Source organism: Delftia sp. SD018 (assembly GCF_017355445.1).
In the GTDB taxonomy this organism is placed as follows: Bacteria; Pseudomonadota; Gammaproteobacteria; order Burkholderiales; family Burkholderiaceae_C; genus Comamonas; species Comamonas acidovorans.
Window position 1 is genome coordinate 165181 of sequence record NZ_JADDRN010000001.1, and the last position, 113761, is coordinate 278941.

A 113761-nucleotide genomic window follows, 5' to 3' on the forward strand; every position below is an offset into this window, starting at 1 on the left:
CCTGGTGCTGGCCAACTATCCGGGCAGCGAAGGCCGCATCGGCAGCGGCGTGGGGCTGGATACGCCGGCCTCGGTGATCGCCATCCTGCAGCACCTGGCGGCCGAAGGGCACGAGCTGGGCGACCCCGCGCAACTGCCCGCCGATGGTGAGGCGCTGATGCACACCCTGCAGCAGGGCATTGCCAACGACCCGGCCCAGTGGCCGCTGCGCCCGGCCTGGCAAAGCTATGCGCTGGATGAGTACCTGGCGCGCCTGGCCGCGCTGCCGGACGGCATGGCCGACGCCATTACTGCGCGCTGGGGCGCGCCCGAGGCCGACCCTCTGCTGCGCCAGGGCCGCTTCATGATCGCGGGCCTGCGCCTGGGCCATGTCTTTGTCGGCATACAGCCGGCGCGTGCATTGGTCGGTAAAGGCATGGGCGCGCAGGACTATGCGAGCTACCACGATGCCGAACTGGTGCCGCCCCACGGCTACCTGGCCTTCTACTTCTGGCTGCGCGACCGCTTTGCCGTGGACGCCATGGTCCACGTGGGCAAGCATGGCAACCTCGAATGGCTGCCGGGCAAGAGCCTGGCGCTGTCGGGCGCGTGCTGGCCCGATGCCATCCTGGGCCCACTACCCCATCTCTACCCCTTTATCGTCAACGATCCCGGCGAAGGCGCCCAGGCCAAGCGCCGCAGCCAGGCCGTGATCATCGACCACCTGATGCCGCCGCTGACGCGCGCCGAAAACCACGGCCCGCTGCAGGACCTGGAGCGCCTGGTGGACGAGTACTACGACGCCCTGCTGGTCGATGCGCGGCGCGGCGCGCTGCTGCGCCGCCAGATCCTGGACATCGTGCGCCGCCAGCACCTGGACCAGGAGCTGGACCTGGCGCCCGGTGCCGCGCAGGACGACGATGCCGTGCTCGAACGCATAGACGCCTACCTGTGCGAGCTCAAGGAAACCCAGATCCGCGACGGCCTGCATGTCTTCGGCGCCTCGCCGCAAGGGCGCCAGCGCCGCGACACGCTGCTGGCGCTGGCGCGCTTCCCGTCGGACGAAGGCCAGGGCCTGATACAGGCGCTGGCCGCCGACCTGCTGGACAGCCCCGGGTTCGACCCGCTGCGCATGGAGCCTGCACGCCCCTGGATCGGCGCGCGCCCCGCCGCCCTGCAGGCCGTGAGCGACGAGCCCTGGCGCCATGAGGGCGACACGCGCGAGCGCCTGGAACTGCTGGCCCAGCAACTGCTGGAAGGTGAGGCCCCGGCCGGTGACTGGCCGCAGACACGCGCCGCGCTGGAACAGGTGCATGCCGTGCTGGCGCCCGCGCTGGATGCCTGCGGCGGCGAGGAACTGCGCCAGCTGCTGCGCGGGCTGCAGGGCCGCTTCGTGCCGCCCGGGCCCAGCGGCTCACCCTCGCGCGGGCGGCCCGACGTGCTGCCCACGGGGCGCAATTTCTACACGCTGGACACGCGCGCCATTCCCACCCAGGCCGCCTGGGAGCTGGGCCAGCAGGCCACGCTCAGGCTGCTGGAGCGCTATCTGCAGGAGCATGGCGAGTACCCGCGCACCCTGGGCCTGTCGGTCTGGGGCACGGCCACCATGCGCACGGGCGGCGACGACATCGCCCAGGCCTTTGCGCTGATCGGGGTGCGCCCCAAATGGGCGCCCGGCAGCCAGCGCGTGGTGGACTTCGAGGTGGTGCCGCGCGTGGGCATGGGCCGGCCGCGCGTGGATGTGACGCTGCGCATCTCGGGCTTCTTCCGCGATGCCTTCCCCGGCGCCGTGCAGATGTTCGACGCGGCCGTGCAGGCCGTGGCCGCGCTGGACGAAGACGCCGAGGACAACCCCATACGCGCGCGCATCCTGGCCGAGGCCGAGCAGCTGCAGGCGCAGGGCATGGACGCTGCGCAGGCCCGCCTGCAGGCCGGCTGGCGCGTGTTCGGCGCGCCGCCCGGCCACTATGGATCGGGCCTGGGCGGACTGTTCCAGAGCGGCGACTGGCAGGGCGATGCCGACCTGGCCCAGGCCTACCTGGGCTGGAGCCAGCACGCCTACGGCCAGGACGCCGAGGGCGTGCCCGCAGGCGACGCGCTGCGCCGCCGCCTGGGTGAGCTCGACGTGGTGGCCCACAACCAGGACAGCCGCGAGCACGACATCCTCGACTCGGGCGACTACTTCCAGTTCCAGGGCGGCATGGCCTCGGCCGTGCGCCACCTCTCGGGCCGCCAGCCCGCGCTCTACCACGGCGACCACGCCAACCCGGCCCAGCCGCGCGTGCGCTCGCTCAAGGAGGAGATTGCGCGCGTGGTGCGCTCGCGCGTCACCAATCCCAAGTGGATGGACGGCGCCAAGCGCCACGGCTACAAGGGCGCCTTCGAGATGGCGGCCACGGTGGACTATCTCTTCGGCTTTGACGCCACCACGCAGCAGGTGGGCGACCACCAGTACGCTCTGGTGGCCGACGCCTATGTGCTGGATGTGGCCACGCGCGACTTTCTCGTGCAGCACAATCCGCAGGCCCTGCGCGACATGCTGGAGCGCCTGCTCGAAGCCATGCAGCGCGGCCTGTGGGAGCAGCCCGGCGACTATCGCCAGCAGCTGGAAGACCTGCTGCTGGAACATGAAAACCATCTCGAAGGATTGCGCGGATGACCGCCTCCCCTGACCTGGGCAGCGGCGCCCAGCCCGCGCTGCCGCCGCTGTTTCCCTTTGCCGCCATTGCCGGCCAGCCCCTGCTGTGCCAGGCGCTGCTGCTGGCCGCCATCGACCCGCAACTGGGCGGCGTGCTGATCGAGGGGCCGCGCGGCACGGCCAAGTCCACGGCCGCGCGGGCGCTGGCCGAGCTCATCGATGCCGCGCCCTTCGTCACGCTGCCGCTGGGCGCCTCGCTGGAGCATCTGGCCGGCTCGCTGGACCTGGGCCAGGCCATGGCCGGCCATGCGCTCAAGTTCGCGCCCGGCCTGCTGGCGCGCGCCCATGGCGGCGTGCTCTATGTGGACGAGATCAACCTGCTGCCCGATGCCCTGGTCGATGTGCTGCTGGATGCGGCCGCCAGCGGCGTCAACGTGGTCGAGCGCGACGGCATCTCGCACCGCCACGCGGCGCGCTTCGTGCTGGTGGGCACCATGAACCCTGAGGAAGGTCAGCTGCGCCCGCAGCTGCTGGACCGCCTGGGCCTGTGCGTGCGCCTGGCCAATGTGGAGGATGCGGCCCAGCGCCAGGCCATCGTGCGCGCGCGGCTGCTGTTCGATGCCGACCCGGTCGCCTTCCGCGCCCGCCATGCAGACGCCCAGGCCGCGCTGGCTGCCCAGCTGCGCACGGCGCGCGAGCGCCTGCAGCCGGCCGGCGCGCTGCCCTGGTCCGACGCGGTGCTGCAGGCCGCCGGAGCGCTGTGCATTGCCGCCCAGGTGGACGGCCTGCGCGCCGACCTGGTGCTGCTGCGCGCCGCCCGCGCCTGGGCCGCCTGGCTGGGCGATGCCGAGGTCACGCCCGACCATGTGCAGGCCGTGGCCGAGCTGGTGCTGGTGCACCGCCGCAAGCCGGGGGCGCCGCAGCCGCAGCAGCCATCCCCACAGCAAGCGCCATCGAATCCGCCTTCGCAGTCACCGGCACAAAGCCGGCCGCCTGCAGAATCCACGGCCAACGGCGCAGGCGACAGCCCGCCCTCCGAGGCTGACTGGGGCGCCATGCCGCCCGAGCCCGTGGGCCTGCTGCGTGTCGCCGTGCCCTCATTGCTGGCCCGCGAGGCCGCAAAGGCGGGAGTGCCCGCCACAAAAAAAGCCTGAGCCCCCGCGGCCCCGCGCCACAGGCAAGGGCTGCGGGGGCGGGCCAGCAGGCGGCCAGCCAGCCCCGGCTGGCCCAGGCGCAAGGCGGGCCGCCCACCGGCAGCTGGGACTGGCCGCGCACGCTGGCCGCGCGCGGCGCCCAGGCGCTGGCGCCTGAACATCTGCAGCGCCGCCGCGAGCCGCCGCAGGCCACGCGGCTGCATTGCTTTGTGCTCGATTGCTCGGCCTCCATGGCCGGCAGCGGTGCACTGGCGCGGGCCAAGGGTGTGCTGCTGTCGCTGATGGAAGAGGCCTACCGCCGCCGCGAGCAGGTGGCGCTGATCTGCTTTGCGGGCACGCGCGTGGAATTGCGCCTGCCGCCGCGCAAGGCTGCGGCCTGGAATGACGACTGGATCGCTCCCATTGGCGGGGGCGGCGGCACGCCGCTGCAGGCGGCCGTGGAGCAGGCGGGCCAGTTGCTGCAGCGCCATTGCGGCGCAGAGGCCTCCTGCCAGGGCTGGCTGTGGCTGCTCACCGACGGCCGCACGCGCGAGCGGCCAGCGCGGCCTGCGGCGGCGCAGGAGGCGGGCATCGTGGACTTTGAATCGGGCCGTGTGCGCCTGGGCCGGGCCGCTGCGCTGGCCGCCGCCTGGGACGCACGCCATGTGCGGGCTGATGATTTCGCAGGCTGATCTGCGGCTCTGACGAGGTCAGGCCGGCCAGCTCAGCTCGAACAGCGCGCCGCCACGCTCGCCCTGCAGGCACTGCGCCCGCCCGCCATGGGCCTGGGCAATGGCCTGCACCACGGCCAGGCCCAGTCCGCTGCCGTTGCCTGCACCCACGCTGGCATTCCTTCGGCTGCGGGCGCCTTCACCGCGCTGGAAAGCGTCGAAGATGCGCGGCGCAAGGTCCGCCGCCACGCCGGGGCCGCTGTCTTCCACGCGCACGGTGCACAGGCCGTGGCGCACGCGCGCGGCCACCAGCAGGGGGCCGGGCTGGGCATATTGCATGGCGTTTTCCAGCAGGGCCAGCAGAGCCTGGCGTATGCGCACGGGGTCGCAGACCACGGGCTGGTCATCGAGCTCCATCGCCAGCTGCAGGCCCGCCTGCTCCAGCGCCGGTCCCACGGCCAGGGCGACCGAGCGCACCTCGCCCGCCAGGCAGGTCTGGCGCAGCTGCAGTTGCAGATGGCCGTTTTCCTGCAGGCCCAGCAGGCGCAGGTCGTCGATCAGGCGGGTCAGCCCCTCGACCTGGGTCATCAGGCTGGCCAGCATGTCCTTGCTGGGCAGGAAGACGCCGTCGGACAGGCCCTGCAGCCGCCCGCTGAGGATGGTCACGGGCGTGCGCAGCTCATGGGCGATGGCCGCGCTCCAGAAGGCGCGCTCCTGCGCCATGCCTTCCAGCCGCCGGGCCAGGCTGTTGAAGTCGTGCACCAGCTGCGCGGCCTCGTGCAGCGCGCTGTCGTCCGTGCTGGCGCGCGCCGACAGGTCGCCCTCGGCCAGCTGGCGCAGGCTGATGGCCACCGAGTCCAGCGAGGGCAGGATGCGCCGCGACAGCCGCGTGGCCACGAAGATGGCGATCAGCATGGCCACCACCAGGGTCAGCAGCACCCAGGCCAGCTCCACGCTGGAGGGCATCCAGCCGTCGGAGACGCTGGCCGGGTGAAAGGTCAGCAGCAGCGCATAGAAGGCGTACGAGCCCAGCACGCACAGCACCACCACGGCCAGCGTGACGGCCGACATGGTCAGCACCACCTGCCGGCGCAGCCCGGCCGCTGCGCTCATGGGTCCATCCCCAGCCGGTAGCCCACGCTGCGCACGCTGTCGGGCATGCCCTGCAGGCCCAGGCCTTCGAGTTTCTTGCGCAGCTTGCTGATGTGGCTGTCCACGGTGCGCTCCAGCGTGTGGCCTTCGGGCAGGCAGCTCAGCAGCAGCTCGGCGCGGCTGAACACGCGCCGGGGCGAACGCACCAGGCTGGCCAGCAGGTTGAATTCGGTCACCGTGAGTTCGGGCACATGCGTGGCGCCCTGCACCTGCACGCTGACCTCGCGGCTGTCCAGGTCCACGCGAAAGGGGCCGGCCTGCAGCAGCTTGGTATCGCGGAGCCGGCCCTGGCCGCAGCGGCGCAGCACGGCCTGCACGCGCGCCACGACCTCGGCCGCGTTGAAGGGCTTGCCCACGTAGTCGTCCGCGCCAATGCGCAGGCCGATGAGCTTGTCCACGTCCTGGTTGAGTGCGGTGAGCATGATGACGGGCGTGTCGCCGCGCCGGCGGATTTCGGACAGCACCTGCCAGCCGTCGAGGCGTGGCATCTGCACGTCGAGAAGAACGAGATCGGGTTTCAAGTGGTGGTGCAGTTCAAGGGCCTGCTGGCCATCGGCGGCATGCACGGTGCGCAGGTCGCTGCGGGCCAGGTAGGCGCACAGGATGTCTGCGATCTCGGGCTCGTCCTCGGCAACGAGGATGAGCGATGTCGATGGCTGGAAAGGCAAGGGCTGAGCAATGATAGAAGCCATTTTGGGGTCGCGGCGGGGGCTGTGTTCATCTCCATCGTTCTTCCACATTTCCCGGGCCGAAATGCCATCGAAAGAACGCAAGCTGTTTCCCTGTGCCGCCGCAATTGGCCGGCATGCGAAACAAATCCCTGAATATGAAGTCACAGCGGCAATGCCGTATGAGCGGGTGGGAGAGCTGTTAGCTTTGCAGCGGCTCCATGGATGAATGGCCCTGGCGGCAACACGCCGCAGGCCGAAGCCGCACCGGCAGGAGTTTCCTCCATCCCCATGCCTCCTGGCAATCTGGATTTGCATCCGGATGGCCCCTCAGATGTGTCGGCGCCAGGCGCCGTATTTTTTCCGCAGCGCGCCCTGGCGTGCATTGAAAACCAGACCTCGCGTCCATGCCACAGTTCTTCATTCACCGGCCCGTCTTTGCCTGGGTCATCGCGTTGTTCATCGTGCTGCTGGGCGTGCTTGCCATTCCGCAATTGCCGATCTCGCGCTATCCCACGGTGGCGCCGCCCACGGTGAGCCTGTATGCCACCTACCCGGGCGCCACGCCCAAGACGCTCAATGACTCCGTGGTCTCGCTGATCGAGCGCGAGCTGTCCAGCGTCCGCCACCTGCTGTACTTCGAGTCCTCGGTGGACACCTCGGGCTCGGCCGAGATCAAGGCCACCTTCAAGCCCGGCACCAACCCCGAGCTGGCCCAGGTGGATGTGCAAAACCGCATCAAGGCCGTGGAGCCGCGCCTGCCGCAGGCCGTGCGCCAGAACGGCCTGCAGGTGGAGTCGGCCACGTCGAGCTTTCTGCTGCTGGTGGGCCTGATCTCGCCGGGCGGCGAGTTCGACGAGCTGGCACTCAATGACTACATGGCGCGCAATATCGTCGAGGAACTGCGGCGCATCGAGGGCGTGGGCCGCGTGCAGCTGTTCGGCACCGAGCGCGCCATGCGCGTCTGGGTCGATCCGGCCAAGCTGATCTCCTACGGGCTGTCCATGGGGGACCTGACCCAGGCCATCCAGCAGCAGAACATGCAGATCGCCCCGGGCCGCGTGGGCGATGCGCCCATCGCCCCGGGCCAGCGCGTGACCACGCCGCTCACCGTGCAGGGCCAGCTGACCTCGCCCGAGCAGTTCGCGGCCATCGTGCTGCGCGCCCATGCCGACGGCTCCCGCCTGGTGCTGGGCGACGTGGCGCGCGTGGAGCTGGGTGCGCAGTCCTATGCCTTCTCCAACCGCGAGGATGGCAAGCCCGCCACCAGCGCCGCCGTGCAGCTGTCGCCGGGCGCCAATGCCGTGCGCACGGCCGCCGCGGTGCAAAAGCGCATGGCCGAGCTGGCCTCCATCCTGCCGAGGGGCATGGAGCACACCATCTCGTTCAATACCGCGCCCTTCGTCAAGATCTCCATCGAGAAGGTGGTGCAGACCCTGGTCGAGGCCATGGTGCTGGTGTTCCTGGTGATGTACCTGTTCCTGCAGAACCTGCGCTACACGCTGATCCCGGCCATCGTGGCGCCCGTGGCGCTGCTGGGCACCTTCGCCGTGATGCTGGTGGCGGGCTTTTCCATCAACGTGCTGACCATGTTCGGCATGGTGCTGGCCATCGGCATCATCGTGGACGACGCCATCGTCGTGGTCGAGAACGTGGAGCGCCTCATGGCCGAGGAAGGCCTGTCGCCGCGCGATGCCACGCTCAAGGCCATGAAGGAGATCACGGGCGCCATCATCGGCATCACCCTGGTGCTGACGGCGGTGTTCATTCCCATGGCGTTCGCCAGCGGCTCGGTGGGCGTGATCTACCAGCAGTTCACGCTGTCCATGGCCGTGTCCATCCTGTTCTCGGCCTTCCTGGCCCTGAGCCTGACGCCGGCGCTGTGCGCCACCTTGCTCAAGCCGGTGGCGGCAGGCCACCACGAGAAGAAGGGCTTCTTCGGCTGGTTCAACCGCGGCTTCGAGCGGCTGACGAACCGCTACGAGGCCCATGTCTCGGGCCTGGTCCGGCGCACGGGCCGCATGATGGTGCTGTTCGCGGCCATCGTGGCCATCCTGGTGTTTGCACTGCGCCAGCTGCCCTCGGCCTTTCTGCCCGAGGAGGACCAGGGCTACTTCATGGCGTCCATCCAGCTGCCGGCCGATGCCACGGCCGAGCGCACGCTGGACGTGGTCAAGCGCTATGAGGAGCATGTGGCGCAGCGCCCCGGCATCGCCTCCAGCATCTCGGTGCTGGGCTTCAGCTTCGCGGGCTCGGGCCCGAACGCGGCCATGGCCTTCACCACGCTCAAGGACTGGGACCAGCGCGACGGCGCCACGGCAGGCGAGGAAGTCTCGCTCGCGCAAAAGGCCATGGAACACGCCCCCGAGGGCGCCATCATGGTGCTGCAGCCCCCGGCCATCGACGAGCTGGGCACCTCCTCGGGCTTCACCATGTACCTGCAGGACCGCACGGGCCAGGGCCATGCCGCGCTCAAGTCGGCCACCGACCAGTTGCTGGCGCTGGCCGGCAGCAGCAGCGTGCTGGGCTCGGCCTACCAGGACAGCCTGCCCTCGGGCACCAGCGTGCGGCTGGAGATCGACCGCCAGAAGGCCCAGGCCCTGGGCGTGGGCTTTGCCGCCATCAGCGAGACGCTGTCCACGGCCATGGGCTCGCTGTATGTCAACGACTTCCCCAACGCCGGGCGCATGCAGCAGGTCATCGTGCAGGCCGACGCGCCCGCGCGCATGCAGATCGATGACGTGCTCCGGCTGAACGTGCGCAATGCCTCGGGCGGCATGGTGCCGCTGGCCGAGTTCGCCACGCCCGTGTGGTCGGAGACGCCGCTGCAGCTGGTGCGCTACCAGGGCTTTTTGGCGTCGCGCATCTCGGGCACGCCTGCGCCCGGCACCTCCAGCGGCGCGGCCATGGCCGAGATGGAGCGGCTGGCGGCCCAGCTGCCGCCCGGCTTTGCCGTGGCCTGGACCGGCCAGTCGCTGCAGGAGCGCCAGTCGGCCGCGCAGGCGCCCCTGCTCATGGCCCTGTCCATGCTGGTGGTCTTCCTGGTGCTGGCCGCGCTGTACGAGAGCTGGTCCATCCCGCTGTCGGTGATGCTGGTCGTACCCCTGGGCCTGTTGGGCGCGGTGGCGGCCGTGCTGCTGCGCGGCATGCCCAACGATGTGTTCTTCAAGGTGGGGCTGATTACCATCATCGGCCTGTCGGCCAAGAACGCCATCCTGATCGTGGAGTTCGCCAAGCAACTGCGCGAGGAAGGCCAGGACCTGCGCGAGGCCGCCATCAAGGCCGCACGCCTGCGGCTGCGGCCCATCCTCATGACCTCGCTGGCCTTTGCGCTGGGCGTGGTGCCGCTGATGCTGGCATCGGGCGCCAGCGCCGAGACCCAGCACGCCATCGGCACGGGCGTGTTCGGCGGCATGGTCAGCGGCACGGTGCTGGCCGTGTTCTTCGTGCCCGTCTTCTTCGTCTTCGTCCTTGAATGGCAGCGGCGCATCGCCGGGCCGCGCGGCAGCGCGCGCCGGCCGCCGCCTGCTGCCGACCCCGGAACCTGAACCATGCCTCTCTGGATCGCGCTCAACGCCCTGTGCTTTCAGGGCCGCCCGCCGGCACAGTCTTCAAACCCTTGCGCGCCATCGGCGCCTGCAGCCCCTAAGCGGCAGGCCGGGCCCACCGGACCCGAGCCGCCGCGTGCAAACGCAGGTGCGCATGTTGGCCGCCGTGGCGCCGGTGGCGCCCCCTCCGGCACGGCCAGCACGTCCGTCCCATGATTTCTATAATGGCGGCTTCGTTCGCCATTGCAGGAGGTATTCGTCCCATGCGCCATTGATGCTGCCGCTGTCCCAGCGGCCCGCTTTTCCCGACCCTGCCCACCGCACGCGCAATGCATGCAAAGCGGCAAGGAACTGCGTTGGCATCCATGAACCGCGATATGACGAATACCACGATCACGCTCGACGGCGTTTCCTGCGTGCTGCCCGATGGCAGCCCCCTTTTCTCCGATCTTTCCGAAACCCTTGATCACCGCCGCACCGGCCTGGTGGGGCGCAACGGCGTGGGCAAGTCGCGGCTGGCGCGCATCCTGGCCGGGCTGGATGCGCCCTCGCAGGGCCGCTGCCTGCGCTCGGGGCAGGTGCTGTACCTGGCCCAGCGCACGGACTGGCATGACCAGCCTTCGGTGGCGGCGCTGGCCGGGCTGCAGCCCGCGCTGGAGGCGCTGGCGCGCATCGAGGCCGGCAGCTGCGATGCCCGGGACTTCGAGCGGCTGGCCGACCGCTGGGATCTGCGCCAGCGCCTGCAGGCCCAGCTGGAGCTGGCGGGCCTGGGCCATCTGCGTGCCGATACGCCGGGCCACGCCCTCAGCGGCGGCGAGGCCATGCGCGTGGCCCTGGCGGGCGCGCTGCTGTCGGGCGCCGACCATCTGGTGCTGGACGAGCCCAGCAACCACCTGGACCGCGAAAGCCGCCAGGCCCTGGCCGCGCAACTGCAGCGCTGGCCCGGTGGCCTGGTCGTGGTCAGCCATGACCGCAGTCTGCTGCAGGGCATGGAACGCATCGTGGAGCTGTCGCCGCAGGGGCTTCGCAGCTACGGCGGCGGCTACGCCTTCTATGCCGATGCCAAGGCGCGCGAGATGGCCTCGGCGGTGCAACTGCTGGAGCAGCGCAAGCTGGAGCGCCGCCGCGAAACGCAGCAGCTGCGCGAGCAGCAGGAGCGCCAGCAGCGCCGCGAGGCACGCGGCCGCCGCCAGGGCCAGGAGGCCAACCAGGCGCGCATTCTGCTGGACCGGCAAAAGGAGCGCAGCGAGGCGTCGGCCGGCCGCCTGCGCCGCCAGCATGCAGACACGCGCGAGGCGCTGGACCAGCGCGTGCGCGAGGCGGCGCGCCAGATCGACCATCAGGCGGCCATCCGCATGCAGACGCAGCCACCGGCCGGTGCTCCCTGCGACGTGGTGGCGCTGCTGGACGATGTGCTGCTGCCGTTTTCGCTTTCCACGGGGCCGCGCCTGAACCTGTCTCTGTACGGCGGCCAGCGTCTGGCCGTGACCGGTCCCAACGGCTGCGGCAAGACGCGCCTGCTGGATGTGCTGTCGGGCCGCCTTGCGCCCCAGGCGGGCGACGTGCGCCGCATGCAGGCCTGTGCCTACCTGGACCAGCGCCTGTCCCTGTTGCAGCCCGGGCGCACGGTGATGGAGCAGTTGCAGGACGCCTGCCCCGGCACCCCCGTGGATGTGTTGCGCACGCGGCTGGCCTGGCTCGGGCTGGCGGCCCGGCAGGTGGAGCAGCCTGCGGGCCGGCTCAGCGGCGGCGAGCAGCTCAAGGCCGCCCTGGCCTGCGCGCTGCATGCCGAGCCGCCCGCGCCACTGCTTGTGCTGGACGAGCCCTGCAACCACCTGGACCTGCCTTCCCTGCAGGCGCTGGAGGCCATGCTGCGCGGCTACGCCGGCACGCTGGTCGTGGTCTCGCATGACGAGGATTTTCTGCAGGCCATCGGGCTGACCGACCGCCTGGTGTGGTCGCCGCAGGGCTGGCGAATGGAGTCCGCCTAGCTTTCCTGCGCTATCAGCGCCTGCAGTGCGCGCACATCGGTCACCAGCAGCGCCTGTCGCCCCTCCTTGCGCAGCAGGCCGCGCCGGGTGAGGGCGCCCAGCTCGCGCGTGACCTGCTCGCGGTTGGTGCTGATCTTGCTGGCCAGCACCGAGTGCGAAGGCACGGGGCTGATGAGGGCCGTGTGCTCGGACGAGACGCCCGCCTCCCGCGCCAGGCGCAGCAGCTCCATGTGCAGGCGCGTGAGCACGCCCAGGGTGCTCAGCTCCATGACGCGGTCGGTCAGCCGCCGCACCAGGCCGGCCAGGCCCTCCATCATGCGCAGGGCGATGGCAGGCTCGCGCGCCAGCAGGGCCAGGAAGTCCTGGCGCGAGAGGCTGGCCAGCAGCGAGGATTCCAGGGTGACCACATCGGTGGAGCGGGCCTGGCCGTCAATGGCCGCCAGGTCGCCGAAGTGTTCGCCGGGCCCGTAGTCGCGGAAGCTGACCTCGCGCCCGCCCGGCGAATAGGTGGTGATGCGCACGCGCCCGCTGACCAGGAAGAACACGTCGCTGCCCGTGGAGCAACGGCTGAACACGGGCTGGCGGGCCTGCAGAGGGCGCCATTCGCAGTCGGCGGCGATGCGGTCCAGGCTGGCGCTGCCCAGGCCCTCGAACAGGGCGATGCCGCGCAGGGCGAAACTGGAGGGCTGGGTGGGGTGGGCCATGGAACCAATAGCGGGCGTAAGGTACAAAGATTCTGGATCGGCCAGGCCCGGCCTAAGTTCCTTCAAGCTGCCGTTCTTGCGGTCTTCTCCTGTCTTCTTCCGCCGTCGGGCGCATCATCGCTTTCCATGGCCCGTGTCCCTCATCCGGCTTTGCCGGCTCTGCCGTCCCTGCGCAGCCTCCACTGGTCCACCGGCCTGGTGCTGTGGACCTATGCGGCGCTGCACCTGTCCAATCACGCCCTGGGCCTGGTCTCGCTGGGCACGGCCGAGGCCGTGCGCGAGGGGGTCCACGGCGTGTGGCGATCCCTGCCCGGCAGCCTGCTGCTCTACGGCGCGCTGGCCGTGCACATGGGGCTGGCGCTGCAGGCGCTGGCGCGGCGGCGCAGCCTGCGCATGCCGGCGCTGGAGGCCGTGCGGCTGCTGCTGGGACTGGGTCTGCCGCTGCTGCTGGCCCTGCACGTGCCGGCCACGCGGCTGGCGCAGGAGGCCTGGGGCGTGGACCCCTCGTATGCGCGCATCGTGCGTTCTTCCTGGAATCCGTCCAGCATGGCCATCCAGCTGCTGCTGATGACGGCTGCCTGGACCCATGGCTGCATGGGCCTGCACATGGCCCTGCGTGCGCGCGGCTGGTGGCGGCGCTGGCAGCCGCTGCTGCTCACGGCCGCCGTGCTGCTGCCCGTGCTGGCGGCGCTGGGCATCGTCTCCATGGCGCGCGAGATCGCGGCTGCCGGCCTGCCAGCGCCGGCCGGCCCCTCGCCCGAGGCATCGCAGTGGCTGCGCGCGCTGACGACCGGGCTGCGCCAGGGCTGGCTGGCCTGCCTGGCCGCGCTGCTGGCCGGCCCCTGGCTGTGGCGGCGCATGCGCCTGCGCGGCGCCCGCCAGGTGCTGCTGCACTATCCGGGCCGCACCGTGCAGGTGGCCCAGGGCATGAGCGTGCTCGAAGCCAGCCGCGAGCATGGCATTGCCCATTTGTCGCTGTGCGGCGGCAGGGCGCGTTGCTCCACCTGCCGGGTGCGCGTGTCCGGCCCGGCGGCCCACCTGCCTGCGCCGGGGCGGGACGAGCGCCTCACGCTGGAGCGCGTGGGCGCGCCGCAGGACGTGCGGCTGGCCTGCCAGCTGCGGCCCACGGGCGATGTGCAGGTGGCGCCGCTGTTCCGCTCGCCGGCAGCCGCCCAGGCCGGGCGGGGCGACGGGCAGCGTGAGGTCCGCGAAGTGCGCGCGGTGGCCATCCTGTTCGTGGACCTGCGCCGCTGGTCGGGCCTGGCCGAGCGGCAATGGCCCGTGGACCTGTCCTGGGTGCTGGACCAGTATTTCGAGCGCGTGGGCCAGGCCGTGCACGACAGCGGCGGCATGGCCAACCAGTTCATCGGCGACAGCGTGATGGCCATCTTCGGCCTGGATACTGACCTGGACACGGCCTGCCGCCAGGCCGTGCAGGCCAGCGCCCTCATCGACCGGCGCATGCAGGAATGGAGCCACACCTTCGAGGCGCAGTTCGGCCAGCCGGTGGATTTCGGCATGGGCCTGCATGCGGGGCGCGCCGCCGTGGGGCGCGTGGGCTTCGAGCACACCACCACCTTCACGGCCGTGGGCGAGGTGGTCAACACGGCCAGCCGCCTGCAGGAATACACCAAGAGCGCCCAGGCGCGGCTGGTGCTGTCGCTGGAGGTGGCGCGCCGCGCGGGCGTGGCCGATGGCCTGGGCGAAGTCCGGCAGGTGCAGGTGCGCGGGCGCTCCGAGCCCTTGCAGGCCCTGCATGTGGCGCGGCCCGGCCTGCAGTGGCCCTGAGCGTGGGAGCCGGAGAGTTTGCGCAAAGCTGTGCGTTTAGGCACTGACGCGCAGGCGGGCGAAGACGAGACTGCAGCCATGCAGAACGCAATCACGCGCTGCAGGATTTGACAAAGGATTCGCCATGAAGCACGCAAAGACCCTCTTCGCCATCACCGCCCTTTCTGCCGCCCTTTCCTCCGCCTTGTGGTCGGGCATGGCCTCGGCCGCCACGGTATCTGCAGAAACCTGGTTCGGCGCCGAGCCCGTCGCCTCCGGCCCCGCGCTGTCGCGCGCCGAAGTGCAGGCCGACCTGGCCCTGTGGAACCGCGCCGGCCTCAACGTCTACCGCGAGTCCGACGTGAACCACTGGGATGCCGACTACCAGCAGCGCCTGGCCCAGTACCAGCGCATGCGCAGCGGCCCCGAGTACCTGGCCGAAGTGCAGCGCCTGGGCGGCTCGGTGAAGGCGGCCGAAGGCCAGGGTTCCGGCCGTGTCCCGGGCTGATGCGATGACGCGCGCCGCCACGCATCGCGCTGCCCACGCCGCAGCATCGCCCTGGGCCGACTTCGCACCGCTGCTGGCCCGGGTGCTGCTGAGCCTGCTGTTCATCTACAGCGGCATCGGCAAGCTGATGGGGCCGGAGGGCACCATGGCCTATATCGCCAAGGCGGGCCTGCCGCTGCCCATGCTGTCGTATGCCATGGCGCTGGTGGTGGAGCTGGGCGTGGCCACGGCCCTGCTGCTGGGCTGGCGCACCCGCGAGGCCGCGGCCGTGATGGCCGTGTTCAGCGTCATGTCGGCGCTGATGTTCCACAACCAGTTCGGCGACAAGGGCCAACTGGTGCAGTTCCTGAAGAACCTGGCCATCGCCGGCGGATTCGTGCAACTGATGCTGGCGCCCGTGGCGCGCTGGAGCCTGGACGCGCGGCGTTGAATGCGAGCCAGTGTTGTGCACTGAACACTGCCAATGAAACCGGCGCTGCCCAAAGCCGGGGACACCGAGGTAGGGCCGCCCCGCCCCGAGGGTGTCGTCCCCCTCCCTCGCGAAGCGAGTAGAGAGGGGGAAGGCGCGTAAGCGCCTCAGGGGGTGTCTATTGTTTTCACACTTTGATGCCCTTTTCAGCCAGGCGTCGGGCGTAGGCGGCCAGGATCAGCCGCTCCGAATGCACCAGGTAGTCATTGAGCGCGGCAGCGGCCTCGGCCGGCTTGCCGTCCTCGAACTGCTGCAGGATGCGCGCATTCATGTCCACATAGGGGGCATGCAGGAAGTGCGGGTCGCGCAGCAGGCCGAAGGCCAGCCGCAGCTCGGCCAGCAGGTGCTCGAACATGGTGTCCAGGCGCTCGCTGTCGGCCAGCTGCACCACGGCCTTGTGGAAACTCATGTTGGCCGTGCCCACGCCCGACCAGTCCTGGGCCTCGCGGTGGCGCTGCGCTGCCTCCACGGCTTCGCGCATCAGGCTGCGAGCCGGGTGCATGGGATAGGCCTGGGCCAGCGCCTGGCACTCCACCATGCGGCGCACGCGGTAGATGTCGATGATGGAGGCGATGCTGGGCGCCGCCACCGACACGCCCTTGTTGGGCTCGTGCACCAGCAGCCCCTCCTTGGTCAGCAGCCGAAAGGCCTCGCGCAGCGTGTTGCGCGAGATCTGCAGGCTTTCGCTGAGTGAGGCCTCCGACAGCTTCTGCCCGGGCTCCCAGGCACCATCGATGAGCTTGCTGCGCAGCTGCTCGGTCACGCGGTCGGTCAGGTTGAGGATATCGGTGCTGCGGGTCATGGTGATGGGGGATGCAAGGGTCGATGGGCAGTGTAGCCAGGGCCGGCACTCCTGCCGGCCTCGCGCGGTGCTCAGTTGTCGTGATGCAGCCGGGTGAAGGTCTGCAGGGTGCTGTCCACGGCCTTGTCGTCAATGTGGCGGTGCGTGACCAGGCGCAGCAGGCCCGCGCTGCCCGTGCGCACCAGTACGCCGGCTTCGGCCAGGCGTGCCTCCCAAAGGCGCGCATCGGCCGCGCTGGTGCCTACGCGCACCTGCACGATGTTGGTCTGCGGCAGTTCGGCCGCGCACCATGCCGGGTGGATGGCGCGCAGGCCCTGGTGCAGGCGGCGGGCGCGTGCGTGGTCCTCGGCCAGGCGATCGACCATGTGCTCCAGCGCCACCAGGCCCGCCGCCGCGATCACGCCGGCCTGGCGCATGGTGCCGCCCAGCATGCGCCGTATGCCGCGCGCCCGCGTGATGAAGTCGGCCGGGCCCATGAGCACCGAGCCCACCGGAGCCGACAAGCCCTTGGACAGGCAGACGGTGACCGAGTCCGTGTGCGCGGCGATCTCGCGGCAGGACAGGCCCAGTGCCACGGCGGCATTGAACAGGCGCGCGCCATCGGTATGCACGGGCACGCCATGGCGGGCGGCCAGGGCATGCAGGGCCGCCAGCGACTCGGGCGCCGCCACGCTGCCGCCCCGTGCGTTGTGGGTGTTCTCCACGGCCACGAGGGCGCTGGGGCAGCGCGCGGATGCCGAGGTGTCCAGCGCCGCCTCCAGCGCGGGCAGGGCGATCAGGCCGCCGTCGCCGGGCAGGCTGCGGTAGTGCATGCCGGTCAGGCCTGCGGCTGCGCGCTCGGCGTTCAGCAGATGGCTGCCGGCCTCGGCCAGCACCTCGCCGGGCATGCGGCCATGGGCGAGCACGGCCACGAGGTTGCCCATGGTGCCGCTGGCCACGAACAGGCCTGCGGCCTTGCCAAAGCGCTGGGCGGCTGTCTCTTCCAGCGCACGCACCGTCGGGTCGCCGTCCAGGCCGTCGTCGCCCAGCGGGGCGCAGGCCATGGCTTCGAGCATCTGCGGCGTGGGGCGCGTGACGGTGTCGCTGCGCAGGTCAACGGCGTCGTGGTGATGGTGCAGGGAGGGCATTCAGTCCGCCTTGATGTTGCGTTCCTTGATGACGCGGGCCCAGCGTGCGGCGTCGGTCTCCATCTGGGCCCCGAACTCCGCCGCAGTGCGGGGCGTCAGTTCCAGCCCCAGGGACTGCAGCTTGGCCTGGAGCGCGGGCGTGGCCATGGCGCGGGCCACGGCATCGTGCAGCGCGGTCTGTATGCCGGGGGGCAACCGGGCAGGCGCCAGCAGGCCGAACCAGTGCAGCACGGTGAGTCCGCGCACGCGGCTTTCGGCCATCGTGGGCACCTGGGGCAGGGCCGGCGAGCGCTGGGCACCGGTGGTGGCCAGGGCGCGCAGCGCGCCGCTTTTGATATGGGGGATCACGGTGGGGGCCGAGGAGAACATGCTCTCGGTATGGCCGGCCACCACGTCGGCGACGGCCTGGCCCGAGCCCTTGTAGGGAATGTGGGTGATGAAGGTGTCCGTCTGCTGCTTGAACAGCTCGCCTGCCAGATGCGTGGCCGTGCCCGTGCCGCCCGAGGCGAAGTTGATCTGGCCGGGCCGTGCCCGGGCCATCGCAATGTATTCCTTCACGCTCTGCGCCTTGAGCGTGGGGTTGACGGCCAGCACCAGCGGCGAGGAGCCGATCAGGGCCACGGGCGTGAAGTCCTTGAGCGCGTCGTACGGTGTCTTGTAGAGACTGGGCGTGATGGTGTGCGGCATGTCGGCCAGGAGCAGCGTGTAGCCGTCGGGCGCGGCGCGTGCCACCAGCTCGGCGCCCAGCATGGCCGAGGCGCCTGGCTTGTTGTCCACGACCACGGGCTGGCCCAGTTCGCGCGACAGCTCCGTGCCCAGCGCGCGGGCGATGTTGTCCGAGCCGCCTCCGGCCGTGTAGGGCACGACGATGCGCACGGGCTGCGCAGGCCATTTCTGCGCCAGCGCAAGACCGGGCAGGGCAGCCGCTGCCAGGATGAGCAGGCGGCGCTGCAGGCCCCGGTGCGAAGCGGGATGAAAAGAGGGGTGCAAGGCAGGGCGCGGAAGTGGGTGACGTTCGGCAGGCATGGCGAAGGCTCCTTGGTGCAGCGACAGGAAGAAACGATGGGCCGATCCGCCAGCGGCCTGGCCCGCAAGCCACCCGCCTTCATCAACCGATGAAGCGCCCCGCATTGCCCAGCACGCCCAGGTCGATGAAGCTGGAGCCGACATGGGGCGTCTGGCCGCTGTAGTCGATGACGAAGCCGCCCATGTCCCAGTTGCGGATGCCGGCCAGCGCCGAGCGCAGCTTGGCCTGGCTGGGGTCGCGGCCTGCGCGTTCCAGGCCCTCGGCCAGCACGCGTGTGTTCACATAGGCTTCCAGCGTGCCCAGCGAGAACTCCTGCTGCCCGTGGGCGCGCATGGCGGCCTGGTAGTCGCGCACCACCTGCAGCTTGGCCTGGTGGGGCGCGGGAACGACCATGGTCAGGGCAATGCCCCGGGCGTCCTCGCCCAGCGGCTTGAGGCTGTCGTTGGGCAGGGTCACGCTCAGGCCGGTGAGCAGCACGCCGGGCGCGCTCTTGCGCAGGCCGCGCACCAGATCGACCGACACCGTGCCAGCCGTGGCCAGCAGCACGGCCGAGGGGTGGGCCGCGTCCACTTTGTTCAACACATCGGCCAGATTCTTGCCATCGGTGGCGATGGCCGCCTGCACGGCGGGGGCCATCTTCTCGGCCTCCAGGGCGCGCGTGGCGTCCTCCAGCATTTCGCGGCCGTAGGCGTTGTCCAGGTAGACGATGCCAATGCCCTTGAGCCCCATGCCCGCAAGGCGCTGGACCAGGCGGCGGACCTCGGTGGTGTAGCTGGCGCGCACATGGAAGACGTTGCGCGATCCCTTGCGCAGCGACGAGGCGCCCGTGAACGGCGCCACATAGGGAACGCCGGCTTCCTCGATCAGCGGGATGACGGCGGCGTTGTTGGGCGTGCCCACGCAGGACAGCAGGGCAAAGGCCGTGCCCTTGGAGAGCATCTGCCGCACGTTGTCGGCCGAGCGCTGGGGCACGTAGCCGTCGTCAACCATCTGCAGCTGCAGCGTGCGGCCCTGGATGCCGCCACGTGCGTTGATCTGCGCCATGGCCGCTTCCGTGCCCAGCTTGATGTCGGAGCCGAACCCGGCCAGCGGGCCGCTCATGGCGGCCGAGCAGCCGATGGTGATGGTCTTGGCGGACAGGCCTGCCTCGTCGGCGAAGGCATTGCGCACGAAGGCCGGCGCCAGCGCGGGAACCGCTGCGATGGCTGCAGCACGGGGAAGCAGGGAAACAAGTTGACGGCGTTGCATGGATTCAGAGCTCGGACAAAAGGGATGGGAGCAGGAAGGTGCCATTCACGCCGACTGCCACGCGTGCGCCGCAGGCCGGGAGGGCGGCCCATTGTAGGAGGCGGCCTCGTCACAGGCGATACCGGGGCAGGGGCATTGTTGTGTTCATGCCTTCTATGGATGTTCAATATCCGATAGTTTTTGTCATTTGAAAACCCCGTGCGTGCTCAATCCTTGGGCAACGATATGCGGGTTTGTACTATCAGCATGCGCTGATTGTCTTATTCACAATTCGTTTCTGTAAGACAAATTCTTTGTTTTGTTGAACAAAACCAGGTTGGCAGCGCACTCCACGCCACCGGGTTGGGCCTGCGGGGCGGCTTGACGGCCGCACCGCACCGCGGGGTGTGAAGGGGGAATCAACATGCTGACTGACGTCAATCTCTGGCCGCTTATCGGAGTGGCCATCATCGTTGCGGGCTTCGTGCTGCGCTTCAATCCCATGCTGGTCGTGATCGTCACGGCCATCGGCACGGCACTGGCGGCGGGCTTCCCCGTCGACAAGGTGCTGGCCACCATTGGCACGGGCTTCATCAAGACGCGCAACCTGCCGCTGATCATCCTGCTGCCGCTGGCCGTGATCGGCCTGCTGGAGCGCCATGGCCTGCGCCAGCACGCGCAAAACTGGATCAGCTCCATCAAGTCGGCCACTGCAGGCCGCCTGCTCATCGTCTACCTGGCCGCACGCCAGCTGACGGCCGCCGTGGGCCTGACCAGCCTGGGCGGGCATCCGCAGATGGTGCGCCCGCTGCTGGCGCCCATGGCCGAAGGTGCGACCCAGTCGCGCTTCGGCATCCTGCCCGCCAAGGTGCGCGACAAGCTGCGCGCCTACTCGGCCGCCACGGACAACGTGGGCCTGTTCTTCGGCGAGGACATCTTCGTGGCCTTCGGCGCCATCGTGCTGATGACCACCTTCCTGAAGGAAGCCGGCATCGAGGTCGAGCCCATCCACGTCGCGCTGTGGGGCATTCCCACGGCCATCTGCGCCTTCGTGATCCATGCCTGGCGCCTGCGCCGCCTGGACCGCATGCTGGAGCGCGAACTGGCCCAGTACAAGGCCGGTGTCGAAGCCGACGCAGCCAACGCCAACGCCACCCAAGCCAAGGGAGCCTGAAATGACGCTGACCATCCAACACCTGTACTACCTGGTCGGCTTCGTCCTGGCCGTCACGGCCGTGATGACGCTGCGCGATGCCAGCAACCCCAAGCGCTGGTCCAGCGGCCTGTTCTGGGCGCTGTATGCAGCCGTCTTCCTGGTGGGCAATGAACTGCCGCCCGTGATCGTGGGCGTGATCGCCGTGGCCATGGCCCTGATCGCCGGCTTCGGCGGCGTGGGCAGCGGCCGCCATGCGCCGCGCAGCGATGCCGAGTACCTGGCCAGCGCCAAGCGCCTGGGCAACAAGCTGTTCGCACCGGCCCTGGCGATTCCGCTGATCACCATGGTGGGCACGCTGAGCGCCTCGCACCTGGTCTTCGGCGGCACGCCCCTGCTGGACCCCAAGGCCACCACGCTGGTGAGCCTGGGCGTGGGCTGCGTGCTGGCGCTGGGCCTGGCCTGCTGGCTGACCCGCGAGACGCCGGCCCAGGGCATGCGCGAATCGCGCCGCCTGACCGATGCGCTGGGCTGGGCTCTGGTCCTGCCCCAGATGCTGGGCATGCTGGGCCTGGTGTTCTCGGACGCCGGCGTGGGCAAGGCCGTGGCCTATGTGACCACCACCTATATCAACATGGACATCCGCTTCGTGGCCGTGGCCGTCTACGTGCTGGGCATGGCGCTGTTCACCGTGGTCATGGGCAACGGCTTCGCGGCCTTCCCCGTGATGACGGGCGGCGTGGGCGTGCCCATCCTGGTCGGCGTCTACCATGGCGACCCGGCCGTGATGGCGGCCATCGGCATGCTCTCGGGCTACTGCGGCACCCTGCTGACGCCCATGGCGGCCAACTTCAACCTGGTGCCCGCCGCGCTGCTGGAGATCGACAAGAATGCCGTGATCCGAGCCCAGGTGCCCACGGCCCTGGCCCTGCTGACCGCCAATGTCTTCCTGCTGTACTTCCTGATGTTCCGTTAAAGGACGGACTGTTGCCATGACCGATTCCACTTCCCCGCGCATCCTGGTGACCGGCTTCGAGCCGTTCGAGCAGGACCCTGTCAATCCCTCGTGGGAAGTGGCGCGTGCCCTGCATGGCGAGATCGTGGCCGGCGCCACCGTCCACGGCCTGCAACTGCGCTGCGTGTTCGGCGAATCGCTGCGCCAGCTGCAGGAGGCGCTGGCGCAGCTGCAGCCGGTGCTGGTCATCAGCCTGGGCCTGGCCGGCGGCCGCAGCGAGTTCACGCCCGAGCGCGTGGCCATCAATATCGACGACGCCCGCATTCCCGACCATGCGGCGCGCCAGCCCGTGGACCAGGTGGTGATCCCGGGCGCGCCCGCCGCGTACTTTTCCACGCTGCCCATCAAGGCCGTGGTGCACAACCTGCGCGCGCGCGGCATTCCGTCTTCCGTGTCCAACACGGCGGGCACCTTTGTCTGCAACCACGTGTTTTTCGCGCTCATGCACTGGCTGGCTCAGGGCAAGGCGGCGCCGGGCGCGCGTGGCGGCTTCATCCACGTGCCGGCCCTGCCCGAGCAGGCAGCGCGCAAGCCGGGCATGCCCAGCATGTGCCTGGCCGACCAGGTGGCTGCCGTGCGCGAGACCATTCGCACGGCCCTGACCGTGACCCAGGATCTGAAGGAAAACGCCGGCCAGCTGCACTGAGAGCCTGTGCACCGAGTCCGGCGAGGAGAGAACGATGAAAATTGACCTGAACAGTGATCTTGGCGAGAGCCTGGGCGGATGGCGCATGGGCGACGACGCCGCCATGCTCGACATCGTCAGCAGCGCCAACGTGGCCTGCGGATTCCATGCCGGCGACCCGGCAGGCATCCTGGAGACGCTCAAGGCCGCCCGCGAGCGCGGCGCCATGGTGGGCGCCCATGTGTCCTATCCCGACCTCGTCGGCTTCGGCCGGCGCAACATGGATGTGGCCAGCGCCGACCTGGTGGCCGGCGTCATCTACCAGATCGGTGCGCTGCAGGGCCTGGCCCGCGTGGCCGGCACCGAGGTGCGCTACGTCAAGCCGCACGGCGCGCTCTACAACACCATCGCCCACGACAGGCGCCAGGCCACCGACGTGATCACCGCCATGCGCGCCATCGACCCCAGCCTGGTGCTGGTGGCGCTGGCCGGCTCGCCCCTGATCGACTGGGCGCGCGATGCGGGCCTGACCGTGGTGGCCGAGGCCTTTGCCGACCGCGGCTACACGCCCGAGGGCACCCTGGTCTCGCGCCGCGATCCGGGCGCCGTGCTGCACGATGTGGACCAGATCGCCGCGCGCATGCTGTCCCTGGTGCGCGACGGCGTGGTCGAGGCCGTCGATGGCAGCCTGGTGCGCATTGCCGCCGACTCCATCTGCGTGCACGGCGACAGCCCCGGTGCCGTGGCCATTGCACGCCACCTGCGCGAACGTTTCGAGCAGGAGGGCGTGCGCATTTCCTCCTTCGTGGGCTGAGGGCACACCATGCGTTTTCTACCCGTCAACCGGCAGGCCCTGATGGTGGAGCTGGCCGATCTCGATGAAACCCTGGCCCTGCTGGGCTCGCTGCAGCGCGAGCCCATCGATGGCGTGCAGGAGCTGGTGCCGGCCGCGCGCACCGTGCTCGTGCAGTTCGCTCCCGCCAGGCTGGGCGTGGCCGAGCTGGTGCGCCGCATTGCCGCGCGCGACCTGGGCCAGCGTGCCGAGCGCAGCAATGTGCTGGTCGAGATTCCCGTGCACTACGACGGCGAGGACCTGGCTGACGTGGCGCAGCTGCTGGGCATCACGCCCGAGGAAGTCGTGCGCCGCCACACGGGCAGCGAGTACGCCGTGGCCTTCACGGGCTTTGCGCCCGGCTTTGCCTACCTCAGCGGGGGCGATCCGATCTTCAACGTGCCGCGCCGCACCACGCCGCGCACGCGCGTGCCGGCCGGCTCCGTGGCGCTGGGCGGCACGTTCAGCGCCGTCTATCCCCAGGCCAGCCCGGGCGGCTGGCAACTGATAGGCCGCACCTCGGCCCGCATGTGGGACCTGGCGCGCGAGCTGCCTGCGCTGCTGCAGCCCGGCTACCGCGTGCGCTTTGTCGATGCGGCCGGCATGGCCCAGGTGGATGAGGCGCCCGCGCCCGCCGTGGCGCAGGCCGCGCCGCATGAAGGCAACGCGCTGCGCGTCAAGGCCACGGGCCTGATGACGCTGTTCCAGGACCGGGGCCGCCTGGGCCAGGCCGGGCAGGGCGTCTCGGCCTCGGGCGCCATGGACCAGGCAGCCTTCAAGGCTGCCAACCGCCTGGTCGGCAATGCCAGCGACCTGGCCGTGCTGGAGACCGTGGGCGGTGGCCTGTCGCTGCAAAGCCAGGGCGAGACCGTGGTCGCCATCACGGGCGCCGATGCGCCCCTGACCGTGACCACCGGGTCCGGCCAGCGCTGGAGCGTGCCGCGCTACCAGGCCGTGGCCCTGGCCGATGGCGACCAGCTGACCGTGGGCCAGCCCGTGGCCGGCGCGCGCTGCTATGTGGCGGTGCGCGGCGGCTTCGCCGTCACGCCCGTGCTGGGCAGCGCCTGCACCGACACCCTGGCGAATGTCGGCCCAGCCGCCCTGGCCGTGGGCCAGGTCCTGCCCGTGCGGCCTGCGGACCGCAAGGCCGTGGCCGCACCCGAGCTGCCGCCCGAGTCCCTTCCCACCACCGGGCAGGACGTGGTGCTGGACGTGGAGCTGGGCCCGCGCACCGACTGGTTCACGCCCGAGGCCGTGGCCCTGCTGGCCGCGCAGCGCTGGCAGGTCACGCCGCAATCGAACCGCGTGGGCCTGCGCGTGGCGGGCGAGCAGCCCCTGGCGCGCGCCGTGGCCGGCGAACTGCCCAGCGAAGGCACGCCGCTGGGCGCCATCCAGGTGCCCCCCAGCGGCCAGCCCGTGCTGTTCCTGGCCGACCATCCGCTGACGGGCGGCTATCCCGTCATCGGCTGCGTGGCGCCGCACCACCTGGATCTGGCCGGCCAGATTCCCGTGGGCGCCTGGATCCGCTTCAACCCCATCCGCGCCTTCGAGGAATACACCCCCGGCGCGCAAGGCTCCAAGAACTGAACGCGGGGAGCGCCCGGTGGCGCCTGCCCGCAACTGAAAGAAGCTGATCATGAAAAAAGTCCTGATTGCCAACCGTGGCGAGATTGCTGTCCGCATCGCCCGCGCCTGCGCCGACTACGGCGTGAAATCCGTGGCCGTCTACGCCGATGCCGACATCGACGCCCTGCACGTGCGCATGGCCGACGAGGCCTATGGCCTGGACGGCGAGCGCCCGGCCGACACCTACCTGAACATCGCCAAGCTCATCGCCATCGCGCACAAGAGCGGCGCCGACGCCGTGCACCCCGGCTACGGCTTCCTGTCCGAAAGCGAAGCCTTTGCGCGCGCCGTGCTGGATGCGGGCCTGCGCTGGATCGGCCCCACGCCCGAGACCATCGCCAAGCTGGGCGACAAGGTCGAGGCGCGCAAGATCGCCCTGCAGGTGGGCGCTCCCCTGGTGGCCGGCACGCCCGACCCCGTCAAGGATGCCGGCGAAGTGCTGGCCTTTGCCCAGCAGCACGGCCTGCCCATCATCATCAAGGCCGCCTTCGGCGGCGGCGGGCGCGGCATGAAGATCGCGTGGCGCATGGACGAGGTGGAGGAGCTCTTTCACTCCGCCGTGCGCGAGGCCGTCACCGCCTTCGGCCGCGGCGAATGCTTTGTCGAGCAATTCCTGGACCGCCCCCGCCACATCGAGGCCCAGGTGCTGGCCGACACCCATGGCAACGTGGTCGTGCTGGGCACGCGCGACTGCTCGCTGCAGCGGCGCAACCAGAAGCTGGTGGAAGAAGCCCCGGCGCCCTTCCTCAGCGACGAGCAGCGCGCCCGCATCCACAGCTCCGCGCGCGACATCTGCGCGGCGGCCGGCTACGTCAGCGCGGGCACGGTGGAATTCCTGCTGAGCCAGACGGGCGCCATCTCCTTCCTCGAAGTCAACACGCGCCTGCAGGTCGAGCACCCCGTGACCGAGCAGACCACGGGCGTGGACCTGGTGATCGAGCAGCTGCGCGTGGCCGACGGCCTGCCCCTGTCCATCACCGAAACCCCGGCGCCGCTGGGCCACTCCATCGAATTCCGCATCAACGCCGAAGACGTGGGCCGCGGCTTCCTGCCCACGCCCGGCCCCGTGGTGCGGTTCGACCCACCCTCGGGCCCCGGCGTGCGCCTGGACACGGGCGTGCAGACCGGCTCGGTCGTGCCCGGCAGCTTCGACTCGCTGATGGCCAAGCTCATCGTCAGCGGCGCCACGCGCGAACAGGCCCTGGCCCGCGCACGCCGCGCGCTGGCCGAGTTCCGCATCGAAGGCCTGTCCTCCGTCCTGCCCTTCCACCGCGCCGTCATCGGCCATGCCGACTTCGTGGGCAACGACGGCTTCAAGGTCCACACGCGCTGGATCGAATCGGACTTCGCCGAGCCCCTGGCCGCCGCCGTGCGTGCCGAGCCGCTGCCCGACGCCAGCCTGGTGCGCTGCGCGGTCGAGATCGACGGGCGCCGGGTGTCGCTGGGCCTGCCTGCGGTGCTGCTGCAGGGGCTGGCATCGGCTGGCGGCGGTGTGGCTGCTTCGCCCGCTGCCGAATCTGCAGTGGACCCCGCTGCCGTCACCTCACCCATTGCAGGGAATCTGCATGCGTGGAAGGTGGCGGATGGCGACACCGTCCAGGAAGGCGATGTGATTGCCGTCATGGAGGCCATGAAGATGGAGATGCAGGTGACTGCGCATCGCAGCGGGGTGGTTGCGTTGGTGGCTGAGGCGGGGAAGGCGCAGGTGCTGGGGGCTGTGATTGCTCGGATTGGGTGATTTCTGGTTGACCTGTTTTTGATTTTGTTGTGCCTCTGGCGGCAGGAGCCGGGTTTCGGCCCGGCGGCCGACCTACTTTCTTATCGCGCGATAAGAAAGTAGGCAAAGAAGCGCGCCCCGAACTGCCCACGACCCTTCGCTTCGCTGCGGGCGACCTGCGTTGGGCTTGATGCGGGGTGCGCCGTGAAACTCGTTGCGCGCTGCGCGCTTCACTCAAACATCACGGCGAGCTAGACAACGAAGCAAGCCTGTCCTTCGACAGGCTTGCCACCCCGCCTCCCGCCCAACGCAGGCGTGGGCAGAAGGGGGGAGGCTGGGGTAGCCAACAGCCAACAGCCAACAGCCAACAGCCGGCGCCATCGCTCCGCTCGGCTTCAAACCGGGGCCGAGCGAAGCGAAGGCCCGTACCAACTCCCCGTATGTCAGCGCCTGCGGCGTGGTGGTTGCGGGGTTGCAGTCCTGCCGAAGGACAGGACTGCTTCGTGATCTGACTCGCTGCGGTTGTCTGAGCGGCGCGCGAAGCGCAAAGCGAGTTCCGCAGCGAACCCCGCAACCGCCACGACGCAGGTTGCCCCGCAGCGAAGCGAAGGGGTCGCGGACATCCGGGTCGCCTTTTCTTGGCCTACCTTCTTTTGGCGAAGCAAAAGAAGGTAGGTCGGCCGCCGGGCCGAGACCCGGCCTCGAAAAACAACCCCCCGGCAGGGATCAGAACAGATCCCTGAACCCATCAGGAAGACTCAGCGCCCACCCTGAAAACTACGCGTGCTGTACAGATCCATCGGCAGCCGCGACAGCAGCGGCAGACCAGACACCGCATCCACCGGCTGCCTCTCGATGTAGTTGAAGAACACATCGGAATCGAGCACGCCAATGTCCAGACGGCGCGCATCAGGCACGGCTGCCAGCGTCTTGTAGCCGTCGCCACCCGTGGCATTGAAGCTCAGCACGAACAGCTTGTACGTGCGCGCCGTATCCAGCGGCTTCCACGTCTTGCTCGCGTTGTCATACACCTCGATGCCCGACACACGCTGGCCGGCCGCCGCTGCCGCATTCACGTCAAAGCGCAGGCCGCCCGTGTAGGGGTAGGGGCCGGTCGTGCCGCTGGGGCCGTAGACGGCCTGCAGGCCGTCCTCGAGCATGCCCTTGACTTCCGTGCCGGTGATGTCCAGGCGGAACAGCTTGTTGCCGAAGGGCAGGACCTGGATGACCTGGGCGGCCGTGGTCTGGCCCAGCAGCGGGATGCGCACGCCGCCGCCGCTTTGCAGGGTGATGTCGGCGCCGCCGTAGTGGCGGTTGGCTTCTTCCAGGTAGGCCTGGGCCACGAGCTGCTGGATGTCGCCGCCGCGCACGCTGACGCTGCCTTCGGCATTGCAGGCGGCGCTGGACTGGCTGTAGTTCATGGTGCCGACGCCGCCGGGCACGCGGCGCGAGCACAGTTCCTGGGGCACGGTGGCGACCTGCTTGAGGTTGAACTGGGCGACCTTGTCCTTGAACGGCTGCAGCGCGGCGGTGGCCTTGGCCGAGGGCGTGGTCACGCGCAGCACGCCGGTGGCGGCGGCGCTGGCCTTGAGAGCGGTCTTTTGCGCATCGGTGGCGGCCTTGCCGGCGATGGTGAAGCTGTCGCCGATCAGCACATGGGGCGTGCCAGTGCACTGGGTGACGCGGCCGTCGGCGTCGAACTGGACCTTGAGGTCACCGACGACCTGGGCGTACTCCCAGGCCTGGACCACGCAGACGGGGCTGCCGTCCTTGTCGGCCAGGCGCGTGGGGTAGGCGCCGCCGGGCGTGCCCACGCCGGTGGTGTTGAGCACGTCGGGGCCGAGCAGGGTGTGCGAGTCGCCGCCCACGACCACGTCCACGCCGCTGAGCTTGGGCACGATCTGGCGGTCGTACTCATAGCCCACATGGCTCATGACGATGATCTTGTTGATGCCCTTGGCGCGCAGCGCGTCGATTTCGCGCTGGGCCGCCGTGACCTCGTCCTCGAAGGTGGTGTCGGCATCGGGGCTGGACGATGCCTTGGTCTTGCCCGCAATGGTCAGGCCGACGATGCCGATCTTCTGGCCGCCGCGCTCCACCACGGTGGAGGGGTTCACATAGCCGGGCGCCTTGGCCGCGTTCAGGGCCGAGTTGGCGCCAAAGCGCACGTTGGCGCTGAGCACGGGCGTCTTGCAGCTGCCTGTGCGCAGGCGGTCCAGGAAGGACTTGAGGCCGCTGTCGCCCTTGTCGAACTCGTGGTTGCCCAGCGTGAAGGCGTCAAAGCAGACGGTGTTCATGAGGGCGGCATCGGCCTCGCCGTCGGCGCCTGCACGGTTGAAGTACAGCGTGCCGGTGAGCGCGTCGCCGGCGTGCAGCTTGAGCACGTTGGGCGACTGCGCGGACAGCTCCTCGATGGCCTGGGTCACGCGCGCAAAGCCTGCGGCGTCCACGGCCACGGCTTCGGCCTTGCCCGTGCCGGCGTCCAGCTGCAGGGTCTTGCTCTTGGACTCCAGCGTGGAGTGGTGATCGTTGATGTGCAGAATGCGCAGCTCCAGCGGCTGGCCTGCGGGCGTGTCGTTGCCGGAGCCGCCGCAACCGGCGATCAGGGCGGAGGCAGCCAGGGCCACGGCCAGCGGGCGCAGGGCGGGGCGATGGGAGGTCAAGGACATGAACGGGTTCTCTCTGTATCGGTTTGTCACGGCCGCCGATGCTGGGCAAGGCTGATGACACGGCGATGAAATCGCCTTGCAGGGGGCTTGACCTTGACATGGTGGCAATCTCTAAAGTGCCTGCATGCGAGAACAAAGGAGTCAGGCAATGAATGCATCGACCAAGGCCGGCATGGCCATAGACCTGCCCGTTCAGGGCATGACCTGCGCCTCCTGCGTGGGGCGTGTGGAACGCGCGCTCAAGAAGCTGCCGGGCGTGCAGGAGGCCGTGGTCAACCTGGCCACCGAAAAGGCCAGCATCCGCTTCGAGGGTGCGGCCGATCTGCCGGCCGCCATTTCCGCCATCGAGAAGGCCGGCTACGAGGTGCCCCAGTCCAGCGTGGAACTGGAGGTGGAGGGCATGACCTGCGCCTCCTGCGTGGGCCGCGTGGAGCGGGCGCTGAAAAAGGTGGAGGGCGTGCAATCGGCCAGCGTGAACCTGGCCACCGAACGTGCAGTGGTGACGCTGGCTGGCAGCGTGGACATGGCGGCCCTGGTGGCTGCGGTACAGAAGGCAGGCTACGAAGCGCGTCCGCTGGGCGCCAGCGCGAACCCGGCCAGTGAAGGCGGCGCTGCGCAGTCGCCGGCCGAAGACGGCACGGAGCAGCGCCAGGCGCGCGAGAGGGCCTCGCTCAAGCGCTCGCTGGTCGTGGCCACGGTGTTTGCTTTGCCGGTGTTCGTGCTGGAGATGGGCGGCCACATGGTGCCGGCCTTCCACCACTGGGTGGGGCAGGCCATCGGCACCCAGAACAGCTGGTATCTGCAGTGCCTGCTGTCGGCCATCGTGCTGTTCGGGCCGGGCCTGCGCTTTTTCCAGAAGGGCATTCCCGCGCTGCTGCGCGGCGCGCCCGACATGAATTCGCTGGTGGCCGTGGGCACCTCGGCGGCCTTTGCCTATTCGCTGGTGGCCACCTTCGTGCCGCAGTGGCTGCCGGCCGGCACGGTGAATGTGTATTACGAGGCGGCGGCCGTGATCGTGGCGCTGATCCTGCTGGGCCGCTTCATGGAGGCGCGCGCCAAGGGCAATACCTCCGAAGCCATCCGCCGCCTGGTGCGACTGCAGGCCAAGACGGCGCGCGTGCGCAAGGATGGCGCCGTGCAGGAGGTGGACATCGCCACCGTGCGTGCGGGCGACACCATCGAGGTGCGGCCCGGAGAGCGCATTCCCGTCGATGGCGAGGTCATCGAGGGCAACAGCTTCGTCGACGAATCCATGATCAGCGGCGAGCCCGTGCCCGTCGAGAAAACCCCGGGTGCCGAACTGGTCGGCGGCACGGTGAACCAGAACGGCGCGCTGGCCTTTCGCGCCACCAAGGTGGGCGCGGACACGCTGCTGGCGCAGATCATCCGCATGGTCGAGCAGGCCCAGGGCTCCAAGCTGCCCATACAGGCGCTGGTGGACCAGGTCACCATGTGGTTCGTGCCGGCCGTGATGGCCGTGGCCCTGCTGACCTTCGGCGCCTGGCTGGCCTGGGGGCCGTCGCCCGCACTGAGCTTTGCGCTGGTCAATGCCGTGGCCGTGCTCATCATCGCCTGCCCCTGTGCCATGGGCCTGGCCACGCCCACCTCCATCATGGTGGGCACGGGCCGGGCCGCGCAGATGGGCGTGCTGCTGCGCAAGGGCGAGGCGCTGCAGACCTTGAAAGACGCCCGCGTGGTGGCCGTGGACAAGACCGGCACGCTGACGCGAGGCCGCCCCGAGCTGACCGACCTGGTGCTGGCCCCCGGCTTCGAGGGCGAGCGCAGCCGCGTGCTGGCGCTGGTGGCGGCCGTGGAGGACCGCTCAGAGCACCCGATTGCACGCGCCATCGTGGATGCTGCCAAGGCCGAGGATCTGCCGCTGGGTGCCGTGGATCGCTTTGAATCGGTGACAGGCTTTGGCGTGCGCGCCCAGGTGGACGGCGTGCGCGTGGAGATCGGTGCCGACCGCTTCATGCGCGAGCTGGGCCTGCAGGTGGACACGCTGGCAGACGAGGCCGCGCGCCTGGGCGACGAAGGCAAGACGCCGCTGTATGCCGCGGTGGACGGACGCTTGGCCGCCATGATCGCCGTGGCCGATCCCATCAAGGACAGCACGCCGGCCGCCATTGCCGCCCTGCACGCCCTGGGCCTGAAGGTGGCCATGATCACCGGCGACAACCGCCGCACGGCCGAGGCCATTGCGCGGCAGCTGGGCATCGACGAGGTGGTGGCCGAGGTGCTGCCCGGCGGCAAGGTCGATGCCGTCAAGCGCCTGAAGGCCGAGCACGGCACGCTGGCCTATGTGGGCGACGGCATCAACGACGCGCCGGCCCTGGCCGAGGCCGATGTGGGCCTGGCCATCGGCACGGGCACGGACATCGCCATCGAGGCGGCCGACGTGGTGCTGATGTCAGGCGACCTGGGCGGCGTGCCCAATGCGATCGCGCTGTCCAAGGCCACCATGGCCAATATCCGCCAGAACCTGTTCTGGGCCTTTGCCTACAACGTGGCACTGATCCCCGTGGCCGCGGGCCTGCTGTACCCCGTCAACGGCACGCTGCTGTCGCCCGTGTTCGCGGCCGGGGCCATGGCGCTGTCCAGCGTCTTCGTGCTCAGCAACGCGCTGCGCCTGCGGCGTTTCAATCCGCCGCTGGCGGCAGGGCGTTGAACGACGAAGGCAGTCAGCCGGGCAGCTTGGGGACTTCGATGAAGTCGTCCAGGCTCAGGCCTTTTTCCTTGAGCAGGGCCTCGAGCACGGGCTGCAGGCGGCCCAGGCTTTGCTGCACGGTCTCGCGCACCGTGTCCACCACGACCTGGGTGCTGCGGTCGATCTCCACATTGAGCAGGTCGCCCACGCCCTTGGACTCGAACACGGTCATGCGGCGCGTCTCGGGGATCAGCCAGACCTCGAACCAGCCCGCCTGGCGGTCCACCTCGGACACCGTGAGGCTGGCGCCGTTGATGGCGATGTAGCCCTTGGCGAACACGTAGTGGCGAAAGCCCTCGGGAATGCCGAAGCGGATGCGGTGGTTGGTGTCGCTGGAGGCCACTTCCAGCACGGGCGAGGTGAAATCCACATGGCCTGACAGCGGGTGGCCGCCGATCTCGGCGCCATCCTTTGCCGCGCGCTCCACATTGACGCGCCCGCCCACGGCATAGCCGCCCAGCGTGGTGATGTTCAGGCTTTGCAGCATCACATCGAACGTGGCGCGCGTGGGCGAGAGGATCTCGGTCACCGTCAGGCACACGCCGTCGGTGGAGACGCTGGCGCCGATGGCCAGGTCCTGGCAGAAGCCTTCGGGAAAGTCGAGGGTGAAGGTGCGCAGGCCGTTCTGGTCGCGCAGCGCGGCAATGCTTGCCACGGCCTGGATGATGCCGGTGAACACGATGTGGGATTCCTTGGAGCCGCCCGTGCGGCGGCGAAGCGGGTATTTTGCATCGCGGCGCTGCGCTGCGCTGCGGGGGCGCAGGCCGGCGTGTCCCTGCGGGCATCAGGCCGGTGCTGCTGCCTCTTCCCACCAGCCGCTGAGCAGGGCTGGAGGCCGCTGCGCCGCATGCACCCAGGCACAGGACGGCCAGGCATCCTGCTGCACGTTCATGCCCGCGTAGATGCCGTAGCCGGGGCCGGCCGCGATCTCGCCTTCGGCATGCAGGGTCTCGCCCGCGCGGATGCTGCAGGCCGCACGGATGTCGCCCAGCGCACGCATGCCCCAGTCCACCTCGATGTGGCTGCCGCCTTCCACGTCGGCGCCAGCGTACAGGCCGTGGCCCAGCTCGATCAGGCCGCTGGCGCGGATGCTGCCGCCCGCGCGCAGGCCCTTGCCGCAGCGGATGGCGCCTTGCACCTCGATGTCCTGGCCGGCCTGGGCGCCGCCGGCCAGGCGCAGGTCGGCGCCGCAGCGCAGCTCCCAGCCGGCGCGCACGTCCTCGGCGCGCAGTTCCTCGTGCACGTCCACGCTCCAGGCGGCCTTGACCAGGCCGCCGGCCTGCAGCGGGCCGCTGCAAAAGATGGCGCCGCCACTGTGCAGGTCCTGGCCGGCCTCGATGCGGCCGGCGTGGATGCCGGCGCCGGCCTGCAGTGTGCGGCCCACGGCCAGCAGGCCGGGCACGCGCAGCTCGCCATGCACGACGACGCTGCCCGAGAACACCAGGGCATCGGCCTCCAGGTGATCGACCTCCAGCACGGCGTCGGTGGGGCCGAACTGGTTCATGAGCCAGCGCGCGTCCTCGACGCGGCCATCGCCCACCAGGGCATCGAGCACGCGCTGGTAGTCGTTGCCGTCATGGCGGTTGCGCACGAACCAGCGAAAGCCCGCCGCGCAGGGGCTTTTGGCACGCAGAAAGTTTTGGGAGAGTTCCATGTCCATCATCGGCTCCGGGGTCAAGGCGGCTGCGCCATGCGGCGGCGCGGCCGAAAAGGCGTGCAGGCCAGGGAGGTGCGGGGCGTGGGCCGGCAGCTCCTGGCATGCGCTTCGCATGCGGGATTCGCTGCGGGGGCCGTGCGGGAAGCTGGGGGTGGACCTCAGGCTTTCCGCACGGCGGCGGAAAGCAGGGCCGTGAAGCCGCACAGGCTGATGAAGGCCGTGGGCACGCCGTGCACGCGCTGCGGCCGCTGCGCGCGCAAGGCGGTGCAGCGGGTCGGGGCGTGGCGGAAAAGGCGTGTATGGGCCATGGACAGGGGCAGGAGCAGCCGCGATTATGCCGCGAGGCCATTTGCGCACGGGGGCATGGGGCCGTGTACAGGACGGGGCTTCGTTGCTTTGGGTAACATCACGGACCCTGCGGGCGCCCGGTGGAGGACCATCGGCGCCCGGTTGCCCTGCTGCGCGGCGATCGGCCCGGCAGGGTCCTCTCGCCAAGAGAAGCCCATGAATTCCAAGACTCCCCCCTCGTTCCTGAGCCGCATCGCCATCGCGATCGGCAGTTTCTTCGCCATCCTCGGCAACGGCCGCCTGGCCGCCGATGTGTCCCGCCTGCGCGACGGCGAGCCGCTGGCCGCCGACGTGCCGCCCCCCGCACCCAAGGAGGTGCGCGTGGAGGTGCCCGTGGACCGGATCGTCGAGGTCCGTGTCGAGGTGCCTGTCGAGAAGGTGGTCGAGAAAGTGGTTGAAAAGCGTGTCGAGGTGCCGGTCGAGAAGATCGTCGAAAAGACCATCGTGGAGCCGGCCGCACCCGCTGGCACCGCCGCCCTGCAGCTGCTGGGCCTGCTGCAGCGCGAGGCGCGCTTCGTGGACTTCGTGCAGGAAGACGTGGCCGGCTATGCCGACGCCGAGATCGGCGCCGCAGCGCGCGTGGTGCACGAGGGCTGCCGCAAGGTGCTGCGCGAGCATTTCAGCATCGCCCCCGTGCGTGCCGAGGCCGAAGGCAGCCGCGTCACGCTGGCCGCAGGCTTTGATGCCGCCGCCGTGCGCCTGACGGGCAACGTGGTCGGCCAGGCACCCTTCACGGGCACGCTGGGCCACCGCGGCTGGCGCGTGGACGATGTGCGCCTGCCCCAGCTCACCGATCACAAGGCTGCCGCCATCGTGGCCCAGGCCGAGGTGGAGCTGTGAGCATGGACCAGTCCCGTCAATCCTCCCAGGCGCGCTACAGCATCGGCATCGACCTGGGCACCACGCATTGCGCGCTCTCCTATGTGGACCGCCAGGCCAGCGATGGCGAGAAGGTGGAGCAGGGCGTGCTGGACATTCCCCAGCTCACCGGCCCCTCCAGCGTGGAGGCGCGCCCGCTGCTGCCGTCCTTCCTTTACCTGCCGCATGAAAGCGAGCTGACTGCGGCCGACATGGCCCTGCCCTGGGGCGCCAGCCAGGACTTCGTGGTGGGCGAGTTCGCGCGATCGCGCGGCGCGGCCACGCCGATCCGGCTGGTGTCCAGCGCCAAGAGCTGGCTGTGCCATCCGGGCGTGGACCGCCGCTCGCCCCTGCTGCCGGCCGATGCGCCCGAGGAGGTGCACCGCGTCTCGCCGCTGACCGCCTCCATCCGCTACCTGTCGCACCTGCGCTGGGCCTGGGAGCAGGCCCATCCCGAGGCGCCGTTCGACGCCCAGGACGTGACGGTGACCATTCCCGCCTCGTTCGACCCGGCCGCGCGCGAGCTGACGGCCGAGGCCTGCCGCGCGGCGGGCTTCCAGAAGCTCACGCTGCTGGAGGAACCCCAGGCTGCGCTGTACAGCTGGATCCAGGCCAGCGGCGGCCAGTGGCGCAAGCAGGTGCAAAGCGGCGAGATCATCCTCGTCGTGGACGTGGGCGGCGGCACCACCGACCTGTCGCTGATCGCCGTGCTGGAAAAGGACGGCGGCCTGGAGCTGCAGCGCGTGGCCGTGGGCGAGCACATCCTGCTGGGCGGCGACAACATGGACCTGGCCCTGGCCTACGGCGTGGCGCGCAAGCTGGCCCAGGAGGGCAAGCAGCTCGACGCCTGGCAGACCCGCGCCCTGGCCCATGGCTGCCGCCAGGCCAAGGAGCAGTTGCTGGCCGATGCCTCGCTGCAGTCCGTGCCCGTGGTCGTGCCCAGCCGGGGCAGCAAGCTCATCGGCGGCAGCGTCCGCACCGAGGTCACGCGTGACGAGGTGCTGCAGATGCTGGTGGAAGGCTTCTTCCCGCGCGCCGCCGTCTCCGACAAGCCCCAGACCCGCGCGCGCGCCGCGCTGACCCAGCTGGGCCTGCCGTATGCGCAGGACGCGGCCGTCACGCGCCACCTGGCGGCCTTCCTCTCGCGCCAGGCCGGCGCCACCGAGCAGATCGAAGGCCTCAAGGGCACGCAGCCCGAGGGCGCATCCTTCCTGCATCCCTCGGCCATCCTGTTCAACGGCGGCGTGCTCAAGGCGCCGCAGATCGAGCAGCGCATCCTGGAAGTCGTCAACGGCTGGCTGGCCGGCGAGGGCGCGCAACCTGCGCGCCTGCTGGATGGCGCCAACCTCGATCTGGCCGTGGCGCGCGGCGCCGCCTACTTCGGCCATGTGGCGGCTGCGGGCCGTGGCGTGCGCATCCGTGGCGGCACGGCGCAGAGCTATTACGTGGGCGTGGAAAGCAACATGCCCGCCATCCCCGGCATGGAGCCGCCCATCTCGGCCCTGTGCCTGGCGCCCTTCGGCATGGAAGAGGGCACCGAGGTGGCGCTGGACACGCAGGAATTCGGCCTGGTCGTGGGCGAGCCCGTGCGCCTGCGCTTTTTCGGCTCCTCCGTGCGCCGCGCCGACCAGGTCGGCACCGTGCTGGACTTCTGGGGCCCAGAGGAACTGGTCGAGCTGCAGGAGATCGAGGCCCACCTGCCCGCCGAAGGCCGTGCGCCCGGCGAGATCGTGCCCGTCACCCTGCATGCGCGCGTGACCGACATCGGCACGCTGGAGCTCAACGCCGTGCCCGTGGGTGGCGAAGAACGCTGGAAGGTGGAGTTCGACGTGCGGGCCGATGTAGCGTAGCCCGCCCCGGCGGCAGGCCCGGACCGGGCCGCGCACCGTGCCATGTATTGACTGCCGATATGCCTGATACCGCCGCCTCCGAATCTTCCGCCCCCGCTCCCGTGTCCGGTGCAGCCCACATCGTGGGCATCGACCTGGGCACCAGCCACACCGTGGTGGCGCATGTGTCCGTAGGCGGCACGGCGGCCGACATCGCCTTGCTGCTCGTGGCGCAGCGCGTCTCGGCCAGCGAGGTGGCGGCCCAGGTGCTGCTGCCCTCGGCGCGCTACCAGGCAGCGCCCGGCGAGCTCGGCGATGCCTGGCAGCAGCCCTGGGTGGCACTGGGCGCCGATGCGCAAGCGCCTGCCGTCAATGGCCGCTGGGCGCGTGACCTGGGCGCGGCCGTGCCGTCGCGCCTGGTGGCCAGTGCCAAGAGCTGGTTGTCGCATGCGGGCGTGGATCGCACGGCGGCCATCCTGCCCTGGGGCGCGCCCGAAGAGGTGGCCCGGCTGTCTCCGCTGCAGGCCTCGGCCAGCTACCTGGACCATGTCCGGCAGGCCTGGGACCGCACGCACCCCGGCGCGCCGCTGCGGGACCAGCTGGTCGTGCTGACCGTGCCGGCCTCGTTCGACGAAGGCGCGCGCGCACTCACGCTGGAGGCCGCGCAGCTGGCCGGCCTGCCTGCGGTGCAATTGCTGGAGGAACCCAAGGCCGCCTTCCATGACTGGCTGGTGCTGCAGGGCAAGCATCTGGCGGCCGAGCTGGCGCACTGCCGCCTGGTGCTGGTGGTGGATGTGGGCGGCGGCACCACCGACCTGACCCTGATCCGCGTGCAGCCCGGTGAAGCTGGAGGCCTGCCCGTGCTGACACGCACGGCCGTGGGCGAGCACCTGATGCTGGGCGGCGACAACATGGACCTGGCGCTGGCCCATCGGCTGGAGCCGCAGTTCGCCCCGCCCGGCGAGCGTCTGCCCGCCGCACGCTTCGCCCAACTGGTGCAGCGCTGCCGCATGGCCAAAGAACAGTTGCTGGCCGACGATGCGCCCGAGTCCGTGGCCGTGACCCTGCTGGGCGGCGGATCGAAGCTGCTGGCGCAGACGCGCACGGCCACGCTGCGCCGCGACGAGGTGCGCGAGGCCGTGGTCGAAGGCTTCATGCCGCTGGCCGGCCTGCAGGATCTGCCCACCCGGCGCCAGGGCGCTTTGCGCGGCCTGGGACTCCCATATCCTGCCGATGCGGCGATCACGCGGCACCTGGCGCAGTTCCTCGCGCAGCACGCGGCTGGGGATTTGCCCGATGCGGTCCTGCTCAATGGTGGCGTCTTCCACGCCCATGCGCTGGCCCAGCGGCTGGTGGCGCAACTGCAGGCCTGGCGCGGCCAGCCGCTGCGCCTGCTGCACAACCCGCATCCCGACTGGGCCGTGGCGCGCGGCGCGGCGGCGCATGGCCTGGCCATGCATGTCCAGAGCCGTCCGTCTGAGGATCTGCCGGAATCGGAGGATGCCCGGACGGTGCCCGCCCCGGTACCGCGCATCGGCGGTGGCTCGCCGCGCAGCTACTGGCTGGTCCTGCCCGAGAAGGCGGGTGCCGCACCACAGGGCGTCTGCCTGCTGCCGCGCGGCACGGAAGAGGGCGTGCGCATCGTGCTCTCCGGCCGGCGCTTTGCGCTGCGCCTGGGCCAGGCCGTGCGCTTTTCCCTGGTGGCCAACAGCCTGGCGGCGGCGCCTGCGCAGGCCGGACGCATCGCGGCGCTCGACGGCGAGGGCTGGGTCGAGCTGCCCGCCCTGTCCACCGTGCTGCCTGCGCCCGAAGGCCGTGACAAGGCCCAGGTCGAGGTGCAACTGCAGGCCTGCATGACCGAGGTCGGCACGCTGGAGGTGCGCTGCGTGGCCGCCGACGATGCGCAGCGCCAGTGGCTGCTGCCGTTCAGTGTGCGCGGTGCGCTGGCCGCAGATGCGCAGGACAGCGGCGATCGTTCTGCCCGGCAGGGCCGGCTGGCCGACGCCGTGGCCCTGATCGAGCGCATCTTCGGCAGCCAGGCGCAGGAGGTGACGGCCAAGGAGGTCCGCCAGTTGCGCCAGTCGCTGGAGCGACGGCTGGGCCCGCGCGAGGACTGGGACCTGCCGCTGCTGCGCGCACTGTTCGACGCCCTGCTGGCCCGCGCCAGGCGCCGCCGCCGCACGGCCGAGCACGAGCGCGTCTGGCTGAACCTGGCAGGCTGGTGCCTGCGCCCCGGCGTGGGCGCCGAGCTGGACGGCTGGCGCATGCAGCAGGTCTGGCAACTGCATGACCAGGGCCTGGGCCATGGCGGCGAGGCGGCCAACCGCACCGAATGGTGGGTCTTCTGGCGCCGCGTGGCCGCGGGCCTGGATGAGGCCCGGCAGATGGAGCTGCTGGAAGAGGTTGCCGGCCACATGCAAAAGGCCGTGCAGCAGTCCACGCAGCGCAGCCAGGGCAAGTCCGCCCATGGCAGCTACGACGACATGCTGCGCCTGTTCGCCGCCATGGAGGCCGTGCCCTGGCAGTACCGCCAGGAAATGGGCCAGTGGATGCTGCAGCGGCTGAAACACCCCGGTGAATCCGTGCAGACCTGGTGGGCCATAGGCCGGCTGGCCGCGCGCATGCCGCTGGCCGCCAACGCCCACCGCGTCATGCTGCCCGAGGCTGCGCAGGAGTTCCTGGACGCCACCCTGGCCCAGGACTGGCGCCGCAATGAAACCGCCATGTTCGCCGCCGTGCAGATGGCCCGCATGACGGGCGACCGTGCGCTGGACCTGTCCGATACCCAGCGCTCCCTGGTGCTGGAGCGGTTGCGCGGCGCCGGTGCACCGCAGCGCTGGATCGACCTGGTGGAACAGGTTCAGCGGATGGACGCCCAGGATGCGAAGCGCAGCTTTGGGGATAGCCTGCCGCCGGGGCTGGTGCTGGTGGGGTGAGGGCTGTTGCCCCAAGAAGAAGGCCCCGCACTGCGGGGCCTTTTTCTTGGGGAGGCACTGCAGCAAGTGCAGTGCGCTGTGCTTACTGCGAGTTCCAGACGTAGTAGGCGACACCTTCGTACTTGAAAACGGGATAGCTGGCGATCACGAAATCACGTTCGGCCGCGTTGACGGTGTAGAAATGCGCGCCTGTCTGCAGGTTGTAGAAGCGGAACATGGGCACGGTGCCATTGCCGGCAGCCGTCTGTGCGTACCAGGACGTGCCCTCGCTCTTGAAGCTGGGGTAGGTTGCGAGCACGTAGTCACGTTCAGGCTGGCTGATGGTGAAGAAGTGTGCGCCGGAGGCCGTGTTGAAGAAACGAAATACCGGGTTCAGGCCCTGCTGCGGCTGGGTGGACGCATAGAAGGCCACGTTCTCGTACTGGAAGGCCGGGTAGGTTGCCACCACATAGTCGCGCTCGGAAGCGCTGGCGGTATAGAAGTGAGCGCCGGTCTGGCGGTTGAAGAAGCGGTAGATGGCCGTGCGGGCCTGTCCGGTGCCGGTGTCGACGCCGCCCGTGCCCGTGTCTGCAGCAAGCCACTTCTGCACATTGGGGAAGAGCAGGTCAAAGCGTCCATAGATCGAGTTGCCACCCGTGCGCGAGCAGGTCTGGTCGTCGCCGCCGTAGAGCGTGCCGACCAGCAGGCCATTCAGGAACAGGCCAGAGCCGCTGCTGCCCGGCTGTGTCAGCCCCTGGTCCCAATTCACGCTGAGGTAGCCGCCATCGCGGTACCGGCAGGTCATGGTGGCATCGCTGGAGGGTTCGCAGGCCAAGGAGCGGTCATAGGTGCCGAAGCTGATCTTCTGCAGGTCGCCACGCGGGTGGTGTATGCCTACCACCTTGGCGCCACTGGTCAGGGCCTGGGTGGACCAGCCGGCAAAGACGGCGCCTGCAGGGGCGGCTTCGTTGAGCCGCAGCAAGCTGCCGTCATAGGTGGCGGTGGCGTACAGCAGGGTGGCGCCGTTGCGCAGCGTGCGCGAGGCCGACGACAGCGTGCGGCTGTTGCACGAGGGCGTGCGGTAGAACCACGAAGTCTCCAGCGTGGAGGCCACGGTCTGGGTGCTGATGCAATGGTTGGCCGTGATGAAGTAGGGCGTGCCGGAGCCTGCCTTGTCGTTGATCAGCGTGCCCGAGCACACATAGCCCTGGCCGTTCTGGACATAGAACATGCGCGCCACGGCGTTGCGCTGCGCGCTGTAGGCGTCATAGCAGGTGGAGTCCAGGTGGCATGACAGGGACTCGTTGAGCTGGGCCGAGAACACGTTCTCGCCCTCCAGCGGCAGCGACAGGTTCTCGTACACGTGCATGACGCGCGGAATGGCCAGTCGCAGCGCATCGGCGGGCGTGCCGGGCGGCAGGTCGATCTCCAGGGTGACCTCGTCACCGCCGCTGTCGGGTGTCCACCAGGTGCGGCCATCGGCGCTGGCATCGCCTGCGTCCTTGTTGGCCTGCAGCAGTTGGAGCACGCGCTGGCCCGAAATTTCATAGGCGCCGGCGCGGTCGCCCTGGGCATAGATGCGCAGCAGGGCGCTGCCGGGCAACTGCTCGATTTCCACGCCCAGGCGAATGCCGTAGGCACCTTCGGAGCGCACGCTGACTGCGGCAATCAGCCCGCCGTCGGCCGAGGTCTGCCATTGCAGTTGCCCGCCCAGGGCCTGGGTGGTGGCGGTCTGGCTGCTGGGGCGCTGTGCGCCCACCTGCAGGGCGCCGCCCACAGCGGCCGAGGCGGCTCGCACATCCTTCCAGGTGCCCAGTTCCACGCGCAGCGGCGTGGGGGTGACGGCTGCGGGGGAAGACATGCTGCGTGAAGCCAGGAACTCCCGAGGCGTGTCCTGCGGCTGGACGCGCGAGTCCACGCTCATGCGAGGGATGAACTGAGGCACATCGGCGGCGCCCTCCTGCCCCCATGCCAGCCCCAGGCTGCCTGCCAGGGCGAGCGCCAGCGCGACGCTGCGCAAACCCCTGCGCGCAGTGGTGTCGAAAAGATCGGTCATGAGCTCCCTCTCAACGGATTGGTGGATATTGCGAAACCCGGGCATTTTAGGTGTTGTGTGCGTGACAGCCCGGTGACGGCACCGCCGTCTGGCGCTTCCTAGAATGGTCGCTGCGCTGCAGCGGCAGCCGGGTGCGGACACTGCGAGCGCCGTGCCTGCCCCACACATCTGCCCCCTGTCATCTACCAAGGATCTGATCCAGCATGAGCCATTCCTACTCCGACACCCAACTCCTGATCGACGGCCAATGGCAGGACGCCGCCAGCGGCAAGAAGATTCCCGTGCGCAACCCGGCCAGCGGCGAAGTCATCGGCCATGTGGCCCATGCCGACGTGGCCGACCTGGACCGTGCGCTGGCCGCAGCGCAGCGCGGTTTCGAGGTCTGGCGCAATGTCTCCGCCCATGAGCGCGGCGCCGCCATGCGCCGTGCCGCCGCCCTGCTCAAGGAGCGCGCCGACGAGATCGCCGCGCTCCTGACGCAGGAGCAGGGCAAGCCCGTGGCCGAGGCCAAGGGCGAAATCCTGGCCGGCGTGGGCATCATCGAATGGTTTGCCGACGAGGCGCTGCGCGTGTATGGTCGCATCGTGCCCTCGCGCCGCCCCGAGGTGCAGCAGCTGGTGATCAAGGAGCCCGTGGGCCCCGTGGCCGCCTTCACGCCCTGGAACTTCCCCGTCAACCAGATCGTGCGCAAGATCGGCGCGGCGCTGGCCACGGGCTGCTCCTTCCTGTGCAAGGCGCCCGAGGAAACGCCGGCTGCGCCCGCAGCCCTGTTCAAGTGCTTTGTCGATGCCGGCGTGCCGGCCGGCGTGGTGGGCCTGGTGTTCGGTGATCCGGCCCAGATTTCCTCCTACCTGATTGCCCATCCCGTGATCCGCAAGGTCACGTTCACCGGCTCCACCGCAGTGGGCAAGCAGCTGGCGGCGCTGGCCGGCCAGCACATGAAGCGCTCGACCATGGAGCTGGGCGGCCACGCGCCGGTCATCGTGGCCGAGGATGCCGACGTGGCCCTGGCCGTGAAGGCCGCAGGCGCGTCCAAGTTCCGCAACGCGGGCCAGGTCTGCATCTCGCCCACGCGCTTTCTGGTGCACAACAGCGTGCGCGAGGAATTCACGCGCGCCATGGTCGCCCATGCCGAAGCCCTCAAGGTCGGCGATGGCCTGGTCCAGGGCACGCAGATGGGCCCGCTGGCTAATCCGCGCCGCGTCACGGCGCTGTCCCATCTGATCGAGGATGCGCAAAAGCAGGGCGCCAAGCTGCTCACGGGCGGTGCCTCGCTGGGCGGCGCGGGCAACTTCTTCGCTCCCACGGTGCTGGGCGACGTGCCGCTGAGCGCCGAGATCTTCAACCAGGAGCCCTTCGGCCCCGTGGCCGCCATCCGCGGCTTCGACGATCTGGGCGAGGCCATTGCCGAGGCCAACCGCCTGTCCTACGGCCTGGCGGCCTATGCGTTCACGCGCTCCATCAAGACGGCCCACCAGCTGGCCCAGCAGGTCGAGACCGGCATGCTGTGGATCAACCAGCCGGCCGTGGCTTCGGCCGAGATGCCGTTCGGCGGCGTCAAGGATTCGGGCTATGGCTCCGAGGGCGGCCCCGAGGCGCTGGAGGCCTATCTGGTCGCCAAGGCCGTGTCGATCGCGGCGGTGTAAGACAGGCATCTGCCCCATGGACTAGGCCGTCCCACTCGCGTGGGACGGCCTTTGTTTTCATGGGGCGGCAACGCCCGACGTGGCGACCCCTGGTATGCGGTAGACGACGAGCACGTACTTTGAAAGGCTCTGGCGCTCAACCTCCACGCCACCCAGCCCCTGGGCAATGCGCCGGCTGGCGGTATTGGGCTCGGCCACCGGATAGCGCAAGGACTGTGGCGCAAAGGTCGCTCGGGCCCATGCTGCCAGCGCGGCCACGGCCTCGCGGCCGTAGCCCTGGCCATGCACGTCCTCGCGTATCCAGATCCCGAGTTCGAGCTCGGCGTCGCGCGCGCGGTGCAGGCCCAGCAGGCCGGTGAATCGGCCTGACGTGCGCTCGCGCAGCGTGAAGTTGAAATCCGTGCCGGCTGCGATCTCCTGCAGCCATCCGCGCCAGACCGCCTCGAACTCGGCAGGCGTCGACGCCGGCTCGAAGGACAGGTAGCGCGTCAGCGTGGGCGTGATGCAGGCAAAGGCCTCATCGGCATCGGCGGCAGTGAAGGGGCGCAGCGCCAGGCGCTGTGAGGTGATGGTGGTGTCGCTCCACGACATGGATGCTTTCCTTGCAACAGGGGGACAGAGAGCGTGGGGCGCTGCCGGCCTGGGCTAGCCATTCTGGCATGGGTCCGTGCTTCAACCGGCGTTGCGGAAGAAGGCTTCATGCTGCGCGATCTCATGCGAGGCATGGCGCAGCTGGCGCGCCTGGTCGGGATGGCGTTCGGCCACGCGCTGCGCCAGCGCGCGCAAAAGCGGCGGGCACTGGCCGGGCGCCTGCTGCAGCCGCTGCAGGCGCAGCAGCGCGGCGCGCACGGCGCGGGCGGTGCCGTCGCCCAGGGCCGCTTCCCCGGACAGCTGGTGCAGCGCCTGGATGGCGCGGCCCACATGCAGGGCGGCCAGGCCGCACTCCGCTGCCTGCGCACCCAGCTGCCCTCCGGCCTGCTCCGACATGCGCACCAGGCGCAGCAGCCGGTGGTACAGGCGGGCGCGCCAAATGCGGCCATCGCGCGCATGGCCGGGCGTGGCGGCCATGTCCTGCAGCTCGTGGACCATCATGGAGCGCAGGCTTTGCAGCCGGCCCTGCAGCGTGACCGGCAGGATGAAGCGGTAGGCCGCCCAGCCAGCCAGCGGCCCGGACACCACGGCCAGCCCCAGGGCCAGCGCATGGCCGAAGCTGGCCGTCTGCGGGTAGTGGGGCTGCAGCAGGAGCAGCAGCACCATGTTGCAGTCATAGCCCGAGAGCGCGGTGCGCTGGTGCGAGAACAGCAGCGCGCCCACGTAGACAAAGGGCAGCATCAGCCACACCAGGCCCGCCTGGCTGCTGGCGAACGGCCAGACCAGCCACTGGCAGGCCAGGGCCACCAGCACGCCCAGGGCCTGGCCCAGGGTCACATGGCGCATGGTGGCCGAAGGGTTCTCGAAGCCAGAGAACACGGTCAGCATGATGGACATGCCCAGCAGCATGTAGGCACCGCCGCTCCAGCCCGTCACCACCCACAGCAGGCCCACGATGGCGATGGCCGCGCTGGCGCGCAGCATGGCGCGGCGCGCGCCCAGCCAGTCGCTGTGCAGCACCACCGGCCATTGGCGGGCGCGGTGGCCGGGCGGCAGGGCCACGTCATGGGTGGCGGCCAGGTGGGCCTGCAGCGCAAAGCCCATCGGGGCCAGCATGTCGGCTGCACCGGGCCAGGCCACAGCGGCCTCGCGTGCGCGCACCAGGGCCGCCGCGGCCTCGTGCAACTGCACGCGGGTCTCCAGCGCCAGGGCGGCTTCGCGCAGCGCCTGCGCTGCGGCCAGGGCCTGCGCCTCGCCAAAGGCCGCAGGCGGCTCCTGCGACGGTGCATCGCGCAGCCACAGCAGGGCCGAGATCTGGGCATTCATGAGCCGGCGCAGCGCGTGCACGGCCTCGCGCGAGCGCTGCGATCCTGCGGCGTGCGGGTCCAGCCCCTCCTCGATCACCGCCATGGCCAGCAGGCGGGCGGCGATCTCCTGCGAGCCCAGGGACGCACGGCCGCGCGCCTGCAGGCTGTCGGCCATATCACGCAGCAGTTGCGCGAACAGCTGGCGCACCTCGGCATTGCCGGGAATGCCGCTGCCCTTGGGCGTGAACAGCCAGCCCACGAGCAGGGCTGCGAACACGCCGGTCAGCGCGGTGAACAGCCGGTCCCAGCCCAGGGCGAAGACCTGGTCGGGATGGGCGAAGTCCAGCAGCGCGACCATGGCCGCCGAATAGCCGGACAGCATGGTGCCGTAGGCCACGAAGCTGCGCTGCAGATTGCCCACGCCCGCGCACAGGCCCAGCCACACGGCCAGGCCCAGCACCAGCCACAGCAGGTTTCCCTGGGCCAGCAGCACCAGGCCCACGCCCACGGCCGTGCCGGCCACGGTGCCTGCGACCCGGAAAAAGCTTTTTTCGAGCAGTTGCCCGCGCAGCGGCTGGGATGCGGCCCAGGTGGCCATGGCAGCCCACTGCGGATGCTCCAGCCCCAGCTGCCAGGCAGCCAGCAGAGCCAGGCAGGCTGCAAAGGCCGTGCGCAGATGCTGGCGCAGGCGCACGGGGTCGAAGCCCCAGCGGACCGAGGCCTGCAGCAGGCGGCCATAGGCATCGTGGAGGGCGCTCATGGCGCGCCTTCCGTGCGCAGCGCGGCCATGCGCGCCTGGATCTTGGCCATGCCGGCCAGCATGGCCTCGACCTCGGCATCGTCCAGGTCTTGCAGCATGGCCAGCTCGGCCTGCAGCATGGTGGCGCGCACGCGGTCCACGGCGCCGTTGCCTTCATCGGTCAGGAAGATGCGCTTGCTGCGCCGGTCGCCGGGGTCGGCACGGCGTTCCACCCAGCCGTGGCCTTCCAGAATATCGAGCAGGCGCACCAGGCTGGAGCCGTCCAGCCCCACGCGCTCGGCCAGTTCCTTTTGCGTGACGCCGTCGCCCCAGGCGCGCAGGTGGATCAGCGGTGCCCAGGTGGCATCGGTCAGGCCGTCGGCCAGCAGTTGCTCCTCGACCTGGCGGCGCCACTGGCGTACCAGGGTGACCATGAGAAAGCCGAGACGGGCGCGGGGAGGGGCAGAGGCAAAGGACATGCCTCGATTATCTTTGCAATGCAATTAATTTGCATTGCAAATTAATTGTGTCTGCATTTGATTTAAGGGTATTCCCTTGTTCAGGTGGGCGGTCGATGAAAAAGGCCCTGCAAGACGATGCTTTGCAGGGCCGGTCGATGGATGCGGACGGCTTCAGAGCAAGCCGGGCACCCAGCGGTTGAAGAGCAGGCCCGCCACCAGCAGCCATGCGAACAGCAAGGCGGCCAGCAGCAGGGGCTTCGTGCCTGCGGCACGCACGGCGCGGACATGGGTGGTCAGGCCCAGGGCCGCCATGGCCACGGCCAGCAGGGCGTTGTCCAGCTGCACGCCCACCTGCACCACGGCGGCAGGCAGCACGCCCAGCGAGTTCACGCCGGCCATGGCGACGAAGCCCAGGGCGAACCATGGAATGGTGATGCGGCGCGGCTGGCCGTCGCTCACCTGGCTGCTGCGGTTGCCGCGCGTCACCGCCATGGACAGCAGCAGCAGGAAGGGGGCCAGCATCATCACGCGCACCATCTTGGAGATCACGGCCACGTCGGCGGCTTCGGGGGCAATGGCTTCGCCGGCAGCCACGACCTGGGCCACCTCGTGCACGGTGGAGCCCACGTACAGGCCGTACTGCGCGGGCGACATGTCCAGCCAGCCGTGGGCGGCGTTCCAGTGGAACAGCGCGGGGTAGAGGAAGGTGCCCACGGTGCCGAAGACCACCACGGTGGCCACGGCCACGGCCACGTCTTCGGCGCGGCCCTTGATCACGGGTTCGGTGGCCAGCACGGCAGCGGCGCCGCAGATGGAGCTGCCCGCGCCGATCAGCACCGTGGTGCGCGCATCCAGCCCGAAGACGCGGCGGCCCAGCCACTGCGCCAGCAAGAAGGTGCTGCCCAGCACCAGGGCATCGACCACCACGCCGGCCATGCCCACATGGCCTATGTCCTGGAAGGTCAGCCGCAGGCCGTAGAGCACGATGCCCGCGCGCAGCAGGCGCTGCTTGGCCAGGCCCACGCCGGCATGGCAGCCGGGCGCCAGGCGCGGATAGACGGTGTTGCCGATGACCAGGCCGATGCAGATGGCCAGCGTCAGTGCACTCAGGCCCGAGCCGGCCAGCAGGGGCTGGCGTGCGCCCCAGGTGGCGGCTGCGGCAATGGCGCCGGCCAGCAGCAGGCCGGGCGCAAGCTCGGTCAACTGGCGCAGCCAGCCGGACGGATGGGAGGGGCGTGGGAGGGATGTGGTGTTCATGGTGCCTGCGCACCGCGTCAGGAGCGCGGTGCATGGGAGGCACTTTAGATTTCTTGGCTATATTCGTATAACGAATAGTTTTTGTAGCACCAACCGGGGAAACAGGTTGATGCCTCGTTCAGACTGCACGCCATGCTGCACCTCACCCTGCGCCAACTTGAAATCTTCTGCGCCGTCGCCCAGGCGGGCTCCACCGTGGCCGCGGCCGACGCCGTGGCCCTGTCGCAGTCGGCCACCAGCGCCGCGCTGCAGCAGCTGGAGCAGGCCATGGGCGCCCAACTGTTCGAGCGCGTGGGCCGGCGGCTGGCGCTCAACGACGCGGGGCGCGCCCTGCTGCCCGAGGCGCTGGCGCTGCTGGAGCAGGCCAGGGGCATAGAGCAGGCATTTTCGGTGCGGGCCGCCAGCCTGCCCGTGCGTCTGCGCGTGGCAGCCAGCACCACCATAGGCACCTATGCGCTGCCGGCCGTGCTCGCGCACCTGGCGCGCAGCCATCCGCACCTGAGCGTGGACCTGCAGATCGCCAACACGCGCGAGGTGGGCCAGGCCGTGGAATCGCTGGACGTGGACCTGGGCCTGATCGAGGGCACCAGCCACTGGCCCGGGCTGGAGGTCGAGCCCTGGATGCGTGATGAACTCGTCATCGTGGCTGCAGCACAGGACCCGCTGGTGCAGGCCGCAGGCCAGCGCCCGCTTGGCGTGGCCGCCTTGCGCGGTGCGCGCTGGCTGCTGCGCGAGCCGGGCTCGGGCACACGCGAGATGGTGGAGCATGCCTTGCTGCCGCATCTGCACCAGCTGCCGGCCGCCGCCACGCTGGGCAGCTCCGAGGCCATAGCGCGCTGCGTGGCCCAGGGCCTGGGCATCAGCTGCCTGTCGCGCGTGCTGGTGCAGGCCCTGGTCGCCTCGGGAGAGCTGGCCGTGCTGCCGACCACGCTGCCGCGCATGTGGCGGGATTTCTCGCTGGTGCAGCGGGCGGGCAAGCGCCGCTCGCCGGCGCTGGCGGCCTTTGTGCAGGCCTGCCGCCAACACGCCCAGGACTGAGGCGGGTTATTTGCCCATCGGAATCGGCGTGCTGCGCGGCACGGGCACGGCGGTGACGCTGTTTTGCGGCGAGCCTTCGATCACGCGGTCCGAGTAGGTCATGTAGACCAGGGTGTTGCGCTGCGCATCGACCATGCGCACCACGCGCAGGCGCTTGAACAGAAGCGAGATGCGTTCGGTGAACACCTCGTCCTGCTGCTTGAGCGGCGCAGGGATCTGGATGGGTCCGGTCTGCACGCAGCTGATCGAGGCTTCGGCGCGGTCCTCGGCCAGGCCCAGGCCGCCCTTGATGCCGCCGGTCTTGGCGCGCGAGACATAGCAGGTCACGCCCGCCACCTTGGGATCGTCATAGGCATCGACCACGATCTTGTGGTCCGGGCCTATGAACTTGAACACCGTGTCCACCGCGCCGACCTGCTCGGCGCGCGCACCGCAGGCGCCCAGCAGCAGCGTGGCCAGAGCGGCCGTGAGCAAGGCCCGGCCGTTCATGTCAGGCCTCACCCGCCACATGGCGGCGAAGATGCTCCAGGGCTTCTTCCACCTGGTCCACCAGCACCAGGCACAGGTCGCCGGGTGTCAGTCGCGCCAGCGCATGGTCGATGGCGTTGAACTCACCCTGGATCTGGGTCACGTAGTCGGTGCGCGGTGCGCCTTGCAGGCCTTGCTGCAGAAGGGCCAGGACTTCACCGTCGGCGCGGCCGCGCTGGCAGGCATCCTGGTAGAGGATGACGTCGTCGAAGGCCTTGCCCAGGATCTGGGTCTGCTCGGTGATGTCCTGGTCGCGGCGGTCGCCCGCGCCGCTGATCACTACGCTGCGGCGCTGGGCCGGCATGGCATCCACGGCCTGGACCAGGGCGCGAATGGCGTCGGGGTTGTGGCCGTAGTCGGCGATCAGCGTGGCGCCACGGTAGTCCATGACGTTGAAGCGGCCCGGCGCGTTGTCGCTGTCGTTGACGAAGCCGGCCAGCCCGCGGCGGATGGTCTGCCAGGGCATGCCCACGCCCCAGGCGGCGGCGATGGAGGCCATGACGTTCTCCACCTGGAAGCTGATGGTGCCGTTGCGCGTGATGGGGATCTCGCGCAGCGCGATGGTCTCGCGCCACGAGCTTTCGGCCGCGACGATGCTGTCGCCGTCCACGTAGACCACGCGGTTGCCCTGGGCACGGTGCGTGGCCATCACGGGGTGGTGGCGGTCGGCCGCGAAATAGATGACCTTGCCCGGCGAGGTGGAGGCCATGGCGGCGACCAGCGGATCGGCCGCGTTGAGCACGGCATAGCCGTCGGTGGCCACGTTCTGCACGATGACGCGCTTGAGCACGGCCACGTCTTCCACCGTGGTGATGTAGTTCAGGCCCAGATGGTCGCCCGCGCCCACGTTGGTGACCACGGCCACCTGGCAGCGGTCGAAGCCCAGGCCTTCGCGCAGGATGCCGCCGCGTGCGCATTCGAGCACGGCCGCATCGGTCTCGGGGTGGGCCAGGGCGTTGCGCGCGCTGCGCGGGCCCGAGCAGTCGCCGCTGTCGATCTGGCGGCCGTTGACGTAGACGCCGTCCGTGTTCGTCATGGCCGTGCGCCAGCCATGCGAGGTGAACAGGTGGGCGATCAGGCGCGTGGTCGTGGTCTTGCCATTGGTGCCGGTGACAGCCACCAGCGGGATGCGGCCGTCCTGGCCCGGCGCGAACAGCTCATCGACCATGGGCACGCCCACGTTGCGGGGCTTGCCGAAGGACGGCGCCAGGTGCATGCGCAGGCCCGGCGCGGCGTTGACTTCGACGATGCCGCCGTTTTGCTCTTCCAGCGGGCGCAGCATGGTCTCGCAGACCACGTCCACACCGCAGATGTGCAGGCCGATGGTCTGGGCGGCCTCCACGGCGCGCGCGGCGATGTCGGGGTGCACGTCGTCCGTCACATCGGTGGCGCTGCCGCCCGTGGACAGGTTGGCGTTGTTGCGCAGCACCACGCGCTGGCCCTGGGCCGGCACGGATTCGGGCGTGAGCCCTTCGGTGGCGATGCGCGCGATGGCGATGTCGTCCAGGCGGATCTTGGTCAGCGCCGTGCCGTGGCCCGAGCCGCGGCGCGGGTCCTGGTTGACGATGTCCACCAGCTCGCGGATGGTGTGCTGGCCGTCGCCCAGCACCTGGGGCGGCTCGCGGCGCGCAGCGGCCACCAGCTGGCCGCCGACCACCAGCAGGCGGAAGTCATGCCCGGGCAGGAAGCGCTCGACCATGATGTCGTCGCCGAATTCCGAGGCGGTGGCGAAGGCGGCCTTGAGCTGCTCGTGCGTGGTGATGTTGACCACCACGCCCTTGCCCTGGTTGCCGTCCTGGGGCTTGACCACCACGGGCAGGCCCACTTCCTGGGCCACGAGCCAGGCTTCTTCCACGTCCTTGACGGGGCGGCCCAGCGGCACGGGCACGCCGGCGGCGTGCAGCAGGCGCTTGGTCAGGTCCTTGTCCTGGGCGATGGATTCGGCCACGGCGCTGGTCTGGTCCAGCTCGGCGGCCTGGATGCGGCGCGCCTTGGAGCCCCAGCCCAGCTGTACCAGCGAGCCCGAGGTCAGGCGGCGGATGGGAATGCCACGCGCCACGGCCGCATCGACGATGGAGCCGGTGGAGGGGCCGATGCGCTCGTCCTCGTCGAGTTCGCGCAGCTGGGCCACCACCTTGTCGGCGTCGAAGGGCGTGTCGGCCAGGGCCGACTGCAGCAGCTCGCCGGCCTGTTCCATGGCCAGGCGGCCGACGGCCTCTTCGGTGTACTCCACCACCACCTGGTAGGTGCCGGTCTCCACGGTTTCATGCGTGCGGCTGAAGGTCACCGGGCAGCCGGCCTGGGCCTGCAGCGACAGGGCCGCGACTTCCAGCACCTGGGCCAGCGACAGGCGCTGGTCGGCGCCGTGCGGCTGCAGCGTGCCGATCTTGGGAAAGCGCGCGCGCAGCCTGTCCTCGAAGCCGGGCAGGGCCGAGTAATCGCACTCGCCGGGCTCGCATTGCACGATGGCTTCGATGGCGGTGCTGCGGGTCCAGAGATTGGGGCCGCGCAGGGCTCGGATGCGGGTGATCTGCATAGTGTCTTCTTTCGGAGGGCAGGCCCGCGTCGCCGGGCCTGCCTGCATGTCATCGTGTGGTCGGGCTCAGGCGGCGGTGGCTGCGGCGGCCGGCGTGTAGTCGAAGGTCTTGATGCCGGCGACGATGAGGTCGGGGGCAATGTCCATGGACCACGCGGCGGCAATGGCAGCCAGCAGGGCCGGCGTGTCCGGGCGCAGGCCGCCGGGCAGGCTCAGTGCGTCCAGCGTGCCCAGCACGCGCTCGGCAGCGCCCGTGGCCAGGATCACCTGGTTGCCGCGCACGAAGACGGCACGGCCTTCGCTCTCGGAACGGTGGGCCGCGACCACGGGGCTGTCTGCCTGCATCGAATAGAACAGCACCTCGCCGTCGCACAGGCGGGCCAGGTCGGCCACCTGCTCGATGTCGGCATTGAGGACGCCCGCGCCTTCGTCCAGCACCACGTCGATCTGGGTGCGCATCACGCGCGTCATCTGCGACTGCTCGTGCACGTCATGGTCGGGCAACTGTTCGAAGCCGTCCATGTCGGTGACCACGCCGACCAGGCAGCGGTCGTAGGCCAGGCCTTCCTCCAGGATGGAGCGGGCCGTGGTCTGGATGACGGCGGCCTGTGCCAGGCGGTTGGTCAGCAGGCGGTGGGCACCGGCCCAGTTGGCGGTGTTGGTCTTCTGGGTCTGGCGGTTGGACAGGAACATGCCCTCGCTGCTGGCCACGCCCGTGAGCTTGCCCGACAGCTGCAGCAGCCAGCCCACCAGGCGGGCCGTGAAACCGTTGTTGCGCGTGCCGGCAATGCCCACCAGGGGGATGCGGCCTGCGCCCGTGCCCTCTTCGGTGCGCGGGAACAGGTGGTCGGCGATGGCCATGCCCACGGGGCGCGGCGCGCCGCTGGTGGGCTTCAGGTGCATCAGCAGGCCGGGGCCGGCGTTGACTTCGAGGATGGCGCCGCCCTGCTCCTTCATGGGGCGCGAGACGTCCTGCAGGATCATGTCCATGCCCGCGATGTCCAGGCCCACGATCTTGGCGGCCAGCGTGGCCATGTAGGCCACTTCGGGGTGGACCTCATCCGTGCAGTCGATGGCCATGTTGCCGTTGCGCTGCAGCAGCACGCTGGTGCCCTGGGCGGGAACGCTGTCGGGCGTGACGTTCTGGCGCTTGAGTTCCAGCTTCACAGCCGGGGCTTCGAGGTTGATCCAGTCCAGCGGGTATTCCTGCTCGGGGCCGCGGCGCGGGTCCTGGTTGACCACGGCGACCAGTTCGCGCAGCGTGGACTTGCCGTTGCCGGCCACGCTCACGGTCTCGCCACGGCAGGCCGCCACGACCTTGCCGCCCACGACCAGGATGCGGTGCTCGGTGCCGTCGATGAAGCGCTCGACGATCACGTCGGAGCCTTCGGGCTGGGCCAGCGCAAAAGCGGTCTTGATGTCGGCCTCGTCGCGCAGGTCCAGCGTCACGCCACGCGCGTGGTTGCCGTCCGAGGGCTTGACGGTGACGGGAAAGCCGATGTCCTGCGCCACTTCCCAGGCTTCTTCGGGGCTGTTGACGATCTGGCCTTCGGGCACGGGCACGCCGCAGGCGGCCAGCAGGCGCTTGGTGAAGTCCTTGTCCTGGGCAATGCCTTCGGCAATGGCGCTGGTCTGGTCGCTCTCGGCGGTCCAGATGCGGCGCTGCGCGGCGCCATAGCCGAGCTGCACGAGGTTGCCGTCATTGAGGCGGATGTGGGGAATGCGGCGCTCGCCTGCAGCATCGACGATGCAGCCCGTGCTCGGGCCCAGGTAGCGGTCGTTGATCTCGGTCTTGATGGCCTTGACGGCGGCCTTCAGGTCGAAGGGCTCGTCGTTGATGGCGGCCATGATCAGCCGGTGGCCGTAGGCCAGGGCCGTGCGCGCCACGGTTTCCTCGGGGCAGCGGAAGACCATGCGGTAGATGCCGCGCTGGGAAATCTCGCGTGTCTGGCCGAACTCGGCCGGCATGCCTGCCAGGTTCAGCAGCTCGATGATGATGTGCTCCAGCACATGGCCGCACCAGGTGCCGCCTTCCAGGCGCTGGATGAAGCCGCCGCGCTCGCCCACGCCGCAGTGGTGCTCGATCAGGTCGGGCAGCCAGGCCGTCAGGCGCTCGTTGAAACCGTCAAGCTTGTTCGAGGGATAGTCCTCCAGCTCACCAAGATCCAGCCAGACCTCCAGCACGGGACGGTAGGTCCAGACGCTGGGTCCACGCAGGTAGGTGGTGCGCAAGAGTTGGATGTCTTTGAATTTCGCCATGTCGATCAACGGGTAAGCGTGAGCGACGACCCGGGTGCGGATCGCCGGAGAATGGGAGAGGATTGTGCGCTCAGAAAGCCCATGCGCAGTGCTGTCAGCCTAAACCAGGGTTGGCGCGTTGAGCAGGGTATGCCGTGCAAAGCGCGGGATATCCACCGGGGAGCTGCGGTTGCCCGCATGACACCAGGAGCCGCCAGGGGCGGGAAAAACAACTCAACATGCAAGAACACCATTCTGTGGACGTTTCGGCCTTCCTTGCCAGCCCCCGCGGGGCTGGGCTGCGAGCCAGGCTCGCTTCCAATGAAAACGTGCTGGCCCTCGTCCCGGTTGACCTGACCCTCGATATGCGCTTCGGCGAAGGCTGGGTTGTGCTGACCAACCAGCGGCTCCTCGCCTGTGATCCTGCAGATCAGCAGTGGAGTGAGTGGGCACTATCCATTGATCAGAATCTGCGCACGCTGGACCACGGCGGCGTGGGCAACCTCGAACTGCACGGCCCTGCGGCGCGGCTGGCGCTGTGGCGCTTCACGCTGCGCCACCAGGCGGCCGTGCTGCGCCTGCTGCAGCAGTTCGACCATGAGCGCGAGCGCCTGGCACGCGGCGAGGACTTTGCCGAGCCCGAGGACGACGTGCCCCGCTGCCCGGCCTGCCAGGCCGAGCTGCCGCCCGAGGCCGACGAATGCCCGGCCTGCGCGCGCCAGCAGGGTCCGCAAACCTCCACCTGGGTGCTGCTGCGCCTGTGGCGCTTTGCCCATCCCTACCGGCACCAGCTGCTGCTGGGCTTTTTGCTGACCCTGGCCTCCACGGGCGCCACCCTGGTGGCGCCTTACCTGACGATTCCCATCGTGGACAAGATCCTGATCCCGTTCCAGAACGGGCAGCAGATCGACAGCAGCCTCGTGGTCTTCTACCTGAGCGGCCTGCTGGCGGCAGCGCTGGTGGCCTGGGGCCTGGGCTGGGCGCGCACCTTCGTGCTGGCCAAGGTCTCCGAGCGCATTGGCTCGGACTTGCGCACCACCACCTACAACCACCTGCTGACGCTGTCGCTGGACTACTACGGCAGCAAGCGCACGGGCGACCTGATGGCGCGCATCGGGGCGGAAACAGATCGCATCAATTTGTTTCTATCCTTGAATGCGCTGGATTTCGCCACCGACGTGCTGATGATCGTGATGACCTCGGTCATCCTGTTCTCCATCAATCCGTGGCTGGCCCTGGTCACCCTGGTGCCGCTGCCCTTCATCGCCTGGATGATCCATCTGGTGCGCGACCGCCTGCGCACGGGCTTCGAGAAGATCGACCGCGTCTGGTCCGAAGTGACCAATGTGCTGGCCGACACCATCCCCGGCATCCGCGTGGTCAAGGCCTTCGCCCAGGAAAAGCGCGAGGCCGACCGCTTCGCCCAGGCCAACCTGGTCAACCTGCAGGCCAACGACAAGGTCAACAAGACCTGGTCGCTGTTCACACCCACGGTGACGCTGCTGACCGAGATCGGCCTGCTGGTGGTCTGGGGCTTCGGCATCTGGCTGGTGGCGGGTGGCCAGATCACGGTCGGTATCCTGACGGCCTTCATCGCCTACATCGGCCGCTTCTACAGCCGCCTGGATTCGATGAGCCGCATCGTCTCGGTCACGCAGAAGGCGGCGGCCGGCGCCAAGCGCATCTTCGACATCCTCGACCACGTGAGCAACGTGCCCGACCCGGTCAACCCGGTCAAGCTGCCGCGCGTGCAGGGCGCCATCACGCTGGACAACCTGAGCTTTCGCTACGGCAGCCGCGCCGTGATCAAGAACCTGGACCTGCAGATTCGTCCGGGTGAAATGATCGGCCTGGTCGGCCACAGCGGCTCGGGCAAGAGCACCCTGGTCAACCTGATCAGCCGTTTCTATGACGTGAGCGAGGGATCCATCCAGCTCGACGGCGTGGACATCCGCAGGCTCAAGGTCTCGGACTTCCGCAGCAACATCGGCCTGGTGCTGCAGGAGCCCTTCCTGTTCTTCGGCACCATTGCCGAGAACATCGCCTACGGCAAGCCCGATGCCACGCGCGAGGAAATCGTGGCGGCGGCCCGTGCGGCCCACGCCCATGAATTCATCCTGCGCCTGCCGCACGGCTACGACTCTCTGGTGGGCGAGCGCGGCCAGGGCCTGTCGGGCGGCGAGCGCCAGCGCATCTCCATTGCGCGCGCACTGCTGATCGACCCGCGCATCCTGATCCTGGACGAGGCCACCTCGGCCGTGGACACCGAGACCGAGAAGGAAATCCAGAAGGCGCTGGACAACCTGGTGCAGGGCCGCACGACGATTGCCATTGCCCACCGCCTGTCCACGCTGCGCAAGGCCGACCGCCTCGTGGTCATGGACCGGGGCGAGATCGTGGAAGTGGGTCCGCACGACGAGCTGATGGAAAAGCAGGGCGCCTACTGGCGCCTTTACCAGGCCCAGGCGCGGCGCGCCGAAGAGGATGCCCAGGCCGCAGGCCTGACCCTGGCCGCAACCACCATCGAGGAATAAGCCATGTCCAACGCCCAACATTCCGCTGCCGCCGCCGATCTGAGCGGTGTGCGCATGGAGCGCAACGCCCATGGCCGCCTGGTGCTGATCCTGGCCGACGGCACGCGCCACGAATCCGTGGTGCCCGTGCGCGCCTTTCCCATTGCCGCACCGCTGGAAGGCCTGTCCCTGGTCTCCGTCGATGGCAAGGAGGCGCTGTGGGTGGACCACATGGACCATCTGCCGGCGCAGGCCCGCACGCTGATCGAGGAAGACCTGGCCGTGCGCGAGTTCGTGCCCGTCATCCAGCGCATCCACAAGGTGTCCGGCTTTTCCACGCCCAGCACCTGGGACCTGGAGACCGACCGGGGGCCCGTGCAGCTCGTGCTCAAGGCCGAGGAAGACATCCGGCGCCTGTCGGGCCGCACGCATCTGATGATCACCAGCCAGGACGGCGTGCAGTTCAGCGTGCCCGACAGCACGGCGCTGGACCGCACCTCGCGCAAGCTGCTGGAGCGCTTCCTCTAGCGCCTGGTCGGGGTGAATCAGGGGTTTACCCTTGGTTTGAGGCAGGCCGAAGCGTCTTTCAAAAAAAGCGCTTCAGTTCTTTCAGCTTCTGTCGATGATGAGGCGACGGCGGGAAATTCCCGCCCACAGCACACATCCAGCAAGAGGGTCGAGCCATGCCAATTCCACCTGTTGACCGATCACCCATACCGTGGCGCCCGCAAAGCGCCGATCTGTACTCCACCGGTGCGTCGGGCGCGGTGCCCGTGCGTCCTGTGAACGCCACCAACGCCGTCGAATCCACGGACCGCATCGGCGAGGGCCGGGTGGTGCGCGATCCTGAAAAGCCGTCCGTGGTGGACCAGGAAAACCGCGACTGGACGCTGGCCGAAGAGATCAAGCAGAAGGAAGAGGTCGAGGAGCCGCCCAAGGAGCCGATCTCCAAGCAGCTCATCGAGTTCATCCAGTCCATGTGGCGTGCCAGCGCCATGGCCGTGGAGCAGGCCCAGGAGGTCAGCAAGGCCGACGATGTGGCCCGCAACAAGATGCAGGTGCGCGATGAGCCGTTGACCTATTCGGAACCCAAGGTCAAGCGTACCGGCGGTCTTTGAGTGTCAGGGGCCGGGCAAGAAGGCTCAGTCCTTTGAGCCTTCGCCTTCCTTCTTGTCCCTGGCAGCGGCTGCGGCATGCTCGGCTGCCGCACGCTCGGCGGCCTTTGCCTCTTCGGCCTGCGCCTTGGCCTTTGCCTTGTCGCGTTCGGCGCGGTACTTGACGGCAAAGGCCTGCACCTCCGCATAGGAGACGTAGCCGTCCTTGTCGGTGTCGGCCTCGTCAAAGGCCGCCGACAGGCGCGGGAACAGCGCCACTTCAGCACGGCTGAGCTTGCCGTCCTTGTTGAAGTCCAGCATCTTGAATTCGCGCTGGGCCTTGATCTCCCCCTTGGTCAGCGGCGCCGGGCTGGCCGTTGCCTGCTCGGTGGCTGTGTTTTCTGCTGCCTGCGCGCGCGCGGCGGGCAGCATGAAGGCGCTGGTCAGCAGCACGACGACGGCGGCCTGCAGCAGCGGTGGCCGGCGCAGCAGGGCAGAGCGGTTCATGAGGGGAAAATGCATTGGCTTTATTTGGGCACGGAACCGGCATTTGCAAGCACGGCCGGCCCGCCCTTTGCAATTGTTTACTTCGGCGGATCGGCGTCCGGATTGGAGATGCCGCTGCTCACATGGCCTGCCGGCACATGGCGCGCGGCCGAGTTGACGTGGCCGGTCTGGTCGTCGAAGAAGAAGTCCGGCTCGAACTCGCGCAGGAACGGGCCCTTTTCCAGGCCACCGAGGAACATGGCCTCGTCCACCGCAATGCCCCATTCCAGCAGCGTGCGGATGGCGCGCTCGTGCGCCGGTGCGCTGCGCGCCGTCACCAGGGCCGTGCGAATGCGCATGGTCTGGGACGAGTCCGCCTGCTGCTGCAGCCGGTGCAGCGCCACCAGCAGCGGCTTGAACGGCCCTTCCGCCAGCGGCGTGGCGGCATGGGAGACCTCGTGGCGCAGAAAGGCCGGCAGCCCGCCTTGCTGGTAGACGCGTTCGGCCTCGTCGGAGAACAGCACGGCATCGCCGTCGAAGGCAATGCGCACCTCCTGCGGGTAGCGGTCGCCTGCGGGCGTGGAATCGACCATCACGCGCGCGGCAGGAAAGCCGATGGACAGCGCCCTGCGCACATCGACCTCGTTGGCCGAGAGAAACAGGTGGGCGCCCAGCGGCCGCAGGTAGGAAAACGGATCGCGCCCGCGCGTGAACACGCCGCGCTCTATGTGCATGTCGGCCGCCTTGGCCGAGGCGAAGACCCGCATGCCGCTGGCCGGGTCATTGCGCGACAGCATCATCACCTCCACGCGCTGCACTTCAGGCGTATTGAAGGCCAGCAGCTTGCGCACCAGCGGGAAGGCGATGCCCGGGCGTGCGGGCTGGTGCACCAGGTCCAGCTGGCGGCGCATGTAGGCCTGCTCGTCACCGGCGTCGAACAGCCGGTTCTCCTCCTCGAAGTCGAACAGCGCCCGCGAGGAGATGGCGACGACCAGCTTGTCTTGCAGGGTCACGGACATGGCTTGGCGCTTTTCGCTATTTGACAAACTGGTTGAGCTGGATGATGGGCATGAGCACGGCCAGCACGATCAGGGCCACGACCATGCCCATGGCCACGATCAGCAGCGGCTCCAGGATGGTGGCCAGGTGCATGGCACGGCGCTGCACCTCGGTGGACAGCTGGTTGGCCGCGCGCTGCAGCATCACGGGCAGCTGGCCGGTCTGCTCGCCCAGGCGGGCAAACATGGAGATCAGTCCCGGGAAGCGCTTTTTCTGCGCCAGGGCCGAGGCCAGCGGCGCGCCCTCGCGCACCAGGGCCAGCGCGTCCATGGCATCGGCGCGCAGCGCGCGGTTGCCCAGCGTTTCGGCGGCGGCCTGCAAGGCCTTGAGAATGGGCACGCCCGCGCCCGCCAGCATGGCCAGCGTGCCGGCAAAGCGTGCCGCGTTGTAGTTACGCGCCAGCCGGCCGATCAGCGGCAGGCGCAGCCACCAGGCGTCGAAGCGCTCGCGCAGCACGGGGTTCTTCATGGACAGCCGGAATCCCACGGCGCCCAGCACCAGGGCGATCAGCGCGGCCCAGCCATAGCTGCGCACGAAGTCGCTGAGCGCCAGCATGGCCACGGTGAGCCAGGGCAGGGCGCGCTTGGTGCCGGCGAACACGCTGGCCACCTGGGGCACCACGTAGCTGACCAGGAACAGCACGATGACGATGGCCACCAGGGTCACTATGGCCGGGTACAGGGCTGCGCCGATGAGCTTGGACTGCAGGGCCTGGCGCGATTCCAGGTCGTCGGCCAGCCGCTCCAGCACCGGGCCCAGGCTGCCGCTGGCCTCGCCGGCGCCGATCACGGCGCAGTAGATGTCGGAGAACTCGCGCGGATGCTGGGCCAGGGCGCGGGCAAAGGTGGAGCCCGCGTTGACCTCGGCGCGCAGCGCGGCCACGAGGTGGTGCTGGCGCGGGTCGTCGGCTTCTTCGGACAGCGCGGCCAGGGCGCGCTCTATGGGCAGGCCTGACCCGACCAGCCCCGCCATCTGGCGCGTCCACACGGTGAGCCCTGTGGAGCCAAGGACGGGACGGGTCAGCCAGCGCGAGGCGCCGCCCTGCGAGCCGGACGCGGAACCCGAGGCCACGATCTCCACGGCCATTGGCACCAGGGCCTGGGCCCGCAGCTGGCTGCGCGCGGCGCGCGCGTTGTCGGCTTCGATCGTGCCCTTGCGGGTCTGACCTTGTGCATCCAGGGCTTCGAAGGAAAAGGCAGGCATGCGCGGCGGGAGTCGGGAAGGGCTGGGAAAGGGATGGCGTTCAGGAAACGCCAGGCGGCGATCCAACCCCCGATGGTAGCCGCTGCCGGTGACGGCTGGATGGCGAGGCCGCCGCCGCGGTCGGCGGCAGCCCCTGCCTGGTCCTTATGCCGGCTGGGCCGCGAGGTCCGCTTCGTTGAGCTGGATGGAGCGCAGCGAGGCCGGGCGTTCCATCAGCGGCTGGCCGTAGTCGCTGAACTCGGGCAGCGCGGGCAGCAGCTTCATCATCGTGCCCCAGCGCAGGTAGCTGGCCATGAGCACGTCGGCCGCGGTGAACTGGTCGCCGCACAGGTAGCGCCTGCCGGCCACGGCCTGGCGCAGCGTCTGCACCACGTCGTCATAGCGGCCATAGCCGGCGGACATGGCCTGGTCGGCCGTCTGCTGCTCCAGGTGGCCCTGGCTCTTGGCAGTCATCAAGGCGTCGACGGGGCCGGCCAGGAAGAACATCCAGCGGTGGTAGACGCCGCGCAGCGGGCTGTCCACGGCCGGCGCGAGCCTTCGTTCGGGGAAGATGTCGGCCAGATAGGCAAGGATGGCGGCCTGTTCGGTGATCACGGTCTCGCCGTGCACCAGCGCGGGAACCTTGCCCATGGGATTGATGGCCAGGTAGTCGGCAGCCTTCATGGTGCTGCCGTATTCCAGCCGCACGGGCTCATAGCGGGCGCCGCATTCCTCCAGCATCCAGCGCGCGATGACGGCGCGCGAGCGGGGGTGGAAGTAAAAGCGCAGCGGCTTGATCGAGTCGTTCATGAAGGCTCCCAGTGGTTTGAATGCATGGCGAGAAGGCCATGGGAGCGACTGTAGGAGTCCATGCTGACAGTTTTTGTCAGCAGTGGTTTCAGCGGACCGTGTAACCCAGTTGCCGCGACCAGCGTTCGATCAGGCCGCTGCGGTGGTCGGGATAGCGTTCCTGCAGATCGGTGACGGAGCGCACGCGGTCGGCGCGGAAATGGCGGAAGTCCTGGCGCAGTTCGCACCAGGCCGCAAGAATGCGCCGCTGATCGAAGAAAGCCATGGCAAAAGGCCAGATCTGGCGCTCGGTCGGCTGGCCCTTCTCATCCGTGTAGTGCAGCAGCACCCGGTGCTGGCGCCGTATCGCCAGGCGCAGCGCGGTCTGCCAGGGCTCGGTCACGGACTCGTGGCAGATGGGCGGCACCAGCAGGCCGCTGGTGTCCACCTCGATGCGCAGCTCCAGCGGCAGCGCGCTGCGTATGCGGTCCAGCGCGGCGGTGGCGGCCTGGGCGAGCTCGGGGTCGGCCTGGCGGCTGGCCCAGCGCGCGCCCAGCAGCAGGGCTTCCAGCTCATCGGGCGTGAACATCAGCGGCGGCAGCAGAAAGCCGGGCCGCATCTCGTAGCCCACGCCCGGGTCGCCCGCAATCGCGGCACCCTGCTCGCGCAGGGTGGCAATGTCGCGGTACAGGGTGCGCAGGCTCACGTTCAGCTGCCGGGCCAGCACCGGCCCGGCCTGGGGCAGGCGCGCGCGGCGCAGCAGGTCGATCAGCTGCAGCAGCCGGGCGGAGCGGCTCATGCCTTCAGCGGCCCATGACGCCGGCCGTGATCTCCAGCGAGCGCAGGCGCAGGTCGCGGTCATACACGTCGCTGACCAGGATCAGCTCGTCGGCCTCGGTGTCGGCCTGCAGCTTCTGCAGGCGCGTGCGCACCTTGTCAGGGCCGCCGATGGAGGCCACGGCCAGGAAGTCGCCGATGGCGCGGCGCTCCTGCTCGCCGAGCTGGGCCGCATAGTTCTCGATGGGGCGCGGCAGCAGTCCGCGCCGGCCCGTGATGATGCCCAGCACGCGCTGGTAGGTGCTGCTGGCCAGGTACTCGGCCTCGTCATCGGTGGGCGCCGCGATCACGGGGGCGCCGACGATCACGTAGGGTTTGGCCAGTTGGGCCGACGGCTTGAACAGGCTGCGGTACAGCTGCACGGCCTGGTAGAGCATGCGCGGCGCGAAGTGCGAGGCAAAGGCGTAGGGCAGGCCCAGGTGGGCGGCCAGCTGGGCCGAGAACAGGCTGGAGCCCAGCAGCCAGATCGGCACGTTGGTGCCCGCGCCGGGCGTGGCCACCAGCTTTTGATCGGGCGTGGCCGGGGCCAGCAGGCGCTGCAGCTCCATCACGTCGCGCGGGAAGTCTTCCTCGGTCTCGACGCGGTCGCGGCGCAGGGCGCGCATGGTGGCGCCATCGGTGCCGGGCGCACGGCCCAGGCCCAGGTCGATGCGGCCCGGGTACAGCTCGGCCAGCGTGCCGAAGGCTTCGGCGACCACCAGCGGGGCATGGTTGGGCAGCATGATGCCGCCCGAGCCCACGCGGATCTTCGAGGTGCCGCCTGCGATATGGCCGATCAGCACGGCCGTGGCCGAGCTGGCGATGCCGGGCATGTTGTGGTGCTCGGCCAGCCAGTAGCGCTCGAATCCCAGTGCCTCGGCCTTGCGGGCCGTGGCCAGCGCAATGTCCAGGGCCTCGGCGACGGTGCCGCCTTCGCGCACGGCCACGAGGTCGAGCATGGACAGACGGACTTCATTGAATGATGTCATGGCAGGTTCCAACTTCCAGTTCACGGTGGGTGGGGGCGGCGCGGGCCTTGCCGCGCCAGGGCATTCCTGGTGCGCGTTCGCGCACTCAGTTTCTTCTGGACATTTCCCGTGCGCAGGTGATGCCCAGCACCACGCACCAGACCAGGGGGAGGATGGCAGCCGCCAGATGGTTCTCGCCCTGCTGGATGGCCAGCCAGGACAGCGGCAGCGCCACCAGCGCCGACAGGCGGATGACGCGGCGCAGCTGGCTGGTGGACAGTCGTGACTTGAACCACCACAGGGCGATGTAGCTGATCAGGCTCAGCGTGGCGACCCACAGGAACAGGTCGCCGCCATAGGGAGCGCTCCAGGCGCGTAGGGATTCCAACATGCCGACCATTGTGGCAAACGGGGATGCCCCGTGCTGCGCAGGGTCTGGCGTGGCCGCCTGCGCCTAGTCGCGCGTGACGCGCAGCACTTCCTCGGGCGTGGTGATGCCCTCGCGCACCAGGCGCTCGCCGTCGTCGCGCATCAGGCGCATGCCCGAGGCCAGCGCGGTGTCGCGGATCTCGGCCTCGCTGGCCTGGCGGTGGATCTGCGCGCGGATGGTGTCGTCCACCACCAGCATCTCGAAGATGCCGGTGCGCCCCCGGTAGCCACTGGGCTCGGTGGTGTCGATCTTGCGCACCAGGCGCTGTGCCAGCACGCCCAGCAGGGAGGACGACAGCAGGAACGGCTCCACGCCCATGTCGATCAGGCGGGTGACGGCGCTGGATGCGTCGTTGGTGTGCAGCGTGGCCAGCACCAGGTGGCCCGTCAGCGAGGCCTGGATGGCGATCTGCGCGGTCTCGAAGTCGCGGATTTCGCCGATCATGATCACGTCCGGGTCCTGGCGCAGGATGGCGCGCAGGGCCTTGGCGAAGGTCAGCTCGATCTTGGCGTTGACCTGGGTCTGCCCCACGCCGGCCAGCTCGTACTCGATGGGGTCTTCCACCGTCATGATGTTGCTGTGGCTGGCGTCCATGCGCGACAGCGCCGCGTACAGCGTGGTGGTCTTGCCCGAGCCCGTGGGGCCGGTGACCAGCACGATGCCGTGGGGCTGCGCCGTCATGTGGGTGAACCGCCTCAGCGTCTCGCCCTGCATGCCAACGGCCTCCAGGCTGAGCTTGCTCTCGCTCTTGTCCAGCAGGCGCAGCACGGCGCGCTCGCCGTGGGCGCTGGGCAGGGTGGAGACGCGCACGTCAATGGCGCGCGTGCCCAGGCGCAGGCTGATGCGGCCGTCCTGGGGCAGCCGCTTTTCGGCGATGTCCAGGTCGGCCATGATCTTCAGGCGCGAGATCAGCGCCGCGTGCAGGGCCCGGTTGGGCTGCACGACCTCGCGCAGGTCGCCGTCCACGCGAAAGCGCACGCTGGAGTGGCGCTCATAGGGCTCGATGTGGATATCGCTGGCGCCGTCGCGCGCGGCCTGCGTGAGCAGGGCGTTGAGCATGCGGATGATGGGCGCGTCGTCCGCAGTCTCCAGCAAGTCCTCGACGGCGGGCAGCTCCTGCATCATGCGCGAGAGGTCGGCGTCGGACTCGACCTCGCTGACCACCAGGGCCGCGCTGGACTCGCCCTGCGAATAGGCGGCGCTGATGCGGTGCGCCAGCGTGCCCGCATCCAGCATCTGCCAGCGCTGCACCGCATGCTTGCGCTGGACTTCGGACAGGGCCTGCCAGTCGGGCGAGGGGCCGTGCCAGAGCAGGGGCTCGTGGCCGTCGTCCTCGATCAGCAGCTGGCTGGTGCGCGCAAACGAATAGGGCAGGGGATAGCGCATGGGGCCTTCCTGCCTCAGAGCGCGCCGGGGGCTGCCGGCACGGCGGGAGCGGCGGGCTGCGGCTGGGTGAAGTCGATCAGCTCGGGCTTTGCGCCCGGCACGTTGACGATGGCGGCCGGGTTGGTGAACGAGCCGGGGTCCGGCTGCGGCGTGAGCGTGGGCAGCACGGGCGCGGCATTGACCGAGCGCAGCAGGGCGCTGGGCTCGGGCTGCAGGCTCTGTTGCTGCGCGCGGATGGCTTCGTAGCGCTCGGAAGAGACCTGGTTGGTCGCAGTCGCATCGCGCATCACCACGGGGCGCAGGAAGACCATCAGGTTGGTCTTGTTGCGCTTGCGGTTGGTGTTGCGGAACAGGTTGCCGACCACGGGGATGTCGCCCAGCAGAGGCACCCGGTCCTCGGCCTGGGAGTAGTTGTCGTCGATCAGGCCGCCGAGCACGACGATGTTGCCGTCCTCGACCAGCACGTTTGACTCGATGGAGCGCTTGTTGGTGGTCAGGCCGTTGGTGTCCTTGCGCGTGGACTCGTCCACCGAGGAGACCTCCTGGAACACGGCCAGCTTCACCGTGCCGTTCTCGTTGATCTGCGGGCGCACGCGCAGCATCAGACCCACGTCCTTGCGCTCCACCGTGGTGAACGGGTTGACCGTGCCGCCCGTGGAATTGCTGGCGTAGGAGCCCGTGACCATGGGCACGTTCTGGCCCACGATGATGCGCGCCTCCTCGTTGTCCAGCGTCATCAGGTTGGGCGTGGACAGGATGTTGGCGTCACCGCTGTTCTGCAGGAAGTTGGCCAGAAAGCCCAGAGTGTCCTTGCCGTTGACGCGCTGCGTGAAGCCGAGGTTGGTGCCCCTCAGGCTGGTCAGCGTGTCGCCCGTGATGGCGCTGCCATCGAGGCCTCCATCCTTGACCAGGCCGAGCAGGTTCAGGATGTTGGCGCCCGCCACATTGGAGTTCGTGCCCAGGGTGCCGATCACGCGGCCGTTGTTGCTGAGCATGGCCTGCCACTGGATGCCGAACTGGGCCAGCCGGTTGTCCTTGATTTCGACGATCAGGCTTTCGATCAGAACCTGGGCGCGGCGGCCGTCGAGCTTGTCGATCACGGCGCGCAGTTGGCGATAGACGGGCGGCGGGGCCGTGATGATCAGCGAGTTGGTCGAAGGATCGGCCTGGATCATGCCGCCCGTGGACGGCTGCTGGGCCACGCCCAGCGCGCCGCCGCCACCGCTGCTGCCCAGGCCCGAGGACGAGCCCATGCCCATGGATGCCGTGCCGCTGGAGTCGCGCGAGACCACGGGCTGCGAGGTGGGAATGGAGGACATGCCGCCGCCCTGCGGCGTGGTGCCGCCCGCACCGGGCTGGCCGCTGGCCGTGCCCGCGGCTGTGGCCTGGGCGCCTATGGCCGCGCGCAAGGTGGCGGCCAGCGCCACGGCGTCGGCGTTCTTCAGATAGACCACATGGATGTTGCCCTGGTCGCCGCCGCCGTTCATGGCGGGCTGGTCCAGCCGCGCGATCAGCGAGCGCACCTGGGCCAGGCGTGCGGGGTTGGCCGCGCGCAGCACGATGGAGTTGCTGCGCGGCTCGGCCATCAGCGAGGTCTTGAAGGCGTTGTCGCTCTGGCCCGGAATATTGGCGCCGCCAGCGGTCACGGTGAGGCCGCCGGGGCTGGCCGTGCCGCCTTCGATCAGGCGCGAGACCAGGGCCACCATGTCAGTGGCCACGGCATGGCGCAGCGGGATGATTTCGACATCGGTGGCGTTGGACACATCCATGGTCGCCACGATGCGCGAGATGCGCTGCAGGTTGTCTGCGTAGTCGGTGATGACCAGCGAGTTGTTGCCCGGGTTGACGTTGATGGTGTTGTTGGGGCTGATCAGCGGGCGCAGCACGGGCACCAGGTTGGCCGCGTTCTCGTAGTTGAGCTTGAAGATCTGGGTGACGATCTGGCTGCCCGCGCTGCTGCGGCTCGCGCCCACGGCCACTTCGCTGGCCTGCAGCTTGGCGTCGGCCTCGGGGATGACCTTGTACAGGCCGGCCGATTCGACAATGGTGAAGCCCTGCAGGCGCAGCGCGGCCAGGAACTGCTGGTAGGCGGTGGCAGGCGGCACGGGCCTGTCGGTCAGCAGCGTGATCTGGCCCTTGACGCGGGGGTCGACCACCACGTTGCGGTTGGTGATGGCGCCGATGGCGCGCGAGACGGCCTCGATGTCGGCGCCTGAGAAATTCAGTGTCACAGGCTCGCCGGGGCGCAGGCTGGGCGTGGCGCCGGCCGGTGCGTTGGTCTGAGCCTGGGTCGTGCCAGCGGTGCAGGCCAGCATGGCGCTGACGGCCAGCGTGTGCAGGGTGTTGCGCCAGAACGGGGTCGTGTGCTGCTGAGTCATGGATCAACCAAAGGAAATGATGGACCGGGGCCCCTGGCGCCGTCCCAGAATGTTGAGCAGGTTGGACAGCGCGGTTTCGCGCTCCGGGCTGGCCGAGGCCTCGCCCTGGAAATGCAGCCGCTGGCCTACCCATTGGCCCTGGCCGCTCAGGCGCAGGTCGCCGGTCAGGGTACTGAGCTGCAGTTGCGGGCTGTCGCCCCCGAGGATGTCCAGCCGGTAGCTGCCCAGCGGGCGCAGCGGTGACAGGCGTGAGGATACGGCCAGCGCCTCCAGGCGCGTGCTGCCTTCGCTGCGCCAGCGGCCCGATTGCCACAGCAGCTGCAGTTGCAGGGTCTGCGTGGCCAGCCGCAGCTGGCCTTGCAGGTCCACCGTGTTCCATGGCGTGCCCAGGCCGGACAGCAGGGAGGCGGGCCAGCGCGTGTCGCTGTCATGCACCACGGCGCTCAGGCCCTGCCAGCGGGGCAGCAGGTCCAGCACCACGGGCGTGGGTGTGCAGCATTCGCTGCGCAGTTGTATGCGGGCGCCGTCCAGGCGCGGGCGCAGCGTCCATTCCAGCCGTGTGGGCAGGGCTGTGCGGTCGCGGCTGCCGGCGCCTCCGGTGAAGACCAGGGAGGCCGAGCCATTCCACAGCGTGCCGCGCGGCTGCTGCAGCAGCACCTGGCCCTGCGTGGCCGAATCCACGCCGCGCGCCAGCCAGGCGGCGGGCGCCCAGACGACGGTGGTGGCCACCAGGCCGCACAGGGCACCGGCCAGCGCCCAGCCGCGCGGTGCGCGCAGGGCCGGCTGGGTGCGGGGCTTGCGTTGCATGCTCAAGGCGCCCGCGACGGATCGACGGGCAGGTCCAGCACCAGGCTGCCATCCCAGCGCACGGCATCGGCAGCGCCTGCTGCGCCGGAGGCTGCGGCAGTGCTTGCAGATGCACTGCGGGCCAGTTTCATCTCGGCCGGAACGGCATGGGTGTTGCTGCGGACCTGGGCCAGCCAGCGCGCCAGCGCGGCGGCGGGTGCGGCCTTGAGCGTGATCTGTGCGCGGTCGCCCATCCAGTTCAATTGGGCGGAGGCGCCCAGTTCGGCGGACAGCGAGCTTTGCAGCAGCGCCTTGGCATCGCCGACCACGGGGCGTGCGTTGCCGCGCAGCTGCTCGGCCTCGGCCTGCAGGAGTTGCATCTGGCGCAACTGGCGGTCGGCCTGGGCATGGCGTTCGGGCGCGGTGCGCAGGCTGTGCAGGGCGGGGGCCAGGGCCACCCACCACAGCAGGGCCAGTGCCACCACGCCACCGGCCAGCAGGGTCATGTTCTGTTCGCGCGGCGCCAGGGCATTCCAGCGCGCGCGCAGGGGTGCCAGGCTTTGGCGGGATGCGCGCATGTTCATGGCCGGGCCTCCTGGGCAAGCAGCAGGTCGGCGCCGTCGCGCTGCAGTCGCAGGCCGCTGCCGGCCAGATGTTGTTGTGCCTGCTCCAGTGCCTCGGCCTCCAGGGAGACGCCCTTGAGGCGCAACTGCCGGTCCTGGTAGTCCATGGCCTGGGGCAACTGTCCAGCGGGCAGGGCCCGGGATGCGGCGGCCAGCAGGGGCTCCAGGTCGCCCTGCGTCAGCGCGCCGGCGGTCTGGCGCAGCGTGGCGACTTCGCGCTGCATTTGAACGGGCGCGTCGACGATGACGGGCACGCGGGGGAAGCTGGTGGCCAGCGTGGACCGCACCTGGACCTGCTTGGCCGCGATGGCGCGGTTCTCGGTCCAGGCCCAGGCATTGAGGCCCACTACCTGGGCCAGCAGGGCGAGCACGGCGCCCCAGCGCGCGGCCTTCCATTGCGGCGCGCGCAGAAAGCTTTGCCAGCCGTCGAGCATGCGCCGCCGTGTGCGGCTGCCGCCGCCCAGATCCAGGTCGAACTGGGCCAGATCCCAGCTTTGTGCGCGGGCCGCTAGGCCGCGCTGGGCGTCCGTCAGCAGGCTGACTGGGCGCTGCAGGGCTTCGGCGGCGCGGGCCAGCGCCGGGTCGGCCTGGATCGGGGTGTCGGGGGGCAGGGCCTGCAGCAGGGCGGCCAGCATGGCGGGGTCGGCACTGTCGGTGCGCAGCGGCAGGCAGGCCAGCGAGTCCATGCCCTGCGCGGCGGTGCTCAGGCCGGTGGCCAGCAGCCAGGCCGATTCGGGTGAGCCCACGGCCCAGAGCTGGGGCGTGGCCTGGGGCGGACATTCCGGCACGATGCGGCCCACGGGCCGCCCTGCGGATTCCAGGGCCTGAAGGTGGGCATGGAGCCAGGCCTTGTTGCAGGCGGCAACCCAGCAGGGCTCGCCTGCGCGTGCCTGCGGCTGCAGGGCCAGGTGCAATTGGGAGGGCTCGTCGAGCAGGCGCTCTTCCAGCAGCCCGTCGAGCACGGCGCGCAGGCGCACATGTCCGCGCCGGCTTCCCGTAGGCACGCCATGGGGGAGGCTGACCAGATGCCAGGACAAGGCCTGGTGCGGCACCACGGCAACCGTCTGGCCGGTGCGGCCAGGATCGGGCAGCAGGCCTGCGGCGGCGTGGCCATGCCGGTCGGCGCGCAGGCCGTCACTGCTGAGTGCGTAGGCGTATTCGCCAGCGGGGCCCGCAGGCAGATGAAGAATCAAGGTGCTCATGGGCGGAAGCGGGCATTGTAGGGGGCGAGTGTGACAGCCATCTGTCATGGCGCGGGAGCTTCGGGCAATCCCCAGTCCCCCCTCTCACGCCAGATGGTAGTGACTGTCATGTTGTTGCGACGCAACATGGAGCGTTCGCTGGCCACGATCTCGCCCAGGCGCATGCGGCCACGCGCCTCGAAGAAGCTGGTGGCCACCGACAGGTTCTGTCCTTCGAATTTCTGCGGCAGGCCCAGCGCGTTGGAGGCATCGGCCAGGCTGCGCAGCGGGCGCGATGCGCGCAACTGCACCAGCTGGCTGGCCTGGGACCAGGTCAGGTCCTCCACGCTGGCCCAGATGACTTCGGCGCTGGCGGTGTTGAGATTGACGGGCGTGTTCTCGGGCAGCAGGGTGATGTAGGGCTCCAGGCGCGCGACGACCTCGGGCGGCAGGCCCAGCCAGCCGAACTGGCCCAGCGTGCGCGGCATCAGGAACTGCGCGCCCTCGCCAGGGGTGGCGGCTGCGCGCAGGGCCTGGACGATCTGCGTGGCATAGGCAGGGGGCAGGTTCAGGCGCTCCAGCAGGCGGGACAGCGGGCGCAGGGTTTCGGGCTTGTCGGGGGCGCTCAGCAGGTTGCGCAGGTTCAGGCGCGACTGCAGGTCGATGATCTGGCCCGAGAGAAAGGCGTCCTGCATGTCGGCCATGCCGTCATCGACCTGGCTGACGTTGTTCTGCGCCGCCAGGAAGGTGGACAGGCGCGCCTCCTGCAGCGGCACGGCCCAGGGTTCGGCCAGATGGTCCACCTGCAGGCTGGTGCGCGCATCCTCGGCCAGCACCACGCGCGACCAGTCCAGCGCACCCAGCAGGATCCAGGCGGCCTGCATGCGGTTGCGCTCGGCGGTCTCGACCTCCACGCTGCGCCACTGCTGCCACAGCGCGGTGGCGGCGAACGTGGCCACCAGGGTCACCGTGAGCATGGCGGCCAGCAGGGCCACGCCACGGTGGCGGCGGCGGCCGGGCAGGGGGCGGGGTGCGCGCATCATGATCTGCTGTTGGAGCGCAAGGGGTTGACCCAGTCCATGGTGACGCGGCCAGGAATGGCGCTGTCCGGCGGCAGGGTCAGTTCGACGCGGATGCCGTCGGGAATCGTGGGCAGCTGCGCGCTGCTGTTGGTGCCGCCGGACGGCGGGTTGACCGTGCCCGTGCCGTTGTCCGAGCCGCTGGACTGCGGATTGCTCCAGGCGTTGTCGCGGTAGTAGTACAGGCGCCATTGGTCCAGGGGCATCAGCACGGTTTCGCGCCGGCGCTGGTCGTCCGAGGGGTTGCGCCCCCATTGAGATCCCTGGTTCCAGGCATCGCGCCACTGTGCGCGCGTGCGCAGCGGCGGCGACTGCCAGCGCAGCCACTGGTCGCGCCCTGCCGTCTGGCGGCGCGCCCAGGCGACGACCACGGCGCCGTCGTCCACGGCGGCGCTGCTCTTGCGGGTCATGCGCAGCACCTGGCCGTCCCAGTCGATGACCTGCGTGTTTTCAAGCGGCATCAGCGCTTCGAGGTCGGCATTCCATTGGGCGATGACGGTCTGCAGCACCATCTGCTGCTCGTTGCGGGCGCGAATGGTCTCCTGCGAGCGCACCATGCTGTCCAGCCCGCGCCAGCTCACCAGGGCCAGCAGGGCCATGACGGCGATGGCCACCATCAGCTCCACCAGGGTGAAGCCGTGCGTGCGGGAAGGGTGGCGCAAGCGCATTCAGAAGCGTCCCACGATGGTGGATACGCGCAGCACGGGATGCTCTGCCGTGACCACCAGGGCATCGACACGGCGGAAGCTGGGATTGGGTGTGGGCCGCACGCTGAGCCGGACCTGCAGTTGCCGGCCGCCCTGCTCGCAGGTCAGGCTGTTGTCGCCCACGGGCGGCATCTGGCGCGACAGGCGCATGCGCACCAGCTCGTTTTGCGCGCACAGCTGGGCCAGCAGCACCTCGGACTGGCGCTCGGCATTGAGCGTCAGGGCCGATGTGGCCTGCAGACCGGCCATGAGCGCAATGCCCACGATGCCCAGGGCCACCAGCACCTCGATCAGCGTGAAGCCGCGTGCCGGGCGCCTGGGGGCACCGTGCTTTCGGCGCAGTCCGTGGAGGGCTGTCATGGCAGGGACTGCACGGCAAAGGGCCGCAGTCCATCCGTGGCCACGCGCAGCGGCGGGCTGGTGGAGTCGCGCAGCGTCAGCGTGACGGACTGGGGCGGAATCAGTGGCTCGGGGCCCAGCACCAGCGGCGTGGCCGGCTGCGCCTGCACACCGGTCTGCAGCCATTGGGAAGGCAATTGCGCGCTGGCCGGCAGTCCTTCGAAACGAAAGCCCTGTGGCATGGGCCGCCAGCGCACGGGCACGCCGTTGGCACGGGCCTGGGCGCGGGCCGACTCCAGCAGCGCGGCCAGGCGTTCGGCCTCGCGCTCCAGCTGTGCCTGTCCGCTGTCGCGCAGCGACAGGCTCACGCCTGCGGCGGCAATCGCCATGATGCTGATGACGACCATCAGCTCCAGCAGGGTGAAGCCGCGCGAAGGGGTGGACAGGGAGGAGGAAGCGGTCTGGCGGGGCATGAGAGCAGGCAGGCCCGCTGGGAGTGCGGGCCTGTGGTGCGGTGCAGCGCGGCCCCTGCGGGCCGTCGCCTGGGCCATCGACTTATTGCCAGCTGCCGATGTCGGCATCCTTGCCCTCTCCGCCGGCCTGGCCGTCGGCGCCAAAGGACATGATGTCGATGGGGCCCTTGATGCCAGGATTCAGGTACTGGTAGGGGCGGCCCCAGGGATCGTTGGGCAGCTTTTCCAGGTAGGGCTTCCAGTTGTTGGGCAGCGGCCCGCTCGTGGGGCGGACGATCAGGGCCTGCAGGCCTTGCTCGGCCGTGGGGTAGCGCTGGTTGTCCAGGCGATAGAGCTTGAGCGCCTGGGAGATGTTGGTGATGTCGGTGCGTGCAGCCGTGACGCGGGCATCGTCGGCGCGGTCCAGCACATTGGGCACGATCAGGGCCGCCAGCACGCCGATGATGACCAGGACCACCATCAGCTCGATCAGCGTGAAGCCGCGCTGGACGGCAGTGCGCAGGGCAGGCAACGGACGGCGGGGAAGGCTGGTCATGGAACGGTGCAGCAAATTGGACATATCGCTCCATCATAATCGCGCGATGGTGACACTTTCATTGAACCGCGGCCAGGCCCGGACCTGGCATGTCAAGGCGGCCACATTCGTGCTCTGGCTGCTGGCTGCCGGCGTCGTGGCTTTCTGGGCCATGCGCCTGGGCAACGGCGGCGCGGGAGCGCCCGTGCCACCCGCCCCCGCCGAGCCCTTGCAGGTCGATGCGCCCGCGCTGGCGCAGGCGCTGGGAGGCGTGGCGGCCGCGCAGGGCGCCGTCGCCCCCGCTGCAGCGCCTGTGGTCTCGCGCTATGCGCTGGTCGGTGTGCTGGCCGGGCGCGACAGCGGCGGCGGAGCGGCGGTCATCGCCGTGGGCAACCAGCCGGCCAAGCCCTTCCGCGTGGGGCGCGCCGTGGAAGACGGCGTGGTGCTGCAGTCGGTGTCGGGCCGCGAGGCGCGCCTGGGGCCCAGGGTCGATGGCCCGGCTTCCATCACGCTGCAGATTCCCCTGCCCGACAAGCGCTGATCCCGGTCAGCGCGGCAACGGCAGGTCCAGCACCAGCCAGCCGCCAAAGTCAGGCGCGGGCAGCGTCCATTGGGCCGCCTGGGGCAGGGCGCTGCCTTCGCGCATCAGCCATTGCACGCAGCGCGCCACGCCGGCATGGGTGATCCAGACGGTGTCGCGTGCGGCGCCATCGCCCACCGAACCCCTGCTCGCCTGCTGCAAGGCCTCATCCACCCTGCGCAGCATGGTCGCCAGGGACTCTCCCCGGCCCGGCGCGTGCCCGGCAAGGTCTGCCGCCCAGGCATCGATGGCGCCGCGGTCCAGCGCATCCCAGGGCTGGCCTTCCCACTCGCCGAAATCCATCTCCAGCAGGCGGCTGTCCGCCGCCGATGCCAGGCCGGGCCGCAGTGCCTGCAGGGCCTGTGCCAATTGACGGCATCGGCGCAGGGGCGAATGCACCAGCAGGCAATCCGCAGGCAGGGCGAGGTGCAGGGCCTGCGCCGCATCGGCCGTGGCCTGGGCGTCGGCTTGCATGTCGAGTCGGCCATAGCAGATGCCGGGCGCCACCAGCGGGCGGGCATGGCGTACCAGCCAAAGGCGTGGTGCCGGGTTGGTGCAGGCGCAGTTCATGGCACGCGCACCAGTACGGCGGCGGCTCCCAGCAGCATGGCCAGTTCACAAACCTGCTGGGCAGCGCCCAGGCAATCCCCCGTCATGCCGCCCAGCCGGCGGCGCAGCCAGCGCACCATGGCGGCCATGGCCAGGGCGCCGGGCAGGACCAGGCCGATGACGAGCGGCAGGCCCCCCAGCCAGCCTGTCAGCGCCAGGGCGGGCAGGCACCAGAGGATTGCCGCGACCAGGCCCCTGGCAGCCAATGGCCGACCCGCGGCGTGCAAGGCCTTGGAGTGGGCCGCCTGGCCCAAATAGGGAAGGCATTGCATGAGGGCCAGCGGCGCCATGCGCGACAGCACATGGATGCTGCACAGCAGCAAGGCCGCCCATTGCACGCGGATGTCGACCAGCAGCGCGACCAGGGATAGCTTGGCCAGCAGCGCCATCACCAGCGCCATGGCGCCGTAGGCGCCCAGGCGCGAATCCTTCATGATTTCCAGCGCGCGCTCGGGAGGGACAAAGCCGCCCAGGCCGTCGGCCACATCGGCCAATCCGTCTTCGTGCAGTCCCCCGGTCAGCCACAGCGTGGCCACGGTGGAAAGAACGGCGGCAACCAGCGGCATCCAGGGGCTGGGCGCCAGCAGCCAGCCCGTTGCCGTCAGGCACGCTGCGCCCCATGCGCCCACCAGCCAGCCGACGCCGGGCAGATGGGCAACGCTAGCGTGCTGCAGCTGGGGGCTCCAGCCAGCCCAGGCGGCCAGCCGCCCCGTGACCGGGATGCGGCTGAAGAACTGGACGGCCAGGACAAAGTGGCGAAGCGGCTGCATGGGCGTGTCAGTGCCGGCCCGCCAGGTCCGTCACTTGAGGAAAAGCTGGTAGGCCGGGTTGGCGGTTTCCTCGACCCAGGGGTAGCCAAGATTGCTCAGGAAGGCGTCGAACTTCTTGCCGTCCTTGGCGGGCACCTGCATGCCGACCAGGATGCGGCCGTAGTCGGCGCCCTGGTTGCGGTAGTGGAACAGCGAGATGTTCCAGGTCGGCGCCATCAGGCTGAGGAACTTGAACAATGCGCCGGGGCGCTCGGGGAAGACAAAGCGCAGCAGGCGTTCTTCCTGCGCCAGCGGCGAATGGCCACCGACCATGTGGCGCAGATGCTCCTTGGCCATGTCGTCGAAGGTCAGGTCCAGCGCCTCGAAGCCCTGCTTCTCGAAGTTCCTGGCGATCTTCTCGGACTCGCCGCGTGCCGCCGTGGTCAGGCCCACGAAGACGTGGGCCTTGTTCTCGTGGCTGATGCGGTAGTTGAATTCGGTCACGTTGCGCGGGCCGCCGGGCAGCTTGCCCACCGCTTCGCAAAAGCGCTTGAAGCTGCCGCGCTCCTCGGGGATGGTCACGGCGAACAGGGCCTCGCGCTCCTCGCCCACCTCGGCCCGCTCGGCCACGAAGCGCAGCCGGTCGAAGTTCATGTTGGCGCCGCACAGGATGGCGGCATAGGTCTCGCCCTTGGTCTTGTGCTTGGCAACGTACTGCTTGATGGCCGCCACGGCCAGGGCGCCGGACGGCTCGACGATGGAGCGCGTGTCCACGAAGATGTCCTTGATCGCGGCGCAGACGGCGTCGGTATCGACCACCACGTAGTCGTCCACCAGGCCCTGGGCGATGCGGAAGGTCTCCTCGCCCACCAGCTTGACGGCCGTGCCGTCGGCGAACAGGCCCACGTCGGCCAGCTCCACGCGGTGGCCGGCACGCACGGACTGCAGCATGGCGTCCGAATCCTTGGTGTGCACGCCGATTACCTTCACGTCGGGGCGCACGGCCTTGATGTAGTTGGCCACGCCCGAGATCAGGCCGCCGCCGCCGATGGCGACAAAGACCGCGTCCAGGCGCGGGCTGCCCAGCTTTTGGAGCTGGCTCAGCATTTCCATGGCAATCGTGCCCTGGCCGGCGATCACGTAGGGATCGTCGAAGGGGTGCACAAAGGTCAGGCCCTTTTCCTTTTGCAGCTTGACGGCGTGCTTGTAGGCGTCGGAATAGCTTTCGCCGGCCAGTTCCACCTCGCCGCCCAGCGCCTGCACCGCATCGATCTTGACCTGGGGCGTGGTGGTCGGCATCACGATCACGGCGCGGCAGCCGAGCTTGCGTGCGCCCAGGGCCACGCCTTGCGCATGGTTGCCGGCGGAGGCGCAGATCACGCCCTTTTCCAGCTGCTCGGCCGACAGGTGCGCCATCTTGTTATAGGCGCCGCGCAGTTTGAAGCTGAACACCGGCTGCTGGTCCTCGCGCTTGAGCAGCACCTTGTTGTGCAGGCGGCGGCTCAGCGCCTTGGCGGGCTCCAGGTCCGACTCCACGGCCACGTCATAAACGCGCGCGGTAAGGATCTTGGTCAGGTAGTCGGCAGGGGTCAGGGGGTGGTTCATCGTCGGCGAAAGGCTGGAGAGCAGCAGGCCGGGAGGCGGCCCGTCGGTGTCAGGCGGCCATCATAGGCGCTTGTGAATCATGCTGCAGTGCAGCGTCCTGTCCAGGCCGGGAGCGACGAAACCAAAAAAAAGCCCCAGGCTGTAAAGCCGGGGGCTGAATCCACCAATAGAGGAGGTGGAGGAGACAACTGGTGCGATGCAGAGCGAAGTTGGTTCACAATCTGCAGTCCATCTGGAGGGGTGTCCGGGTTAACCCTTCAGATAACGCTTGGGTGCATTGTATGCACGGCAGGTGCTGCGTTGCAACAAAATCAGGGTTTTTGTGTAGTTGATGCAAAATAGCAACAGTTTTTTGAGGACGCAACAATGGAATGCACAGTGAGTTGGACAGGCGGCACGACCGGCATGCGCTCGGGCATGGGCTTCGTGGCGGAAACGGGCAGCGGCCACGTGGTCAATATGGATGGGGCGCCGGATGCGGCCAACCCCGCCAACGGAGGGCAGAACCAGGCACCCCGCCCCATGGAGATGCTGCTGGCCGGCGCCGGTGGCTGCACGGCCTATGACGTGGTGCTGATCCTCAAGCGCGGCAGGCATGCCGTCAAAGGCTGCAGCGTCAAGCTCACCTCGGAGCGCGCCGATGCGGACCCCAAGGTGTTCACCAAGATCCACATGCAGTTCACCGTCAGCGGCACGGGTCTGCCCACGGGTGCTGTGGAACGTGCCATTGCCATGAGCCATGACAAATACTGCTCGGCCACCATCATGCTGGGCAAGACGGCCGAGATCACCACGGGATTCGACATCGTCGAGGCCTGATGCCGCAGATGGCCGGGCTTGCGCCTCGGCGCCCCTCCTGAAATGAAGAAAGCGGGCAAGGCCCGCTTTTTTGGATGGAATGCTGTTTCAGATGTTTCTGAAGGTTCAGATGCGGTGGGCGGTTGTCGTCATCACCTTGGCTGCCAGGCGCATCAAGGCGCGGGCGGGGGGCGGCAATTCCAGGGCACCGGCTTCGCGCGCAGCGGCGGCATGGCGTTCCTCGTCATCCTTCATGCGGGCCACCACGGCCAGCGAGGCGCGGTCTTCCTCGGGCAACAGGCCCAGATGGCTTTCCAGATGGGCGGACACCTGCTCCTCCGTCTCCACCACAAACCCCAGGCTGGCCGCGTCGCTGATCTTGGCGGCCACCACACCGATGGCGAAGGCGCCGGCAAACCACAGCGGGTTCAGCAGGCTGGGCCGGTCGCCCAGGGCGTCGAGCCGGTCGCGGGTCCATGCCAGGTGGTCGGTCTCCTCGCGCGCCGCCTCCAGCAGGTGCTCGCGCAGCACCATGTCGCGCGTCACCATGGCCTGGGCGTTGTACAGCGCCTGGGCGCAGACCTCTCCGACGTGATTGACGCGCATCAAGGCGCCCGACAGCCGACGCTGTGCCTCGGTCAGCTCTCCCTCCGCGATGCCGGCGGCCGGGGAGCGTTCGGCGGCGGAAGGCTGTGCAAACAGGGTGCGAAGCGCCGCATCGGCGGCAGTCAGTATCTTGTCCATGGGCGGTCCCTAGAGCGGAAAATCTTGGCAAATTCAGGGTCTGAACGGTACACCAGGACGCCATGCCCTCTCTTTGTGCAAGCGCAACAAGGCCGGCGCGATGTTCGGGTTGGGCCTGATTGTGTTGGCTTGCAGGTTTGTTGCGGCAGTGCAACGAAAAACGGGGGGTAATGCCCGTTTGTGGGTGAATTTCTTTGCATGGGCAGCGGTGGTCTGGTGCAATAGGCCCTAACTTCCCCACCAGGAGGTTGGCGCGGGAAACCGGTGGAGCATCAGGCCAAGCCTCTCTTCCTCACGACCGGCGCCCTTCTAAACCTTGGAGTAACTCGTAATGAAAAAATCTCTGATTGCCCTGGCAGTGCTGGCTGCTTCCGGCGCCGCAATGGCTCAATCCTCCGTGACCCTGTTCGGTATCGTCGACACTGGCGTTGCCTACGTGAACAAGGACGCAGCTGGCGACAGCCGTTACGGCCTGGGCACCAGCGGCGCTTCCACGAGCCGTCTGGGCCTGCGCGGCACGGAAGACCTGGGTGGTGGTCTGAAGGCTGGCTTCTGGCTGGAAGGCGAAATCTTCGGTGACGATGGCAACGCCAGCGGCTTCAACTTCAAGCGTCGTTCCACCGTGAGCCTGTCGGGCAACTTCGGTGAAGTGCGCCTGGGCCGTGACCAAGTCCCGACCTTCCAAAAGCTGACCTCCTACGACCTGTTCAGCGCCACCGGTATCGGCCAATTCATGGGCTTCCGTAACTGGGCAGCTGGCCAAGGCGCCGACGACAACGGCATCCGCGCTAACAACCTGATCTCGTACTACACCCCCAACTTCGGCGGTTTCAACGCCGGCTTTGGCTACGCTTTCGACGAAAAGCAAACCATCGGTACTGCTGACAGCGTCGGCCGTTACATCGGCGGTTACGTTGCATACGACAACGGCCCCCTGAGCGCCAGCCTGGGCCTGGCCCAGCAAAAGACTGCCGTTGGCGGCCTGGCTACCGACCGTGACGAAATCACCCTGGGTGCTTCGTACAACTTCGGCGTTGCCAAGCTGAGCGGCCTGCTGCAACAGACCAAGTTCAAGCGTGACATCGGCGGCGACATCAAGACCAACTCCTACATGCTGGGTGCTTCGGCTCCCGTCGGCGGCGTGGGCGAAGTCAAGCTGCAATACGCTCTGTACGACCAAAAGGCCATCGACTCCAAGGCTCACCAGATCACTCTGGGCTACGTCCACAACCTGTCCAAGCGCACCGCTCTGTACGGCAACCTGGCATTCCTGAAGAACAAGGATGCTTCGACCCTGGGCCTGCAAGCCAAGGGCGTGTACGCTGGTGGCGTGCAAGCTGGCGAAAGCCAGACTGGCGTGCAAGTCGGCATCCGCCACGCTTTCTAATGAACGGCTGGCGTAAGCCAGTTGCCATTTGAAGCAAAAAAGAGCCAGTCTTCGGACTGGCTCTTTTGTTTTGTGCTAGGGAAAGACCTGTGTTGTGCTTGTGCCAACGGTGACGAGGCGGGAAAAGCGTTTCTAGAATGAAATTTCCACCAACCAATCGTTAACAAGAGAGAGACAACACAATGAATTCTTCATTCGTGAAAAAGAGCGTGGCACTGGCGGTGTTGGCAGCAACGGCACCCTTGGCAGCATTCGCCCAGCAAAGCAGCGTGCAGCTGTACGGCATCGTCGATGCCGGCGTGCGCCACACCACCAATGAAGGCCCGACCAAGAGCGGCAAGACCCAGATGATCGGCGGCGGCATGTCGCAAAGCCGCTGGGGCATCAACATCACCGAGGACCTGGGCGGCGGTCTGGCAGCCATTGCCAACCTGGAAGCCCGTTTCCTCACCGACACTGGCGAGCAGGCTGCAGCCAGCTACTTCCAGCAATCCTGGGTGGGCCTGCGCAGCAAGAGCTTTGGCCAGGTCACCCTGGGCCGCCAGTACAACATGCTGTTCGACCTGGTGACTTCCACCTATGCCTCCTTCCCGTACTCGCCGTACATGGAGGCCTACAAGCCTGAAATCGGCATGTCCATGGGCGCGCGCGCCAGCAACATGGTCAAGTACCTGGCCGAGTTCGGCCCCGTGCGCGGCGCCCTGCAGTATTCGTTCGACGAGAACAACACCTTCGACAAGGTCGGCACCGGCGTGGCCCCTGGTGGCGCCATCAAGACGGCCGGCGGCTATCTGCGTTATTCGCAAAGCGGCATCTCCGCAGGCGCCGGCTACCTGGGCACCACGCTGCCGGCCGGCACCAAGGTCGATGCCTATACCCTGGGCGGCTCGTACCGTGTGGGTCCCTGGTACGTCAACCTGGGCTACGGCCTGAACAAGCGCAAGGACGCGTTCCCGGCGGCAACCGCAGGCGGTGGATTCGACCAGGCCATCCTCAATTCCTTCTGGACGGGCTCGTCCAACGGCGGCTTCGTGGCCGGCGACGCCAACAAGCGCCAGATGTACAAGATGGGCTTCGGCTACCAGATCACGCCCCAGATCAATGTGGGCGCGCATTACTACCATGCCAAGCAGTCGGGCTCGGGCACGGGTAATTTCAATGGCAAGGCAGACTTCCTGGTGGCGGTGGTCGACTACGCCTTCTCCAAGCGTACCGATGCCTATGTGGCCCTGGACCACACCAAGACCAGCGGTGGCTCGGGCGTGATGCTGGATGCCAATGGCGCCACCAAGCGCACGGGCTTCACCGTCGGCCTGCGCCATCGCTTCTGAGCACGCGGCGTCTGCGCAACGAATGGCCTCCTTCGGGAGGCCTTTTTGTTTCCTGTCGATGGGCTGACGGTGGGCGGGCGCGATTTCCTGCGTTAAGGTAATGCGCAGGCCAACGAAGCGAAAGAACCAAGGCTATGGAAGCCACTCGATACAAGGCAGGCGGTCGGGCCTTTGCCCAGATCGCCCAGTACCACCCGGAGCTGACGGCGCTGCGCCGCGAGCTGCATGCGCATCCGGAGCTGGGATTCGAGGAGCGCTTCACGGCGGCGCGCGTCAAGGAGGCCTTGCGCCAGTGTGGTGTGGACGAGATCCATGAAGGCCTGGGCACCACGGGCCTGGTGGCCGTGATCCGCGGGCAGGGCCACAGTTCGGGCGCCATGGTGGGCCTGCGTGCCGACATGGACGCACTGCCCATGGTCGAGCACAACGAATTTCCCTGGAAGTCCGGCAAGCAGGGGCTGATGCACGGCTGCGGGCATGACGGCCATACGACCATGCTGGTGGGCGCCGCCCGCTACCTGGCCGCGACGCGGCGCTTCGACGGCTCGGCCGTGCTGGTCTTTCAGCCTGCCGAGGAAGGGCGCGGCGGCGCGCGGGCCATGATTGCCGATGGCCTTTTCGACCGCTTTCCGATGCAGGCCGTGTATGCCATGCACAACTGGCCCGCCATGCGTGCGGGCACGGTGGGCATCAACATGGGCGCGATGATGGCGGCTGCCGACCGCATCACCATCGAGATCACGGGGCGCGGCGGCCATGGTGCGCATCCCTACCAGACGGTGGACGTGGTGCTGGCGGCCGCGCACATCACCACGGCGGTGCAGAGCATCGTCTCGCGCAATGTACGCGCCATCGACAGTGCCGTCATCAGCCTGTGTGCCGTGCAGGCCGGGGACCTGGGCGCCTTCAGCGTGATGCCGGGCACGGCAACGCTGGTGGGAACCGTGCGGACCTTCGACCCCGCCGTGCAGGACCGTGTCGAGCAGCGCCTGCAGGAGTTGTGCAGCGCGGTGGCGCTGGGGCTGGGTGCCACGGCCAAGGTCAACTACGAGCGCATCTATCCCGCCACCATCAACTCCCCCACGGAAGCCGCCTTTGCTGCCGATGTGGCCCAGTCGCTGGTGGGGGTGGAGAACCTGGACCGGCAGCTGGAGCCCAGCATGGGGGCCGAGGACTTTTCGTTCATGCTGCAGCACAAGCCCGGTGCCTACCTGCGCCTGGGGCAATCCACGGGCGCCCAGCCCGGGGTGCCGCTGCACAGCAGCCGGTATGACTTCAACGACGAAGTGCTGCCGCTGGGCGCTGCCCTGCACGCCAGCCTGATCGAGCAGGCCATGCCGCTGCATTCGCAGGACGTATAGCGCAGGCGGCGCGGGTCAACGGGCCTGTCCCTCGGGCGCAAGAAGGTGGGCCTGCACCGTTTTCAGAATCTCGTCGGACAAGGCTGGATTGGCTGCGACCGTGGCGCGTGCCAGGACCAGAGCGCCCACCATGCTGCTGAGCATGGCCATGGCCTGGGCGCGCTGTGTGGCATCGGGTGCCTGATCGTCGCCAAGTGCGCCTATCACGCGTGCAAATCTGCCGATGTTGCGTTCCACCCCTTCGGCGAACACCGCTGAAAGATCGCCGCCTGCCCGGGCCACGTCCACGGCCAGCGCCGCAGCGGGGCAGCCCTCGCCGGGGCTGTCGCGGTGCTGCGGCGACAGATAGGACTGCACGCGCGCGGCAAGGCTGCCGGCCTGTTCACCCTGCAGGCCGTCCAGCGGCGCGATGGACCAGTCGAAGGCGCGTGCGCAGGCCTCGCGCACCAGCGCATCCTTGGATTCGAAGTGGCGATAGAGCCCGCCGTGCGTGAGCCCCGCGCCGCGCGTCACCTCGGCCACGCCGACGCCGTCCAGCCCGTGCTCGCGGTACAGCCGTGCGGCGGCTTCGAGGATGTCCTGCCGGTTCTGCGCGGCCTGGGCTTTCGTGACTTTCATGTGCGCTGTCCAATGATTGTGGTCGTTATCAAAACACGTTTATGATGACGGCCATCATCATAAATCAGCCCCTGCCATGGCCTGTGCGCCATGTTCTGCAGGGGCTGTGCACTCTACAGGGAAGAACCGATGAATGCCTGTTCACTTCTGCGCAGCCTGTTGCCTGGGCCCGCTCCGACCTCCGCACGGTGTGCCGGGAGCGGCTCATGAATACGGCCCATACGGCGCATACGTCCCAGACGTCCCAGACGTCCCATACGGCGGCCCACCTGCCTCGCCGCGTGGTCATCACGGGCATGGGCATGGTCTCGCCGCTGGGGCGGGGCACTGAATTGGCCTGGCGCCGGCTGCTGTCCGGCGCATCGGGCCTGAGCCGGCTGCCCGAGGATCTGGCGCCCGATGTGCCGGGCCAGGTGGCAGGCCAGGTGCCCGACCTGGCCCGGGACCCGGAAGGCGGCTGGGACATCGATGCCGTGGTCTCACCCAAGGACCAGCGCAAGATGGACCGCTTCATTCCGCTGGCGCTGGACGCTTCGGACCAGGCCCTGGCCCAGGCCGGCTGGCAGCCGACCAGCGAGCAGGAACGCACGCGCACGGCCTGCATCATTGCCTCGGGCATCGGCGGCTTTGGCGCCATTGCCCAGGCCGTGCGCACCACGGACAGCCGGGGGGTGTCGCGCCTGTCGCCCTTCACCGTGCCGTCTTTCCTGGTCAATCTCGCGGCCGGGCATGTGTCGATACGCCATGGACTCAAGGGCCCGCTGGGCGCCCCCGTTACGGCCTGCGCGGCCAGCGTTCAGGCGGTGGGCGACGGCCTGCGCATGATCCGTTCGGGCGAGGCCGATGTGGCGCTGTGCGGCGGCGCCGAGGCAGCCATCGACCGCGTGAGCCTGGGTGCGTTCGCGGCGGCCAAGGCCCTTTCCACGGGATACAACGACCGCCCCGAAGAGGCCTCGCGCCCCTTCGACACAGGCCGCGACGGCTTTGTCATGGGCGAGGGCGCGGGCGCCCTGGTGCTGGAGGGACTGGACCACGCCCTGGCGCGCGGCGCCGTGCCGCTGGCCGAAGTCGTGGGCTACGGCACCAGCGCCGATGCCTATCACATCACCTCGGGGCCGGAAGATGGCGACGGCGCGCGCCGCAGCATGGCGCAGGCGCTGGCCATGGCCGGGCTGTCGCCGGATCAGCTGCAGTACCTCAATGCCCACGCCACCTCCACGCCCGTGGGGGACCGGGGCGAGCTGGCGGCCATGCGCTCCCTGTTTGGCGAGGGCAGCGGCGTGGCGATCAGCTCCACCAAGTCGGCCACGGGCCATTTGCTGGGCGCGGCGGGCGCGGTGGCGGCCATCTTCACGGTGCTGGCGCTGCGCGACCAGATGGCGCCGGCCACGCGCAATCTCGTGGAGCCCGATCCCCTGGCCCAGGGGCTGGACCTGATCGCCGGCGCGGCAAGGCCCTGGGCCATGGAGCATGCCCTGGTCAACGGTTTCGGCTTTGGTGGCGTCAACGCCTCGCTGGTGCTCAGGCGCTGGCAGGGCTGAACGAGGCGGGCGGGCCTGGGGGCCGGTGCTACGTGTAGCGCTTGGCCCGCAGGTTGTTCTTCATCTGCTCCAGCGCAGGCTGCAGGGCCGGGCCGATGCGCAGCGCCACGCAGGTGGCCAGCACGTCGATGACCAGCAGGTGCAGCAGGCGTGACACCATGGGGCTGTAGCGGTCGTAGCCCTCGGGATGGTCGGCGGCCAGATGGATGTGGCAGGCCGAGGCCAGGGGCGAGCCACTGGCGGTGATGGCAATCGTGGTGGCGCCGTTCTTGCGCGCGATGTCGGCGGCGTCCATCAGGTCGCGCGTGCGGCCCGAGTTGGAAATGATCACCGCGCAGTCGCCGGGTCCCAGCAGGGTGGCGCTCATCACCTGCATGTGGCCGTCGCTGGTGGCCAGGCTGGTCACGCCCAGGCGAAAGAACTTGTGCTGCGCGTCCTGCGCCACGATGCCCGAGTTGCCTGCGCCGTAGAACTCGATGCGCCGCCCCGTCTGCCAGGTCGAGGCGATGGCCTGCGCCGCCTGCTCTATGGCCGTGGTGCTGGCGGCATTGCGGTATTGCAGGAAGGCGGCCACGGCGTTGTCCACCACCTTGACCATCACGTCGCTGGTCTTGTCGTCGGTGTCCACGCTGCGGTGGATGAAGGGCACGCCCTCGCTGACGCTGCCGGCCAGCTTGAGCTTGAAGTCGGCCAGGCCGTCGTAGCCCATGCTGCGGCAAAAGCGCACCACCGTCGGCTTGCTGACATGGGCACGCTCGGCCAGTTCGCGCACCGGCTGCCGTGCAAAGGCCCGTGGATCGGCCAGCACCAGGCGGGCCACGCGTTGTTCGGCGGGAGCAAGCGAGGGCAGCGAGGCGGTGATGCGGTCCAGCATTAGGCGGTGGGCGTTGTTCTGTGGGTAAAGGGAAGCGGTTGCCGCAAGGCAGGTCCAGCGCGCATTTTGCATGAGCGGCAGCCTTCGCTTACTTTCCTGACGCCGATGCAAACCATGCGCGCGCATACACTCGGAGGATTTGCCGGTACAACCGCACCGCCCTGGTGCGATGCCGCCCCTCGCCAGGCTCCCGCCCAAAGGATGTTCCATGAACCAGCTTGATGCGCTTCGACAGTACACGACCGTGGTGGCCGATACCGGCGACTTCCACCAACTGGCCCAGTTCCAGCCGCGGGATGCGACCACCAATCCCTCGCTCATCCTCAAGGCGGTGCAAAAGCCCGAGTACGCACCGCTGATGCGTGCCACCGTGGCCCAGTACAAGGGCCGCAGCCTCGACGAGGTCATGGACCGCATGCTGGTGCGCTTTGGCTGCGAGATCCTGAACACCATTCCGGGCCGTGTCTCCACTGAAGTCGATGCGCGCCTGTCCTTCAATACCTCGGCCACCGTGGCACGTGCCGAGCGCCTGATCGAGCTGTACCAGGCCGAAGGCGTGCACATCGACCGCGTGCTCATCAAGATCGCCTCCACCTGGGAAGGCATTGAGGCGGCGCGCCAGCTGGAGCTGCGCGGCATCCACACCAACCTCACGCTGCTGTTCTCGTTCTGCCAGGCCGTAGCCTGCGGCCAGGCCAAGGTGCAGCTGATCTCTCCCTTCGTGGGCCGCATCTACGACTGGTACAAGAAGCAGGCCGGCGCCCAGTGGGACGAGGCCGCCATGGCCGGCGCCAACGATCCCGGCGTGCGTTCCGTGCGCGCCATCTACGAGCACTACAAGCACTTCGGCATCGCCACCGAGGTCATGGGCGCGAGCTTTCGCAACACGGGCCAGATCGTGGCACTGGCCGGCTGTGACCTGTTGACCATAGCCCCCGAACTGCTGGCCCAGCTGGGCGCCAGCGATGCGCCCCTGGCGCGCGCCCTGGACCCCGAGGCGGCGCGGACCCTGGAGCTCGATCCCGTGCACTACGACGAGGCCGGGTTCCGCCTGGCCCTCAACGAAGACGCCATGGGAACCGAAAAGCTGGCCGAAGGCATCCGCGCCTTTGCTGCCGACACGCGCAAGCTCGAAGCATTGATGCAGCAGGCCGCAGACTGATTGGATGAAGACCTTGCCCGTTCTGTGCAATACCTTGCCGGCATGGCCGGCACTTGAAAGCCATTTCCACGAAGACATCCAGACCCTGGATCTGCGCCAGGCCTTTGCCGCGGACGCGGGCCGGCTGGACGCGCTGAGCCAGCAGGCGCCCCATGTCTTTGCCGACCTGTCCAAGAACCTCTGGACCGAGCGCACCGAAGAGCTGCTGCGCGAGCTGGCGCAGCAGGCCGGCGTGCTGGCCCAGCGCGACGCCATGCTGGCCGGCGAGCCCGTCAACTGCACCGAGGGCCGTGCCGTCATGCACTGGCTGCTGCGCATGCCGCGCGACGGCGGCCAGCTGCGCCACTGCGCCACCGTGCAGCAGTGGCAGCCGGCCATGCACGAGGCGCTGGGCCAGGTGCACGAGACGCTGGACGCCATGCTGGCCCTGGCCGAGCAGGTGCGTGGCGACGAGGGCATCACCGACATCGTGAACATCGGCATCGGAGGCTCGCACCTGGGCCCCGAAGTGGTGGTCAATGCGCTGGAGGACTGGGTCGATGCGGGCAAGAATTTCCATTTCGTCTCCAACGTCGATGGCCATGAGCTCGGCCATGTGCTGCGCCGCGTGCGCCCGCACAGCACGCTGTTCCTGATCGCCTCCAAATCCTTCACCACGGCCGAGACCATGCTCAACGCGCACTCGGCGCGCCGGTGGTTTCTGGAGCAGGGCGGCAGCGAGGACCCGCAGGCCGCGTGCTCCATCGACCGGCACTTCGTGGCGCTCACCACCAATGTGCAGGCCGCAGCCGACTTCGGCATCCGCCGCACGCTGGGATTCTGGGACTGGGTGGGCGGCCGTTTTTCGCTGTGGTCGGCCATCGGCCTGCCGGTGGCCATCGCCATTGGCGCGGCGCAGTTCCGTGCTCTGCTGGACGGCGCGCATGCCATGGATGCGCATTTCTTTTCCTCGGGCGTGGAGGGCAACCTGCCGCTGCGCCTGGGCCTGCTGGATGTCTGGTACCGCGATTTCTGCGGCTTCTCCAGCCGCTGCATTGCCCCCTACAGCCATGGCCTGCGGCGGCTGACCGCCTACCTGCAGCAGCTGGAGATGGAGAGCAACGGCAAGGGCGTGACGCGCGACGGGCAGACACTGCCCGTGCGCACGGCGCCCGTGATCTGGGGCGAGCCCGGCACCAATGGCCAGCATGCCTTCTTCCAGATGCTGCACCAGGGCCAGGACGTGATTCCCGTGGAGTTCATCGCGCTGCGCGACGGCGGCAAATACCTGGGCGCACACCACCAGAGCCTGGTCGTCAACGCCATTGCCCAGGCCCAGGCCCTGATGGAGGGGCGCCACGGCGAAGAAGGGGCAGAGCGCCATTGCGCGGGCAACCGGCCCAGCAGCTTCCTGCTGCTGCAGCAGCTGGACCCGGCATCGCTGGGCGCCCTGATCGCGCTGTACGAGCACCGTGTCTTCTCGGCCGGTGCGGTCTGGGGCATCAACAGCTTCGACCAATGGGGGGTGGAGCTGGGCAAGCACCTGGCGCGCCAGCTGCATGCGCGCCAGGACAGTGGCGACTGGCAGGGCGTCGATGCCTCGACGCAGGGCCTCATGCACCGGCTTGCGGCAGGGTCGGCCGGCTGACCGGGCGCGGCGGGCCGGCGGCCACCGCGGCGCACCAGCAGGGTGCCGGGTCATGTGGGTGGAGCATGACCTTCTTCCATTTCATCGTTATGCACAGGCGCCTGATTGCTCGATAGTTGATGCAATCGCCTTGACGGCGGCCCTGCCTGGAGGCAGCCGGTGACGGCGGCACGGCAGGGTGGAGGCGCAGCGCGCCTTCGGACCTGCAACAACTATCCAAGGAGACCCTCGATGCGATTCGTACTGGCCCATGTGGCGATGGCATGTGTGGTGGCGGCAACTGGCGCTGCCCATGCACAGGAGGCGGCCGGCACGCTGGACAAGATCCAGAGCACAGGCAAGGTGGTGATGGGTGTGCGCGAAAGCTCGGCGCCCATGGCCTATGCCTTCGGCACCACGCAGAAGTACGTGGGCTACCACGTGGAGCTGTGCGAGAAGGTGCTGGCCCAGATCGTGCCCAAGGCCAAGATCGAGTACATGGCCCTGACCTCGCAGAACACCATGCCCCTGGTGCAGAACGGCACCGTGGACATCGGCTGCGGCCCGACCACCAACAACCTCGCTCGCCAAAAGCAGGTGGCCTTTGCCGTGACCACCTACGTGAGCCAGGTGCGCATGGCCGTGCGCGCCGACTCGGGCATCACCTCCTTCAAGCAGCTCGACGGCAAGCCCGTGGCGGCCTCGGCCGGCACGACCGCCGTGCAACTGCTGCGCAAGTACGGGCGCGACAATGGCGTGAACCTGCCCACCTCGCTGGGCAAGGACCATTTCGAGAGCTTTCTGATGCTCGAATCGGGCCGTGCCGATGCCTTCGTGCTGGACGACAACCTGCTGGCCGGCGTCATCGCCAACTCCAAGAACCCTGCAGGCTTCAAGATCGTGGGCGAGGTGCTGGGCTCCGAGCCCATCGCCATCCTGTTCCGCCGAGATGATCCCGCCTTCAAGAAGGCCGTGGACGACGTGCTGGTGGGCATGATGGCCTCGGGCGAAGTGGCGAAGATCTACGACAAGTGGTTCGTGCAGCCCATTCCGCCCAAGAATGCCCCGCTCAACCTGCCCATGAGCGACCTGCTCAAGCAGCTGCTGCAAAAGCCCAACGACAAGCCGCTGGAATCCTACGCGCAGCAGTGATTGCGGGCTGAGTCCAGCTCCATCACCGCCCGCGCCAGCGCCTGGATGCCGGCATCGATCTGATCGATGGCAATGGAGGACAGGCGCAGCCGGAAAAAGGGGCAGGGCTGGCGCGGCGTCGCAAAGAACGCGCTGCCTGCCTCGATCAGCACGCCGTGGCGGCGCGCCACGGCGGCCAGCGCATCGGCATCCAGCCACGCCGGTGCCTGCACCCACAGCGATGCGCCGCCCTGGGGCTGGCGGAAGATGAAATCCGGCAGGTGCGCGCGCAGCGAGCGGTCCACCTGCGCCACGCGTTCCAGCATGGCCTGGTTCACGCGACGCGCATGGGCCTCATGGTGGCCCAGCGACAGGAACAGCGCATAGGCGTGCTGCAGAAAGGCGCTGGGGTGGCGCACCATGGCATGGCGCAGCACGCGCAATTCATCGATCAGCGCGCGCGGCGCGACGATGTAGCCCAGCCGCAGCGCGGGCGACAGGCTCTTGGACAGCGACCCCACATAGATCACACGCCCGCTCTTGTCCAGGCTCTTGAGCGCGGGCATGGGCGTGCCCTGGTAGAGGTTCTCGGCCTCGTAGTCGTCCTCGATGATCACGAAATCGCCCTGCTCGGCGCGGCGCAGCAGTTGCTCGCGCCGCTGCAGGCTCAGCGTCACGGTGGTGGGGCTCTGGTGCGAGGGCGTGACGAACAGGTAGTCCAGCGGTGGCAGGCCATCGACCACCACGCCTTCTTCATCCACGGCCACTGGCACCCAATGCGGGCGGCGCAGCGAAAAGGTGTTGCGCGCATGCGGGTGGCCGGGCTCCTCGAAGCCCAGCCGCTGCGAGGGGGCCAGCAGCGCGTCGGCCAGCAGGTAGAAGGCCTGCTGCGCGCCCACGGTGACCAGGATCTCTTCCTTGAGCGCGAACACGCCGCGCCGGGGCAGCAGGCGCAGGCGGATCTGCTCGATCAGGTCGGGCACATCGTCGGTCTCGAAGTCCGGCGTCCAGTGCGGCAGTTGGGCGCGCGCCAGGCTGCGCGTGCAGCATTCCCGGAAGCCTTCGGTGGGAAACAGCGCGGGATCGTGCATGCCGTAGACGAAGGGGTAGGGGTACTCGCGCCACTGCAGCGGCTTGGACAGCGTGTGCCTGTCCGTCAGCGAGCGCAGCACGCGTGCAGACCAGTCCGGTGCGGGCTCCCCGGGACTTGTCGCAGGCAGGGCCACGGCGCCGTCCACACCAGCCAGGCGCGAATCCCGGGCCACGAACACGCCGCTGCGCGGGCGGGCCTCGAGAAAGCCTTCATCCACCAGCTGCTCGTAGACCGTGGTCACGGTATTGCGCGACACCTCCAGCAGGCGCGACAGCTCGCGTGAGGGTGGCATGGCCGCGCCGGGCGGCAGGCGGCCTTCGAGGATGGGCTGGACCAGGGCCAGGCGCAGGCGGTCCTTCAGGGGAAGGCCGGGCTGCTCGGGCAGCGCGAACAGGCGGGCCCACTGGTGGCGTGGGTCTGTGGCGGAAGGGGTGCTCATGGCGCAACGGAGGCAATCGGGGGGCGTTCTTGGCGCGGCCGGGCAGAGGGCGCGCGGTCGGCGCCATGTTGCGGTGCGGGTGCGGGCAAGTAAAGGTTTGGGCCGGCCGACGCGGGTAAACACCGGGCCTCTGGCTCCTACGTTTGGACGGCTGTGGCCCCCGCGGCCCGCGCCCTTGTTGCGTATTCTGGATTGAAGGCAGCGAGCCGCGCGGCCTGGCGATCCAACGAGGGAGACAGTCCATGCACACCATCACTTTCCGACGCCGCGCCCTGGCGGCCCTGGCCCTGGCCGGCGCGCTGGCGGGCCTGGCGGCCACGCCGCTGCAGGCCCAGGAGCCGCAGCGCGGCGGCACCCTGATCGTGGGCAGCACCCAGGTGCCACGGCACCTGAACGGCGCCGTGCAATCGGGCATTGCCACGGCCATGCCTTCCACCCAGCTGTTCGCCAGCCCGCTGCGCTTCGATGACCAGTGGAAGCCCCAGCCCTACCTGGCCGAGTCCTGGAAGCTGGCCGAGGACGGCAAGTCGCTGACCCTGAACCTGCGCAGGAATGCCGTGTTCCACGACGGCAAGCCCATCACCTCGGCCGACGTGGCCTTCTCCATCATGGCCATCAAGGCCAACCATCCGTTCCAGACCATGCTGGGGCCCGTGGAGAAGGTGGACACGCCCGACCCTTACACGGCCATCATCCGCATGAGCGCGCCGCATCCGGCCATCCTGCTGGCCATGAGCCCGGCGCTGGCGCCCATACTGCCCAGGCACATCTATGGCGATGGTGCCGACCTTAAGACCCATGCGCGCAACAGCGCCGACGTGGTGGGCTCGGGGCCGTTCAAGCTGACCGAGTTCCGCGCGGGCCAGCGCATCGTGATGGAGCGCTTCGACAAGTTCTTCCTGCCCGGCCGCCCCTACCTGGACAAGCTGGTCTTCAACATCGTGCCCGACTCCTCCAGCCTGCTGCTGAGCCTGGAGCGCGGCGACGTGCAGATGGTGCCCTACCTGCAGGCCTCCATCGACCTGAAGCGCCTGTCCACCAATCCCCAGATCACGCTGACCGGCAAGGGCTTCGAGGGCATAGGCTCGATCAACTGGCTGGCCATCAACACCGACAGGAAGCCGCTGGACGATGTGCGCGTGCGCAAGGCCATTGCGCATGCCATCGACAAGAACTTCATCACCAAGGCGCTGATGGGCGGCTTCGCCACCGTGGCCGACGGCCCCATCGTGGCGGCCAGCCCCTTTGCCTCGGCCGACCTGGTGCGCTATCCGCTGGACCTCAAGAAGTCGGCGGCCCTGCTGGACGAGGCCGGTCTCAAGCCCGGCGCCAACGGCGAGCGCTTCAAGATCACCATCGACTACCTGCCGGGCACTGACGAGCAGCAAAAGAACGTGGCCGAGTACGTGCGCGCCCAGCTCAAGAAGGTGGGCATCGCGGTCGAGGTGCGGGCCTCGGCCGACTTCCCGGCCTGGGCCCGGCGCCTGGCCACGCATGACTTCGATCTGTCCATGGACATCGTCTTCAACTGGGGCGACCCGGTCATCGGCGTGCACCGCAGCTACCTGTCCACCAACATCAAGCCCGTGGTCTGGACCAACACCCAGTCCTACCGCAATCCCAAGGTGGACGAGCTGCTGAACACGGCCAGCAGCACGCTGGACACGGCCGAGCGCAAGAAGCTCTATGCGGCCTTCCAGAAGACCGTGACCGACGAGCTGCCGGTGATCTTCATCAACAACTCGCCCTACCACACGGCCGCGCGCAAGAACGTGGGCAACCTGCCGACCACGGTCTGGGGGCCGGCCTCGCCCTATGACGAGATTTTCTTGAAGTAATCCAGGAGGACCCGGCCATGGCATTTCTCCGCACACTCCTCAAGCGGCTGCTGCAGGGCCTGGCGCTGGTGCTGGCCGTGGTGGTGCTGAACTTCATGCTGGTGCATGCGGCGCCCGGCGATCCCGTGGAAACCATTGCCGGCGCCAGCGGCGGCATGGAGCCCGAGCTCATGGCCGAGCTGCGCACACGCTACGGGCTGGACCGGCCGCTGCCCGTGCAGCTGGGCATCTACCTGGCGCGCGTGGCCAGTGGTGATCTGGGCTACTCCTACTTCTTCAACCTGCCGGTGGCGCAGATGATTGCCGAGCGCGTGCCCGCCACCTTGCTGCTGGTGCTGGCCGCCGTGCTCACGGCCTTCGTGGTGGGCACGCTGCTGGGCGTGCTGTCCTCACGCCGGCCCAACGGCCTGCTGTCGCAGTGCATCACCGTGCTGTCCCTGGTGGGCTTTGCGGCGCCCGTGTTCTGGACCGGCATGCTGCTGGTGCTGGCCTTTGCCTCCTGGTGGCCCGTGCTGCCGGTGTCGGGCATGCGCTCGGCCGATGCCGCAGGCGGCGCAGGCCTTGCCGACCTGCTGGACGTGGCCCGGCACCTGGTGCTGCCCGCGCTGACACTGGCCCTGGTCTACCTGGCGCAGTACAGCCGGCTGTCGCGCTCGTCCATGCTGGACGTGCTGGGCGCCGACTACATCCGCACGGCGCGCGCCAAGGGCCTGGCCGAGCATGTGGTGCTCTACCGCCATGCGCTGCGCAACGCGCTGCTGCCCGTGGTGACCATGCTGGGCCTGCAGTTCGGCAACGTCATGGCCGGCGCCATCATCGTCGAGACGGTCTTCAACTGGCCGGGCCTGGGCCGGCTGGCCTTCGACTCGGTGCTGCGGCGCGACTACCCGACCATCCTGGGCGTGCTGCTGTTCTCCTCCATCGTCGTGGTCGTGATGAACCTCGTCACCGACCTGTGCTACCGGCTGATCGATCCCCGCATCAAGGCGGCCTGAGACCATGAATGCCATCACACCACCTTCCGTGTCCGTGCCGAGCGTCGCCGCGCCGCAGGCCGCAGCCCATGCCGAGCACCCGGCCCGTGAGGCGCTGCGCATGTTCCTGCGCAACCCCTCGGCCATTGCCGGCATGGCCATGCTGCTCTTTGTGCTGCTGGTGGCCATCGCCGGCCCCTGGATCTGGCCTGCGGACCCGTTCGAGATCCGCACCATGCCGCTGAGCCCGCCGTTCAGCGAGGAGGCCTGGCTGGGCAGCGACCAGCTGGGGCGCGACGTGCTCACGGGCATCATCCACGGCGGCCGCGCCACGCTGATGGTGGGCGCCTTCGCGGCTTTGCTGTCGGTGTGCATCGGCGTGACGCTGGGGGCGATGGCGGGCTACTACGGCGGCCGCGTCGATGCCCTGCTGATGCGCGTGACCGAGTTCTTCCAGGTGCTGCCCGCACTGCTGTTCGCCATGGTCGTGGTGACGCTGTTCTCGCCCTCGCTGGTGACGGTCACGCTGGCCATCGGGAGCGTCAGCTGGCCGGCCACGGCGCGGTTGACGCGGGCCGAGTTCATGCGCATCCGCCAGCTTGAATTCGTGCGCGCGGAGAGCGCCATCGGCGCGCGCCACGGCCGCATCATCTGGAAGGTGATCCTGCCCAATGCGCTGCCGCCGCTGGTGGTGTCGGCCACGCTGGCCGTGGGCGCCGCCATCCTGTTCGAAGCCGGCCTGTCCTTCCTGGGCCTGGGTGACCCCAACCAGATGAGCTGGGGCCTGATGATCGGGTCGGCCCGCCAGTACCTGCTGTCGTGCTGGTGGGCCGTGGCCTTTCCCGGTGCCGCCATCTTCGTCACCGTGCTGGCCGTCAGCCTGATCGGCGATGGCCTCAACGATGCACTCAACCCCAAGCTGAGGGAGCGCTGATGGACACCGACACCCCCCTGTTGCAAGTCAGCGGCCTGCGCGTGGCCTTCCAGGGCCGGCGCGGCCAGGCGACGGTGCTCAACGGCGTGGATTTCGATCTGCGCGCGGGCGAGACCCTGTGCGTGGTCGGCGAATCCGGCTGCGGCAAGAGCATGACGGCGCTGGCGCTGCTGCGCCTCATTCCCTCGCCTCCGGGCCGCATCACGGGCGGGCAGGTGCGCTTCCAGGGCGAGGACCTGGTGGCCGCCGGCGAGGCCCATATGCGCCAGGTGCGCGGCAACCGCATCTCCATGATCTTCCAGGAGCCGATGACCTCGCTGAACCCGGTGCTCACCGTGGGCGAGCAGATCGCCGAGCCGCTGCGCCTGCACGCCGGCCTGGACGCGGGCGCCGCGCGCCAGCGCGCCGTGGAAATGCTCCGGCAGGTCGGCATCCCCGCGCCCGAGCGGCGCGTGCACGAGTACCCGCACCAGCTGTCGGGCGGCATGCGCCAGCGCGTGATGATCGCCATGGCCCTGGCCTGCCGGCCCGACATCCTGATCGCCGACGAGCCCACCACGGCGCTGGACGTGACCGTGCAGGCCCAGATCTTCGACCTGCTGCGCGAGCTGCAGCGCGACAAGGGCACGGCCATCGTGCTGATCACGCATGACATGGGGGCCGTGGCCGAGATGGCCGACCGCGTCATGGTCATGTATGCGGGCCGCGTGATCGAGCAGGGCCGCTGCGAACAGGTGCTGTCGGCGCCCGCCCATCCGTACACGCGCGGCCTGATCGCCTGCCTGCCCGAGCTGGGCAGCAGCCAGGCAGGCGGACGCACCGAGCTGCCCGAGATCCCCGGCGTCGTGCCCTCGATCTGGGAGTTGGGCAGCGGCTGCGCCTTTCGTGCACGCTGCCGCGAGGCCCAGCCGCGCTGCGCCAGCGAGGCGCCGCCGCTGACCGCGCTGGATGATCCATCCCACGGCGTGGCCTGCTGGCTGCACGCTCCCGCTTCCCGCATCCGCGCCCACACGGAGGCCCTGGCATGAACGCACGCATGGACGATACCCTCTTGCAGGTGGACGATCTCCAGGTCCACTTTCCGCGCCCGGGCAAGGGCCTGTTCGGCAGGCCCGAAGTGGTCAAGGCCGTGGACGGCGTGTCCTTCAGCCTGCGGCGCGGCAGCACGCTGGCCGTGGTGGGCGAGTCGGGATCGGGCAAGACGACCACGGCGCTGGCCGTGATGCGCCTGGCGCCCGTGACGGCGGGCCGTATGCAGCTGGGCGATACCGACCTGGGCGGCCTGTCGGGCGAGGCCCTGCGCCAGGCGAGGCGGCGCATGCAGATCGTGTTCCAGGACCCGTTCTCCTCGCTGAATCCGCGACAGCGCGCGGGCGATGCGGTGCGCGCTCCGCTGGACCTGATGGACGTGGGCACGCCGGCCGAGCGCGAGGCGCGCGTGGCCGAGCTGTTCACCCAGGTCGGCCTGCGGCCCGAACAGCGCCAGCTGTTCCCGCACCAGTTCTCGGGCGGCCAGCGCCAGCGCATCAACATCGCGCGCGCCCTGGCCACGCGGCCCGAACTCGTGGTCTGCGACGAACCCGTGTCGGCGCTGGACATCGCCATCCGCGCCCAGATCCTCAATCTGCTGGCGCGGCTGCAGCGCGAGCTGGGCCTGAGCTACCTGTTCATCTCGCACGACATGGCCGTGGTCGAGCACATCTGCGACGACATCGCCGTCATGTACCTGGGCCAGATCGTGGAGCGCGCACCGCGCCAGGCCTTCTTCGCGCGGCCGCTGCACCCCTACAGCGTGGCCCTGATGTCGGCCGTGCCCACGGTGCGCGGCGGGCGCGAGCGCGCGGCGCGGCGCATACGGCTGGCCGGCGACCCGCCCAGTCCCATCGACCCGCCTGCGGGCTGCCGCTCCGCCGGGCGCTGCCCCGTGGCCGTGCCCGCGTGCTCGGCCGAGGCGCCACCGCTGCGCGAAGCCGCCCCCGGCCACTGGGTGCGCTGCATCCGCGTGGACCACATCGATGGCGTGCCGCGCGCGCCGCTGGCCCTGTGAACCCGGAGCATCCGCCACCATGAGCATCACCGTCTACGCCGCCCGCAAGATCATCACCATGAACCCCATGCAGCCCGAGGCCACGCACGTGGCCGTGCGCGACGGGCGCATCCTCGCGGTCGGGGACCTCGCGCGCTGCACGGCCTGGGGCGAATGCCGCGTCGACGAGCGCTTTGCCGACCAGGTGCTGCTGCCCGGGCTGGTGGAGGGCCACTGCCACCTCAAGGAAGGCAGCATGTGGGATTGGACATACACGGGCTGGTTCGACCGGCGCGACCCCGACGGAAAGACCTGGCCCGGCCTGCGCTCCATGGATGCCGTGGTGGACCGCCTGGCCGAGGTGGCGGCGCGCATGGATGCGCAGGGCCTGCCGCCCGGGCAGCCGCTGATCGCCTGGGGGTTCGATCCCATCTACTTTGGCGGCGAGCGCATGACGGTGGAGCACCTGGACCGGGCCGCCGCAGGCCGTCCCGTCGTGATCTCGCACGCCAACGGCCATCTGATGAACGTCAACAGCGCCATGCTGCGCCTGGCCGAGATCACGCGCGACAACGAGGTCGAGGGCGTGGTGCGCTTTGCGCCCGGCCACGCCCTGGCCGGCGAGCCCACGGGCGAGCTGCAGGAGCCGGCCGCCATGTTCCTGGTGCTGCGCAAGATCGGCAACGCCGGCCTGCTGGCGCCCATGACCGAGGCTGGCGTGCGCTCCTTTGCGCGCCTGGCCTGCCGCCAGGGCGTGACCACGGCCACCGACCTGGTCAACAGGCTGGGGGAGCAGGACTGCCGCGTGCTGGAGGCCGCGCTGGCCGACGACCCGGTGCCCATCCGCATCCTGCCGGCCTTCCAGGCGTTTCACGGCACGCATGGCGCCGAGGCCGGTGCCGGGCATGTGCGCACGCTCATGGCGCGCAACACCGACCGGCTGCGCTACGGCCTGGTCAAGATGATGCTGGACGGCTCCATCCAGGGCTTTTCGGCCCGCCTGCGCTGGCCCGGTCACTACAACGGCGCGCCCAACGGCATTTGGGTCACGGCGCCCGCGCAGTACGAGGCCGATTTCGAGACCTACCACCGCGCAGGCCTGCTCATCCATACGCACACCAATGGCGACGAGGCCAGCGAAGCCGCCATCGACGCCATAGGCCGCGTGCTGGCCCGCGCGCCCCGGCCCGACCACCGCCACACGCTGCAGCATGGCCAGATGATCGATGCGCCGCTGTTTCGCCGCATGGCGGCGCTGGGCCTGTGCGCCAACCTGTTCGCCAACCACCTCTGGTACTGGGGCGACCAGCACTACGAGATGACCATGGGGCCGGACCGGGCCATGCGGCTCGATGCCTGCGCCAGCGCGCTGGCCGCCGGCGTGCCGCTGGCCATCCACTCGGATGCGCCCGTCACGCCGCTGGGGCCGCTGTTCACCGCCTGGTGCGCGGTCCACCGGATCACGCCCAAGGGCCGCGTGCTGGGCGCGGCCGAGCGCCTGACCGTGGCCCAGGCCCTGCATGCCGTCACGCTGGGCGCGGCCTGGACACTGAAGCTGGACCACGAGATCGGCAGCATCGAATGCGGCAAGCGCGCCGACTTCTGCGTGCTGGAAGACGATCCGCTGTCCCTGGACCCCATGGTGCTCAAGGACCTCAGGGTCTGGGGCACGGTGCTGTCGGGGCGTGTCTTCAAGGCGGCATGACATGGGGCAGCGGTTGCCGTTCACGGTTATCGGCGGCTTCCTGGGCGCCGGCAAGACCACGCTGCTCAACCACTGGCTGCGCCATGCGGATGGCCAGCGGCTGGCGGTGCTGGTCAACGACTTCGGTGCGCTCAACATCGATGCAGGCCTGATCAAGGCCCACAGCGGCGACACCATCGCGCTGACCAATGGCTGCGTGTGCTGCCAGATCGGCGATGACCTGTCCATGGCCCTGATCGGCGTGCTGCAGCAGCGCGAGCGCTTCGACGCCGTGGTGGTCGAGGCCAGCGGCGTCTCCGACCCCTGGCGCATTGCCCAATTGGGCCTGGCCGATCCCGCACTGGCGCTGGACGGCGTCATCGTGGTTATCGATGCCGCTGCCCTGCCCGGGCAGGCGGCCGATCCGCTGCTGGCCGACACGCTGCAGCGCCAGGTGGCCCGGGCCGATCTGGTCATCGTCAACAAGACCGATCTGGCCGATGCCCGGACCCTGGAGCGCGTGCACGGCTGGATAGCCAGCCACGCGCCAGCCGCGCAACGCTGCGATGTGCACGAAGCCCGGGTGCCCGTGGAGCTGCTCAGCGGCGCAGCCCTGCTGCGTGGCGTGCGGGAGGTTTCATGGGGTGCCGGCACTGCGCGCCCCATGCATGGCCGGCAGTTCGAGACCTGGTCCTGCCAGCCGCCCGGGGTGCTGTCCGAGACGGCCCTGCAGGCGTGGCTGCAGGCCATGCCGGCTGGCGTGCTGCGGCTCAAGGGCGTGGTGCAGACCGGGGCGGGCCATTGGAGCGAGCTTCAGTTTGCCGGGCGCAGCGGCCGGCTGCGTGCCGCATCAGCGCCCGCGCCCGCGCAGCAGCAGGTGCCCGCCATCGTGGCCATCGGCCTGGCCGGGCAACTGCCGGTGGCCGCGCTGCAGGCGCTGGTGGCAGGCGCTGCGGGCGTCAGGGCTGCGGGCCGTCCCGCATGAAATCCTGGGCCGCCTGCTGCAGCCACTCGCGCAGGCTTTGCAGCGGCGGGTAGTTGCCGCGGCTCGTGGGCCAGGCCAGGTAGTAGCGCTCGGCGCTTTCCATCTCGGGCAGATGGGGCAGGGCACGCACCAGATCGCCCTGGGCCAGTTCCCGCTCGATCAGAAAGCGTGGCAGCAAGGCCACGCCCACGCCGGCGATGGCGGCCTGGGCGGCGGTGGCGAACTGGTCGAACAGCATGCCCTGGCCCTCGGCCATGGGCGCATGGTGCACGGACAGCCAGCGCTGCCAGGCATCGGGGCGCGATGCCAGGTGCAGCAGCGGCGCCTGCAGCAGGTCCTGGGGCTGGGCAAAGCCATGCTGGGCCAGCAGGGCGGGGCTGCAGGCAGGCACCACGGTCTCGCTCATCAGAAAGGCCAGCTCGGCGCCCGGCCAGTGCGGCAGGCCGAAATGGATGGCGGCGTCCACGGCTTCGAGCTGGAAGTCGAACTGGGACAGCCGCGTCGTCAGGTTGATGGTGATGCCCGGGTGGGCGCTGAAGAACTGCGGCAGGCGCGGCGCCAGCCAGCGCGTGCCGAAGGTGGGCAGGATGGCCAGGTTCAGGCTGCCGCCGCGCGGGTTGGCCCGAAAGCCCAGCGTGGCGGTGGAGATGCGCATCAGCGCGCCGCGTATCTCCTGGGCATAGGCCTGGCCGGCCGGACTGAGCCGCACGGTCTGGCGCTCGCGCACAAAGAGCTCCGCCTCCAGCCGCTCCTCCAGCGCGCGGATCTGGCGGCTGACGGCGCTTTGCGTCAGGTGCAGCTCGGCCGCAGCTGCCGTGAAGCTCTGGTGCCGGGCCGCCGCCTCGAAGGCGCACAGCAGGGACATGGGGGGCAGGAAACGGCGGGACAGCAGCATGGCAGAGGGCGGTGGGGCAATCGTGGGAGGGGCATTCTGTTTGGGAATGACCTATGGGCCTGATTATCGTTTGACCAGGCTCAAGGCGCAGACCTAGCATGCGTGCCAGGAATCCACCCCGCCGCAGGGCTGCCCTGTGGCTCCAACTTCAGTCCCCACGAGCACCATGTCCTCTACGCCTGCCCACACCTTCGTGCCCTCCGACGAGATCCGCGCACGGTTTTCCAGCGCCATGTCCGAGATGTACCGCGATGAAGTGCCCCAGTACGGCACGCTGATCGAACTCGTGGCCGACATCAACCAGCGCACGCTGCAGGCCGAGCCCGCGCTGCTGGCCCGGATGCAGCGCAGTGGCGAGCTGGCCCGCCTGGGCGTGGAGCGCCACGGCGCCATCCGCGTGGGCACGGCGGCCGAGCTGTCCATGCTGCGCCGCCTGTTCGCCATCATGGGCATGGAGCCCGTGGGCTACTACGACCTGTCGGTGGCCGGCGTGCCCGTGCACTCCACGGCCTTCCGTCCCGTGGGCGATGCGGCGCTGCTGGCCAACCCTTTCCGCGTCTTCACCTCGCTGCTGCGCCTGGACCTGATTGCCGACGAGGCGCTGCGCGCCCAGGCGGGCGCCATCCTGGCGCAACGCAGCATCTTCACCGAACGCGCGCTGGCGCTGATCGCCCAGGCCGAAGCCAACGGCGGCCTCACCGATGCCGAGGCCGATGAATTCGTCGGCGAGGCGCTGGAGACCTTCCGCTGGCACAGCGAGTCCACCGTGGACGGCACCACCTACGACGCGCTGCACAAGGCCCACCGCCTGATCGCCGACGTGGTCTGCTTCAAGGGCCCGCACATCAACCACCTGACACCGCGCACGCTGGACATCGATGCCGCCCAGGCCGCCATGCCCGAGCGCGGCATGGACGCCAAGGACGTGGTCGAAGGCCCGCCGCGCCGCGCCTGCCCCATCCTGCTGCGCCAGACCAGCTTCAAGGCGCTCAAGGAGACCGTGCGTTTTGCGGGCGATGCCACGGGCGCGGGCTCGCACACGGCGCGCTTCGGCGAGATCGAGCAGCGCGGCGTGGCGCTCACGCGCAAGGGCCGCGCGCTCTACGACCAGCTGCTGGCCCAGGTGCGCGACATGGGCAGCGCAGGCAGTGCCGCACCCGACTACGGCAGCCGCCTGGCCCAGGTCTTCGAGGCTTTCCCCGACACCCATGAGCAGCTGCGCTGTCAAGACCTGGCCTTCTACCGCTTCACGCTGAGCGACGAGGGAGCCGCCCTGGCCGCAGGCGAGGCCGCAGCGGCCGCCGCCTCGGACCTGGACGCCCTGATCGCCCGCGGCCTGGCCCAGGCCGAGCCCATCGTCTACGAAGACTTCCTGCCCGTGAGCGCGGCCGGCATCTTCCAGTCCAACCTGGGCGGCGAAGAGCAAAAGCAGTACGCGGCCCATGCGGCCCAGCAGGCCTTCGAGGCCGACCTGGGTGCCCGCGTGCATGACGAGATCGCGCTGTACGAGCAGGCCCAGCAGCGATCCATCGACCAGCTGCGCAGCGCGCTGCGCGGCCAGGCCACCAAGGTCGCCGCATAGGCGCCGACCCGGGCTGAGCCCGGCCACCGTTGATCCCCTTCCCCGGGGCGCATGCACAGGCGCCAGGCCTGCGCGTGCGCCCCTTTGTTTTTGCCATTTGCCGGAGGCCTTCATGAGCACCGCAGACCAGGGCGCGTCGTCGCCCACCGCCCATCTGTTCAACCCGCTGTTCGCACAGCCCGAAGGCTCGCCGATCCGCGAGCTGTTTCCCTACCTGAGCCGTCCCGGCATGCTCTCGCTGGCCGGAGGCTATCCATCGCCCAGCCTGTTCGATGCCGAAGGTTTGCAGCAGGCCGCCATGGCCGCGCTGCAGCAGGATGCCGCCACCAGCCTGCAGTACGGCGCCAGCGAAGGCCAGCTTGCGCTGCGCGAAGCCCTGGCCGCGCTGTGCGCCACGCGCGGCATTGCCTGCACGCCGGCCGACATGATCGTGACCACGGGCTCGCAGCAGGCCTTCGACCTGCTGGTCAAGGTGCTGGTGGAGCCCGGCGATCCGGTGCTGGTCGAGGTGCCCGCCTACCCGGCCACGCTGCAGACCCTGAAGCTGGCCCAGGCACAGGTCGTTGCCGTGCCCACGGACGAGCAGGGCCTGGACACCGAGGCCCTGGCCCGCCTGCTGGCGCAGTGGCCCCATGCGCGTGCCCCCAAGCTGCTCTATACCGTGCCCAACTTCTCCAACCCGGGCGGCACCCTGCTGCCCGCGGCGCGGCGCACGGCCCTGGTGGAGCTGGCGCGCCAGCATGGCTTTGTCATCGTCGAGGACGACCCCTATGGCGAGCTGCGCTTTACCGGCCAGCGCGAACCGTCGATCTACGAAACGGGCCTGGCGCTGTGCGGCGCCCAGGCCAATCCCGTGGTTTACCTGTCCAGCCTGTCCAAGACCGTGGCGCCTGCGCTGCGCATCGGCTGGATGCTGGCCGACGCCCAACTGCTGCGCCGCTGCACCATCGCCAAGCAGACGGCCGATCTGTGCACCTCGCCGCTGGCGCAGATGATCGCCGCGCACTATCTGCGCTCGGGCCGCTATGCGCCCCAGCTGGCCCAGGCCTGCGCCGAGTACGCGGCGCGCATGGATGCGCTGTGCTCTGGCATGCAGTCGGCGCTGGGCGATCAGATCCGCTTCGTGCGGCCTGCGGGGGGCATGTTCGTCTGGGCCCAGCTGCTGCCGCCGCAGCGGCTTGCGGGCGACTCCCAGGCCCTGGCCCGTGCGCTGTTCACGGCAGCGGTGGAGCAGGGCGTGCTCTATGTGCCGGGCAAGGCCTTCTTCCCGGCCGATGCGGCAGACAAGGCCGGCCTGTGCATGCGCCTGTCGTATGCGGCGCCCACCGTGCCCCAGATCACCGAGGCCGTGGCACGCCTGGGCCGGGCCTGGGGCCAGGCCGTGTCCTGAAAGACATCGGCAAAAGCGTTCATGCAATGACAAAGGCCGCCCGAGGGCGGCCTTTGTCTTGCTGGGCAAACCGGGCATGGCGCAAGGCCTGCCCGGTTGCGGCGGGCAATTACATGCCCATGCCGCCCATGCCACCCATGCCGCCCATGTCGGGCATGGCAGGGCCGCCTTCAGCCTTGGGAGACTCGGCGATCATGGCTTCGGTCGTCAGCAGCAGCGATGCCACGGAAGCGGCGTTCTGCAGGGCTGTACGCGTCACCTTGGTCGGGTCCAGGATACCCATTTCCAGCATGTCGCCGTAGGTGTCGTTGGCAGCGTTGAAGCCGTAGTTGCCCGAGCCGTTCAGCACGGCGTTGACCACCACCGAGGGCTCGCCACCGGCGTTGGCCACGATTTCGCGCAGGGGCGCTTCGATGGCCTTCATGATCAGCTTGATGCCGGCGTCTTGCTCGGCATCGCCGGTCTTCAGGTCGCCCACGGCTTGCTTGGCACGCAGCAGAGCCACGCCGCCGCCGGCCACGATGCCTTCTTCCACAGCAGCGCGGGTAGCGTGCAGGGCGTCTTCAACGCGGGCCTTCTTTTCCTTCATCTCGACTTCGGTGGCAGCGCCAACCTTGATCACGGCAACGCCGCCAGCCAGCTTGGCCACGCGCTCTTGCAGCTTTTCGCGGTCGTAGTCGCTGGTGGCTTCTTCGATCTGGATGCGGATCTGCTTGACGCGGGCTTCGATTTCAGCAGCTTGGCCAGCACCGTCAATGATGGTGGTGTTTTCCTTGCCGATTTCGATGCGCACTGCCTGGCCCAGGTCTTCCAGGGTCACCTTGTCCAGCGCCAGGCCCACTTCTTCAGCGATGACCTTGCCGCCCGTCAGGATGGCGATGTCTTCCAGCATGGCCTTGCGGCGGTCGCCGAAGCCAGGAGCCTTGACAGCCACAACCTTCAGGATGCCGCGGATGGTGTTGACCACCAGCGTTGCCAGGGCTTCGCCTTCGACGTCTTCTGCAATGATCAGCAGGGGACGGCCGGCCTTGGCCACGGCTTCCAGCGTGGGCAGCAGGTCACGGATGTTGCTGATCTTCTTGTCGAACAGCAGCACGAAGGGGTTGTCCAGCAGGGCAACCTGCTTTTCAGGGTTGTTGATGAAGTAGGGCGACAGGTAGCCGCGGTCGAACTGCATGCCCTCGACGACGTCGAGTTCGTTGGCCAGCGACTTGCCTTCTTCAACGGTGATCACGCCTTCCTTGCCGACCTTGTCCATGGCTTCGGCAATGATGCTGCCCACGGATTCGTCGGAGTTGGCGGAGATCGAGCCGACCTGGGCGATTTCCTTGGAGGTGGTGGTGGCCTTGGATTGCTTCTTCAGCTCTTCCACCAGGGCGGCGACAGCCTTGTCGATGCCGCGCTTGAGGTCCATGGGGTTCAGGCCGGCGGCCACGTACTTGGTGCCTTCGCGGACGATGGCCTGTGCCAGCACGGTGGCGGTGGTCGTGCCATCACCGGCGATGTCGTTGGTCTTGGAGGCCACTTCCTTCACGAGCTGGGCGCCCATGTTCTGCAGCTTGTCCTTGAGTTCGATTTCCTTGGCGACCGAGACACCGTCCTTGGTCACGGTGGGGGCGCCGAAGGAGCGCTCCAGCACCACGTTGCGGCCCTTGGGGCCCAGGGTGACCTTGACCGCGTTGGCCAGGATGTTCACGCCTTCAACCATGCGGGCGCGTGCTTCGCCGCCGAAAACTACGTCTTTTGCTGCCATTTCAATTCTCCGGATTCAGTTGGAAAGTGCGGTTTCGAAGCGCGGATTACTTTTCGACGACTGCGAACAGGTCGTCTTCCTTCATCACCAGCAGTTCGTCGCCATGGACCTTGACGGTCTGGCCGCTGTACTTGCCGAACAGAACGCGGTCACCGACCTTCACGTTCAGAGCGATCACTTCGCCCTTGTCGTTCTTCTTGCCGGGGCCCACTGCCAGCACTTCGCCCTGGTCGGGCTTCTCGGCGGCATTCTCGGGGATCACGATGCCCGAAGCCGTCTTGGTTTCGTTCTCGAGGCGCTTCACGATCACGCGATCGTGCAGGGGACGCAGGTTCATACCAACTCCTAAATCATCAACAAAGTTGAAACAAAGACTTGCCGGCCCGGCGGGCCGGCATTCGAAGCAATGTGGGACAGAGGACTGTTAGCACTCATGCCCAACGAGTGCTAATAATAAGGCAATTCGGCCAGGATTCAAGAGGTAGGGTCGATGTGCCGCAAGACGGCACACCCGGTGCGGCACTAGCGCAAGGGCAGGGGCCGATTCACAACCCCCGCTGCCGCTGCCTTGAAGTTCTCCATGACTTCATCGATCGGCTGACCCATCTGCGCATGGACGATGGCGCCGTCCGCCACCAGGGTGAGCGCAGCGCCCACGGACACGGGATGGCCATCGAACAGGCGATCCAGCACGGACGACATTTCCTGCTTGTGCCGCCGGACCGTTGCCAGGATCTCAGGGTCGGACGAGCCCAGTTCGGCAGCGGCGTTGAGAAAGGCGCAGCCCCGAAAGTCGGGCTGGCCGAACCAGCTCCTGAGGGTGGCGGACAGGGCATCCAACGCGGACGAGCCCGTCGCGGTCGCCTGCGCCAGGCTGGCCTGGAACCAGGAAATCCACCGTTCATGGCGGTAGTCGAGGTACGCCCGGATCAGGTCGTCCTTGCTGGCGTACTGGCGGTAGAAGGTGACTTTGCTGACCGACGACCGCTCGATGATCCGGTCCACACCCGTGGCCCGGATGCCCTCTGCGTAGAAGAGGCCATGGGCTGCCACCAGGATGCGCTCGCGGGGCGGCAATGACTCGAAGGATGGCTCGGAAGTTTTCATGAAGACATTGTAGACAGATCGTTCCACCTCCGTTAGAGTGGCGCATGTAGACAGATCGTTCTACATCTCTTCAAAAGGTCACATCATGGAAACTCGCCCACCCCTGCCCCCGTTCTCGCTCGCAAGCGCCGTCCAAAAGGTCCGTCTGGCCGAGGATGGATGGAACACACGCGATGCGGCCAAGGTCGCGATAGCCTATACCCTCGACACGAAATGGCGCAACCGGGCGGAGTTCGCCAACAGCCGCGCCGAGGCCCAGGCCCTTCTTGAGAGGAAGTGGAAGAAGGAACTTGACTACCGACTGATCAAGGAGCTTTGGCTGTACGCGGAAAACCGGATCGCAGTCCGCTACGCCTATGAGTGGCACGACGATGCCGGGAACTGGTTCCGGTCGTACGGCAACGAGAACTGGGAGTTCGAGGCCGACGGTCTCATGCGCCGGCGCTTCGCATGCATCAACGACATGCCCATCCAGGAGTCGGAGCGCAAGTTCCACTGGCCGCTGGGGCGTCGCCCCGATGACCACCCCGGGCTGTCCGACCTGGGCCTGTAGGCAAAGCCCCGGGCCACGTCCCCAGGCAGCCAGCCGCTGCCGCGGTGGCCTGGGCGAGGATGAGCTCCGCCTTACCGACTCAGCGCCTTGCGGACCTCCGCCTGAAACGCCTCGCTGTTGCGAAGGCGCAGGTACTCCTGGTATGCAGCCCGATATTCCTGCGTTTCGACTCCGTAGGAGATCGATATCTCCGCATGGCGGTCCAATCCGGCGCGGCGCCAGAGTGCGAGATCGGCGATGACTTCGGCGCGGGAAAGCGCAGCGTCCGATGTGGCTGCCGAGGCGTCTTGCGGCTGCGAATAGGCTGCGAAGCAGGTCGAGAAGGCGATGGCCGCAAGCGCCGGCTTCAGGAGGCGTGCGGCTGCAGCAACGGTGGGGGAGGGGGTTGTGTTTGACATGGTTTGACAGATGGAGTGGGTGGAGCCGGGCCATGGCTTCGGCCGCCTGCTTGGACAGGTCGCCTGGGCCGCAGGGGTGTTCGGTTTCTTTGCTGTGTGGAAAGGGGGCTCCTTTCGGGAAGTGGCGGGTTCAGGGGGCAACGCTGGCGGGCAGACCGTGGCTGGCGGCTGCCAATGCCCTGGAAGGCTCCGGCGTCCAGCCGCCGCCCAGCGCCTTGAAGATCGCGACCGTTGATCGCGCCGACTCCGTCCGGGCCAGCGCCTGTGCATCGAGCACGCCCAGCAGGCTTTCATCCGCCTGCAGCACCTCGATCAGGCTGACCACGCCCCTGTCGTAGGCGGCGCCTGCGGCCTGCCGGGCCCGCGTGAGCGCATCCGCGCCCCTGGCGAGCACGGCCATCAGCTCCTGCCGCCTGTCCAGCGAGACCAGGGCGTTCTCCACTTCTTCCGTGGCGCGCAGTACCGACTGCCGGTAGGCGGCAAGGCTTTCCGCCTCCTGTGCCTGCGCCTGGTGGATCTGGGCGTTGATGCGACCGAAGTCGAACAGCCGCCAGCGCAGGCCGCCCACAACGCTGGCCTGCGACGCGCCGGCGCTGAAGAGATTGCCTGCGGAGATGGAGGTGGCGCTGCCGATCAGGCCGCTGATCGACAGCTTCGGGTAGTACTCGGCGATCGCCACGCCGATGCGTGCGTTCGACGCTGCCAGGCGCCGCTCCGCCGCGATGAGGTCCGGGCGTCGCCGCAGCAGATCGCCGGGCGCCTCCGCCAGGGAAAGGGTTGGCAGCACGGGGACCGGGCGGGGATCGGCCAGCTCGGCCCGGTGCGTGCCGGGTGCCGTGGCCAGCATCACGTCCATGGCGTTGAGCGCGGCTTCGAGCGCATTTTCCAGCGGTGGGATGGTTGCTTGCGCCCGCGCAAGTGCCCCCTCGACCTGGCGCAATTGAAGCTCTGATGCCAGGCCTTTGCCAAACCGGAGTTCGACGATGGAGCGCAGTTGCTGCTGGGTTTGCACTTGCGAGCGTGCCACTGCCAGCCGCGACTGCAGGCCGCGAATCTGGATATAGGTGTCCGCAGTCTGGGCGGCCACCGCGAGCCGCACGGCAGTGGCGCCGGCTTCCGATGCCTGGTACTCGGCCAGGGAGGCCTGCCTGGCCCTGCGCAGGCCGCCGAAGAGATCAAGCTCCCAGCTGGCTCCGAGGTTGGCCTCCTGGGCGCTGCCGTAGCGATCGAACCCCGGCATGGAGTCGAGCACCCGGCCCAGCGGAGTCTCGACCGACTGATAGCTCCTGGCCGTTTGCGCCGAGATCTGGGCCGACGGCAGCAACGCAGCTGCCGCCGCATCCAGCCCGGCGCGTGCCTGAAGCACGCGGCCAGCGGCCTGGGCAACATCCAGGTTTTGCTGCAGTGCCGCCGTGACGAGGCGCGCCATCTGCGGATCGCCAAAGGCTGCCCACCAGGCTGCAAGGTCCGTGGAGGAGGCCGGCGAGGGCGGCTTGGTCTCACCCAGAACGCGGCTGCCCATGTAGGCCTGGGGCAGGGCCGGGGCGGGCGGCTGGTAGTCAGGGCCTACCGCACACCCTGCACAGAGGCTGGCGAGCATCAGAAAGACGGGGGCGGCAAGACGCGGCATGTTCAACAGTCAGAAGCGTGGTGACGCTGTGACTATATTCCAAAATAGTCACTTGCATAGTATTTTTTTGATGGAGTAAGCTAGGCCGCATGAGCACCACCAACGTCTATCCGACCTCTGCGCGCGGCCCGGTCGAACACGATGTCCGGCAACAGATCGTGACTGCGGCGAAAGAGCATTTCAGCCGCTACGGCTACGAGAAAACCACGGTGTCCGACCTTGCCAAGGCCATCGGCTTTTCCAAGGCCTACATCTACAAGTTCTTCGAGTCCAAGCAGGTCATCGGCGAGATGATCTGTTCCAACTGCCTGATGGAGATGGAGGCGGAGATCCGCCAGGCCGTCGCCAGCACGGATGCGCCTCCCGAGCAGCTGCGGCGCCTGTTCAAGGCGATCGTCGCTGTCACGCTGCGGCTTTTCTCCGAAGACCGCAAGCTGTACGAGATCGCCATTTCGGCGTCGGCCGAGCGCTGGCAGGCAGCGCAGGCCTATGAGGAACGCATGCATCAGCTGCTGCTGCAGATACTCGATGCCGGGCGCCAGCGGGGCGACTTCGAGCGCAAGACGCCACTGGATGAAACCGGGCGTGCCATCTTCCTGGTCATGCTCCCCTATCTGAACCCGGTGATGCTGCAGCACAGCCTCGACCATGCGGACGAGGCGCCGGCACAACTGGCCGGATTGGTGCTGAGAAGCCTGTCGCCCTAAAATCCGCAGTTGTGACCATTGACATAAATGGTCACTAATCACAGAATCGGGTCCTGCTCATTGATCGGGACCCCTCATGCTTCGGCACCGCCATCTGTCCATCGCCGCTGTCGGCGCACTGTCACTTGCACTCGCTGCCTGCGGCAAAAGCACGCCGCCGGATCCGCGCACCCAGCCACCCCTCGTTCGTACCACCCTGGTAGCGCCAGGCAATGCTTCCGAGCGCGTTTTCACCGGCACCATCGCGGCCAGGGTGCAGGGCGATCTTGGATTTCGCGTGGCCGGCAAGGTGCTCGAGCGCCTGGTGGATACAGGCCAGACGGTCAGGCGGGGCCAGGCATTGCTGCGCCTCGACCCGGTGGACCTGAAGCTGGCCGCCCATGCCCAGCAGGAGGCCGTCGCAGCCGCCAGGGCACGGGCTCAGCAGGCCAGCGACGAGGAGCAGCGCTACCGTGACCTGCAGGGAACGGGTGCCGTTTCGGCCTTGGCCCATGAACAGATCAAGGCGGCCGCGGATTCCGCCCGCGCCCAGCTCAGGTCGGCCGAAGCGCAGGCCGCTGCAGCGCTGAACGCCAGCCGCTACGCCGAACTGCTGGCCGATGCCGATGGCATCGTGATGGAAACACTTGCCGAGCCTGGCCAGGTCGTCAGTGCCGGCCAGGTGGTCGTGCGCCTCGCCCATGCCGGCAGGCGCGAAGCGGTCGTCCAGTTGCCTGAAACACTGCGCCCGGCGCTGGGCTCGGCGGCCCAGGCCCGCCTGTTCGGCAGGGAGGATGTGGTCATCCCCGCCAGACTGCGCCAGCTGTCCGATGTGGCCGACCGGGCCACCCGCACCTTTGAGGCCCGCTATGTGCTGGACGCCGGCGCGGCGGCCAGCGCCCCGCTGGGCAGCACGGTCACGCTCAGGATTGGCGGGACATCGACATCGACAGCGACGGCCGGCAAGTCAACCCTGCAGGTCCCCATCGGCGCCATCCTCAATGAGGGCAAGGGCGCCGCTGTCTGGGTGGTGCAGGGCGATCAGGTCAGGCGCCAGCCCGTCACCGTGGTTCAGGTGCAGGACGGCAATGCCCAGGTGGTGGGTGCGCTCGGCCTGGGGGAGCGGATCGTCGCGCTCGGCGCGCATTTGCTGAGCGAGGGCGCGCAGGTGCGGCTGGACAGTGAGGCGCCGGCGCCTTCAACGGCAACAACGTCCACGGCGTCCTCCGTGTCCACGGGAGCGTCCCGTGAGTGAAGGCCGTTTCAACCTATCGGCGCTTGCCGTCCGTGAGCGCTCCATCACGCTGTTCCTGATCCTGCTGATTTCGCTGACGGGTGTCTTTGCCTTCCTGAAGCTGGGCCGGGCGGAGGATCCGGCCTTCACCGTCAAGGTCATGACCATCATCACGGCCTGGCCTGGCGCCACCCCGCAGGAAATGCAGGACCAGGTGGCAGAGAAGCTGGAAAAGCGCCTGCAGGAGCTGCGCTGGTATGACCGCACCGAAACCTTCGTCAGGCCGGGGCTGGCCTTCACCACGCTGACCCTGCTCGACTCCACGCCCCCCGGCGAGGTGCAGGAGGAGTTCTACCAGGCACGCAAGAAGCTCGGTGACGAGGCCCGCAACCTGCCGGCGGGCGTGATCGGCCCGATGGTGAACGACGAGTACGCCGACGTGACCTTTGCGATCTACGCCCTCAAGGCGCGCGGCGAGGAGCCCAGGGCGCTGGTGCGCGATGCCGAAGCCTTGCGCCAGCGTCTTTTGCATGTGCCGGGCGTCAAGAAGGTCAACATCGTCGGCGAGCAGTCCGAGCGGATCTACGTGGAGTTCTCGCACGAGCGCCTGGCCACGCTGGGCATCGGTCCGCAGGACGTCTTCGCGGCATTGAACAACCAGAACGCACTCACGCCTGCCGGGTCGGTGGAGACCCAGGGACCCCAGGTGTTCATCCGCATCGACGGGGCGTTCGACGCGCTGCAGAAGATCCGCGACACGCCCATCGTGGCCCAGGGCCGCACGGTCAAGCTGTCCGACATCGCCACCGTCCAGCGTGGCTACGAAGATCCCTCGACCTTCATCATCCGCAACGGCGCGGAGCCGGCCTTGCTGCTGGGCGTCGTCATGCGCGACGGCTGGAACGGGCTGGACCTGGGCAAGGCGCTGGACCGGGAGGTGGGCGCCATCAACGCAGACATGCCGCTGGGCATGGGCCTGAGCAAGGTGACGGACCAGGCCGTGAACATCAGCGCCTCCGTCGATGAGTTCATGCTCAAGTTCCTGGCCGCGCTGCTGGTCGTGCTGGTGGTGTGCTTCGCCAGCATGGGCTGGCGCGTTGGCGTGGTGGTGGCTGCGGCCGTGCCGCTGACGCTGGCGGCCGTGTTCATCATCATGGCCGCCACGGGAAAGAATTTCGACCGCATCACGCTCGGCTCGCTGATCCTTGCGCTGGGCCTGCTGGTGGACGACGCCATCATCGCCATCGAGATGATGGTGGTGAAGATGGAGGAGGGCTACGACCGCGTGGCCGCGTCCGCCTACGCCTGGAGCCATACCGCGGCGCCCATGCTGTCCGGAACGCTGGTGACGGCGGTGGGCTTCATGCCCAACGGGTTCGCCCGCTCCGCTGCAGGCGAGTACACCAGCAACATGTTCTGGATCGTCGGCATCGCGCTCATCGCGTCCTGGGTGGTGGCCGTGGTGTTCACGCCCTATCTGGGCGTGAAGATGCTGCCCCCTCTCAAGAAGGTCGAAGGCGGACATGCGGTGATGTATGGCACGCCCCGCTACGAGCGCCTGCGGCGCGTGCTGGGCAAGGTGATCGCCCGCAAGGGCATGGTGGCCGCAGTCGTGGGCGGGCTCATGGTGGCTTCCGTGCTGGGCATGTCCATCGTGAAGAAGCAGTTCTTTCCCATCTCCGACCGGCCCGAGGTGATGGTCGAGGTGCAGATGCCCTACGGCACCTCCATCGGCCAGACGAGCGAGACCACCCGCACGGTGGAAGCCTGGCTGCTGCAGCAGCCCGAATCGGAGATCGTGACCGCCTATATCGGCCAGGGCGCACCGCGCTTTTTTCTGGCCATCTCCCCTGAGCTGCCCGACCCGTCGTTCGCCAAGATCGTCGTGCGCACCGCCAACCAGGCGCAGCGCGACGCGCTCAAGCTGCGGCTGCGCGAGGCCATCGCCCAGGGACTGGCTCCGCAGGCGCAGGTGCGCGCATCGCAGATCGTGTTCGGGCCGTACTCCCCGTTCCCCGTGGCGTATCGCGTCTCCGGCCCCGACCCGCAGCGGCTGCGCGACATTGCCGGCCAGGTGCACCAGGTGCTGCACGACAGCCCGATGATGCGGACCGTGAACTCCGACTGGGGCGTGCGCACCCCCGTCATGCGCTTCACCCTGGACCAGGACCGGCTGCAGGCCATGGGCCTGACCTCCACGGCAGTCGCGCAGCAGCTGCAGTTCCTGCTCAGCGGCGTGCCCGTGACCACCGTGCGCGAGGACATCCGCACCGTGCAGGTGATGGCGCGTTCTGCGGGCGGCACCCGCCACGATGTGGCGAGGGTCGGCGACTTCACGCTCACCAACGCCACTGGCCAGCGCATACCGCTGTCGCAGCTGGGCGAGGTCACCGTGCAGATGGAGGAGCCCGTCATGCGCCGCCGCGACCGCATGCCCACCATCACGGTCCGCGGTGACATCGATGACAGCCTGCAGCCGCCCGATGTCTCGGCGGCCATCACCCGGCAGCTGGAGCCCATCAGGAAGGCGTTGCCTGCGGGCTACCGCATCGACGAGGCCGGCTCCATCGAGGAATCCGGCAAGGCCATGACGGCCATGCTGCCCCTGTTCCCGATCATGATCGCCATCACGCTGATCATCATCATCTTGCAGGTGCGGTCGATATCGGCCATGGTCATGGTGTTCCTGACCAGCCCCCTGGGATTGATCGGCGTGGTGCCGACGCTCATCGTCTTTCAGCAGCCCTTCGGCATCAATGCACTGGTGGGGCTGATCGCGCTGTCGGGCATCCTGATGCGCAACACGCTGATCCTGATCGGGCAGATCCAGCACAACGAGCGGGAGGGGCTTGCGCCGTTCCAGGCGGTGGTGGAGGCCACTGTCCAGCGCGCCCGGCCCGTGATCCTGACCGCGCTGGCGGCGATCCTGGCCTTCATCCCGCTGACCCAATCGGTGTTCTGGGGAACGCTGGCCTATACGCTGATCGGCGGCACGCTCGCCGGCACGGTGCTCACGCTGGTCTTCCTGCCCGCCATGTACTCGATCTGGTTCAGGATCAGGCCCGGCGAAGCAGGGCGCTGATGCACGGCACACGCGCCCAGGGCTTTGGCCGATTGGCCACAATGGAGCATCCCGTTCCAGGCTCAGGAGGCCATGCATGTCCGATATCCGCTGCGGCGATTCCACCCACCCACGCGCATCCCTGGGCCGCCGCTGCGCGCGTGCCGCCGCTCCCCTGCTGGCGGCGCTGCTGCTGTCGCCGCTGGCCCAGGCCGCGCTCAAGGTGGGCGACAGCGCGCCGCGCTTCACCACGCCGGCTGCGGTGGCGGGCAAGGCCTTTGATTTCGACATGGCCGCCACGCTCAGGAAGGGGCCGGTGGTGCTGTATTTCTTCCCCAAGGCCTTCACCCAGGGCTGCACCATGGAAGCCCACGCCTTTGCCGAGGCCACGCCGCGTTTCGCGGCCATGGGCGCCACGGTGGTGGGCATGTCGCATGACGACATCGATACGCTCAAGCGCTTTTCCACCGAGGCCTGCCGCGACCAGTTCGCCGTGGCATCGGACCCGCAGGCGCAGACCATCCGCGCCTACGACGCCTCGGCCGCCGCCGACCCCCAGCGCGCCGACCGCATCTCCTACGTGATCGGCCAGGACGGCAAGGTCCGCTTCGTGCACATCGGCTCGGACCCGGACGAGCATGTGCGCCAGACCGAGGCCGCGGTCAAGCGGCTGACCGGAAAGTAGCCCGCCGCGCGGCCCCTGTCAGGGGCCGTTGCCCTCGCTGGCCAGGATCTCGGCGTATTCCTCGTCCGTGAACAGCCTGGAGCGTGTGTGGAAGGCCTTGCCCGTGCTGCCCTCCAGTGAGAAGGTGCCGCCTTGGCCCTCGATCACGTCCAGGAT

96 protein-coding genes (2 of these 96 running past the window's edge) are annotated in these 113761 nt (G+C 68.9%); 46 read left to right on the plus strand and 50 right to left on the minus strand.

What is annotated here, in order from left to right; translation table 11 throughout:
- The 3 genes from cobN to INR38_RS00800 form a co-directional block, all read left to right on the plus strand.
- Positions 1-2638, plus strand: the 3' portion of a protein-coding gene (cobN, locus tag INR38_RS00790; protein WP_207441548.1) for a cobaltochelatase subunit CobN. It extends 1187 nt beyond the left edge of the window; the window shows 2638 of its 3825 coding nt (coding positions 1188-3825); its start codon lies off the left edge, out of view; it ends in the stop codon at positions 2636-2638.
- On the plus strand, positions 2635-3771 hold the full coding sequence (locus INR38_RS00795; RefSeq protein ID WP_207441549.1) for an AAA family ATPase: 1137 nt from the start codon (positions 2635-2637) through the stop codon (positions 3769-3771). The genes cobN and INR38_RS00795 overlap by 4 nt, the downstream gene beginning before the upstream one ends.
- A 209-nt stretch (positions 3772-3980) precedes the next feature.
- Complete coding sequence (locus INR38_RS00800) at positions 3981-4442, plus strand: VWA domain-containing protein (protein ID WP_256974381.1); 462 nt, start codon at positions 3981-3983, stop codon at positions 4440-4442.
- A gap of 18 nt (positions 4443-4460) precedes the next feature.
- Here the strand turns inward: INR38_RS00800 and INR38_RS00805 are convergent, their stop codons facing one another.
- Both INR38_RS00805 and INR38_RS00810 read right to left on the minus strand, forming a co-directional pair.
- The gene (locus INR38_RS00805) at positions 4461-5534 is read right to left on the minus strand and encodes an ATP-binding protein (protein ID WP_012207540.1); all 1074 of its coding nucleotides are present in this window, start codon (positions 5532-5534) and stop codon (positions 4461-4463) included.
- On the minus strand, positions 5531-6265 hold the full coding sequence (locus INR38_RS00810) for a response regulator (protein ID WP_016448779.1): 735 nt from the start codon (positions 6263-6265) through the stop codon (positions 5531-5533). The genes INR38_RS00805 and INR38_RS00810 overlap by 4 nt, the downstream gene beginning before the upstream one ends.
- 383 nt (positions 6266-6648) lie before the next feature.
- Here INR38_RS00810 and INR38_RS00815 point away from each other — a divergent pair, with 383 nt between their 5' ends.
- Together INR38_RS00815 and INR38_RS00820 are read left to right on the plus strand one after the other, a co-directional pair.
- Entirely contained in the window at positions 6649-9789 is a 3141-nt protein-coding gene (locus INR38_RS00815; RefSeq protein WP_207441551.1) for an efflux RND transporter permease subunit, read from the plus strand.
- 365 nt (positions 9790-10154) lie between these two features.
- Positions 10155-11780 (plus strand): ABC-F family ATP-binding cassette domain-containing protein, encoded by a 1626-nt coding sequence (locus tag INR38_RS00820; protein WP_207441553.1) that lies wholly within the window; start codon positions 10155-10157, stop codon positions 11778-11780.
- Here INR38_RS00820 and INR38_RS00825 read toward each other — a convergent pair.
- Complete coding sequence (locus INR38_RS00825; protein WP_207441555.1) at positions 11777-12484, minus strand: Crp/Fnr family transcriptional regulator; 708 nt, start codon at positions 12482-12484, stop codon at positions 11777-11779. The two genes, INR38_RS00820 and INR38_RS00825, sit on opposite strands and share 4 nt — an antisense overlap.
- A 126-nt stretch (positions 12485-12610) precedes the next feature.
- Here INR38_RS00825 and INR38_RS00830 point away from each other — a divergent pair, with 126 nt between their 5' ends.
- The 3 genes from INR38_RS00830 (at position 12611) to INR38_RS00840 (ending at position 15189) form a co-directional block, all read left to right on the plus strand.
- Positions 12611-14272 carry an adenylate/guanylate cyclase domain-containing protein gene (locus INR38_RS00830; RefSeq protein WP_207441556.1) on the plus strand — a complete coding sequence of 554 codons (1662 nt, stop codon included), beginning with the start codon at positions 12611-12613 and terminating at the stop codon, positions 14270-14272.
- A 124-nt stretch (positions 14273-14396) separates the two neighbouring features.
- Complete coding sequence (locus INR38_RS00835) at positions 14397-14759, plus strand: DUF4148 domain-containing protein (protein ID WP_043791808.1); 363 nt, start codon at positions 14397-14399, stop codon at positions 14757-14759.
- A complete protein-coding gene (locus tag INR38_RS00840; protein WP_227468487.1) occupies positions 14746-15189 on the plus strand; it encodes a DoxX family protein in 444 nt (147 codons plus the stop codon). The genes INR38_RS00835 and INR38_RS00840 overlap by 14 nt, the downstream gene beginning before the upstream one ends.
- Before the next feature lie 166 nt (positions 15190-15355).
- On the opposite strand, the gene INR38_RS00845 is transcribed toward INR38_RS00840, so the two are convergent.
- The 4 genes from INR38_RS00845 to INR38_RS00860 all read right to left on the minus strand — a co-directional run bounded on the left by INR38_RS00845 (position 15356) and on the right by INR38_RS00860 (position 19432).
- Positions 15356-16030 (minus strand): GntR family transcriptional regulator, encoded by a 675-nt coding sequence (locus INR38_RS00845; protein WP_012207532.1) that lies wholly within the window; start codon positions 16028-16030, stop codon positions 15356-15358.
- A gap of 71 nt (positions 16031-16101) precedes the next feature.
- Entirely contained in the window at positions 16102-17157 is a 1056-nt protein-coding gene (locus tag INR38_RS00850; RefSeq protein ID WP_123690239.1) for a GntG family PLP-dependent aldolase, read from the minus strand.
- Positions 17158-18183, minus strand: coding sequence for a tripartite tricarboxylate transporter substrate binding protein (locus tag INR38_RS00855; RefSeq protein WP_207441557.1), 1026 nt, complete (start codon positions 18181-18183; stop codon positions 17158-17160).
- 82 nt (positions 18184-18265) lie between these two features.
- Complete coding sequence (locus INR38_RS00860) at positions 18266-19432, minus strand: ABC transporter substrate-binding protein (RefSeq protein WP_043825611.1); 1167 nt, start codon at positions 19430-19432, stop codon at positions 18266-18268.
- Positions 19433-19835: 403 nt separating this feature from the next.
- Here INR38_RS00860 and INR38_RS00865 point away from each other — a divergent pair, with 403 nt between their 5' ends.
- From INR38_RS00865 to INR38_RS00890, 6 genes are read left to right on the plus strand one after another with little or no spacing between them, the layout of a single operon-like run.
- The gene (locus INR38_RS00865; RefSeq protein ID WP_012207528.1) at positions 19836-20585 is read left to right on the plus strand and encodes a DUF969 domain-containing protein; all 750 of its coding nucleotides are present in this window, start codon (positions 19836-19838) and stop codon (positions 20583-20585) included.
- 1 nt (position 20586) lies between these two features.
- Positions 20587-21540, plus strand: coding sequence for a DUF979 domain-containing protein (locus tag INR38_RS00870; RefSeq protein ID WP_099752793.1), 954 nt, complete (start codon positions 20587-20589; stop codon positions 21538-21540).
- A 16-nt stretch (positions 21541-21556) separates the two neighbouring features.
- Positions 21557-22225 carry a pyroglutamyl-peptidase I gene (pcp, locus tag INR38_RS00875; RefSeq protein ID WP_207441558.1) on the plus strand — a complete coding sequence of 223 codons (669 nt, stop codon included), beginning with the start codon at positions 21557-21559 and terminating at the stop codon, positions 22223-22225.
- Between the two features lie 34 nt (positions 22226-22259).
- Positions 22260-23018, plus strand: a complete 759-nt coding sequence (locus INR38_RS00880; RefSeq protein WP_012207525.1) for a 5-oxoprolinase subunit PxpA — start codon at positions 22260-22262, stop codon at positions 23016-23018.
- 9 nt (positions 23019-23027) lie between these two features.
- Positions 23028-24623 (plus strand): urea amidolyase family protein, encoded by a 1596-nt coding sequence (locus tag INR38_RS00885; RefSeq protein WP_043825616.1) that lies wholly within the window; start codon positions 23028-23030, stop codon positions 24621-24623.
- Between the two features lie 49 nt (positions 24624-24672).
- Positions 24673-26400 carry a biotin carboxylase N-terminal domain-containing protein gene (locus tag INR38_RS00890; RefSeq protein ID WP_207441559.1) on the plus strand — a complete coding sequence of 576 codons (1728 nt, stop codon included), beginning with the start codon at positions 24673-24675 and terminating at the stop codon, positions 26398-26400.
- Positions 26401-27137: 737 nt separating this feature from the next.
- Here the strand turns inward: INR38_RS00890 and INR38_RS00895 are convergent.
- On the minus strand, positions 27138-29048 hold the full coding sequence (locus INR38_RS00895) for a 5'-nucleotidase C-terminal domain-containing protein (RefSeq protein ID WP_207441560.1): 1911 nt from the start codon (positions 29046-29048) through the stop codon (positions 27138-27140).
- A gap of 148 nt (positions 29049-29196) precedes the next feature.
- On the opposite strand from INR38_RS00895, the gene INR38_RS00900 reads away from it, so the two are divergent.
- Positions 29197-31716 carry a heavy metal translocating P-type ATPase gene (locus tag INR38_RS00900; RefSeq protein WP_207441561.1) on the plus strand — a complete coding sequence of 840 codons (2520 nt, stop codon included), beginning with the start codon at positions 29197-29199 and terminating at the stop codon, positions 31714-31716.
- Between the two features lie 13 nt (positions 31717-31729).
- Here the strand turns inward: INR38_RS00900 and INR38_RS00905 are convergent, their stop codons facing one another.
- From INR38_RS00905 to INR38_RS00915, 3 genes are all read right to left on the minus strand, one after another.
- Positions 31730-32434: a riboflavin synthase gene (locus INR38_RS00905; protein ID WP_013800626.1), complete on the minus strand. Its 705-nt coding sequence runs from the start codon at positions 32432-32434 to the stop codon at positions 31730-31732.
- A gap of 105 nt (positions 32435-32539) precedes the next feature.
- Positions 32540-33415 (minus strand): hypothetical protein, encoded by an 876-nt coding sequence (locus INR38_RS00910; protein WP_065346807.1) that lies wholly within the window; start codon positions 33413-33415, stop codon positions 32540-32542.
- Between the two features lie 155 nt (positions 33416-33570).
- Positions 33571-33720: a hypothetical protein gene (locus tag INR38_RS00915; RefSeq protein WP_013800628.1), complete on the minus strand. Its 150-nt coding sequence runs from the start codon at positions 33718-33720 to the stop codon at positions 33571-33573.
- 196 nt (positions 33721-33916) lie between these two features.
- Between INR38_RS00915 and INR38_RS00920 the strand changes: the two genes are divergently transcribed.
- The 3 genes from INR38_RS00920 to INR38_RS00930 are packed head-to-tail and all read left to right on the plus strand — an operon-like array spanning position 33917 to position 39383.
- Complete coding sequence (locus tag INR38_RS00920) at positions 33917-34600, plus strand: DUF2760 domain-containing protein (RefSeq protein WP_043782922.1); 684 nt, start codon at positions 33917-33919, stop codon at positions 34598-34600.
- A gap of 2 nt (positions 34601-34602) precedes the next feature.
- Complete coding sequence (locus INR38_RS00925; protein ID WP_207441563.1) at positions 34603-36468, plus strand: Hsp70 family protein; 1866 nt, start codon at positions 34603-34605, stop codon at positions 36466-36468.
- Positions 36469-36527: 59 nt separating this feature from the next.
- Positions 36528-39383 (plus strand): Hsp70 family protein, encoded by a 2856-nt coding sequence (locus tag INR38_RS00930; protein WP_207441564.1) that lies wholly within the window; start codon positions 36528-36530, stop codon positions 39381-39383.
- A gap of 82 nt (positions 39384-39465) precedes the next feature.
- Here the strand turns inward: INR38_RS00930 and INR38_RS00935 are convergent, their stop codons facing one another.
- Positions 39466-41418, minus strand: coding sequence for a trypsin-like serine protease (locus INR38_RS00935; RefSeq protein WP_123690261.1), 1953 nt, complete (start codon positions 41416-41418; stop codon positions 39466-39468).
- 203 nt (positions 41419-41621) lie between these two features.
- Between INR38_RS00935 and INR38_RS00940 the strand changes: the two genes are divergently transcribed.
- Positions 41622-43064, plus strand: a complete 1443-nt coding sequence (locus INR38_RS00940) for an NAD-dependent succinate-semialdehyde dehydrogenase (RefSeq protein ID WP_207441566.1) — start codon at positions 41622-41624, stop codon at positions 43062-43064.
- Positions 43065-43121: 57 nt separating this feature from the next.
- On the opposite strand, the gene INR38_RS00945 is transcribed toward INR38_RS00940, so the two are convergent.
- The 4 genes from INR38_RS00945 to INR38_RS00960 form a co-directional block, all read right to left on the minus strand.
- Positions 43122-43655: a GNAT family N-acetyltransferase gene (locus tag INR38_RS00945; protein WP_207441568.1), complete on the minus strand. Its 534-nt coding sequence runs from the start codon at positions 43653-43655 to the stop codon at positions 43122-43124.
- Between the two features lie 81 nt (positions 43656-43736).
- The gene (locus INR38_RS00950) at positions 43737-45722 is read right to left on the minus strand and encodes an FUSC family protein (protein WP_207441569.1); all 1986 of its coding nucleotides are present in this window, start codon (positions 45720-45722) and stop codon (positions 43737-43739) included.
- A complete protein-coding gene (locus INR38_RS00955; RefSeq protein ID WP_012207511.1) occupies positions 45719-46180 on the minus strand; it encodes a MarR family transcriptional regulator in 462 nt (153 codons plus the stop codon). Before INR38_RS00955 ends, INR38_RS00950 begins: the two co-directional genes overlap by 4 nt.
- Positions 46181-46333: 153 nt before the next feature.
- Positions 46334-47419: a YeiH family protein gene (locus tag INR38_RS00960; RefSeq protein WP_207441570.1), complete on the minus strand. Its 1086-nt coding sequence runs from the start codon at positions 47417-47419 to the stop codon at positions 46334-46336.
- 132 nt (positions 47420-47551) lie between these two features.
- Here INR38_RS00960 and INR38_RS00965 point away from each other — a divergent pair, with 132 nt between their 5' ends.
- Positions 47552-48457 carry a LysR family transcriptional regulator gene (locus tag INR38_RS00965; protein ID WP_071956838.1) on the plus strand — a complete coding sequence of 302 codons (906 nt, stop codon included), beginning with the start codon at positions 47552-47554 and terminating at the stop codon, positions 48455-48457.
- Positions 48458-48463: 6 nt separating this feature from the next.
- On the opposite strand, the gene INR38_RS00970 is transcribed toward INR38_RS00965, so the two are convergent.
- The 3 genes from INR38_RS00970 to cphA (INR38_RS00980) form a co-directional block, all read right to left on the minus strand.
- A complete protein-coding gene (locus tag INR38_RS00970; RefSeq protein WP_180318779.1) occupies positions 48464-48946 on the minus strand; it encodes a CreA family protein in 483 nt (160 codons plus the stop codon).
- Between the two features lies 1 nt (position 48947).
- Positions 48948-51521, minus strand: a complete 2574-nt coding sequence (gene cphA, locus INR38_RS00975) for a cyanophycin synthetase (protein ID WP_063328360.1) — start codon at positions 51519-51521, stop codon at positions 48948-48950.
- A 66-nt stretch (positions 51522-51587) separates the two neighbouring features.
- Positions 51588-53780 (minus strand): cyanophycin synthetase, encoded by a 2193-nt coding sequence (cphA, locus tag INR38_RS00980; protein WP_207441571.1) that lies wholly within the window; start codon positions 53778-53780, stop codon positions 51588-51590.
- A gap of 218 nt (positions 53781-53998) precedes the next feature.
- Here cphA (INR38_RS00980) and INR38_RS00985 point away from each other — a divergent pair, with 218 nt between their 5' ends.
- From INR38_RS00985 to INR38_RS00995, 3 genes are all read left to right on the plus strand, one after another.
- The gene (locus INR38_RS00985; RefSeq protein ID WP_063328359.1) at positions 53999-56293 is read left to right on the plus strand and encodes an ABC transporter transmembrane domain-containing protein; all 2295 of its coding nucleotides are present in this window, start codon (positions 53999-54001) and stop codon (positions 56291-56293) included.
- Between the two features lie 3 nt (positions 56294-56296).
- Positions 56297-56800, plus strand: coding sequence for a DUF1854 domain-containing protein (locus tag INR38_RS00990; RefSeq protein WP_099732791.1), 504 nt, complete (start codon positions 56297-56299; stop codon positions 56798-56800).
- A gap of 155 nt (positions 56801-56955) precedes the next feature.
- Positions 56956-57390, plus strand: a complete 435-nt coding sequence (locus INR38_RS00995) for a hypothetical protein (protein ID WP_012207503.1) — start codon at positions 56956-56958, stop codon at positions 57388-57390.
- A gap of 24 nt (positions 57391-57414) precedes the next feature.
- On the opposite strand, the gene INR38_RS01000 is transcribed toward INR38_RS00995, so the two are convergent.
- The 17 genes from INR38_RS01000 to gspG form a co-directional block, all read right to left on the minus strand.
- Complete coding sequence (locus INR38_RS01000; RefSeq protein WP_199959134.1) at positions 57415-57888, minus strand: EF-hand domain-containing protein; 474 nt, start codon at positions 57886-57888, stop codon at positions 57415-57417.
- Between the two features lie 62 nt (positions 57889-57950).
- Complete coding sequence (locus tag INR38_RS01005; protein WP_043822074.1) at positions 57951-58871, minus strand: 5'-nucleotidase; 921 nt, start codon at positions 58869-58871, stop codon at positions 57951-57953.
- Positions 58872-58887: 16 nt separating this feature from the next.
- Entirely contained in the window at positions 58888-60114 is a 1227-nt protein-coding gene (gene gspF, locus INR38_RS01010; RefSeq protein ID WP_207441575.1) for a type II secretion system inner membrane protein GspF, read from the minus strand.
- A 144-nt stretch (positions 60115-60258) separates the two neighbouring features.
- The gene (locus INR38_RS01015; protein ID WP_013800647.1) at positions 60259-60903 is read right to left on the minus strand and encodes a glutathione S-transferase family protein; all 645 of its coding nucleotides are present in this window, start codon (positions 60901-60903) and stop codon (positions 60259-60261) included.
- An 88-nt stretch (positions 60904-60991) separates the two neighbouring features.
- Complete coding sequence (locus INR38_RS01020) at positions 60992-61681, minus strand: YafY family protein (protein WP_099752287.1); 690 nt, start codon at positions 61679-61681, stop codon at positions 60992-60994.
- Between the two features lie 4 nt (positions 61682-61685).
- Positions 61686-62687, minus strand: a complete 1002-nt coding sequence (locus INR38_RS01025; RefSeq protein ID WP_016448739.1) for an LLM class flavin-dependent oxidoreductase — start codon at positions 62685-62687, stop codon at positions 61686-61688.
- A gap of 85 nt (positions 62688-62772) precedes the next feature.
- Positions 62773-63057 (minus strand): hypothetical protein, encoded by a 285-nt coding sequence (locus INR38_RS01030; protein ID WP_223275171.1) that lies wholly within the window; start codon positions 63055-63057, stop codon positions 62773-62775.
- A gap of 63 nt (positions 63058-63120) precedes the next feature.
- Positions 63121-64482, minus strand: a complete 1362-nt coding sequence (locus tag INR38_RS01035; RefSeq protein ID WP_013800651.1) for an ATPase, T2SS/T4P/T4SS family — start codon at positions 64480-64482, stop codon at positions 63121-63123.
- A 14-nt stretch (positions 64483-64496) separates the two neighbouring features.
- Positions 64497-66860, minus strand: coding sequence for a type II secretion system secretin GspD (gene gspD, locus INR38_RS01040; protein ID WP_197944288.1), 2364 nt, complete (start codon positions 66858-66860; stop codon positions 64497-64499).
- Between the two features lie 3 nt (positions 66861-66863).
- A complete protein-coding gene (gene gspN / locus INR38_RS01045; protein ID WP_207441577.1) occupies positions 66864-67667 on the minus strand; it encodes a type II secretion system protein N in 804 nt (267 codons plus the stop codon).
- 2 nt (positions 67668-67669) lie between these two features.
- Positions 67670-68230: a type II secretion system protein GspM gene (gene gspM / locus INR38_RS01050; protein ID WP_013800653.1), complete on the minus strand. Its 561-nt coding sequence runs from the start codon at positions 68228-68230 to the stop codon at positions 67670-67672.
- Positions 68227-69471, minus strand: a complete 1245-nt coding sequence (gene gspL, locus INR38_RS01055) for a type II secretion system protein GspL (protein ID WP_096914023.1) — start codon at positions 69469-69471, stop codon at positions 68227-68229. The genes gspM and gspL overlap by 4 nt, the downstream gene beginning before the upstream one ends.
- Before the next feature lie 44 nt (positions 69472-69515).
- On the minus strand, positions 69516-70493 hold the full coding sequence (gspK, locus tag INR38_RS01060) for a type II secretion system minor pseudopilin GspK (protein ID WP_034397090.1): 978 nt from the start codon (positions 70491-70493) through the stop codon (positions 69516-69518).
- The gene (locus INR38_RS01065) at positions 70490-71197 is read right to left on the minus strand and encodes a prepilin-type N-terminal cleavage/methylation domain-containing protein (RefSeq protein ID WP_013800656.1); all 708 of its coding nucleotides are present in this window, start codon (positions 71195-71197) and stop codon (positions 70490-70492) included. The genes gspK and INR38_RS01065 overlap by 4 nt, the downstream gene beginning before the upstream one ends.
- Positions 71198-71596: a type II secretion system minor pseudopilin GspI gene (gene gspI / locus INR38_RS01070; protein ID WP_199959156.1), complete on the minus strand. Its 399-nt coding sequence runs from the start codon at positions 71594-71596 to the stop codon at positions 71198-71200.
- Entirely contained in the window at positions 71593-72048 is a 456-nt protein-coding gene (locus tag INR38_RS01075) for a GspH/FimT family pseudopilin (RefSeq protein WP_207441584.1), read from the minus strand. Before INR38_RS01075 ends, gspI begins: the two co-directional genes overlap by 4 nt.
- An 82-nt stretch (positions 72049-72130) precedes the next feature.
- Positions 72131-72583, minus strand: coding sequence for a type II secretion system major pseudopilin GspG (gene gspG, locus INR38_RS01080; RefSeq protein ID WP_170961998.1), 453 nt, complete (start codon positions 72581-72583; stop codon positions 72131-72133).
- 46 nt (positions 72584-72629) lie between these two features.
- On the opposite strand from gspG, the gene INR38_RS01085 reads away from it, so the two are divergent.
- Positions 72630-73103, plus strand: a complete 474-nt coding sequence (locus INR38_RS01085; RefSeq protein ID WP_034397087.1) for a type II secretion system protein N — start codon at positions 72630-72632, stop codon at positions 73101-73103.
- 6 nt (positions 73104-73109) lie between these two features.
- Here the strand turns inward: INR38_RS01085 and INR38_RS01090 are convergent, their stop codons facing one another.
- From INR38_RS01090 to ilvA, 3 genes are read right to left on the minus strand one after another with little or no spacing between them, the layout of a single operon-like run.
- On the minus strand, positions 73110-73712 hold the full coding sequence (locus INR38_RS01090; RefSeq protein ID WP_207441595.1) for a histidine phosphatase family protein: 603 nt from the start codon (positions 73710-73712) through the stop codon (positions 73110-73112).
- Positions 73709-74521: an adenosylcobinamide-GDP ribazoletransferase gene (locus tag INR38_RS01095; protein WP_207441597.1), complete on the minus strand. Its 813-nt coding sequence runs from the start codon at positions 74519-74521 to the stop codon at positions 73709-73711. Before INR38_RS01095 ends, INR38_RS01090 begins: the two co-directional genes overlap by 4 nt.
- A gap of 30 nt (positions 74522-74551) precedes the next feature.
- A complete protein-coding gene (gene ilvA, locus INR38_RS01100) occupies positions 74552-76105 on the minus strand; it encodes a threonine ammonia-lyase, biosynthetic (protein WP_013800662.1) in 1554 nt (517 codons plus the stop codon).
- 366 nt (positions 76106-76471) lie between these two features.
- Here ilvA and INR38_RS01105 point away from each other — a divergent pair, with 366 nt between their 5' ends.
- On the plus strand, positions 76472-76924 hold the full coding sequence (locus tag INR38_RS01105) for an OsmC family protein (RefSeq protein WP_012207481.1): 453 nt from the start codon (positions 76472-76474) through the stop codon (positions 76922-76924).
- A gap of 105 nt (positions 76925-77029) precedes the next feature.
- On the opposite strand, the gene coq7 is transcribed toward INR38_RS01105, so the two are convergent.
- A complete protein-coding gene (gene coq7 / locus INR38_RS01110) occupies positions 77030-77647 on the minus strand; it encodes a 2-polyprenyl-3-methyl-6-methoxy-1,4-benzoquinone monooxygenase (protein ID WP_197944282.1) in 618 nt (205 codons plus the stop codon).
- 331 nt (positions 77648-77978) lie between these two features.
- Here coq7 and INR38_RS01115 point away from each other — a divergent pair, with 331 nt between their 5' ends.
- From INR38_RS01115 to INR38_RS01125, 3 genes are all read left to right on the plus strand, one after another.
- Positions 77979-79034, plus strand: a complete 1056-nt coding sequence (locus INR38_RS01115) for a porin (RefSeq protein ID WP_043822102.1) — start codon at positions 77979-77981, stop codon at positions 79032-79034.
- Positions 79035-79216: 182 nt separating this feature from the next.
- A complete protein-coding gene (locus INR38_RS01120) occupies positions 79217-80365 on the plus strand; it encodes a porin (protein ID WP_013800664.1) in 1149 nt (382 codons plus the stop codon).
- A gap of 134 nt (positions 80366-80499) precedes the next feature.
- The gene (locus tag INR38_RS01125; protein ID WP_012207476.1) at positions 80500-81726 is read left to right on the plus strand and encodes a M20 aminoacylase family protein; all 1227 of its coding nucleotides are present in this window, start codon (positions 80500-80502) and stop codon (positions 81724-81726) included.
- Positions 81727-81741: 15 nt separating this feature from the next.
- On the opposite strand, the gene INR38_RS01130 is transcribed toward INR38_RS01125, so the two are convergent.
- Positions 81742-82344, minus strand: coding sequence for a TetR/AcrR family transcriptional regulator (locus tag INR38_RS01130; RefSeq protein ID WP_207441598.1), 603 nt, complete (start codon positions 82342-82344; stop codon positions 81742-81744).
- Between the two features lie 206 nt (positions 82345-82550).
- Here INR38_RS01130 and fabF point away from each other — a divergent pair, with 206 nt between their 5' ends.
- Entirely contained in the window at positions 82551-83885 is a 1335-nt protein-coding gene (fabF, locus tag INR38_RS01135) for a beta-ketoacyl-ACP synthase II (protein ID WP_081816193.1), read from the plus strand.
- Positions 83886-83913: 28 nt separating this feature from the next.
- Here fabF and INR38_RS01140 read toward each other — a convergent pair whose 3' ends face one another.
- The gene (locus INR38_RS01140; RefSeq protein WP_016448717.1) at positions 83914-84759 is read right to left on the minus strand and encodes an SIS domain-containing protein; all 846 of its coding nucleotides are present in this window, start codon (positions 84757-84759) and stop codon (positions 83914-83916) included.
- A 208-nt stretch (positions 84760-84967) separates the two neighbouring features.
- Here INR38_RS01140 and tal point away from each other — a divergent pair, with 208 nt between their 5' ends.
- From tal to INR38_RS01155, 3 genes are all read left to right on the plus strand, one after another.
- Positions 84968-85921 carry a transaldolase gene (tal, locus tag INR38_RS01145; protein ID WP_034397078.1) on the plus strand — a complete coding sequence of 318 codons (954 nt, stop codon included), beginning with the start codon at positions 84968-84970 and terminating at the stop codon, positions 85919-85921.
- Positions 85922-85925: 4 nt separating this feature from the next.
- Positions 85926-87548 (plus strand): glucose-6-phosphate isomerase, encoded by a 1623-nt coding sequence (gene pgi / locus INR38_RS01150; RefSeq protein WP_207441599.1) that lies wholly within the window; start codon positions 85926-85928, stop codon positions 87546-87548.
- A 231-nt stretch (positions 87549-87779) separates the two neighbouring features.
- Positions 87780-88679, plus strand: coding sequence for a transporter substrate-binding domain-containing protein (locus INR38_RS01155; protein ID WP_012207470.1), 900 nt, complete (start codon positions 87780-87782; stop codon positions 88677-88679).
- Here the strand turns inward: INR38_RS01155 and INR38_RS01160 are convergent.
- Entirely contained in the window at positions 88664-90190 is a 1527-nt protein-coding gene (locus INR38_RS01160) for a PLP-dependent aminotransferase family protein (RefSeq protein ID WP_192368392.1), read from the minus strand. The two genes, INR38_RS01155 and INR38_RS01160, sit on opposite strands and share 16 nt — an antisense overlap.
- A gap of 242 nt (positions 90191-90432) precedes the next feature.
- Here INR38_RS01160 and INR38_RS01165 point away from each other — a divergent pair, with 242 nt between their 5' ends.
- From INR38_RS01165 to INR38_RS01195, 7 genes are read left to right on the plus strand one after another with little or no spacing between them, the layout of a single operon-like run.
- Positions 90433-92028 (plus strand): ABC transporter substrate-binding protein, encoded by a 1596-nt coding sequence (locus INR38_RS01165; protein WP_207441600.1) that lies wholly within the window; start codon positions 90433-90435, stop codon positions 92026-92028.
- Between the two features lie 17 nt (positions 92029-92045).
- Positions 92046-93023, plus strand: a complete 978-nt coding sequence (locus INR38_RS01170; RefSeq protein WP_012207467.1) for an ABC transporter permease — start codon at positions 92046-92048, stop codon at positions 93021-93023.
- Between the two features lie 4 nt (positions 93024-93027).
- Positions 93028-93936 carry an ABC transporter permease gene (locus INR38_RS01175; RefSeq protein ID WP_207441602.1) on the plus strand — a complete coding sequence of 303 codons (909 nt, stop codon included), beginning with the start codon at positions 93028-93030 and terminating at the stop codon, positions 93934-93936.
- A complete protein-coding gene (locus INR38_RS01180) occupies positions 93936-94964 on the plus strand; it encodes an ABC transporter ATP-binding protein (RefSeq protein WP_065346774.1) in 1029 nt (342 codons plus the stop codon). Before INR38_RS01175 ends, INR38_RS01180 begins: the two co-directional genes overlap by 1 nt.
- A complete protein-coding gene (locus INR38_RS01185) occupies positions 94961-95983 on the plus strand; it encodes an oligopeptide/dipeptide ABC transporter ATP-binding protein (protein WP_207441607.1) in 1023 nt (340 codons plus the stop codon). Before INR38_RS01180 ends, INR38_RS01185 begins: the two co-directional genes overlap by 4 nt.
- A gap of 19 nt (positions 95984-96002) precedes the next feature.
- Positions 96003-97667 carry an amidohydrolase gene (locus INR38_RS01190; RefSeq protein WP_207441609.1) on the plus strand — a complete coding sequence of 555 codons (1665 nt, stop codon included), beginning with the start codon at positions 96003-96005 and terminating at the stop codon, positions 97665-97667.
- 1 nt (position 97668) lies between these two features.
- Positions 97669-98631, plus strand: coding sequence for a CobW family GTP-binding protein (locus INR38_RS01195; RefSeq protein ID WP_207441611.1), 963 nt, complete (start codon positions 97669-97671; stop codon positions 98629-98631).
- Here INR38_RS01195 and INR38_RS01200 read toward each other — a convergent pair.
- Positions 98606-99526 (minus strand): LysR family transcriptional regulator, encoded by a 921-nt coding sequence (locus tag INR38_RS01200; RefSeq protein ID WP_012207461.1) that lies wholly within the window; start codon positions 99524-99526, stop codon positions 98606-98608. The two genes, INR38_RS01195 and INR38_RS01200, sit on opposite strands and share 26 nt — an antisense overlap.
- Positions 99527-99692: 166 nt before the next feature.
- Here INR38_RS01200 and INR38_RS01205 point away from each other — a divergent pair, with 166 nt between their 5' ends.
- Together INR38_RS01205 and INR38_RS01210 are read left to right on the plus strand one after the other, a co-directional pair.
- A complete protein-coding gene (locus INR38_RS01205) occupies positions 99693-101108 on the plus strand; it encodes a VOC family protein (protein ID WP_207441613.1) in 1416 nt (471 codons plus the stop codon).
- Positions 101109-101220: 112 nt separating this feature from the next.
- A complete protein-coding gene (locus INR38_RS01210; RefSeq protein WP_207441615.1) occupies positions 101221-102498 on the plus strand; it encodes a PLP-dependent aminotransferase family protein in 1278 nt (425 codons plus the stop codon).
- Between the two features lie 109 nt (positions 102499-102607).
- Here the strand turns inward: INR38_RS01210 and groL are convergent, their stop codons facing one another.
- The 3 genes from groL to INR38_RS01225 all read right to left on the minus strand — a co-directional run bounded on the left by groL (position 102608) and on the right by INR38_RS01225 (position 105358).
- Positions 102608-104251: a chaperonin GroEL gene (gene groL / locus INR38_RS01215; RefSeq protein ID WP_013800679.1), complete on the minus strand. Its 1644-nt coding sequence runs from the start codon at positions 104249-104251 to the stop codon at positions 102608-102610.
- A 46-nt stretch (positions 104252-104297) separates the two neighbouring features.
- Positions 104298-104588, minus strand: coding sequence for a co-chaperone GroES (locus INR38_RS01220; RefSeq protein ID WP_012207457.1), 291 nt, complete (start codon positions 104586-104588; stop codon positions 104298-104300).
- A 185-nt stretch (positions 104589-104773) separates the two neighbouring features.
- Complete coding sequence (locus INR38_RS01225) at positions 104774-105358, minus strand: TetR/AcrR family transcriptional regulator (protein ID WP_207441617.1); 585 nt, start codon at positions 105356-105358, stop codon at positions 104774-104776.
- Positions 105359-105443: 85 nt separating this feature from the next.
- Here INR38_RS01225 and INR38_RS01230 point away from each other — a divergent pair, with 85 nt between their 5' ends.
- Positions 105444-105911 (plus strand): DUF1348 family protein, encoded by a 468-nt coding sequence (locus INR38_RS01230; protein WP_207441618.1) that lies wholly within the window; start codon positions 105444-105446, stop codon positions 105909-105911.
- 71 nt (positions 105912-105982) lie between these two features.
- On the opposite strand, the gene INR38_RS01235 is transcribed toward INR38_RS01230, so the two are convergent.
- Positions 105983-106309 (minus strand): DUF4148 domain-containing protein, encoded by a 327-nt coding sequence (locus tag INR38_RS01235; RefSeq protein WP_207441619.1) that lies wholly within the window; start codon positions 106307-106309, stop codon positions 105983-105985.
- A 130-nt stretch (positions 106310-106439) separates the two neighbouring features.
- Positions 106440-107939 (minus strand): efflux transporter outer membrane subunit, encoded by a 1500-nt coding sequence (locus tag INR38_RS01240; protein WP_207441620.1) that lies wholly within the window; start codon positions 107937-107939, stop codon positions 106440-106442.
- 89 nt (positions 107940-108028) lie between these two features.
- Between INR38_RS01240 and INR38_RS01245 the strand changes: the two genes are divergently transcribed.
- The 4 genes from INR38_RS01245 to INR38_RS01260 all read left to right on the plus strand — a co-directional run bounded on the left by INR38_RS01245 (position 108029) and on the right by INR38_RS01260 (position 113605).
- Positions 108029-108646, plus strand: a complete 618-nt coding sequence (locus tag INR38_RS01245; protein WP_012207452.1) for a TetR/AcrR family transcriptional regulator — start codon at positions 108029-108031, stop codon at positions 108644-108646.
- Positions 108647-108722: 76 nt separating this feature from the next.
- Positions 108723-109880 carry an efflux RND transporter periplasmic adaptor subunit gene (locus INR38_RS01250; RefSeq protein ID WP_207441622.1) on the plus strand — a complete coding sequence of 386 codons (1158 nt, stop codon included), beginning with the start codon at positions 108723-108725 and terminating at the stop codon, positions 109878-109880.
- The gene (locus tag INR38_RS01255; RefSeq protein ID WP_207441624.1) at positions 109873-112941 is read left to right on the plus strand and encodes an efflux RND transporter permease subunit; all 3069 of its coding nucleotides are present in this window, start codon (positions 109873-109875) and stop codon (positions 112939-112941) included. Before INR38_RS01250 ends, INR38_RS01255 begins: the two co-directional genes overlap by 8 nt.
- Before the next feature lie 76 nt (positions 112942-113017).
- Complete coding sequence (locus INR38_RS01260) at positions 113018-113605, plus strand: peroxiredoxin (protein WP_198819539.1); 588 nt, start codon at positions 113018-113020, stop codon at positions 113603-113605.
- Between the two features lie 18 nt (positions 113606-113623).
- On the opposite strand, the gene INR38_RS01265 is transcribed toward INR38_RS01260, so the two are convergent.
- Positions 113624-113761, minus strand: the 3' end of a protein-coding gene (locus INR38_RS01265) for a DUF779 domain-containing protein (RefSeq protein ID WP_207441626.1). The gene runs 237 nt beyond the window's last position; 138 of the gene's 375 nt are visible here — the last part of the coding sequence; its start codon lies beyond the right edge, outside the window; the stop codon is at positions 113624-113626.

Coding starts and splice junctions, on each gene's coding strand:
- coq7 (WP_197944282.1), bottom strand. CDS start 77,647: ATGGACAAGATACTGACTGCCGCCGATGCGGCGCTTCGCACCCTGTTT.
- INR38_RS01130 (WP_207441598.1), bottom strand. CDS start 82,344: ATGAAAGTCACGAAAGCCCAGGCCGCGCAGAACCGGCAGGACATCCTC.
- INR38_RS01000 (WP_199959134.1), bottom strand. CDS start 57,888: ATGCATTTTCCCCTCATGAACCGCTCTGCCCTGCTGCGCCGGCCACCG.
- INR38_RS00865 (WP_012207528.1), top strand. CDS start 19,836: ATGCTGACTGACGTCAATCTCTGGCCGCTTATCGGAGTGGCCATCATC.
- INR38_RS00835 (WP_043791808.1), top strand. CDS start 14,397: ATGAAGCACGCAAAGACCCTCTTCGCCATCACCGCCCTTTCTGCCGCC.
- INR38_RS01165 (WP_207441600.1), top strand. CDS start 90,433: ATGCACACCATCACTTTCCGACGCCGCGCCCTGGCGGCCCTGGCCCTG.
- INR38_RS01075 (WP_207441584.1), bottom strand. CDS start 72,048: ATGCCCCGCCAGACCGCTTCCTCCTCCCTGTCCACCCCTTCGCGCGGC.
- INR38_RS01190 (WP_207441609.1), top strand. CDS start 96,003: ATGAGCATCACCGTCTACGCCGCCCGCAAGATCATCACCATGAACCCC.
- gspD (WP_197944288.1), bottom strand. CDS start 66,860: ATGACTCAGCAGCACACGACCCCGTTCTGGCGCAACACCCTGCACACG.
- INR38_RS00895 (WP_207441560.1), bottom strand. CDS start 29,048: ATGTCCTTGACCTCCCATCGCCCCGCCCTGCGCCCGCTGGCCGTGGCC.
- INR38_RS00850 (WP_123690239.1), bottom strand. CDS start 17,157: ATGCCCTCCCTGCACCATCACCACGACGCCGTTGACCTGCGCAGCGAC.
- INR38_RS01180 (WP_065346774.1), top strand. CDS start 93,936: ATGGACACCGACACCCCCCTGTTGCAAGTCAGCGGCCTGCGCGTGGCC.
- INR38_RS00960 (WP_207441570.1), bottom strand. CDS start 47,419: ATGAACACCACATCCCTCCCACGCCCCTCCCATCCGTCCGGCTGGCTG.
- INR38_RS01225 (WP_207441617.1), bottom strand. CDS start 105,358: ATGAAAACTTCCGAGCCATCCTTCGAGTCATTGCCGCCCCGCGAGCGC.
- INR38_RS01245 (WP_012207452.1), top strand. CDS start 108,029: ATGAGCACCACCAACGTCTATCCGACCTCTGCGCGCGGCCCGGTCGAA.
- INR38_RS00985 (WP_063328359.1), top strand. CDS start 53,999: ATGCAAGAACACCATTCTGTGGACGTTTCGGCCTTCCTTGCCAGCCCC.
- INR38_RS00930 (WP_207441564.1), top strand. CDS start 36,528: ATGCCTGATACCGCCGCCTCCGAATCTTCCGCCCCCGCTCCCGTGTCC.
- INR38_RS00935 (WP_123690261.1), bottom strand. CDS start 41,418: ATGACCGATCTTTTCGACACCACTGCGCGCAGGGGTTTGCGCAGCGTC.
- groL (WP_013800679.1), bottom strand. CDS start 104,251: ATGGCAGCAAAAGACGTAGTTTTCGGCGGCGAAGCACGCGCCCGCATG.
- gspG (WP_170961998.1), bottom strand. CDS start 72,583: ATGACCAGCCTTCCCCGCCGTCCGTTGCCTGCCCTGCGCACTGCCGTC.
- INR38_RS00885 (WP_043825616.1), top strand. CDS start 23,028: ATGCGTTTTCTACCCGTCAACCGGCAGGCCCTGATGGTGGAGCTGGCC.
- ilvA (WP_013800662.1), bottom strand. CDS start 76,105: ATGAACCACCCCCTGACCCCTGCCGACTACCTGACCAAGATCCTTACC.
- INR38_RS01095 (WP_207441597.1), bottom strand. CDS start 74,521: ATGCAGCCGCTTCGCCACTTTGTCCTGGCCGTCCAGTTCTTCAGCCGC.
- INR38_RS01230 (WP_207441618.1), top strand. CDS start 105,444: ATGGAAACTCGCCCACCCCTGCCCCCGTTCTCGCTCGCAAGCGCCGTC.
- INR38_RS00880 (WP_012207525.1), top strand. CDS start 22,260: ATGAAAATTGACCTGAACAGTGATCTTGGCGAGAGCCTGGGCGGATGG.
- cphA (WP_063328360.1), bottom strand. CDS start 51,521: ATGCAGATCACCCGCATCCGAGCCCTGCGCGGCCCCAATCTCTGGACC.
- INR38_RS01170 (WP_012207467.1), top strand. CDS start 92,046: ATGGCATTTCTCCGCACACTCCTCAAGCGGCTGCTGCAGGGCCTGGCG.
- INR38_RS00970 (WP_180318779.1), bottom strand. CDS start 48,946: ATGAACGGCCGGGCCTTGCTCACGGCCGCTCTGGCCACGCTGCTGCTG.
- INR38_RS00915 (WP_013800628.1), bottom strand. CDS start 33,720: ATGGCCCATACACGCCTTTTCCGCCACGCCCCGACCCGCTGCACCGCC.
- INR38_RS01195 (WP_207441611.1), top strand. CDS start 97,669: ATGGGGCAGCGGTTGCCGTTCACGGTTATCGGCGGCTTCCTGGGCGCC.
- INR38_RS01185 (WP_207441607.1), top strand. CDS start 94,961: ATGAACGCACGCATGGACGATACCCTCTTGCAGGTGGACGATCTCCAG.
- INR38_RS00965 (WP_071956838.1), top strand. CDS start 47,552: ATGCTGCACCTCACCCTGCGCCAACTTGAAATCTTCTGCGCCGTCGCC.
- INR38_RS00855 (WP_207441557.1), bottom strand. CDS start 18,183: ATGCCTGCCGAACGTCACCCACTTCCGCGCCCTGCCTTGCACCCCTCT.
- INR38_RS00940 (WP_207441566.1), top strand. CDS start 41,622: ATGAGCCATTCCTACTCCGACACCCAACTCCTGATCGACGGCCAATGG.
- INR38_RS01140 (WP_016448717.1), bottom strand. CDS start 84,759: ATGCTGGACCGCATCACCGCCTCGCTGCCCTCGCTTGCTCCCGCCGAA.
- INR38_RS01065 (WP_013800656.1), bottom strand. CDS start 71,197: ATGCGCTTGCGCCACCCTTCCCGCACGCACGGCTTCACCCTGGTGGAG.
- INR38_RS01020 (WP_099752287.1), bottom strand. CDS start 61,681: ATGAGCCGCTCCGCCCGGCTGCTGCAGCTGATCGACCTGCTGCGCCGC.
- INR38_RS00920 (WP_043782922.1), top strand. CDS start 33,917: ATGAATTCCAAGACTCCCCCCTCGTTCCTGAGCCGCATCGCCATCGCG.
- INR38_RS01260 (WP_198819539.1), top strand. CDS start 113,018: ATGTCCGATATCCGCTGCGGCGATTCCACCCACCCACGCGCATCCCTG.
- INR38_RS01115 (WP_043822102.1), top strand. CDS start 77,979: ATGAAAAAATCTCTGATTGCCCTGGCAGTGCTGGCTGCTTCCGGCGCC.
- INR38_RS01200 (WP_012207461.1), bottom strand. CDS start 99,526: ATGCTGCTGTCCCGCCGTTTCCTGCCCCCCATGTCCCTGCTGTGCGCC.
- fabF (WP_081816193.1), top strand. CDS start 82,551: ATGAATACGGCCCATACGGCGCATACGTCCCAGACGTCCCAGACGTCC.
- INR38_RS00825 (WP_207441555.1), bottom strand. CDS start 12,484: ATGGCCCACCCCACCCAGCCCTCCAGTTTCGCCCTGCGCGGCATCGCC.
- INR38_RS00795 (WP_207441549.1), top strand. CDS start 2,635: ATGACCGCCTCCCCTGACCTGGGCAGCGGCGCCCAGCCCGCGCTGCCG.
- INR38_RS01015 (WP_013800647.1), bottom strand. CDS start 60,903: ATGAACGACTCGATCAAGCCGCTGCGCTTTTACTTCCACCCCCGCTCG.
- pcp (WP_207441558.1), top strand. CDS start 21,557: ATGACCGATTCCACTTCCCCGCGCATCCTGGTGACCGGCTTCGAGCCG.
- gspF (WP_207441575.1), bottom strand. CDS start 60,114: ATGCCTGCCTTTTCCTTCGAAGCCCTGGATGCACAAGGTCAGACCCGC.
- INR38_RS00860 (WP_043825611.1), bottom strand. CDS start 19,432: ATGCAACGCCGTCAACTTGTTTCCCTGCTTCCCCGTGCTGCAGCCATC.
- INR38_RS01120 (WP_013800664.1), top strand. CDS start 79,217: ATGAATTCTTCATTCGTGAAAAAGAGCGTGGCACTGGCGGTGTTGGCA.
- INR38_RS01030 (WP_223275171.1), bottom strand. CDS start 63,057: ATGTTGGAATCCCTACGCGCCTGGAGCGCTCCCTATGGCGGCGACCTG.
- INR38_RS01210 (WP_207441615.1), top strand. CDS start 101,221: ATGAGCACCGCAGACCAGGGCGCGTCGTCGCCCACCGCCCATCTGTTC.
- gspK (WP_034397090.1), bottom strand. CDS start 70,493: ATGATGCGCGCACCCCGCCCCCTGCCCGGCCGCCGCCGCCACCGTGGC.
- INR38_RS00900 (WP_207441561.1), top strand. CDS start 29,197: ATGAATGCATCGACCAAGGCCGGCATGGCCATAGACCTGCCCGTTCAG.
- INR38_RS01035 (WP_013800651.1), bottom strand. CDS start 64,482: ATGCGCTATCCCCTGCCCTATTCGTTTGCGCGCACCAGCCAGCTGCTG.
- INR38_RS01105 (WP_012207481.1), top strand. CDS start 76,472: ATGGAATGCACAGTGAGTTGGACAGGCGGCACGACCGGCATGCGCTCG.
- INR38_RS00815 (WP_207441551.1), top strand. CDS start 6,649: ATGCCACAGTTCTTCATTCACCGGCCCGTCTTTGCCTGGGTCATCGCG.
- INR38_RS01155 (WP_012207470.1), top strand. CDS start 87,780: ATGCGATTCGTACTGGCCCATGTGGCGATGGCATGTGTGGTGGCGGCA.
- INR38_RS01090 (WP_207441595.1), bottom strand. CDS start 73,712: ATGAACTGCGCCTGCACCAACCCGGCACCACGCCTTTGGCTGGTACGC.
- INR38_RS00830 (WP_207441556.1), top strand. CDS start 12,611: ATGGCCCGTGTCCCTCATCCGGCTTTGCCGGCTCTGCCGTCCCTGCGC.
- INR38_RS00845 (WP_012207532.1), bottom strand. CDS start 16,030: ATGACCCGCAGCACCGATATCCTCAACCTGACCGACCGCGTGACCGAG.
- INR38_RS01005 (WP_043822074.1), bottom strand. CDS start 58,871: ATGTCCGTGACCCTGCAAGACAAGCTGGTCGTCGCCATCTCCTCGCGG.
- gspN (WP_207441577.1), bottom strand. CDS start 67,667: ATGCAACGCAAGCCCCGCACCCAGCCGGCCCTGCGCGCACCGCGCGGC.
- INR38_RS00995 (WP_012207503.1), top strand. CDS start 56,956: ATGCCAATTCCACCTGTTGACCGATCACCCATACCGTGGCGCCCGCAA.
- INR38_RS00955 (WP_012207511.1), bottom strand. CDS start 46,180: ATGTCCTTTGCCTCTGCCCCTCCCCGCGCCCGTCTCGGCTTTCTCATG.
- INR38_RS00950 (WP_207441569.1), bottom strand. CDS start 45,722: ATGAGCGCCCTCCACGATGCCTATGGCCGCCTGCTGCAGGCCTCGGTC.
- INR38_RS00925 (WP_207441563.1), top strand. CDS start 34,603: ATGGACCAGTCCCGTCAATCCTCCCAGGCGCGCTACAGCATCGGCATC.
- INR38_RS00945 (WP_207441568.1), bottom strand. CDS start 43,655: ATGTCGTGGAGCGACACCACCATCACCTCACAGCGCCTGGCGCTGCGC.
- INR38_RS00890 (WP_207441559.1), top strand. CDS start 24,673: ATGAAAAAAGTCCTGATTGCCAACCGTGGCGAGATTGCTGTCCGCATC.
- INR38_RS01220 (WP_012207457.1), bottom strand. CDS start 104,588: ATGAACCTGCGTCCCCTGCACGATCGCGTGATCGTGAAGCGCCTCGAG.
- INR38_RS00870 (WP_099752793.1), top strand. CDS start 20,587: ATGACGCTGACCATCCAACACCTGTACTACCTGGTCGGCTTCGTCCTG.
- INR38_RS01205 (WP_207441613.1), top strand. CDS start 99,693: ATGTCCTCTACGCCTGCCCACACCTTCGTGCCCTCCGACGAGATCCGC.
- INR38_RS01025 (WP_016448739.1), bottom strand. CDS start 62,687: ATGACATCATTCAATGAAGTCCGTCTGTCCATGCTCGACCTCGTGGCC.
- INR38_RS01160 (WP_192368392.1), bottom strand. CDS start 90,190: ATGAGCACCCCTTCCGCCACAGACCCACGCCACCAGTGGGCCCGCCTG.
- gspI (WP_199959156.1), bottom strand. CDS start 71,596: ATGACAGCCCTCCACGGACTGCGCCGAAAGCACGGTGCCCCCAGGCGC.
- gspL (WP_096914023.1), bottom strand. CDS start 69,471: ATGAGCACCTTGATTCTTCATCTGCCTGCGGGCCCCGCTGGCGAATAC.
- tal (WP_034397078.1), top strand. CDS start 84,968: ATGAACCAGCTTGATGCGCTTCGACAGTACACGACCGTGGTGGCCGAT.
- pgi (WP_207441599.1), top strand. CDS start 85,926: ATGAAGACCTTGCCCGTTCTGTGCAATACCTTGCCGGCATGGCCGGCA.
- INR38_RS00805 (WP_012207540.1), bottom strand. CDS start 5,534: ATGAGCGCAGCGGCCGGGCTGCGCCGGCAGGTGGTGCTGACCATGTCG.
- INR38_RS00810 (WP_016448779.1), bottom strand. CDS start 6,265: ATGGCTTCTATCATTGCTCAGCCCTTGCCTTTCCAGCCATCGACATCG.
- cphA (WP_207441571.1), bottom strand. CDS start 53,780: ATGGCGAAATTCAAAGACATCCAACTCTTGCGCACCACCTACCTGCGT.
- INR38_RS00820 (WP_207441553.1), top strand. CDS start 10,155: ATGAACCGCGATATGACGAATACCACGATCACGCTCGACGGCGTTTCC.
- gspM (WP_013800653.1), bottom strand. CDS start 68,230: ATGAACATGCGCGCATCCCGCCAAAGCCTGGCACCCCTGCGCGCGCGC.
- INR38_RS01250 (WP_207441622.1), top strand. CDS start 108,723: ATGCTTCGGCACCGCCATCTGTCCATCGCCGCTGTCGGCGCACTGTCA.
- INR38_RS01175 (WP_207441602.1), top strand. CDS start 93,028: ATGAATGCCATCACACCACCTTCCGTGTCCGTGCCGAGCGTCGCCGCG.
- INR38_RS01085 (WP_034397087.1), top strand. CDS start 72,630: ATGGTGACACTTTCATTGAACCGCGGCCAGGCCCGGACCTGGCATGTC.
- INR38_RS00990 (WP_099732791.1), top strand. CDS start 56,297: ATGTCCAACGCCCAACATTCCGCTGCCGCCGCCGATCTGAGCGGTGTG.
- INR38_RS01125 (WP_012207476.1), top strand. CDS start 80,500: ATGGAAGCCACTCGATACAAGGCAGGCGGTCGGGCCTTTGCCCAGATC.
- INR38_RS00910 (WP_065346807.1), bottom strand. CDS start 33,415: ATGGACATGGAACTCTCCCAAAACTTTCTGCGTGCCAAAAGCCCCTGC.
- INR38_RS01240 (WP_207441620.1), bottom strand. CDS start 107,939: ATGCCGCGTCTTGCCGCCCCCGTCTTTCTGATGCTCGCCAGCCTCTGT.
- INR38_RS01235 (WP_207441619.1), bottom strand. CDS start 106,309: ATGTCAAACACAACCCCCTCCCCCACCGTTGCTGCAGCCGCACGCCTC.